Annotated in this window: 110 protein-coding genes, 3 tRNA genes and 2 pseudogenes (2 of these 115 cut by a window edge); 40 read left to right on the forward strand and 75 right to left on the reverse strand. The window is 71.9% G+C overall.

Translation table 11 applies throughout. From position 1 onward, the window contains the following. Positions 1–2453, reverse strand: the 5' portion of a protein-coding gene (locus ACQPXD_RS55515; RefSeq protein ID WP_432833190.1) for a response regulator. 166 nt of this gene lie to the left of the window's left edge; 2453 of the gene's 2619 nt are visible here — the first part of the coding sequence; the start codon lies at positions 2451–2453; the stop codon falls past the left edge of the window. Positions 2454–2521: 68 nt separating this feature from the next. Between ACQPXD_RS55515 and ACQPXD_RS55520 the strand changes: the two genes are divergently transcribed. Beyond that, positions 2522–2740 (forward strand): hypothetical protein, encoded by a 219-nt coding sequence (locus ACQPXD_RS55520; protein ID WP_432833192.1) that lies wholly within the window; start codon positions 2522–2524, stop codon positions 2738–2740. On the opposite strand, the gene ACQPXD_RS55525 is transcribed toward ACQPXD_RS55520, so the two are convergent. Further along, positions 2690–3052, reverse strand: a complete 363-nt coding sequence (locus tag ACQPXD_RS55525) for a TraR/DksA family transcriptional regulator (RefSeq protein WP_432833194.1) — start codon at positions 3050–3052, stop codon at positions 2690–2692. The two genes, ACQPXD_RS55520 and ACQPXD_RS55525, sit on opposite strands and share 51 nt — an antisense overlap. A 110-nt stretch (positions 3053–3162) precedes the next feature. Between ACQPXD_RS55525 and ACQPXD_RS55530 the strand changes: the two genes are divergently transcribed. Then, a complete protein-coding gene (locus tag ACQPXD_RS55530) occupies positions 3163–3558 on the forward strand; it encodes an ATP-binding protein (protein WP_432833196.1) in 396 nt (131 codons plus the stop codon). A 16-nt stretch (positions 3559–3574) separates the two neighbouring features. On the opposite strand, the gene ACQPXD_RS55535 is transcribed toward ACQPXD_RS55530, so the two are convergent. After that, on the reverse strand, positions 3575–4261 hold the full coding sequence (locus ACQPXD_RS55535) for an HAD family hydrolase (protein ID WP_432833198.1): 687 nt from the start codon (positions 4259–4261) through the stop codon (positions 3575–3577). 98 nt (positions 4262–4359) lie between these two features. On the opposite strand from ACQPXD_RS55535, the gene ACQPXD_RS55540 reads away from it, so the two are divergent. The 3 genes from ACQPXD_RS55540 to ACQPXD_RS55550 all read left to right on the forward strand — a co-directional run bounded on the left by ACQPXD_RS55540 (position 4360) and on the right by ACQPXD_RS55550 (position 9419). Beyond that, positions 4360–5343 carry a mechanosensitive ion channel family protein gene (locus ACQPXD_RS55540; RefSeq protein ID WP_432833200.1) on the forward strand — a complete coding sequence of 328 codons (984 nt, stop codon included), beginning with the start codon at positions 4360–4362 and terminating at the stop codon, positions 5341–5343. 370 nt (positions 5344–5713) lie between these two features. Beyond that, positions 5714–8890, forward strand: coding sequence for a S8 family serine peptidase (locus ACQPXD_RS55545; RefSeq protein WP_432833202.1), 3177 nt, complete (start codon positions 5714–5716; stop codon positions 8888–8890). A 73-nt stretch (positions 8891–8963) separates the two neighbouring features. Next, entirely contained in the window at positions 8964–9419 is a 456-nt protein-coding gene (locus tag ACQPXD_RS55550; protein ID WP_432833204.1) for a MaoC family dehydratase, read from the forward strand. A gap of 122 nt (positions 9420–9541) precedes the next feature. Here the strand turns inward: ACQPXD_RS55550 and ACQPXD_RS55555 are convergent, their stop codons facing one another. Genes ACQPXD_RS55555 through fabG form a run of 3 tightly spaced genes read right to left on the reverse strand, consistent with a single transcriptional unit; the run spans position 9542 to position 12775 of the window. Then, the gene (locus tag ACQPXD_RS55555) at positions 9542–10840 is read right to left on the reverse strand and encodes an acyl-CoA dehydrogenase family protein (RefSeq protein ID WP_432833206.1); all 1299 of its coding nucleotides are present in this window, start codon (positions 10838–10840) and stop codon (positions 9542–9544) included. Then, positions 10837–12006 carry an acyl-CoA dehydrogenase family protein gene (locus ACQPXD_RS55560; RefSeq protein WP_432833208.1) on the reverse strand — a complete coding sequence of 390 codons (1170 nt, stop codon included), beginning with the start codon at positions 12004–12006 and terminating at the stop codon, positions 10837–10839. Before ACQPXD_RS55560 ends, ACQPXD_RS55555 begins: the two co-directional genes overlap by 4 nt. Positions 12007–12025: 19 nt before the next feature. Continuing rightward, positions 12026–12775, reverse strand: coding sequence for a 3-oxoacyl-ACP reductase FabG (fabG, locus tag ACQPXD_RS55565; protein ID WP_432844330.1), 750 nt, complete (start codon positions 12773–12775; stop codon positions 12026–12028). A 373-nt stretch (positions 12776–13148) separates the two neighbouring features. Between fabG and ACQPXD_RS55570 the strand changes: the two genes are divergently transcribed. The 4 genes from ACQPXD_RS55570 (at position 13149) to ACQPXD_RS55585 (ending at position 17531) form a co-directional block, all read left to right on the forward strand. After that, positions 13149–14129 carry a TolB family protein gene (locus tag ACQPXD_RS55570; RefSeq protein ID WP_432833210.1) on the forward strand — a complete coding sequence of 327 codons (981 nt, stop codon included), beginning with the start codon at positions 13149–13151 and terminating at the stop codon, positions 14127–14129. 70 nt (positions 14130–14199) lie between these two features. Further along, positions 14200–14799 (forward strand): hypothetical protein, encoded by a 600-nt coding sequence (locus tag ACQPXD_RS55575; protein WP_432833212.1) that lies wholly within the window; start codon positions 14200–14202, stop codon positions 14797–14799. A gap of 3 nt (positions 14800–14802) precedes the next feature. Continuing rightward, a complete protein-coding gene (locus tag ACQPXD_RS55580) occupies positions 14803–15612 on the forward strand; it encodes an endonuclease/exonuclease/phosphatase family protein (protein WP_432833214.1) in 810 nt (269 codons plus the stop codon). 179 nt (positions 15613–15791) lie between these two features. Further along, a complete protein-coding gene (locus ACQPXD_RS55585; RefSeq protein ID WP_432833216.1) occupies positions 15792–17531 on the forward strand; it encodes a substrate-binding domain-containing protein in 1740 nt (579 codons plus the stop codon). Between the two features lie 3 nt (positions 17532–17534). Here ACQPXD_RS55585 and ACQPXD_RS55590 read toward each other — a convergent pair whose 3' ends face one another. The 11 genes and pseudogenes from ACQPXD_RS55590 to crtI form a co-directional block, all read right to left on the reverse strand. After that, entirely contained in the window at positions 17535–18341 is an 807-nt protein-coding gene (locus ACQPXD_RS55590; protein ID WP_432844332.1) for a TrmH family RNA methyltransferase, read from the reverse strand. Next, positions 18341–20809 carry a valine--tRNA ligase gene (gene valS / locus ACQPXD_RS55595; protein ID WP_432844334.1) on the reverse strand — a complete coding sequence of 823 codons (2469 nt, stop codon included), beginning with the start codon at positions 20807–20809 and terminating at the stop codon, positions 18341–18343. Before valS ends, ACQPXD_RS55590 begins: the two co-directional genes overlap by 1 nt. Before the next feature lie 159 nt (positions 20810–20968). Further along, a pseudogene (locus ACQPXD_RS55600) lies at positions 20969–21174 on the reverse strand (helix-turn-helix domain-containing protein); the annotation flags it as partial. Between the two features lie 354 nt (positions 21175–21528). Next, complete coding sequence (locus tag ACQPXD_RS55605; RefSeq protein WP_432833218.1) at positions 21529–21846, reverse strand: helix-turn-helix domain-containing protein; 318 nt, start codon at positions 21844–21846, stop codon at positions 21529–21531. A gap of 220 nt (positions 21847–22066) precedes the next feature. Beyond that, positions 22067–22140 (reverse strand) — tRNA-Phe (locus ACQPXD_RS55610). A 25-nt stretch (positions 22141–22165) separates the two neighbouring features. Next, positions 22166–22239 (reverse strand) — tRNA-Asp (locus ACQPXD_RS55615). Positions 22240–22253: 14 nt separating this feature from the next. After that, a tRNA-Glu gene (locus tag ACQPXD_RS55620) sits at positions 22254–22326 on the reverse strand. A 143-nt stretch (positions 22327–22469) separates the two neighbouring features. Then, positions 22470–23360 carry a polysaccharide deacetylase family protein gene (locus tag ACQPXD_RS55625; RefSeq protein WP_432833220.1) on the reverse strand — a complete coding sequence of 297 codons (891 nt, stop codon included), beginning with the start codon at positions 23358–23360 and terminating at the stop codon, positions 22470–22472. Between the two features lie 165 nt (positions 23361–23525). Then, entirely contained in the window at positions 23526–24401 is an 876-nt protein-coding gene (locus tag ACQPXD_RS55630) for a MerR family transcriptional regulator (protein ID WP_432833222.1), read from the reverse strand. Next, on the reverse strand, positions 24398–24925 hold the full coding sequence (gene idi, locus ACQPXD_RS55635) for an isopentenyl-diphosphate Delta-isomerase (protein ID WP_432833224.1): 528 nt from the start codon (positions 24923–24925) through the stop codon (positions 24398–24400). The genes ACQPXD_RS55630 and idi overlap by 4 nt, the downstream gene beginning before the upstream one ends. 2 nt (positions 24926–24927) lie before the next feature. Further along, positions 24928–26421, reverse strand: coding sequence for a phytoene desaturase family protein (crtI, locus tag ACQPXD_RS55640; RefSeq protein ID WP_432833226.1), 1494 nt, complete (start codon positions 26419–26421; stop codon positions 24928–24930). A gap of 128 nt (positions 26422–26549) precedes the next feature. On the opposite strand from crtI, the gene ACQPXD_RS55645 reads away from it, so the two are divergent. The 6 genes from ACQPXD_RS55645 to ACQPXD_RS55670 all read left to right on the forward strand — a co-directional run bounded on the left by ACQPXD_RS55645 (position 26550) and on the right by ACQPXD_RS55670 (position 32906). Further along, a complete protein-coding gene (locus ACQPXD_RS55645; RefSeq protein ID WP_432833228.1) occupies positions 26550–27512 on the forward strand; it encodes a phytoene/squalene synthase family protein in 963 nt (320 codons plus the stop codon). Beyond that, positions 27509–27748 (forward strand): hypothetical protein, encoded by a 240-nt coding sequence (locus tag ACQPXD_RS55650; RefSeq protein WP_432833230.1) that lies wholly within the window; start codon positions 27509–27511, stop codon positions 27746–27748. The genes ACQPXD_RS55645 and ACQPXD_RS55650 overlap by 4 nt, the downstream gene beginning before the upstream one ends. Next, positions 27745–29019: a cryptochrome/photolyase family protein gene (locus ACQPXD_RS55655; RefSeq protein ID WP_432833232.1), complete on the forward strand. Its 1275-nt coding sequence runs from the start codon at positions 27745–27747 to the stop codon at positions 29017–29019. The genes ACQPXD_RS55650 and ACQPXD_RS55655 overlap by 4 nt, the downstream gene beginning before the upstream one ends. A gap of 43 nt (positions 29020–29062) precedes the next feature. Next, entirely contained in the window at positions 29063–29827 is a 765-nt protein-coding gene (locus ACQPXD_RS55660) for a hypothetical protein (protein WP_432833234.1), read from the forward strand. A 212-nt stretch (positions 29828–30039) separates the two neighbouring features. After that, entirely contained in the window at positions 30040–30219 is a 180-nt protein-coding gene (locus ACQPXD_RS55665) for a hypothetical protein (protein WP_432833236.1), read from the forward strand. 1406 nt (positions 30220–31625) lie between these two features. After that, entirely contained in the window at positions 31626–32906 is a 1281-nt protein-coding gene (locus tag ACQPXD_RS55670; RefSeq protein ID WP_432833237.1) for a hypothetical protein, read from the forward strand. 129 nt (positions 32907–33035) lie between these two features. Here the strand turns inward: ACQPXD_RS55670 and ACQPXD_RS55675 are convergent, their stop codons facing one another. Both ACQPXD_RS55675 and ACQPXD_RS55680 read right to left on the reverse strand, forming a co-directional pair. Continuing rightward, positions 33036–33278, reverse strand: coding sequence for a hypothetical protein (locus ACQPXD_RS55675; RefSeq protein ID WP_432833239.1), 243 nt, complete (start codon positions 33276–33278; stop codon positions 33036–33038). Between the two features lie 276 nt (positions 33279–33554). Then, entirely contained in the window at positions 33555–34916 is a 1362-nt protein-coding gene (locus ACQPXD_RS55680; RefSeq protein ID WP_432833241.1) for an ABC transporter substrate-binding protein, read from the reverse strand. A gap of 86 nt (positions 34917–35002) precedes the next feature. On the opposite strand from ACQPXD_RS55680, the gene ACQPXD_RS55685 reads away from it, so the two are divergent. Together ACQPXD_RS55685 and ACQPXD_RS55690 are read left to right on the forward strand one after the other, a co-directional pair. Continuing rightward, positions 35003–35437, forward strand: coding sequence for a hotdog fold thioesterase (locus ACQPXD_RS55685; RefSeq protein ID WP_432833243.1), 435 nt, complete (start codon positions 35003–35005; stop codon positions 35435–35437). Between the two features lie 73 nt (positions 35438–35510). Beyond that, positions 35511–35903, forward strand: a complete 393-nt coding sequence (locus ACQPXD_RS55690) for a hypothetical protein (protein ID WP_432833245.1) — start codon at positions 35511–35513, stop codon at positions 35901–35903. Between the two features lie 87 nt (positions 35904–35990). Here the strand turns inward: ACQPXD_RS55690 and ACQPXD_RS55695 are convergent, their stop codons facing one another. Next, a complete protein-coding gene (locus ACQPXD_RS55695) occupies positions 35991–37193 on the reverse strand; it encodes an ABC transporter substrate-binding protein (RefSeq protein WP_432833247.1) in 1203 nt (400 codons plus the stop codon). A gap of 126 nt (positions 37194–37319) precedes the next feature. Beyond that, the gene (locus ACQPXD_RS55700) at positions 37320–38138 is read right to left on the reverse strand and encodes an alpha/beta hydrolase family protein (protein ID WP_432833249.1); all 819 of its coding nucleotides are present in this window, start codon (positions 38136–38138) and stop codon (positions 37320–37322) included. A 95-nt stretch (positions 38139–38233) separates the two neighbouring features. Between ACQPXD_RS55700 and ACQPXD_RS55705 the strand changes: the two genes are divergently transcribed. Next, on the forward strand, positions 38234–38770 hold the full coding sequence (locus ACQPXD_RS55705) for a bacterial proteasome activator family protein (protein WP_432833251.1): 537 nt from the start codon (positions 38234–38236) through the stop codon (positions 38768–38770). 540 nt (positions 38771–39310) lie between these two features. On the opposite strand, the gene ACQPXD_RS55710 is transcribed toward ACQPXD_RS55705, so the two are convergent. The 4 genes from ACQPXD_RS55710 to ACQPXD_RS55725 form a co-directional block, all read right to left on the reverse strand. After that, a complete protein-coding gene (locus ACQPXD_RS55710; RefSeq protein WP_432833253.1) occupies positions 39311–40111 on the reverse strand; it encodes an HAD family hydrolase in 801 nt (266 codons plus the stop codon). Then, positions 40108–40926 (reverse strand): HAD hydrolase family protein, encoded by an 819-nt coding sequence (locus ACQPXD_RS55715; protein WP_432833255.1) that lies wholly within the window; start codon positions 40924–40926, stop codon positions 40108–40110. Before ACQPXD_RS55715 ends, ACQPXD_RS55710 begins: the two co-directional genes overlap by 4 nt. A 133-nt stretch (positions 40927–41059) precedes the next feature. Next, positions 41060–41683 carry a hypothetical protein gene (locus tag ACQPXD_RS55720; RefSeq protein WP_432833257.1) on the reverse strand — a complete coding sequence of 208 codons (624 nt, stop codon included), beginning with the start codon at positions 41681–41683 and terminating at the stop codon, positions 41060–41062. A 25-nt stretch (positions 41684–41708) separates the two neighbouring features. Then, on the reverse strand, positions 41709–42170 hold the full coding sequence (locus tag ACQPXD_RS55725; RefSeq protein WP_432833259.1) for a hypothetical protein: 462 nt from the start codon (positions 42168–42170) through the stop codon (positions 41709–41711). A gap of 68 nt (positions 42171–42238) precedes the next feature. Here ACQPXD_RS55725 and ACQPXD_RS55730 point away from each other — a divergent pair, with 68 nt between their 5' ends. The 4 genes from ACQPXD_RS55730 to ACQPXD_RS55745 all read left to right on the forward strand — a co-directional run bounded on the left by ACQPXD_RS55730 (position 42239) and on the right by ACQPXD_RS55745 (position 44646). Further along, positions 42239–42664: an OsmC family protein gene (locus tag ACQPXD_RS55730; protein ID WP_432833261.1), complete on the forward strand. Its 426-nt coding sequence runs from the start codon at positions 42239–42241 to the stop codon at positions 42662–42664. A 53-nt stretch (positions 42665–42717) separates the two neighbouring features. Further along, positions 42718–43071: a metallopeptidase family protein gene (locus tag ACQPXD_RS55735; protein ID WP_432833263.1), complete on the forward strand. Its 354-nt coding sequence runs from the start codon at positions 42718–42720 to the stop codon at positions 43069–43071. A gap of 64 nt (positions 43072–43135) precedes the next feature. Continuing rightward, positions 43136–43867, forward strand: a complete 732-nt coding sequence (locus tag ACQPXD_RS55740; RefSeq protein WP_432833265.1) for an AIM24 family protein — start codon at positions 43136–43138, stop codon at positions 43865–43867. Between the two features lie 68 nt (positions 43868–43935). Next, on the forward strand, positions 43936–44646 hold the full coding sequence (locus ACQPXD_RS55745; protein WP_432833267.1) for an AIM24 family protein: 711 nt from the start codon (positions 43936–43938) through the stop codon (positions 44644–44646). A 32-nt stretch (positions 44647–44678) separates the two neighbouring features. Here ACQPXD_RS55745 and pheA read toward each other — a convergent pair whose 3' ends face one another. From pheA to ACQPXD_RS55770, 5 genes are all read right to left on the reverse strand, one after another. Then, positions 44679–45623 carry a prephenate dehydratase gene (pheA, locus tag ACQPXD_RS55750; protein WP_432833269.1) on the reverse strand — a complete coding sequence of 315 codons (945 nt, stop codon included), beginning with the start codon at positions 45621–45623 and terminating at the stop codon, positions 44679–44681. A 14-nt stretch (positions 45624–45637) separates the two neighbouring features. Then, on the reverse strand, positions 45638–46153 hold the full coding sequence (locus ACQPXD_RS55755) for a hypothetical protein (RefSeq protein ID WP_432833271.1): 516 nt from the start codon (positions 46151–46153) through the stop codon (positions 45638–45640). Between the two features lie 36 nt (positions 46154–46189). Further along, positions 46190–46591 carry an ACT domain-containing protein gene (locus ACQPXD_RS55760; RefSeq protein ID WP_432833273.1) on the reverse strand — a complete coding sequence of 134 codons (402 nt, stop codon included), beginning with the start codon at positions 46589–46591 and terminating at the stop codon, positions 46190–46192. 101 nt (positions 46592–46692) lie between these two features. After that, positions 46693–47139 carry a hypothetical protein gene (locus ACQPXD_RS55765; protein WP_432833275.1) on the reverse strand — a complete coding sequence of 149 codons (447 nt, stop codon included), beginning with the start codon at positions 47137–47139 and terminating at the stop codon, positions 46693–46695. Positions 47140–47253: 114 nt separating this feature from the next. Next, positions 47254–47955, reverse strand: a complete 702-nt coding sequence (locus ACQPXD_RS55770) for a hypothetical protein (RefSeq protein ID WP_432833277.1) — start codon at positions 47953–47955, stop codon at positions 47254–47256. Positions 47956–48146: 191 nt separating this feature from the next. Here ACQPXD_RS55770 and ACQPXD_RS55775 point away from each other — a divergent pair, with 191 nt between their 5' ends. Beyond that, positions 48147–49334, forward strand: coding sequence for an arginine deiminase (locus ACQPXD_RS55775; RefSeq protein ID WP_432833279.1), 1188 nt, complete (start codon positions 48147–48149; stop codon positions 49332–49334). A gap of 102 nt (positions 49335–49436) precedes the next feature. Here the strand turns inward: ACQPXD_RS55775 and ACQPXD_RS55780 are convergent, their stop codons facing one another. The 23 genes from ACQPXD_RS55780 to ACQPXD_RS55890 form a co-directional block, all read right to left on the reverse strand. After that, positions 49437–50324 (reverse strand): DUF5926 family protein, encoded by an 888-nt coding sequence (locus ACQPXD_RS55780; protein ID WP_432833281.1) that lies wholly within the window; start codon positions 50322–50324, stop codon positions 49437–49439. Positions 50325–50990: 666 nt separating this feature from the next. Continuing rightward, the gene (locus ACQPXD_RS55785; RefSeq protein WP_432844336.1) at positions 50991–51356 is read right to left on the reverse strand and encodes an ATP-binding protein; all 366 of its coding nucleotides are present in this window, start codon (positions 51354–51356) and stop codon (positions 50991–50993) included. 40 nt (positions 51357–51396) lie between these two features. Continuing rightward, positions 51397–52872 (reverse strand): ATP-binding protein, encoded by a 1476-nt coding sequence (locus ACQPXD_RS55790; RefSeq protein WP_432833283.1) that lies wholly within the window; start codon positions 52870–52872, stop codon positions 51397–51399. Positions 52873–52970: 98 nt separating this feature from the next. Next, the gene (locus tag ACQPXD_RS55795; protein WP_432833285.1) at positions 52971–53816 is read right to left on the reverse strand and encodes a glycerophosphodiester phosphodiesterase; all 846 of its coding nucleotides are present in this window, start codon (positions 53814–53816) and stop codon (positions 52971–52973) included. Then, positions 53797–54135, reverse strand: a complete 339-nt coding sequence (locus tag ACQPXD_RS55800; protein WP_432833287.1) for a rhodanese-like domain-containing protein — start codon at positions 54133–54135, stop codon at positions 53797–53799. Before ACQPXD_RS55800 ends, ACQPXD_RS55795 begins: the two co-directional genes overlap by 20 nt. Positions 54136–54144: 9 nt before the next feature. Continuing rightward, complete coding sequence (locus tag ACQPXD_RS55805) at positions 54145–55176, reverse strand: LCP family protein (protein WP_432833289.1); 1032 nt, start codon at positions 55174–55176, stop codon at positions 54145–54147. 414 nt (positions 55177–55590) lie between these two features. Beyond that, complete coding sequence (locus tag ACQPXD_RS55810; protein ID WP_432833291.1) at positions 55591–56811, reverse strand: LCP family protein; 1221 nt, start codon at positions 56809–56811, stop codon at positions 55591–55593. 70 nt (positions 56812–56881) lie between these two features. After that, entirely contained in the window at positions 56882–57850 is a 969-nt protein-coding gene (locus tag ACQPXD_RS55815; RefSeq protein WP_432833293.1) for an NAD-dependent epimerase/dehydratase family protein, read from the reverse strand. Positions 57851–57952: 102 nt separating this feature from the next. Next, positions 57953–59722, reverse strand: coding sequence for a solute symporter family protein (locus tag ACQPXD_RS55820; protein ID WP_432833295.1), 1770 nt, complete (start codon positions 59720–59722; stop codon positions 57953–57955). Next, positions 59715–60077, reverse strand: a complete 363-nt coding sequence (locus ACQPXD_RS55825) for a DUF485 domain-containing protein (RefSeq protein WP_432833297.1) — start codon at positions 60075–60077, stop codon at positions 59715–59717. Before ACQPXD_RS55825 ends, ACQPXD_RS55820 begins: the two co-directional genes overlap by 8 nt. A gap of 158 nt (positions 60078–60235) precedes the next feature. Beyond that, entirely contained in the window at positions 60236–60826 is a 591-nt protein-coding gene (locus tag ACQPXD_RS55830) for a flavin reductase family protein (protein WP_432833299.1), read from the reverse strand. Next, the gene (locus ACQPXD_RS55835; protein WP_432833301.1) at positions 60765–62507 is read right to left on the reverse strand and encodes an ABC transporter permease; all 1743 of its coding nucleotides are present in this window, start codon (positions 62505–62507) and stop codon (positions 60765–60767) included. The genes ACQPXD_RS55830 and ACQPXD_RS55835 overlap by 62 nt, the downstream gene beginning before the upstream one ends. After that, entirely contained in the window at positions 62498–63262 is a 765-nt protein-coding gene (locus tag ACQPXD_RS55840; RefSeq protein ID WP_432833303.1) for an ABC transporter ATP-binding protein, read from the reverse strand. The genes ACQPXD_RS55835 and ACQPXD_RS55840 overlap by 10 nt, the downstream gene beginning before the upstream one ends. A gap of 48 nt (positions 63263–63310) precedes the next feature. Continuing rightward, positions 63311–65008 (reverse strand): cation acetate symporter, encoded by a 1698-nt coding sequence (locus tag ACQPXD_RS55845; protein ID WP_432833305.1) that lies wholly within the window; start codon positions 65006–65008, stop codon positions 63311–63313. After that, positions 65005–65394, reverse strand: a complete 390-nt coding sequence (locus tag ACQPXD_RS55850) for a hypothetical protein (protein WP_432833307.1) — start codon at positions 65392–65394, stop codon at positions 65005–65007. Before ACQPXD_RS55850 ends, ACQPXD_RS55845 begins: the two co-directional genes overlap by 4 nt. 93 nt (positions 65395–65487) lie before the next feature. Then, positions 65488–67053: a DUF4153 domain-containing protein gene (locus tag ACQPXD_RS55855; RefSeq protein ID WP_432833309.1), complete on the reverse strand. Its 1566-nt coding sequence runs from the start codon at positions 67051–67053 to the stop codon at positions 65488–65490. Between the two features lie 76 nt (positions 67054–67129). Continuing rightward, positions 67130–68158, reverse strand: coding sequence for a sensor histidine kinase (locus ACQPXD_RS55860; RefSeq protein WP_432833311.1), 1029 nt, complete (start codon positions 68156–68158; stop codon positions 67130–67132). Next, the gene (locus ACQPXD_RS55865) at positions 68155–68853 is read right to left on the reverse strand and encodes a response regulator (protein WP_432833312.1); all 699 of its coding nucleotides are present in this window, start codon (positions 68851–68853) and stop codon (positions 68155–68157) included. The genes ACQPXD_RS55860 and ACQPXD_RS55865 overlap by 4 nt, the downstream gene beginning before the upstream one ends. A gap of 107 nt (positions 68854–68960) precedes the next feature. Next, on the reverse strand, positions 68961–69722 hold the full coding sequence (locus ACQPXD_RS55870) for a LytR/AlgR family response regulator transcription factor (protein ID WP_432833314.1): 762 nt from the start codon (positions 69720–69722) through the stop codon (positions 68961–68963). Continuing rightward, positions 69719–70906, reverse strand: a complete 1188-nt coding sequence (locus ACQPXD_RS55875) for a sensor histidine kinase (RefSeq protein WP_432833316.1) — start codon at positions 70904–70906, stop codon at positions 69719–69721. The genes ACQPXD_RS55870 and ACQPXD_RS55875 overlap by 4 nt, the downstream gene beginning before the upstream one ends. A 15-nt stretch (positions 70907–70921) precedes the next feature. Then, entirely contained in the window at positions 70922–72430 is a 1509-nt protein-coding gene (locus ACQPXD_RS55880) for a sugar transferase (RefSeq protein WP_432833318.1), read from the reverse strand. 209 nt (positions 72431–72639) lie between these two features. After that, the gene (locus ACQPXD_RS55885; protein ID WP_432833320.1) at positions 72640–74079 is read right to left on the reverse strand and encodes a DUF2142 domain-containing protein; all 1440 of its coding nucleotides are present in this window, start codon (positions 74077–74079) and stop codon (positions 72640–72642) included. 5 nt (positions 74080–74084) lie between these two features. Continuing rightward, positions 74085–74945, reverse strand: coding sequence for an Fpg/Nei family DNA glycosylase (locus ACQPXD_RS55890; RefSeq protein ID WP_432833322.1), 861 nt, complete (start codon positions 74943–74945; stop codon positions 74085–74087). A 30-nt stretch (positions 74946–74975) separates the two neighbouring features. On the opposite strand from ACQPXD_RS55890, the gene ACQPXD_RS55895 reads away from it, so the two are divergent. Beyond that, a complete protein-coding gene (locus ACQPXD_RS55895; RefSeq protein ID WP_432833324.1) occupies positions 74976–76136 on the forward strand; it encodes a glycosyltransferase family 4 protein in 1161 nt (386 codons plus the stop codon). Here ACQPXD_RS55895 and ACQPXD_RS55900 read toward each other — a convergent pair. Beyond that, positions 76119–77459: an oligosaccharide flippase family protein gene (locus ACQPXD_RS55900; RefSeq protein WP_432833326.1), complete on the reverse strand. Its 1341-nt coding sequence runs from the start codon at positions 77457–77459 to the stop codon at positions 76119–76121. The genes ACQPXD_RS55895 and ACQPXD_RS55900 overlap by 18 nt on opposite strands. Positions 77460–77554: 95 nt before the next feature. Next, positions 77555–78991 (reverse strand): GuaB1 family IMP dehydrogenase-related protein, encoded by a 1437-nt coding sequence (locus tag ACQPXD_RS55905; RefSeq protein ID WP_432833328.1) that lies wholly within the window; start codon positions 78989–78991, stop codon positions 77555–77557. Positions 78992–79099: 108 nt separating this feature from the next. Here ACQPXD_RS55905 and ACQPXD_RS55910 point away from each other — a divergent pair, with 108 nt between their 5' ends. From ACQPXD_RS55910 to ACQPXD_RS55920, 3 genes are all read left to right on the forward strand, one after another. Then, entirely contained in the window at positions 79100–79486 is a 387-nt protein-coding gene (locus tag ACQPXD_RS55910) for a CBS domain-containing protein (protein WP_432833330.1), read from the forward strand. A 106-nt stretch (positions 79487–79592) separates the two neighbouring features. Further along, entirely contained in the window at positions 79593–80687 is a 1095-nt protein-coding gene (locus ACQPXD_RS55915) for a PLP-dependent aminotransferase family protein (RefSeq protein WP_432833332.1), read from the forward strand. 264 nt (positions 80688–80951) lie between these two features. Next, a complete protein-coding gene (locus ACQPXD_RS55920) occupies positions 80952–82094 on the forward strand; it encodes a magnesium and cobalt transport protein CorA (RefSeq protein ID WP_432833334.1) in 1143 nt (380 codons plus the stop codon). A 58-nt stretch (positions 82095–82152) separates the two neighbouring features. On the opposite strand, the gene ACQPXD_RS55925 is transcribed toward ACQPXD_RS55920, so the two are convergent. Further along, complete coding sequence (locus tag ACQPXD_RS55925; protein ID WP_432833336.1) at positions 82153–82713, reverse strand: hypothetical protein; 561 nt, start codon at positions 82711–82713, stop codon at positions 82153–82155. A gap of 264 nt (positions 82714–82977) precedes the next feature. On the opposite strand from ACQPXD_RS55925, the gene ACQPXD_RS55930 reads away from it, so the two are divergent. Both ACQPXD_RS55930 and ACQPXD_RS55935 read left to right on the forward strand, forming a co-directional pair. Beyond that, positions 82978–83517: a peptidylprolyl isomerase gene (locus ACQPXD_RS55930; protein ID WP_432833338.1), complete on the forward strand. Its 540-nt coding sequence runs from the start codon at positions 82978–82980 to the stop codon at positions 83515–83517. Between the two features lie 53 nt (positions 83518–83570). Beyond that, complete coding sequence (locus ACQPXD_RS55935) at positions 83571–84485, forward strand: rhomboid family intramembrane serine protease (protein WP_432833340.1); 915 nt, start codon at positions 83571–83573, stop codon at positions 84483–84485. Here the strand turns inward: ACQPXD_RS55935 and ACQPXD_RS55940 are convergent. After that, positions 84482–85123 (reverse strand): TetR/AcrR family transcriptional regulator, encoded by a 642-nt coding sequence (locus ACQPXD_RS55940; RefSeq protein WP_432833342.1) that lies wholly within the window; start codon positions 85121–85123, stop codon positions 84482–84484. The genes ACQPXD_RS55935 and ACQPXD_RS55940 overlap by 4 nt on opposite strands. A 67-nt stretch (positions 85124–85190) precedes the next feature. On the opposite strand from ACQPXD_RS55940, the gene ACQPXD_RS55945 reads away from it, so the two are divergent. The 3 genes from ACQPXD_RS55945 to ACQPXD_RS55955 all read left to right on the forward strand — a co-directional run bounded on the left by ACQPXD_RS55945 (position 85191) and on the right by ACQPXD_RS55955 (position 88493). Next, positions 85191–85646, forward strand: coding sequence for an SCP2 sterol-binding domain-containing protein (locus tag ACQPXD_RS55945; protein ID WP_432833344.1), 456 nt, complete (start codon positions 85191–85193; stop codon positions 85644–85646). 2 nt (positions 85647–85648) lie between these two features. Continuing rightward, positions 85649–86863, forward strand: a complete 1215-nt coding sequence (locus ACQPXD_RS55950) for an acyl-CoA dehydrogenase family protein (protein WP_432833346.1) — start codon at positions 85649–85651, stop codon at positions 86861–86863. A 79-nt stretch (positions 86864–86942) separates the two neighbouring features. Then, positions 86943–88493, forward strand: a complete 1551-nt coding sequence (locus ACQPXD_RS55955) for an AMP-binding protein (RefSeq protein WP_432833348.1) — start codon at positions 86943–86945, stop codon at positions 88491–88493. 11 nt (positions 88494–88504) lie between these two features. Here ACQPXD_RS55955 and ACQPXD_RS55960 read toward each other — a convergent pair whose 3' ends face one another. From ACQPXD_RS55960 to ACQPXD_RS55970, 3 genes are read right to left on the reverse strand one after another with little or no spacing between them, the layout of a single operon-like run. Continuing rightward, entirely contained in the window at positions 88505–89125 is a 621-nt protein-coding gene (locus ACQPXD_RS55960; protein ID WP_432833350.1) for a hypothetical protein, read from the reverse strand. Between the two features lie 35 nt (positions 89126–89160). Beyond that, positions 89161–90408, reverse strand: a complete 1248-nt coding sequence (gene purD / locus ACQPXD_RS55965) for a phosphoribosylamine--glycine ligase (protein WP_432833352.1) — start codon at positions 90406–90408, stop codon at positions 89161–89163. 9 nt (positions 90409–90417) lie between these two features. Beyond that, complete coding sequence (locus ACQPXD_RS55970) at positions 90418–91704, reverse strand: adenylosuccinate synthase (protein ID WP_432833354.1); 1287 nt, start codon at positions 91702–91704, stop codon at positions 90418–90420. Between the two features lie 84 nt (positions 91705–91788). Between ACQPXD_RS55970 and ACQPXD_RS55975 the strand changes: the two genes are divergently transcribed. Next, positions 91789–92643, forward strand: a complete 855-nt coding sequence (locus ACQPXD_RS55975) for a diacylglycerol kinase family protein (RefSeq protein WP_432833356.1) — start codon at positions 91789–91791, stop codon at positions 92641–92643. Between the two features lie 590 nt (positions 92644–93233). Further along, a pseudogene (locus ACQPXD_RS55980) lies at positions 93234–94628 on the forward strand (MinD/ParA family ATP-binding protein); the annotation flags it as partial. Positions 94629–94715: 87 nt separating this feature from the next. Here the strand turns inward: ACQPXD_RS55980 and ACQPXD_RS55985 are convergent. Continuing rightward, positions 94716–95132: a DUF3151 domain-containing protein gene (locus ACQPXD_RS55985; protein ID WP_432833358.1), complete on the reverse strand. Its 417-nt coding sequence runs from the start codon at positions 95130–95132 to the stop codon at positions 94716–94718. A gap of 168 nt (positions 95133–95300) precedes the next feature. Between ACQPXD_RS55985 and ACQPXD_RS55990 the strand changes: the two genes are divergently transcribed. Both ACQPXD_RS55990 and ACQPXD_RS55995 read left to right on the forward strand, forming a co-directional pair. After that, entirely contained in the window at positions 95301–96518 is a 1218-nt protein-coding gene (locus ACQPXD_RS55990; RefSeq protein ID WP_432833360.1) for an LOG family protein, read from the forward strand. A gap of 458 nt (positions 96519–96976) precedes the next feature. Continuing rightward, on the forward strand, positions 96977–98119 hold the full coding sequence (locus ACQPXD_RS55995) for a hypothetical protein (RefSeq protein ID WP_432833362.1): 1143 nt from the start codon (positions 96977–96979) through the stop codon (positions 98117–98119). A 62-nt stretch (positions 98120–98181) separates the two neighbouring features. On the opposite strand, the gene fbaA is transcribed toward ACQPXD_RS55995, so the two are convergent. Beyond that, entirely contained in the window at positions 98182–99207 is a 1026-nt protein-coding gene (fbaA, locus tag ACQPXD_RS56000) for a class II fructose-bisphosphate aldolase (RefSeq protein ID WP_432833364.1), read from the reverse strand. A 254-nt stretch (positions 99208–99461) separates the two neighbouring features. Here fbaA and ACQPXD_RS56005 point away from each other — a divergent pair, with 254 nt between their 5' ends. Then, complete coding sequence (locus tag ACQPXD_RS56005) at positions 99462–99674, forward strand: hypothetical protein (RefSeq protein ID WP_432833366.1); 213 nt, start codon at positions 99462–99464, stop codon at positions 99672–99674. Positions 99675–99680: 6 nt separating this feature from the next. On the opposite strand, the gene ACQPXD_RS56010 is transcribed toward ACQPXD_RS56005, so the two are convergent. The 5 genes from ACQPXD_RS56010 to amrS form a co-directional block, all read right to left on the reverse strand. Beyond that, positions 99681–100685, reverse strand: a complete 1005-nt coding sequence (locus ACQPXD_RS56010; protein ID WP_432833368.1) for an LCP family protein — start codon at positions 100683–100685, stop codon at positions 99681–99683. After that, complete coding sequence (locus ACQPXD_RS56015) at positions 100682–101194, reverse strand: SigE family RNA polymerase sigma factor (RefSeq protein WP_432833370.1); 513 nt, start codon at positions 101192–101194, stop codon at positions 100682–100684. Before ACQPXD_RS56015 ends, ACQPXD_RS56010 begins: the two co-directional genes overlap by 4 nt. Positions 101195–101252: 58 nt before the next feature. After that, entirely contained in the window at positions 101253–102140 is an 888-nt protein-coding gene (locus ACQPXD_RS56020; protein WP_432833372.1) for a phytanoyl-CoA dioxygenase family protein, read from the reverse strand. 165 nt (positions 102141–102305) lie between these two features. After that, positions 102306–103073 (reverse strand): AmmeMemoRadiSam system protein B, encoded by a 768-nt coding sequence (amrB, locus tag ACQPXD_RS56025; RefSeq protein WP_432833374.1) that lies wholly within the window; start codon positions 103071–103073, stop codon positions 102306–102308. Next, positions 103070–104134, reverse strand: a complete 1065-nt coding sequence (amrS, locus tag ACQPXD_RS56030) for an AmmeMemoRadiSam system radical SAM enzyme (RefSeq protein WP_432833376.1) — start codon at positions 104132–104134, stop codon at positions 103070–103072. Before amrS ends, amrB begins: the two co-directional genes overlap by 4 nt. 63 nt (positions 104135–104197) lie before the next feature. On the opposite strand from amrS, the gene ACQPXD_RS56035 reads away from it, so the two are divergent. The 3 genes from ACQPXD_RS56035 to ACQPXD_RS56045 are packed head-to-tail and all read left to right on the forward strand — an operon-like array spanning position 104198 to position 108838. Then, the gene (locus tag ACQPXD_RS56035; RefSeq protein ID WP_432833378.1) at positions 104198–105556 is read left to right on the forward strand and encodes a 3' terminal RNA ribose 2'-O-methyltransferase Hen1; all 1359 of its coding nucleotides are present in this window, start codon (positions 104198–104200) and stop codon (positions 105554–105556) included. After that, the gene (locus tag ACQPXD_RS56040; RefSeq protein ID WP_432833380.1) at positions 105553–108015 is read left to right on the forward strand and encodes a polynucleotide kinase-phosphatase; all 2463 of its coding nucleotides are present in this window, start codon (positions 105553–105555) and stop codon (positions 108013–108015) included. The genes ACQPXD_RS56035 and ACQPXD_RS56040 overlap by 4 nt, the downstream gene beginning before the upstream one ends. Positions 108016–108040: 25 nt before the next feature. Then, entirely contained in the window at positions 108041–108838 is a 798-nt protein-coding gene (locus ACQPXD_RS56045; protein WP_432833382.1) for a DedA family protein, read from the forward strand. Positions 108839–108856: 18 nt separating this feature from the next. On the opposite strand, the gene ACQPXD_RS56050 is transcribed toward ACQPXD_RS56045, so the two are convergent. The 8 genes from ACQPXD_RS56050 to clpB all read right to left on the reverse strand — a co-directional run. Next, a complete protein-coding gene (locus tag ACQPXD_RS56050) occupies positions 108857–109213 on the reverse strand; it encodes a VOC family protein (protein WP_432833384.1) in 357 nt (118 codons plus the stop codon). Positions 109214–109315: 102 nt separating this feature from the next. Beyond that, the gene (locus tag ACQPXD_RS56055) at positions 109316–109903 is read right to left on the reverse strand and encodes a class II aldolase/adducin family protein (RefSeq protein WP_432833386.1); all 588 of its coding nucleotides are present in this window, start codon (positions 109901–109903) and stop codon (positions 109316–109318) included. Positions 109904–109976: 73 nt separating this feature from the next. Next, entirely contained in the window at positions 109977–110357 is a 381-nt protein-coding gene (locus ACQPXD_RS56060) for an ArsR/SmtB family transcription factor (protein WP_190248465.1), read from the reverse strand. 57 nt (positions 110358–110414) lie between these two features. Then, positions 110415–110957: an orotate phosphoribosyltransferase gene (gene pyrE / locus ACQPXD_RS56065; RefSeq protein ID WP_432833388.1), complete on the reverse strand. Its 543-nt coding sequence runs from the start codon at positions 110955–110957 to the stop codon at positions 110415–110417. Positions 110958–111351: 394 nt separating this feature from the next. Next, entirely contained in the window at positions 111352–112146 is a 795-nt protein-coding gene (locus ACQPXD_RS56070) for an SDR family NAD(P)-dependent oxidoreductase (protein WP_432833390.1), read from the reverse strand. Between the two features lie 70 nt (positions 112147–112216). Continuing rightward, positions 112217–112933 carry a hypothetical protein gene (locus ACQPXD_RS56075; protein WP_432833392.1) on the reverse strand — a complete coding sequence of 239 codons (717 nt, stop codon included), beginning with the start codon at positions 112931–112933 and terminating at the stop codon, positions 112217–112219. Positions 112934–112984: 51 nt separating this feature from the next. Continuing rightward, positions 112985–113350, reverse strand: coding sequence for a hypothetical protein (locus tag ACQPXD_RS56080; RefSeq protein WP_432833394.1), 366 nt, complete (start codon positions 113348–113350; stop codon positions 112985–112987). Between the two features lie 21 nt (positions 113351–113371). Then, on the reverse strand, positions 113372–113402 hold the end of the coding sequence (gene clpB, locus ACQPXD_RS56085) for an ATP-dependent chaperone ClpB (protein WP_432833396.1). It continues 2564 nt past the right edge of the window; the window shows 31 of its 2595 coding nt (coding positions 2565–2595); its start codon lies beyond the right edge, outside the window — the gene reads right to left on this strand; the stop codon is at positions 113372–113374.

Consider the following 113402-nt stretch of genomic DNA (forward strand, 5'->3'; position numbering starts at 1 on the left):
GCCAGGACCGGGATGCCGCGGGTGGACGGCTCCCCGTCCAGGCCCGACAGCAGCGCGAACCCGTCCAGGCCGGGCATCTGCAGGTCGCAGATGATCAGGTCGAAGCGGCGGTCCCGGGACAGCCGCAGCCCCTCCGCCCCGTCCTTGCAGCTCACGACGTCGATGCCGGCCTCGGCCAGCTGCCGCTCCACCACGGCGCGGGTGTGGTCGTCGCCGTCGACCACGAGTACCGACGCGGGATCCGGCGCCGCGGCGGGCGCCACGTGCCGGGCCAGCTGCGCCAGCAGGGCGTCGTGGTCGACTGGCTTGACGAAGAAGTCGGCGGCGCCCAGGGCCAGCCCGGCCCGCCGGTCGTCGACGATCGTGGCGAAGAAGACGGGGATGTCGCTGAGCGCCGTGTCGCCCTTGAGCCGGCGGATCACGTCCCAGCCGTCCAGGCCGGGCATGATCACGTCGAGCAGGATCGCGTCCGGGCGCCAGGCGCCGGCCTCGGCCAGCCCGGCCTCGCCGCTGGCGGCGGCGCGGACCTCGTAGCCCGCCCCGGACAGGTACGTCTCCAGCAGCTCGGCGGCCCGCGCGTCGTCGTCGATGACCAGCACCCGGCCCCGCCCCGGGCGGGGCGGCTGGGCGCCGTCCGGCGCGGCCCGCGGCGCGTCGGCGAGGGGCAGGCGGATCGTGAACCGGCTGCCCTCGCCGGGCGCGGAGTCCAGCCCGATCGAGCCGCCGTGCGCCTCGACCAGCCGCCGGGTCAGGGCCAGCCCCAGCCCGGTGCCGGCCTTGCGCTGCGCGGCCGGCCCGACCTGCTGGAACTCCTCGAAGACCCGGTCGTGGTCCTCGGCGGCGATGCCGATGCCGCTGTCCGCGACGGTGACCGCCACCTCGCCGGCCGTCCGCTCGGCGGTGACCGCGATCAGCCCGCCCTCGGGCGTGAACTTGATCGCGTTGGAGAGCAGGTTGTCCAGGATCTGCCGCAGGCGCAGCGGGTCGGCGCACACCGCGGCGGCGCGAGGCATGTCGACGTACACCTGCAGCGCCTTGCGATCGGTGAGCGGCCGCAGCGTGGTGATGATGTCGCCCACCGCGCCCTCCAGCGAGATCGACTCGAGGTTGAGCTCCAGCCGACCGGCCTCCACCTTGGCCAGATCCAGGATGTCGTTGATCAGCCCGAGCAGGTGGCGGCCGCTGTTGTGAATGTGGTCGACCCACTCGGCCGGCACGCTGCGCCGGTCGCCCTCGGGCACCTCGGCCCGCATCAGGTCGCTGAAGCCGATGATCGCGTTGAGCGGCGTGCGCAGCTCGTGGCTCATGCCGGCCAGGAAGTCGCTCTTGGCCTGGCTCGCGTGGGTGAGCGCGGCGACCGACTCGGCCAGCCGGTCGGCGAGATCGCGCTGCTCGGCCAGCACCGCGCTGCGCTCGGCGAGAATCCGGGCCTGCGCGCCGAGCACGGCGGTCAGCCGCCGGTCGTCGACGCTGAACAGCGCGTGGTAGCGATCCAGCAGCAGCACCGTGCCGACGCCCTCGATCGGCAGCGCGGTGACCAGCCGGGCGCCGGTGGCCTGGGCCAGCGGGTGGTCGGCGGGCAGCCGCACCGGCGGGCGGGCCGCGGCGAGCTCGGCGAGGTCGAACTCGAGCGGCTCGTGGGGCAGCCGCGTGCCGGACCGGCAGACGCCGGCGACGCGCCCGAGCCGGTCGTCGAGGAGCAGGACCGCGTCGGTACCCGTGGTGTCGTGCACGACCTGCACGAACCGCCGCCACACCTCGTCGGTGCCCACCTCGGCCGGCAGCCGCTGCAGGTCCTCGGTGGCCTGGTACCACACCGTCGCCGACATCGTCCGGCGCAGCCAGGCCGGCGGCAGCAGCGCCACCAGGTACAGCGCCGCGCAGATCAGGCCCGCGATGCGCCCGGCCGGCTGCAGCCAGACCTGCTGCCCCGGGTAGCCGACCGTGGCGGTGAGCAGCATCAGCAGCATCAGCGGGAACAGGTACGTGGCGGCCGCGGCCAGCCGCATGCGCGCCCGGCCGGCACCGCAGCGCCGCGCGGCGGCCCGCAGCAGCAGCGTCGCGGCGATGATCTCGGTGACCGTGAAGGCCGCGTTGAGCAGCACCAGGTACGGCAGGGCCAGCGGCCGGGGCGCGGCGGTGAGCACCGACAGGCTGCCCAGCAGCAGCACCAGCAGCCCGATGTCCAGCCAGCGCGGGACGTGGCCCAGCCGCGCGGTGAACCGGACGGTCAGATACGGCTGGGCGAGCAGCAGGGCGGTCGTGGTGATGCTCGCCGCGATCGGCACCGGCCGGCCGGTGAGCTCGCGGATCGCGCCGTTGACGCAGACCGCGACGGTCGGCAGGAAGATCAGGGCCAGGTCCCGCTGGACCGGATCACGGCTGCGGACAAACCCGGCGAAGGTTCCCAGGCACATCAGCGCGATCAGGATCGCTATGACTAGAGTTACCATTTGACTACGCCCCGTTACGTTCGCGAACGGGACTCACTTTAGCCAGCGTTTGGCACGCGGGGGGCCGGATGACCGAGGACGCACTGCGCGCCACCGTGGCCACCGCCGCGCACGACCTGTCCAACGCGCTCGGCGCGGTGCTGAACTACACCACCTTCCTGGCCGAGGACATCGACGGGACCCCCGCCGCCGAGTACCTGCCACACCTGCAGAGCGCGGCCCAGCGCGCCCTGGATCTAGTGGCGGGACTCGCTGCGGCTCTTGCAGCCGACACAGAGCGTGACTGACGGGAAGGCGGCCAGCCGGGCCACCGGGATCTCGTCGGCGCAGCTCTCGCAGGTGCCGTAGTGGCCCGCGTCGAGCCGCTCGAGCGCGCGCTCGACCTGGTCCAGGCGGGTGCGGATGGAGACCGCGAGGGCGAACTCCTGCTCCCGGTTGAAGGCCTTGGTGCCCAGGTCTGCGACGTCGTCGCCGACGTCGGCCACGCCCGCGACGGTCATGTCCGCGACCGCGGTGGCGTACTCGGCCTCGAGCTCGCGGAGGCGGTCGCACAGCGCGGTCCGAATGTCCTGGGTGCGGGTGTCTTGGTGGACGAGCATCGTGTGGCCCCCGGTCGGTCGGCAATGTCAGGTCGGCAAAGTAGCTTCCGCTGTGCCCAGCCCGGCGGTGGCGCAAACCTGACTGTTTTCCTCGGTCCGCGCAGGGCACCATGAATACCGTGCTGCGGGACGCGATCGAGGTCGGCGTGCCGCAGGGCCACGCCCGGCAGGCGCGCCGCGTGATCACCCAGACGCTGGAGGCGTGGGGCCTGCCGCACCTCACCCGCGGGGCGGTCATGGTCGGCCACGAGCTGGTGGCCAACGCGCTGCGCCACGGCGTGCCGCCGGCGGTGCTGCGGCTGCTGCTGCGCGGCGACGCGGTCGTGATCGAGGTCGGCGACGGCAGCGAGCAGCTGCCGCACATCGCCGAGATCGACAACCAGACCAGCACGTCCGGCCGGGGCATGTGGATCGTGAGCAAGCTCGCCCGGTCCTGGGGCGTGCGCGCCCACCCGGGCGGCAAGACCGTCTGGGCCGAGATCGCCCTGGAGCGCTACTCCCTCTAGCCGACCGGCCGGCGGGTCAGGACAGGGCCATCCGCAACGCGGTGGTCAGCGCCTCGTCGAGGTGGTCGAGCAGATCCCGCGGGTCCGCGTAGACGCCCGCGGCGCCGTGGTCGAGCAGCTCGGCGGCACACAGCCCGCCGCTGGTCAGGCCGATGCACGGGATCGACAGGCGGCCGGCCGAGCGGATGTCCCAGACCGAGTCGCCGACGAACACCACCTCCTCCGCCGACAGGCCCGCGCGGCGCAGCGCCACCTCGACGATGTCCGGCGCCGGCTTGCTGCGCTCGGCGTCGTCCGCGCTGGTCACCGCGGCCAGCGAGGCGTCGGCGTCCAGGCAGCGCAGCAGCGCCTCGAGCTCCGGCCGGGACGCCGAGGTGGCCAGCACGACCCGCAGGCCCCGGTCGGCGCAGGCGTCGAGCAGCCGGCGGGCGCCGGGCAGCCGGCGCAGCGCGGGCCAGTGGACGGCGTAGAGGCTCGCGTGGGCGGCGCGGATGGCGTCGTCGGCGGAGTCGTCGTGGCCGGCGCCGAGCAGCTCGTCGAGGATCATGTCCGAGCCCATGCCGATCGCGCGGTGGATGCGGGCCGCCGGCACGTCGTGGCCGTGCTGGCGCAGCGCCTGCCACCAGGCCACCGCGTGCAGGTAGACGGTGTCGACGAGGGTGCCGTCCACATCGAACAGCACACCGGCCACGGGTTTGGTCATGCCCGGGTGATACCCAGCGGCGCCTGGGTATCACCGGGACGAGTAACGCATCGACGATCGGGGCATCCCGGGGGTACCAACCTTGGGAGGAGGCCCCGATGGGTGCTGTCCGCGACGCGCTCGGCGACATCGTCCGGTTCGTGCCGTCGTTCCTGCTGTTCCTGGTGATCCTGGCGGTCGGCTGGCTGTGCGCGGTGCTGCTGCGCACCGCGGTCCACAAGCTGCTCGGCCGGATCGGGTTCCACCGCCTCGCCGAGCGCGGCGGGGTCGGGCGAGCCCTGGCCCGGGCCCGGTTCGACGCGAGCGACCTGCTGGCCAAGCTCGTCTACTACGCGATCCTGCTGTTCACGCTCCAGGTCGCCTTCGGCGTGTGGGGCCCGAACCCGGTCTCCGACCTGATCGACGCCGTGGTCGGCTGGCTGCCGCGGGCCGTGGTCGCCCTCATCATCGTGGTGGTCGCCGCGGCCATCGCGGCCGGCGTGCGCGACCTGGCCGAGGGCGCCCTCGGCGGGCTGTCCTACGGCCGGCCGATCGCCGCGCTCGGCTACTGGCTGATCGTCGGCCTCGGCGTGGTCGCCGCGCTCAACCAGATCGGCATCGCCACGGCGGTGACCACACCGGTGCTCATCGCCGTGCTGGCCACCATCGGCGGCATCCTCGTCGTGGGCGTCGGCGGCGGCCTGGTCCGCCCGATGCAGCAGCGCTGGGAGGGCTGGCTGAGCCGGGTCGAGCAGGAGGCCCCGGAGGTCTCCGCCCGGGTCCGGGCGGCGGCCGAGACCCGGCGGGCGGAGGCCGAGCGGCTGCGGGCCGAGGCAGAGGCCCGGGCGGCCGAGGAGGCCCGGCTGGCCGCGCAGGAGCAGGCGCGCCGGGCGGCCGCCGAGGAGGAGGCGCGCCGCGCCGCCGAGCAGGTGGTACCGCCGACGCCGGGCCCGATCCCGGGCGTGGTGGACGCGCCGACCGTCATCGTGCCGCAGGTGCAACCGCCGTCGCCCGGCCCGGCCGCGCCCGCTCCGCCCGCGCCCCGGCCGGCCGCCGACGACACAGTCGTCATCAATCCGCCAGATGGGGAACAGCACCAATAAACAACCACAAAACGCCCCTCGCCGCTCGGTGGGGGGCGTTTTGCGCGGAACAAATCGGACTGACCCTCGTCGTTGCCCTATGCACCGTCTAAGGCCCTCTTTCCAGGCCGTGCAAAAGCTGGCATGTTGGGGCGGCGCGCATAGAGGTGCGTCAGAAATGCGCGCAACCGCAAAGTTCGCGAGAGGGGGCACGATGAGCCGACGGAGATGGGTGCACGCCGCTGTGGCGACCGCACTCGTTCCGCCATTGCTCGTAATCGGTTCGGCTAGTCCGAGCCAGGCCGCGCCGGTCCCGGCAGCCAGTCTGTCTCTGGTTCAGGGGCTCACGCCGGCCAAGCAGACCTCGGCGGCGAAGTCAGAGACGAGCCGCATGGCCAAGACCGACCCGTCCCTGCTCAACCGCACCGACACCACCAAGGTGGCGATCGCGGTCAAGCTCGACTACGACTCAACGGCCACCTATTCCGGCGATATCGCCGGGTATGCGGCCACCAGCCCGTCCGTAACGGGGAAGGCGCTTTCGGGAAGCGCCGACGAGAAACGCTATGAAAACCGGATCACCGGTATCGAGGACAAGTTCCTGGCAGACCTCAAGAAGCAGGTGCCCGACGCCCTGGTCGGCCAGAAGCTGCGCACGGTCTACGGCGGCATCTCGCTCGAGGTGCCGGCCAACAAGGTCGGCGCGATCCTGGCCATCAACAACGTCGTGGCGGTCCAGGCCGACACGCTCCGGGCACCCCAGACCGACTCGACGCCGGCCTTCATCGGCGCCGACCAGGTCTACCCGGGTCTCGGCGGCACGGCCAACGCCGGCAAGGGCGTGATCTTCGGGTCGCTGGACAGCGGCATCTGGCCCGAGCACCCGTCCTTCGCCGACAACGGCAACCTGAGCGCACCGCCCGCCAAGGCCGACGGCACCCCGCGTGCCTGCGACTTCGGCGACAACCCGCTGACCCCGGCGAACGACCCGTTCGTGTGCAACAACAAGGTCATCGGCGGTAAGGGCTTCCTCGACACCTACAACGCGTTCCAGCCGATGGAGACCTACGGCTACACCGCCCGGGACTCCGACGGCCACGGCACCCACACCGCTTCGACGGCGGCCGGCGACCCGGTCGCCTCGGCCAAGATCTTCAACATCGAGCGCGGGCCGATCAACGGCATCGCGCCCGGCGCGTGGGTCTCGGTGTACAAGGTGTGCGGCGCCACCGGCTGCTACGGCTCGGACTCGGCCGCCGCGGTCGCCCAGGCGATCAAGGACGGCGTCAAGGTCATCAACTTCTCGATCTCGGGTGGCGCGAGCCCGTACACCGACATCGTGGAGCTGGCGTTCTTCGACGCCTACAAGGCCGGCGTCTTCGTGGCCGCCTCGGCGGGCAACTCGGGCCCCGGCGCCGGCACGTCCGACCACCTGTCGCCGTGGGTCACCACGGTGGCGGCCTCCACCCAGAACCGCTCGTTCAACTCGACGCTGACCCTCGGCTCGTCCGACGGTGCGGCGGCGACCCTGTCGGGCGTCTCGATCACCCAGGGCATCAGCAGCCCGCTGCCCATCGTGATGGCCTCGGCGGCGCCCTACAGCGACGCCACCTGTGACCACCCGGCACCCCCCGGGCTGTTCACCGGCAAGATCGTCGTGTGCAAGCGCGGCGGTGCCACGGGCCGCATCGTGCACGGCTTCGACGTCGCCCAGGGCGGCGCGGCCGGCATGATCCTGTACAACGACCCGAAGGCCGACGCGCTGAGCGACAACCACTGGTTGCCGGCGGTGCACCTGGCCGACGGGGCGGCGTTCCTGGCGTTCGTCGCGGCTCACCCCAGCGTGACCGCGAAGTTCACCGAGGGCGTGAAGGGCACCGGCGTCGGTGACGTGATGACGAACTTCTCGTCGCGCGGCCCCGGCGGCAACTTCATCAAGCCCGACATCACCGCGCCGGGTGCGCAGATCCTGGCCGGCAACACGCCGACCCCGGACGAACCGGTGATCGGCCCGCCCGGCGAGTACTTCCAGGCCATCGCCGGCACGTCGATGTCCTCGCCGCACATCGCCGGCTCCGCGCTGCTGGAGAAGGCGGTGCACCCGGACTTCACGCCGGGTCAGATCAAGTCGGCGCTCTTGACGACCGCGACCACCAAGGTCGTCAAGGATGACGGGCACACCCCGGCCGACCCGTTCGACTTCGGCTCCGGCCGCGTCCAGGTCAACCTGGCCGCGAACCCGGGCCTGACGTTCGACGAGACGGCCGACCGCCTGTTCGCCCTCGGCGGCGACCCGGTCAACGCGGTGCAGCTCAACCTGCCGTCGGTGAACGCGCCGGTCATGCCCGGCAAGCTCACCACGGTCCGCACCGCGAAGAACGTGACGAACAAGACGCTCACCTACAAGGTGGAGACCACGGCCCCGACCGGCGCCTCCATCACGGTGTGGCCGAGCCAGTTCACCGTCGCACCGGGCCAGACCCAGGCGATCAACATCACCATCAAGTCCAGCCAGCCCCAGGCGCAGTACTTCGGCGAGGTGCGGCTGAAGCCGACCGACACCAGCGTGCCGGCCCTGCACCTGCCGGTGGCCTACATCACGAAGCAGGGTGACGTCAAGGTCACGCAGTCCTGCACGCCGACCGCCCTGACCCTGGGGCAGACCAGCGTGTGCACGGTCAACGCGACCAACAACACCTTCAACGACACGGTCGCCGACTTCTCCACGGAGTCGGACGGCAACCTGCCGATCGTCTCGGCCAGCGGCGCCACGGTGGTGACGCCGTTCAAGGCCCAGAAGCCCGGCGTGACGCTGTCCGGGGCGGTCCCCGGCACGCCGTCACTGGTCAACGAGGGTCTCTTCGGGTACATCCCGCTGAGCGCGTTCGGGATCACCCCGGTCGCGATCGGCGACGAGGACCTGACGAGCTTCAACGTGCCGACGTTCCTGTACAACGGGATCTCGTACAACTCGCTGACCGTCGACTCGAACGGGTACCTGTATCCGGGCAGCGACGACACCAATGAGAACAACAACTGCTGCAACATCACCCCGATCCCGGACCCGGCCAAGCCGAACAACGTCCTGGCCCCGTTCTGGACCGACCTCAACGGCGCCGGCGCGCCCGGCCTCCAGGTGGCCACCCTGACCGACGGGGTGGACACGTGGATCGTCGTCGAGTGGCGGGTGAACGACTTCGGCACGACGACGCGCCGGACCTTCCAGGTCTGGATCGGCATCAACGGCACGCAGGACATCACGTTCGCCTACAACCCGCCGACCCTCGCGGCCCTGCCCATCGGGCAGGACCTGGTGGTCGGCGCGGAGAACGTGAACGGCACCGGTGGCCAGGGCCTGCCCCTGAACACCCTGCCGAGCGGTGACCTGCGCGTCGTCAGCACCGACCCGGTGCCCGGAGCGTCGATCAGCTACACCGTGACGGTCAAGGGTGACTCCTCGGGCCACGGCAACGTGACCACGACGGTCGTCAGCCCAGCCGTCCCGGGTAACACGATCGTCAAGACGAAGATCACGGTGAGCGGCCCGGTCAACCGGATCGGCACCTGACGCTGAGTCCCAACTGATCACAAAGCGGCCGGTCCCCTTGCACGAGGGGGCCGGCCGCTCCAGGATCGGGGGTATGCGGACGTTTGCGAGCGCCGGCGAGTTGCTCGCCGCGGTGGGCGAGCACCTCGGATACAGCGACTGGTTCGAGGTCGGCCAGGAGCGAGTGAACCTCTTCGCCGACGCGACCGCCGACCACCAGTGGATCCACGTCGATCCCGAGCGCGCCAAGGCCGGACCGTTCGGCACCACGATCGCGCACGGCTACCTCACGCTGTCGCTGCTGCCGGCGCTGGTTTCCGAGGTGTACCGCGTGGAAGGCGTCCGGATGGGCATCAACTACGGCCTGGACAAGGTCCGCTTCCCGGCGCCGCTGCCGACCGGCTCGAAGGTCCGGGTCGGCATCGAGCTGCTCGTCGCCGACGACCTCGGCGAGGGCTGGGTGCAGCTGAAGAACCGCGCGACCATCGAGCGCGAGGGCCAGGAGAAGCCGGTCTGCGTCGCCGAGACCGTGACCCGCCTGCTGATCTGATCGCTCGCCTCAGCCGGGCAGGTGCACCAGCTCCGCGAGGAGCGCCCGGTGGCGCGCCGCGGAGCCCGGCGACGAGGCCCGGCCGCGGGCCGAGCGCTCGTTCCGCATCTCGCCGCGTCGCCTCAGCCGGGCAGGTGCACCAGCTCCGCGAGGAGCGCCCGGTGGCGGGCCGCGGAGCCCAGCGCGGTCGCGTCGGCGCGGGCCCGCTTGAGGTACCAGTGCGCCGGGTGTTCCCAGGTGAAGCCGATGCCGCCGTGCAGCTGGACGCACTCCTCCGCGGCCTTGACCGCCACCGGCGAGCAGAACGCCTGGGCGAGCGACGCCGCGACCGGCAGGTCGGGATCGCCGGTGGCCAGGCAGTCGGCGGCGTAGCGGGCCACCGCCCGGGCCTCGGTCACGGCCACCCAGAGGTCGGCGAGCCGGTGTTTGATCGCCTGGTACGACCCGATCTGCCGGGCGAACTGCCGCCGCGTCTTGGCATATTCAACCGTGGTGGCCAGGCACCACTCGGCGATCCCCAGCTGCTCGGAGGCGAGCATGGCCGCCCCGGCCGTGAGCGCGCGGGCCACCGCCGCCCCGGCGTCCCCGGCCACGAGGCGCCCCGCCGCCCCGCGCAGCGCGATGTCCGCCAGCGGCCGGCTGAGGTCGAACGACGTCACCGCCGCGATCTCGACGGCGCCGCCCCCGGCCTCCGCCGCGATCTCGACCGTGCTGCCCCCGGCCTCCGCCGCGATCTCCGCGGGATCTTCCTGGCTCCGTGCGGGGCCTTCCTGGCTCCGTGCGGGATCTTCCTCGGTTGGTGCGGGGCTTCCCTGGATTGGCGCGGGGCCCTCCTGGATTGGCGCGGCGCTTTGTCCGGAAATATCCGCCGCTCCGTGGCCGATATTTCCGACATTTCGGTTATGCCAGTTTGTGTCGATCGCGAACAGGCCCTCGGCGGTCGGCACCAGCAGCACGTCGGCGGCGAGCGCGTCGGCCACGGACGTCACCTCGCCGTGCAGCCCGCCGTCGCGCACCGCGACCGTCCAGCGCTGACCGCCCGCGGCCGACAGCGGCACCGCCAGCGCCGCCGTGCGGGTGCCCGCGGCCAGCTCGGCCAGCAGCGGATCGCCGGCCGGCAGCGCGGCCGTGGCCAGCACCGCGCTGCCCAGGAACGGCACCGGCGCCACGGACCGGCCCAGCTCCTCCATGACCACCGCGGTCTCCCGCCAGCTGGCCCCGGCACCGCCCGACGCCTCGGGCACCGGCAGGCCCGCGCAGCCCAGCTCGGCGGCGAGCGTGCGCCACAGCTTGAGGTCGACGGGCTCGGGCCCCTCGAGGCGGCGCAGGTCGGCGCGGTCGCGCAGCAGGGCGCGGACGGAGGCGCGGAGCTCGTCCTCGACCTCGGAGTAGAGCAGATCGGGATGCAGTGGCTCGGTCACTTGGGCAGGTCCTTCCACGCCACGTCCTTGTCGGCCCGCTGCTCCGGCGGCAGGCCCAGCACGCGCTCGGCCACGATGTTGCGGAGGATCTCGGAGGTACCCCCCTCGATCGAATTGCCCTTGGCGCGCAGATATCGGTAGCCCGCCGTGCGCCCGGCGAAGTCCACCGAGGACGGGCGGGCCATCGTCCACGCGTCGTGCCGCAGCCCCTCCTCGCCCAGCAGGTCGAGCTCGAGCGCCGAGATCTCCTGGTTGAGCCGGGCGAACAGCAGCTTCGCGGCCGAACCCTCGGGCCCGGGCCGGCCCGCCGCGAGCTGCTGGCGCAGGCGGGTCCCGGTGAGCCGGGCCGCCTCCGCCTCGACCCACAGCCGCAGCAGCTCGTCGTGCGACCCGGGCGAGCGCAGCTCGGGCCGCTCGCGCCAGAGGCCGGCGACGATGCCGATCAGGCCGCCCTCGCGCGGGATCGCCGCCCCGCCGATGGAGACCCGCTCGTTCATGAGCGTGGTCTGCGCCACGGCCCAGCCCGCGCCCACGGCGCCCAGCCGGTCGGCGTCGGGGATCCGCACGCCGGTGAGGAAGACCTCGTTGAACTCCGCTTCCCCGGTGATCTGCCGCAGCGGTCGTACCTCCACGCCGGGGCCGGTCATGTCGACCACGAAGAACGTCAGGCCCTGGTGCTTGGGCACGGCGGGGTCGGTGCGGGCGAGGAGGATCGCCCAGCGGGCCTCGTGCGCCATCGACGTCCAGACCTTCTGCCCGTCGACGACCCACCCGTCGCCCTCGCGCACCGCGCGGGTGGCGAGCCCGGCGAGGTCGGAGCCGGCGCCGGGCTCGCTGAAGAGCTGGCACCACACCTCCTCGCCGGTCCACAACGGCCGCAGCCAGCGCCGTTGCTGCTCGTCGGTGCCGTGCCCGAGGATCGTCGGCGCCGCCATGCCGAGCCCGATGCCGATCCGGCGCGGGTTGTTGTCGGGCGCGCCGGCCTCGGCGAAGACCCGGTCGACGGCCGCCTGCTCGGCACGGGGCAGGCCGAGGCCGCCGAGCCCGGGTGGGTACTGCACCCAGGCGAGCCCGGCGTCGAACCGCGCCCGCAGGAACTCCAGCGGCGCCGTCGCCGCGGGGTCGTGCTCGGCCAGGAACTCACGGGCGAGGTCCGCTGTACCCACCGTCTGCACTCCTCGGTTCTTAGTTGAGTGGCCCGCCGGCCACGTAGATGACCTGGCCCGACACGAACCCGGCGCCCTCGCTGACCAGGAACGAGATGGTGTGCGCCACGTCCTCCGGCTGCCCCACCCGGCGCACCGGGATCTGCTCGGCCGCGCCCTTCTGGTACGTCTCGAAGTCGACCTTCACCCGCGCCGCCGTCGCCGCGGTCATGTCCGTGGCGATGAACCCGGGCGCGACCGCGTTGGCCGTCACGCCGAACGGCCCGAGCTCGATCGCGAGCGTCTTGGTGAACCCCTGCAGGCCGGCCTTGGCGGCCGAGTAGTTGGCCTGACCGCGGTTGCCCAGCGCGGAGGACGAGGACAGGTTCACGATCCGCCCGAACTTCGCGGCGGTCATGTGCGCCTGCGCCGCCCGGCTCATCAGGAAGGCCCCGCGCAGGTGCACCCCGATGACCGTGTCCCAGTCCCCGTCGGTCATCTTGAACAGCAGGTTGTCCCGGATCACGCCGGCGTTGTTGACCAGCACGACGGGCGGCCCGAGCTCGGCCGCCACCCGCTCGACGGCCGCGGCGACCTGGTCGGCGTCGGAGACGTCGGCCCCGACGGCGAGCGCCCGCCCACCGGCGGAGGTGATCCGCTCGACGGTGTCCTTGCAGGCGCTCTCGTCGAGGTCGAGCACGGCCACGGCGTGCCCGTCGGCGGCGAGCCGGACGGCGGTGGCGGCCCCGATGCCCCGGGCCGAGCCGGTCACGATGGCCACACGATTCAAGTCAGTGTTCGTCACGCCCCCGATCTTCGCGCGGGAGACCCGTTCCGGAAAAGAGTGCACGCCGAGTGCATATTCTCTCACCTGTCCGGGCACCCCGCACTCGTCGCGCCGGTGCCGACCGGAAATGTCCGCCACTCCGTGACGGACATTTCCGACATTTCGTATATGCGAGTTGGCGCGCACCGCGGTGACCCGGTTCGCAACCGGCCGGGACCCGGCGCATCGCCCAGCCTGGCACTATGCGGTGGTTTGGGGGCCACCGTCCGATCGGCGGAAAAAGCCGAAGTTCTCCGTCGGGAACCGTTCAGGTGCGGCAGGGTTGCGCCGATGGTCTCGGCGTCGCACGACGAGACGGTAAATGCGGGGGGCAAGGATGAACGGCACGACGATCACGAAGGCACTCACGGCCGCCGGCTTCACCGCCCTGGCCGGCCTGACCACGATGCTCGGCGCCACCGCCGCGCACGCCGACGTCTCCGGTTCCGCCGCCACCGAGGGCAAGACCGTCGTGTACGTCCGCAACGGCGTGATCTACAAGAGCAACGGCACCGACGAGGTGCGCCTCACCGAGGACGAGGTCAACGCCCGCCCGCGGTTCTCCCCCGACGGCACGAAGCTGGCCTACCTGCACAACGGCACCGTCTGGGTCATGGGCGCGAACGGTGAGGACAAGCACCAGGTCAGCGACCGCGCCGCCGGCGGGCCATCCTGGTCGCCGGACGGAAAGTGGATCGCCTACTCCGCCCTGTCGTGCACCGGCGGCCCCGGCGTCTTCCGCGTCGGTACGCAGGGCGGCACCGCCTCCGAGCCGCTCTTCCCCGCCTCGTGCCGCGACCAGGCCGTCCCCGAGGTCGGCTACGCGATGGAGGTCCCGGCCGACGCGCCGGCCGCCACCCTGGTCGAGCGGCTGCGCACCGACGACGCCGTCGCCTGGTCGCCCGACGGCACGCAGATCGCCTTCCGGGGCGGCGAGTGCGAGAGCATCGCCGACAACTGCCTCAGCGTCGGCACCGTGGCGACCGGTCGCGAGCGGGCGATCGACGTGTACGGCGGCGGCGGCACCGGCACCAGCGGCTTCGGCGTGGTCCCGGCGTGGAGCGCGGACGGCAAGAGGGTCGCCTGGACCAGCTACTCCGCCGACGGTACGGCGGTGGCGGTCACCGAGGCCGACACGACCGGCGGCAACCGTCACCGCATCGGCAAGGCCGACGACCGCGAGATGGTCTACGCCGGCGCCCGTACCGGCGTGCTGACGTCGGCCTACCAGGGCCACTCCTGGATCACCGCGATCGACCTCGCCACCGGCAAGCGCACCCCGCTGCACCAGGGCTCGCAGCCCACGGTCGCCCCGTGACCGCCGGCGCAGAATGCTGATAAATCCGGATAAGTTCAGGCTTATCCGGATTCAGCGCATATCGGGGATAGTGTGCGCGGCGCTCCTGGTGAGCGGTTGCGCCAATGGCGGCACGCCGGCCGCGAAGGCCACGCCATCGGCCGGGAGCGCGCTGCTCACGCCGGCCGACCTGCCCGATGGGTACACCGTCAGCCCGCCCGATCCGGCCCCGGAGGTCAGCGCCGCCAGCAGCGCCAGCGTGGCGGGCTGCGACGCCCTGCTCGACTATTTCCGCGGCGGGTCGGGTGACGGTGGCGGACAAACCGCCAGATTCGAGGCCGGAGCCGCCGGGCCCTTTCTGTCGGAAAATATCGCTCCGAAATCGGAAATTTCCGATTTGGCGGCCAATTGTTGGGAATTCACCGATGTCGCCGCCGATGGTACGACGACCACCGTGCACGTTACACAGCTGACGGATTTCCCGGAGGTCGCCAATGGCGAGCGGGCGTTCCGGATGGAGGCGGCCGGGGGTACCGGCGATGATGCCTTCGCACTGAGCGGCTATCTCGTCGTCGCGAGCGTCGGTGGCGCCACCTGCACGATCGTGCATTTCGGGCAGCCCGGCGTCGACCGGGCCGAAACGGAGCGCATCGCTCGGGCGGCGGTAACCAAGATCAAGCAACGACAATGAGGTATGCGGCTCGGCACGCTCAACCTCATGCACGGACGCTCGCTCGCCGACGGCCTGGTGGACGCCGGCCGGATCCGCACCGCGATCGCCGGCCTCGACGCCGACGTGCTCGGCCTGCAGGAGGTCGACCGGGCTCAGCCGCGCAGCGGCCACGCCGACCTGGCCCGGATCGCGGCCGACGCCCTCGGCGCCGCTGACGTGCTGTTCGTGCCGGCGGTCGTGGGTACCCCCGGGGAAAGCTTCCGCGTCGCGACGGACGCCGACGCCGCCGGGGCCGATCCGCACTACGGCGTCGCGCTGGTCAGCCGATATCCGGTGATCGAGTGGCGGGTCACCCGGCTGCCCGCCGCGCCGCTGCGCGCGCCGATCTTGATCCCGCAGCCGAAGCGGGCCCGGCTGATGCTGTTCGACGACGAGCCGCGGGTGTTGCTCGCCGCGGTCGTCGCGACGCCTATCGGGCGCGTGACAATGGCCACTACCCACCTGTCGTTCGTGCCTGGCTGGAACGTGCGGCAACTGCGAATGGTCCGCCGCGCGCTGCGCGCCATGCCCGCCCCGCGCGTCCTGCTCGCCGACCTCAACCTGCCGGGCGCACTGCCGCGGATCTTCTCCGGCTGGCATCGGCTGGCGGGGGTACCGACCTACCCCTCCCCCGCCCCGCGCGTGCAGTTCGACCACGTCCTGGCCGATCGGCGGGGCTTCGAGCGGCTGCCCCGGGTCGTCGACGTGGCCCGCCCCAGCCTGCCGTTCTCCGACCACCGGCCGCTCATCGTCACACTCCGTGATCGACCCGGCACGCTCAATATTGATTAGGGCAGATTTAAGTCAATAAAGAACGCCTGGCCGGACGGCCTGGCTCGGCGCGATTGCGAACCGTGTTCGCTTAACTACGATTCTTCGACGCCTTGTAGATTAGGCGTTCGTTTGTTGGGATGCGTACCGTCAGTGATTTCCCAACCGAAGGTAAATCGCCGGTCCGGAGGATATGAGCCGTGAAGGGTCGCCACCGCACAGCGGGCTCGTCGGGCGGAGCGCTCAAGATGGGCGCCGCCGCCGTCGCCGTGCTCGTCGTCCTCGCCGGCAGTTGGTATGCGTTCCGCAAGTACTCCCAGCCGTCCTGCGGCGGCAGCGCCGCCACGCTCAGCATCGGCGCGCCGGCCGACATCGTGCCCGCGCTCAAGGCCCAGGGCGACGAGTGGTCCGCGCAGGCCACCAAGAACGGCAACTGCGTCAGCATCGAGGTCTTCGAGGAGGACCCGGCCGACGTCGCGGCCGCGCTCGCCGGGAAGTACGAGAAGACCCTCGCGGGCGTCGGCCAGGCCAACGGCAAGACCCGTATTCCGGACCTCTGGGTCGCCGACTCGTCGCTGTGGCTGCAGCGCCTCCGCGCGGCCAGCTCGCAGACCGTGCCGTCCACCAGCAAGTCGATCGCCAAGAGCCCGGTCGTGCTGGCCATGCCCGAGCCGATCGCGACCACCTTCGGCTGGCCGGAGAAGAAGATCACGTATACCGACCTGATCGGCAAGGTGGCCACCGACCAGAAGGTCAAGGTCGGCATCGTCGAGCCCAGCCGCGACGCCACCGGCCTCGGCGGCCTGCTCACGCTCGCCGCGGCCGCGCAGGCCGCCGGCGGCGGTAACGCCACCCAGGCCACACAGGTCGCGACGGCCGCCCTGCGCGCGCTGGCCGCCGGCCGCTCCGCGCTGCGGGCCGACCTGCTGCAGAAGTTCCCGCGCGGCAGCGACCCGAGCGCGCTGGGCAGCGGCCTGAGCGTCGCGCCGCTGTCGGAGCAGGCGATCATCCAGTACAACGGGCAGCAGCCGCCGGTCCGGCTCGCCGCGCTCTACGCCGAGCCGGCCGCGCCGCCGCTGGACTACCCGGCCGTGGTGCTCACCAGCGGCAAGGCCAGCATCGCCGACCAGCTGCTCAAGTCGCTCGACTCCGCGGACTTCCACGACAGGCTGGGCGCGATCGGGCTGCGCGGCGCCGACGGCACGCCCGGCAAGGGCTTCCAGACCCCGAGCGGCGCGCCGGGCGCGCTCACCGCGACGCAGTTGCCCGACGCCACCGCGATCGAGGGCCTGATCACCAAGTGGCAGGCGATCACGCTGCCGGCGCGCATGCTCGCCGTGCTCGACGTGTCCGGCTCGATGCTCGAGCCGGTGCCGACCGCCGGCGGCGCGACCCGCATGCAGGTGACGCTGGAGGCCGCGCGCAAGGGCATGAGCCTCTTCGACGACTCGTGGGCGCTGGGCGTGTGGGAGTTCTCCACGCTGATGGACGGCACCAAGGACTACAAGCAGCTGGTGCCGATCGGCCCGCTGGTCAGCCAGCGCGCGCAGTGCCTGCAGGCGCTGTCCCAGATCCAGCCGAAGAAGAACGGCGACACGGCGCTCTACGACACCATCCTGGCCGCCTACAAGGCGGTGCAGCAGGGCTACGAGAGCGGCCGGGTGAACTCGATCATCGTCATGACCGACGGCGAGAACGACGACCCGGCCGGCGGCCTCACGCTGGACCAGCTGATCGCCGAGCTCAAGAAGGCGGCCGACCCGGCCAAGCCGATCCAGGTGATCCTGATCGGCATCGGCGACAAGGTCGGCGAGGCGCAGATGCGCCAGATCACCGACGCGGTCGGCGGCGGCACGTTCGTCGCGCCCGACCCGGCCAAGATCGGCGACATCTTCCTGCAGGCGATCGCGCTGCGCGGCCAGGTGGCCCAGCCGAAGTAGGAGCTACCAGCCCGACTTCCGCGCGCGGGCCTCGTAAAGCAGGATCGACGCGGAGACCGACACGTTGAGCGAGTCGCCGGACCCGAGCATGGGGACGGCGACTCGCCGGTATCCGCGGCCGTACCAGTCCTTCGCGATGCCGTAGCGCTCGCTGCCGACCACGAGCGCGGTGCGCCCGCCGTAGTCGGCCTGCCGGTAGTTGATCGCCTCGTCGGTGTCGGCGAGCAGCACGGTGAAGCGCCGATCCGACAGCCACGCCGCGGCTTCGTCGACGGTTTCAAATTCCAGCGTTGGTACCGTCAGGATGGCGCCCTGGCTCGCCCGGATCACCTTCGGATGGGTGAGCCGGGTGCGGCGGTTGGTCAGCACCAGGCAGTCCGCCCCGCAGGCGTCCAGCGAGCGGATCAGCGTGCCGAGGTTGCCGGGGATCTCTACGCCGTCGGCGACGAGCACCAGCGCCGTGCGCTCGAAGCGCAGGTCCGCGGGCGCCCACCGGGGCAACGCGGCCAGCGACAGCAGCCCGTCGGGCTTGTCCCGCTCGGAGATCTTCTCCAGCGTGCGCAGCGAGATGCGGAACGAGCGCTCGGCCCGCTCCGCGACCTGCTCGGCCCGCAGCCGCGCCTCGTCGGCGTAGATCGCCTCCGGGCACCAGAAGAACGTGTCGATCGGCGCGCCGGACTCCAGGAGCATGTTGTGCGCCCACAGCCCCTCGGCCACGAAGAGCTTGTAGCGGTTCGGTGCGGTGTTGTTCTGGATGTGCTGCACCTGCCGCACGGCGGGGTGCTGGACCCCGATGGCCTGGAGTTCCATCACAACGTGACGGTAGCCGACAACTCCTCCGCGTCCACGATGGCCCAGTCGCGCACGTTGCCGGCGGCGGTGAGGTCGGCGCGCACCCGCTCCAGGGCCGCGACCGGCCCGGCCACCTCCAGCCGGGCCACCTCGGCCCGCATCGACTGCTGCGCCGCCGACTTGGCCCGCCGGATCGCCCCGAGCACCTCGGTGGCGAGCAGGAGCGGCGCGGTGTCAGCCGCGACCGGCAGCGCCTCCGGCCAGGGCGCGCGGTGCACCGAGCCCGCCTGCCACCAGGACCAGACCTCCTCGGTCACGTAGGGCAGGAACGGCGCCAGCAACCGCTGCACCGCCGACAGCGCCACCGCCAGCGCGGCCTGGGCCGACTCCACCGCGCCCGGCGCCGCGTCGCCGTAGGCGCGCGCCTTGACCAGCTCCACGTAGTCGTCGCAGAAGGTCCAGAAGAACTGCTCGGTGACCTCCAGCGCCCGCGCGTAGTCGAACTCCTCGAACGCGGCGGTGGCCTCGGCGACCACGGCCGACAGCGCGGCCAGCAGCGCCCGGTCCACCGGCTCGCTCACCCGGCCCGGATCGGGCGACCCGCCGAACCCGAGCACGAACCGGCTCGCGTTGAGCAGCTTCACCGCGAGCCGCCGGCCGACCCGCATCTGGTTGGTGTCCAGCGCCGTGTCGACCCCGCGCCGCGCGCTGGCCGCCCAGTAGCGGATGGCGTCGGCGCCGAACTGCGCGAGCAGGTCCTCCGGCTCGTTCGCCGAGTTGCCCTTGGACTTCGACAGCTTCTTGCGGTCCGGGTCGAGGATCCAGCCGGCGATGGCCGCGTGCCGCCAGGGCAGCACCCCGTGCTCCAGGTGCGAGCGCAGCACCGTGGTGAACAGCCAGGTGCGGATGATCTCGTGCGCCTGCGGCCGCATGTCCATCGGGAACACCCGCTCGAACAGCTCCGGCTCGTCCAGCCAGCGGCCGGCGATCTGCGGCGTCAACGAGGACGTCGCCCAGGTGTCCATCACGTCGGGGTCGCCGATGAAGCCGCCCGGCCGCCCGCGGTCGATCTCCTCGAACCCCGGCGGGGTGTCGCTGCTCGGATCCATGGGGAGGGATTCCGGCACGATCGGATCGTCGTAGATCGGGTTGGCGTCGGCATCCAGCCGGTACCACAGCGGAATCGGCACACCGAAGAACCGCTGGCGGCTGATCACCCAGTCGCCGGTGAGCCCCTCGACCCAGTGCTCGTAGCGGGCCCGCATGTGCGCGGGCGTCCACTGCAGCTCGCGCCCGCGCGCCAGCAGCACCTCGCGCAGCTCCGGCGAGCGGGCACCGTTGCGGATGTACCACTGCCGGGTCGCCACGATCTCGACCGGCCGGTCGCCCTTCTCGTAGAACTTCACCGTGTGCGTGATCGGCCGCGGCTCCCCGTCGAGCTCGCCCGACGCGCGCAGCAGCGCCACGATCTTCTCCCGCGCCTGGCTCACGGTCAGCCCCGCGACCGGCGCGTAGTCGTCCTCGGCCACGCCGTCCGGCGCCTGCAGCCCGAGCCGCCCGTTGCGCTGCATCACCGTGCGCGTCGGCAGGTCGAGCTCCCGCCACCACACCACGTCGGTCAGGTCGCCGAACGTGCACACCATGACCAGCCCGCTGCCCTTCTCCGGGTCGGCGAGATGGTGCGCGAGCAGCGGCACCTCCACGTGGAACAGCGGCGTGCGGACGGTCGAGCCGAAGTGCGGCCGATACCGCTCGTCGTCGGGGTGCGCCACCAGCGCCACGCACGCCGGCAGCAACTCGGGCCGCGTGGTCTCGACGAAGAAGTCGCCGAACTTGATCCGGTGGAACGCCCCCGGCCGCTCGCGGTCCTCGAGCTCGGCCTGCGCCACCGCCGTCCCGAACGACACGTCCCACAGCGTCGGCCCGTCCACCGCATAGGCCTCGCCCCGCCCGAGACTGTTGAGAAACCCGCGCTGCGCGGTCGCCCGGGCCCGGTCGCCGATGGTGGTGTACAGCAGGGACCAGTCGACGCTGAGCCCGACGTGGCGCCAGAGCCGCTCGTAGGCCCGCTCGTCCAGGTCGGTCTGGCGCTGACAGAGCTCCACGAAGTTCCGCCGGCTGACGAGCACCCGCTCCTTGCCCGGCTTCTCCGGCGGCTGGAAGTGGGGGTCATATGGCAACGTGGGGTCGCACTGCACCCCGAACGTCAGCTGCACCCGCCGCTCGGTCGGCAGCCCGTTGTCGTCCCACCCCATCGGGTAGAACACGGATTTGCCGCGCATCCGCTGGTACCGAGCGATGATGTCGGTCTGGGTGTAGGAGAACACGTGCCCGATGTGCAGCGCCCCGCTCACCGTCGGCGGCGGCGCGTCGATCGAGAACACGTCCGCACGCACCGCACTCCGGTCAAACGCGTAGGTACCCTGCTCCTCCCATACCCGCGCCCACTTCTCCTCGAGCCCGTCGAGTGAGGGACGCTGCGGAATCCGTTCGGCTTCAGGCATGCACCCGATGCTATGTCCACCCCGCCGCCCCCACCGCCCATTTCCGCTGTCGGTGACAGAGCGTGCGAGCACCGATCACGGATAGGCTTACGCCACCGTTCCCGCGGACACCGGTCGCTCCGCCCTCTGCCAGACCGCCCATCAAGCGATGGCGGCGATATCACCATCGTCGAAGTAGATCGCCTGGTGGAGGCGTCCGCCGAGCGCCACCGCGTAGCGGGCAAGCACGTCTTAATCCGACACGTGGCCCTGCTCGATCCGGGACACGCGCCCCCCATGCGGTCGGCGACCTCCTGCTGGACCAGGCCGCGTTGTTTGCGCACCTCGGCCGGCCGATGGCCCAGGACGGCCTGCGACCTCCGATCTGCGCGGCCGGCCCGGGCGGCTGAAAGTCTCCGTGATCATGATGCCCGCGGTGGCCGCACCACGGGTTTGCCATGATCCCGGAACCTTTCGGTACACGGGGGTACATCACCACTCCGTGATCATGAAAAACCGTTGGTGTCGGTGCCGCGTTGTGCATGATCGCGGAGACTTCCGGTCGCTGCGCGGCTTGCAGCGCCCGACCTGATCGCCGACCGTGCCCACCCCGGGGTATCGAGGCACGCAGGCCGGGGGCTGCGATCTGGTCCGGCGTGGATCGGCGGTGAGTGCGGCTGTGCGCGGCCGTTGCTACATGCGTTGCTACACGGCACCAGAGGTCAGGCGATGGCGGTGATGTCGCCGTCGTCGAAGTAGATGGCTTGGTGAAGGCGGCCGCCCAGGGCAATGGCGTAGCGGGCGAGGACCTCCTGGCCCGAGACCTTGCCCTGCTCGATCTGCGAGACCCGGCCCTTGGTAACGCCCATACGGTCGGCAACCTGCTGCTGGGTCAGCCCGCGACTCTGGCGCGCTTCAGCGAGGCGATGCCCGGTGACCTCGGCCAACAGTTCCTGTTTGCCGGCCGCAACGGCTTCCTCACCGCCGGCCTGCTCGACGAGCTCGCCTCGAATGTCGCTCCAGCGCACGTAGCTGCTCATCGCTGGCCCCTCTTCCTGTGCCCGTTCTTTCAGGTAGACCTCGTAACGCTGTTCCGCAAGCGGAATCGCCTCCCGGTACCAGGTGTCCTACCGACACGATCGTCCGCTGCTCGGAAGTTCGTCGCTGCTCCACAGATGATCTTTCGGGCGGGCTGCGAACGCACAAACCCCGACCGCGTTTCCGCTGGTCGGGGTCTGTAAAGCCCGGCGAAGAGCTTTGTGGGCAGGGGCGGGGTCGAACCGCCGACCTTCCGCTTTTCAGGCGGACGCTCGTACCGACTGAGCTACCTGCCCATAGCGACCCAACTGGTGGGCCTTGCGGTCCTGACGGGACTTGAACCCGCGACCTCCGCCTTGACAGGGCGGCGAGCACTCCAACTGCTCCACAGGACCTTGCTTACTCTCCGTGCCCCCAACGGGATTCGAACCCGTGCTACCGCCTTGAAAGGGCGGCGTCCTGGGCCGCTAGACGATGAGGGCGGCCCCGCTATCATCGCATATCCTGCGACTCTCGCGGTGTTGCTCCCATCCGGCCCCGCCGGAGGCTTTCAGAGCATACGTGACCCCACCAGCGTTCACCAAATGAGTATCCGTCAGTGGCGCGGCGGCGGGGTCCGTGCTGGTCAGACCGGCATTGCTATGAGCGTGAACTTGCTCTTGAGCTCCGGCAGCAGGGTCTTGTAGGCGGCCACCGTGCAACTGCGGTCGCCGCCGCCGTCGTGGGACAGCACGATCGCGCCCGGCTTCGTGTTGTTCCTCACGTTGGACACGATGTGGTTGGTCATCTGCTGGCCGGACCACTTCTTGACGTTCCAGTCGGATGGGTCGACGTTCCAGCCCAGCGACTTCATGCCCAGCTCGGCGGCGATCTGCACGGCCAGCGGGGTGAAGTTTCCGCCCGGGTGGCGGAAGTACTTGATCTGCGCGTCCGGCACGGCCTTGTGAATCTCGTCGTTGGTCTTCTGCAGGTCGGCGCGGATCGTGTCGGCGGATTTCTTGCCCAGGCTCTCGTCGTGCTTCCAGGTGTGGTTGCACAGCGTGTGACCGTCCTTGACGATCGCCTGCACATATTGCGGGTACTCCTGAACATTGACCCCGATCAGGCAGAACGTGGCCTTGATGCCCTGGGCCCGCAGCATCTCCAGGATCTTGGGCGTGTCCGGGCCGGGGCCGTCGTCGAAGGTCAGCGCGACCGCGGCCGAGCCGGTGGTGTGCAGGATGCCGTCCGACGGCGGCTGGGTAGAGGCCGACGCGGACGCCGAGGCCGACGCGGAGGCCGGCGCGGACGCCGGCGCCGAGGTCGACGCCGAAGCCGAAGCGGACGCCGAGGTGCCGGCCGCCGGCTTGGCCCCGCCGGTCGAACCGGCGCCGCCCACGATCGGGTGCGTGATCGGATCGCCGCCGGCCTGCTCGGCGGCGGGGGCGGACCCGGAGCCGGACGCGTGCCACGAGGCAGCGGACGGAGCGGTCTTGGTGCCGCAGCCGGCGAGGGCCAGGACGGCGGCGGTGATCACTGCTCCTACCGCGAGTCGAGTCCGTGACATGGGGGGCTCCGAGGGGGCTTTGAGGTTTCGTTGACGAAGCCACACGCTAGTGACTCTCGGATGCACCCAACCTCCCGCGTTCAGTCCATGGCACGAACCCGGGAGTACCACGACAAGGGACTATTACGCAGATAACTAGGTGAGTACCGATGTGAGAATCACCAGCGCCTCTGCCAGACTGTCCGGAAAGACGACCCCGGATGGTACGAACGGTCGATCCCAGCCGGGCCCCGCCGCCGCGACCACGAGGGGCCGTCCGCGTTCGACCAGGATGCCCTCCAGCTGATCGGGCGCGGCGGTCGACACGTGGTGCGACCACACCAGGACCCCGGCCGGGCCGGTGCGCCGAACGGCCGCGAGCAGCGCCGCGGGCGGGACCCGCGCGCCGAGCGAGCGGACCGGCACGCCGCTGGCGGCGAGCGCGGCCGCCAAAGCCTCGATGGGCAGGCTGTGCTGCTCCTCGTTCGCGCACGCGAGCAGCAGCCGGACCGGCACGCCTTCCGGCGGGCGCGGCACGGCGCCGAGCACCGCGGAGACGCAGCCCGACACGAGGTGCTCGACCTCGATGAGCCCGCCGGTGGCCGCGTGCCGGTCGCCGATCACCGACAGCACCGGCCGCAGGACGTTGTCCCAGGCCGCGACGACCCCGAGCGCGCGGACCGCCTCGGCGACGCGGTGGCGCACCGAGGGCGCGTCGAGGCGCAGCGCCGCGCGCAGCAGCCCACGCACGGCCGCGGCACTGTCACCGGCGTCGGCCACGCCGATGAGGACGGTGTGGTGCGAACGGTTGCTCGCCCACCGGGCCGCCTCGCCGGGCGCCACCCCCTCGCCGATCAGCCGTTGCATGAGCTCGAGCCGCTCGATGTCCTGCTCGGTGTACCGCCGGTGATGCCCCGGCTCGTGCAGCGACGGACCCATCCCGTAGCGCTGGTGCCACGTCCGCAATGTCGTGACGGCGACGCCGAGCCGCCGGGCCACGGCCCCGGCCGAATACGCGGCGCCGGGACTCATCGCTCCGACGACCGCCAGGCGTCCAGAACCCCGGAGAGCCACGGAGCATAGCGGTCCGGGAACCGCTGGAGCCGCTCGGCCAGCTCGTCGGGCGCGACCCAGTCGGTCTCGGCCACCTCGCTCGGGTCGGCGCGCACCGGCCCGTCGAACTCGCCGACGAGCACGTGGTCATACTCGAACTCGGCCCGGCCGGAATCGGGATCGTCGGCCTGGTAGACATACACCCCGATCTCGTTGAGCAGGGCAAAGACGCCCAGCTCCTCGCCGAGCCGCCGCGCGGCCGCCGTGACGACGGGCTCCCCGGGCGCCGGATGACCGCAGCAGGAGTTGGCCCAGCGCAGGGCGAAGCGCGTCTTCACCGCGGCGCGCTGCTGCAACAGCAGCTGCCCGCCGGGCGAGATCAGCAGCACCGAGAACGCGCGGTGCAGCCGGCCCGGCGCCTGGTGCGCGGCCTCAACGGTGGCGGTGCCGACCGGGTGGCCGTCTTCGGCGACCAGCTCGACCAGGTGTTGTTCCCGAGACACAGCTACGACTCCCCCGTGACACGGGACGCGGCGAGGCGACCGGAGATGAGCACCATGGGCACGCCGACGCCGGGCTGTGTGCCCGAGCCGACGAAGACCACATTGGACAGTGTGGGATGGAGGTTGCCGGGCCGGAAGGGTCCGGTCTGGCGCAGCGTGTGTGCGGCGGCGAACGGCGTGCCGGCCGCCATGCCCTGGTCGGCCCAGTCGGCCGGGGTGACGAACCGCGAGACCTCGATGCCGTCTCCGAAACCGATGTAGCCGCGCTGCTCCAGCGTCGCGATGAGCTCGCTGCGGTAGATCCCCGCCAGCGGGCCCCGCCAGTCGGGCAGCCCTGCGGTGAGGTTGGGCGTCGGCGCGAGCACGTAATACGTGTGGCGACCCGCCGGGGCGAGGGACGCGTCGGTGCGGGTCGGGTTGGTGACCAGCAACGACGGGTCGCTCATCAGCCGGCCCCGATCGATGACCTCGTCGAACGTCTCTCGCCAGGAGCGGCCGAAGTGGATGTTGTGGTGCGCGATCGCCCCGTACCCCTGCCGCGACCCCACGTGCAGCACCACGCAGGACGGCGAATACCGCAGCCGCCCCAGCAACGGGCTGCGCCATCGCGACGGCGGCAGCAGGTCGCGATAGGCCACCGGCAGGTCGGGGTTGAGCACCACCACGTCGGCCGGTAATCGGCGCCCGTCCTCGGTGAGCACGCCGGTCGCGCGGCCGGCGGCCACCTCGACCCGGGACACGGTGCTGCCGTAGACGATCTCGACGCCGTGCTTCTCCGCGACGCCGGCCAGAGCGCGGGCGACCGCGTGGATGCCGCCGCGAGGGAAATACACCCCGGCGACGCTGTCGAGATAGGCGATGACCGCATAGAGCGCCAGCGCCTGGTGCGGGGCGACCCCGGCATACATCGCCTGGAAGGAGAAGATCCGGCGGGTGCGCGGATCCTTGAAGAACGCATTCACCTTGGACTGCAGCCGCCCGAAGCCGCCCCGCCGGATCAGGCGCCACAGATTGGCCGTGACCAGGTCACGTGGGGTGTCGAGGTTGCGGTCGATGAAGTCGGCGCGCTCGATCCGCCACAGCTCGCGGGCGTGGTCGACGAAGCGCAGGTAGCCGTCCGCCTCACGGCTGCCACAGACCCGCGCGACCTCGCCGGCCATGCGGGCGGTGTCGGCGATGACATCCAGCGTCGAGCCATCGGGGAAATGCGCCCGGTAGGCCGGGTCGAGCCGGGTCATCGGCAGCCACGCGTCGAGATCCTCGCCGACGGTGCCCAGCAGCTCGGCGAGCAGCTCCGGCACGGTCAGCACGGTCGGCCCGGTGTCGAACTCGTATCCCTCCAGGCTCAGCCGGCCGGCGCGCCCGCCGGGCTGGTCGGCCCGCTCCAGCACGGTGACCGCCCGCCCGGCCGCGGCCAGGCGGATCGCCGCGGCCAGGCCACCGAGGCCGGCCCCGACGACGACCACCCGGTCAGTCCGACCCGTGACGGCTCGCATGCCGGCCCTCCCCGTTTCTTGGTGACTCCGTGTTTCTTGTGGCTCCGGGGGCAAGCTTAGCGTAAGCTCTGGCTTGCGTCGATTGATGCGTCGATTTTTCACCGAGTAGCCGGAGAGGATGAGGTCAGATGGGTGCGCCACTCGAGGCCGCCTACGAGCGGTGCCGCGCGCTGCACCGCGAGCACGGCCGCACCTACTACCTCGCGACCCGGCTACTGCCGGCCTGGAAACGCCGCCACGTGCACGCGCTCTACGGCTTCACCCGCCATGCCGACGAGATCGTCGACCGCATGAGCGGAGCGTCACCACAGGCGCGCGCCGCCGAGCTCGCCGCCTGGTCGGCCGAGTTCCTGCGCGGGCTGCGCGACGGGCGCTCCGACGACCCGCTGCTACCCGCGGTCCTGCACACCATTCAGGTCTTCGACATCGACCTCGACGACTTCCGCAAGTTCCTGGCCAGCATGGCGATGGACCTGACCGTCACGGAGTACGAAACCTACGACGACCTGCTCGGATACATGGAGGGGTCGGCGGCCGTCATCGGCACGATGATGCTGCCGATCCTCGAGCCGTCCGACCGCGCCACCGCCCGCGAGCCCGCGCGCCAGCTGGGCCTGGCCTTCCAGCTCACCAACTTCATCCGCGACGTCGCCGAGGACCTCGAGCGCGGACGCGTCTACCTGCCCCGGCGGGATCTCGCCGAGTTCGGCGTCACCCGCGCCGACCTGGAGCGGGCCCTCGCCACCAGGAGCAGTCCACCGAAGATCAAGCATTTGATTCGGTACGAGGTGAGCCGCGCCCGGCGGCACTACGCCCTCGCCGCGCCGGGAATCCCCATGCTCGCGCCCGCCTCGCAGGCGTGCATGCGGGCCGCCTACCGGCTCTACGGCGGCATCCTCGACGAGGTCGAGGCACAGGACCACGACGTGTTCGCCCGCCGCGCGACGGTGCCGAAGTGGCGCCGGCTCACGGTCGCCCTCGCGTGCATCCTGTCGCGGCCGGGCACCGCCGTGCCCGCGCCCGCCGCGGCGGACGTTCCGCAGCAGCGGGACCCCTCGGCGCTGCTGGACCTGCGGGGGACGGCAGCATGAAGACGGCCGTCGCGCTGCTCACCCGCCATCCGCACACCACCGAGCCCGTGGCACCGCTGGAGCGGCGCGGGACGGCGGTGCTACTCACCCGCGATCCGCGCGCCACTGCCGAAACGGCCCGCGCCCCCAAGCGTGTGACGCCGCTGGAGCTGCGAGGGGCGGCGGTGCTCTTCACCCGCAACCCACGCGCCACCGCCGAGTGCGTGGCGCCGCTGGACGGGCGAGGGATGGCATGAAGACGGCGGTCGTGCTGTTCACCCGCGACCTGCGGGTGCACGACAACCCCGCCCTCGCCGAGACGGTTCGCGCCGCCGAGCGTGTGGTGCCACTGTTCGTCCACGACCCGGCCCTGCCGGCCGGGGACAATCGGCGGCGCTTCCTCGCCGGGTGCCTCGCCGACCTCCGCGACGCGCTGCGGCAGCGCGGGGGTGATTTGGTCGAGCTGCGCGGCGATCCCGTCCGCGAGACCGTCCGCCTGGCGAAGGCCGTGGATGCGGCGGGGATCGCCGTCGCCGCCGACGTGAGCGCGTATGCACAGGCCCGGGAGCGACGGCTGGCCGCCGCGTGCGCCGAGGAGCGCATCGCGCTGAAGACCTTCCCGGGCGTGACGATCGTTCCGCCCGGCGCGCTGCGCCCGGGTGGCGGCGGGTCGCATTACAGGGTGTTCACGCCCTACTACCGCGCCTGGCAGGCCACCTCCTGGCGTCCCGTGCTCGCAGCGCCACGCCGCATGGCATTGCCCGACAATATGCCGAAATATCATCATGAATCGGTCAGCTCTGGCGGTGAGAGCGATGGGCGCAAGCGGCTCTCGTCGTGGCTGTCGAAGCTTGAGGGGTACCTCCAGATGCACGACGATCTGGCCGCCGACGGCACCTCGCGACTGAGCCCCTATCTGCACTTCGGCTGCCTGTCGGCGCGCGAGCTGGCGGCGCGGACACGCGACCGGCCCGGCGCCGAGCCCTTCGTGCGGCAGCTGTGCTGGCGCGACTTCTACCACCAGGTGTTGTTCGCGTTCCCGCAACTGCGCCGCCGCGCATACCGCCCGGGCGCCGAAGACTCGTGGCGCGCCGAGCCGGACGCCCTGGAAGCGTGGAAGGCCGGCCAGACGGGCGTGCCGATCGTCGACGCGGGCATGCGGCAGCTGCTGGCCGAGGGCTGGATGCACAATCGCGCCCGGCTCATCACGGCGTCGTACCTCACCAAGCACCTCGGCCTCGACTGGCGCGCCGGCGCCGACCACTTCTTCGACCTGCTCGTCGACGGCGACGTGGCCAACAATTACGGCAACTGGCAGTGGGTCGCCGGCACGGGCAACGACACGAAGCCGTACCGCCGCTTCAACCCGCTGCGGCAGGCGGAGCGCTTCGACCCGGACGGCGTCTATGTCCGCCGCTACGTGCCTGAGCTGGCCGACATCCCGGGCAAGGCGGTCCACGAGCCGTGGAAGCTCCCATCCGCCGCGAGACTCCATTACCCGGCGCCACTTCACATTGACGTCCGGTGACAGCCGCCAAAAACTGTCGGTGGTCATCCGTAAGGTCTCAGCCATGGACGAAACCTTCTGGATGCCCCTGACGGCGGATTCGCACCGCACCCTCATCATCGACGGCCGCAGCTACGAGGCCCTGGCGTCGTGCGGCGCCGATGGCATGGTCGGCCTACGACTGACCGGCTGGAACGCCGGCTATGTGGTGATCGAGCTGGTCGGCGAGCTACCCGCCGCCGATGCCTCCGACGTGGGAAACCTGATCGCGTCGGCCCTGGCCGGTTTCCGCGACCTGGGCCCGCCGTCCGCCGCCTTCGACCAGTCCTTGCCACTCGACCCCGCCTTCGACGGCTCGCCGTTTACCGATCGAGGCTTCGACCACCCCGCACCATTCGACGCACCCGCCAGCTCCTCAGGTGTCGGCCCGGCCTTCGACCGCTCGGCGCCCTCCGGGGCCGCGGCCGGCCGTTCCGCGCCCGCTGGGCCCGGCTTCGACCGCTCGCCGCCCTCAACTGGCCGTTCCTCGCCCGCTGGGTCCAGCTTCGACCGCTCGTCTCCCGCGGGGGCCGCGCTGGGTCGCCCATCGGGCGGTGGCGGCCTCGGGCGCGTTCCCGTCCGGTGGCTGCCGCCCGAGCGCCGCCATCCCAACGCCGGCCGCCCGTGGGCCTCGCGGGACATGGAGCTGCTGCTGAGCCGCCTGGAGGAGGGCGCCGACATCAAGACCCTGACCGCCGAGCTGGGAAGAAGCGAGGCCGCGGTCCGCTCTCGCCTGCAGATCCTGCGGGCAACCCGCCCGGGGCCGGAGCCACCCCCGCGACCGGACTGACGGTCGGTCACGTCCGCAGGCGTGGTGTATGAGCTTGGCGTGTCCGCCCCGGACCGGCGCCGGCACGGCCGTGATGCGCCGCGTGCGGTCCATCACGTCCGCAGGCGTGGTGTATGAGCTCGGCGTGTCCGCCCCGGACCGGCGCCGCACGGCCGTGATGCGCCGCGTGCGGTCCGGGGGCGGCTGGCCCGCAGTCCGCCGCGCTGCCCGACGTGCGCCGCGCGGTGGGCAACGACGTGGAGGTCCATCTCCGCGCGCTCCCCGGCACCGGCCGCGCCGCCCGGGAATCGGCACCGCTGGCCGCCATGACTGTCGGCGACCACGTGGTGCCCGGCCTGCACGGCGCAGCACGCTGGGGCGGGGCACGATCGGCGATCACGTCCCGCCCGTAGGGCGCCGCACGCCGCGGGGCACGGCGCAGCGACCGGAAGTCTCCGTGATCATGCGCACCGGGCGTCGACACCATCGGTTTTTCATGATTGTGGAGTGGTGATGTACCCCTGTGTACCGAAAGTCTCCGGGATCATGGCAAACCCGTGGTGCGGACACCGCAGGCCGCATGATCACGGAGACATACGTCCGGCCCGGCCGCGCAGATCGGCGGTTGCGCCCCGGGCATCCGCACCGTCGCCGGGTCGGCGTCGATGACCGCTCGTGCCCCACCGGCGGCCACCGACATCCAGCCCGCGGCGGCCGCCGGCGGTCGCCTGACATCAACCAGCACGATCAGGACGCCGGCCTCATACACCACGCCGGCGGACGTGACCCTGACGGTCGCCGCGAATCATCGCGATGACCTGTAGCCCTAATACCCCTGAAACCGGTCCGAATTACTCAATCACGTGATGTGGAGGCACCACTCTGGACAAACCTGACAACTGAACATCGGCCGAACGCGGCGCCTTGCGGTGATGGACGGCGCGCCGAGGGTCGACACGGGCCTGCGAGCTGGCGGAGGATGTGGTTCCGCTACTCGACGTCGGCAGGCAACGTGACGATCCCCGAACCGACCGCTGCTCCGATCAGCGACCCGCCCGCAGTCGGGCGGATCCCGCAGCAGCGAACGCCGGACGAGCGGCTCGCAACCCCGTCGACTCCGGAGCCGACCCCGGCGCGCGTCGAACCAACCACGCAGCGCACCGACGCAAGCCCGCCTGGACCCGAACCGAGCCCGCCGAGTGTCGAACCGGCCGTCGAACCACGGCCTGGCGAGACCACTCCGTACCCGGCACCGACCTCACCGGTCCCATCACCGAGAGCGGTCGGGACAGCAGCCGTCGTGGCGGTGCCGACCGCGTCCAGCACGGCGCCGGCGCCGGGTGTGGCGATCGCACCGAGCGAGGCGATCGCGTCAAGCATGGTGGTGGGACCGGGCGGCGAGAGCGGGCCTGCCGCTGCCGGTGGGCAAGGCGCGGGCGTCATAGGGGCGCCCTGGCCGGGCGGGGTGTATGCGGGCGGGGTGTATGCGGGCGGGCCGCCTTACGGGGACTCGCGCTACCCCGGCGGGGGCCCGGGCGGCTGGCGGCCCGGGGCGTCTCCCGCCGCGCACGGAGGTTGGGGGCCGGGGGCATACCCAGGCGCGCAAAGGGGCTCGGCGCCGGGGGCATACCCAGGCACGCAAAGGGGCTCGGGGCCGGGGGCATACCCAGGCACGCAAAGGGGCTCGGGGCCGGGGGCGTATTTAGGCGTGCAAGGGGGCCTGGGGACGGGCGCATATCCGGGCGCGCAGGGGGGGTGGGGGGCGCCGGGGTGGGTGGGGCAGCTGCCGCCGCAGCCGCGGAGGAGTTACTTGTGGCCGGTGCTCACCGCGCTGCTTGTGGTCAGCATGGTGCTGGCGGTGGGTGGGGCGGGGGCGGCCGCGTGGGTGTTGCGAGGGAGTGGGGACGCCGCGCCTAGCGCCACGACCTGGGTCGATGTGCGGCCCGAGGTCGGGGGCAAAGCCATCGACGCGATTCTGGCTCGGCGGGCGGAGGCGGTCAAGCGCAAGGATCTCGGTGAGTGGATGGGCGACGTCGATCAGAGTGATCCGGCGTTCGCGCAGGGGCAGCGGCAGGAGTTCGAGAATCTTACGAAGTTGCCGTTCGCGGAGTTGAGTTTCGAACGTACCGCTGTCTCCGCGGTCAAGATGGCGGCGTTCATGCCGTCGCAGATCTTTGCTCGGTACCACGCGGCGGCGCGGGTCATCGCGGTCACCGTGCGGCATCGGATTGAAGGGGTGGACAGTCTGCCGGTGGCCACGCCGTGGCTGGCCGTGTTCGGGTATGCGCAGGGGAAATGGTTGATCGCCGGGGACGGAAGCGGCAAGGACATGCCGACGGGGGCGGCGGGGCAGCCGTGGGACTCGGGCGGGGCGATCACCGTGGTACGGGACGATCGGGTGGTCGCGGTGCTGTCCGCCGACCACGCGGAGAGCGGGAAGTCGCTGCTGCAGCTGGCCGAGACCGGGCTGCAGCAGGTGGCGGAGGTGCGGCCGTCTGGATGGGACGGGAAGGTGCTGCTCACGGCCGTTACCGACAAGCAGATCTTCGACACGTACTTCGCCGAGTCCCAGGATCGGGTGGCGCAGGTGGCGGCCATCGCGGTTCCCTACTACAGCGCGGTGGCGGAGTGGTCGAATCGGCCCGCGTACGCGACCACGCGCGTGGTGTTCAACCCGACCGAACTGTCCGCGCCGAAGGCCGAACTGCAGCATGACCTGACGCACGAGTTCACGCATGCGGCGATGGGGCCGGTCACCGGGCCGTACACGCCGCGCTGGCTGGTGGAAGGGTTCGCGGAGTACGTCGCCTACAAGGACGGGAAGTACAACGCGGCGGGGATTCGGCAGGCGCTCGGGGATCTCGTTGTCGGGTCGTTGCCTACGGACCAGCAGTTCTACGACGAGCCGCGAAACTACATCACCGGATGGCTGGCGTGCCGGATGATCGCCGAGGCCTACGGGCAGGCGAAGCTCATCGCGTTCTACGAAGGGTTCATGCGAATGTCCGAAGTGGACTCCGTGGCGCACGAGGTGCTCGGGATCAGCAAGGACCAGCTCGAGCAGCAGTGGCGCGACTTCGTGGCAAAACAGCGCAAATAACCGAAACAGCGCAATAAGCGAAACAGCGCAGACAACGAGACAGCGCAGACAAGCGAAGAGCGCGAACAAAGCAACAAGCGAGTGGAAGGCGGCGCGGCCGGTGACCGGCCGCGCCCTCAGCGGTGCGGGTCAGGCCGGGGGCTGGCCGCCGTCGCCGTCGACGACCTCTTCCGGCGTGCCGTCCTGGTCGAGGTCGCTCATCGTGATGTCGACCTGACCGTCGCCGTTGGTGTCGAACTGGAACAGGTCCGCCTTGCCGTCCCCGTCGGTGTCGACCGCCCAGAGGTCGGCCTTGCCGTCGTTGTTGGTGTCGCCGACGAGAAGCTCTACGCGCTCGTCGCCGCGCGTCTCCACGGTCTCGTTGTCGCTCATCTGGTGGTCCTCTCACCTCACTCGGGGGCAATCGCGTTCACGGTAGGCCCTCGATCTCCGCCGCGCGAGTCAGGCCCACCGAAACCGGCGACCCCGGCCGGTCGGAAACCGGTCAAGGCCGCGCGGAAACCAGCCAAGCGAATCGCAAACCGGTCAAGGCGGCGCGGAAACCAGCCAAGCGAGTCGCGAACCGGTCAAGGCCGCGCGGAAACCGGCCGAGCCAGTCGCAAAACCGGTCAAGGCCGGAGTGCGGGAGGTACCAAAGCCGGAAACGAATCAGGCCTTGACGCCCTCCGCGACCAAGGCCTTGATGGCCAAGGCGGACTCGTCGAAGCCCACGATCAGGATGCCGGTCGCGCCGAAGCCCTTGATGTCGGACGCGATCGGGTTGAACAGGCGCGGGCCGTCGTTCTTGTCGTAGTTGTCCTTGGCCTCGTACTTCTTGACCAGGATGTTGTTCGGTTTGACGCCCGCGGACAGCAGGTCGGCGCGCACGCCGTCGGCCAGGCCGCTGCCGTAGGTGTCGTCGCGGGCGACGATGGCGACCTTCGTGTGCCCGTCGCGCATGATGATGTCGGCGACGGCCTTGGCCTGCAGGACGTCGGGCGGCGAGGTGCGGAAGAAGAAGCCCTTGTCGTCGATCTTCGTGAGCTCGTCGGAGGTGGCCGAGGGCGAGATCATGACCCGGCCGGCCTGCACGATCTGCGGGATGACGGCCTTGCTCACGCCCGAGGCACCGGCGCCGATGATCACGCCGACGCCGTGCGCGATGAACTGGGCGGCGGTCGCCTTGGCCACGTCGGGGTTGGTGCCGTCGTCGCCCTCCTCGACCTGGACCGGCGCGCCGAGCACGCCGCCGGCCTCGTTGATCTCCTTGATCGCGAGCTTCGCGGCGGCGAACATCGGGGCGCCCTGGAAGGCCAGCGCGCCGGTCTTCGGCAGCAGCAGGCCATATTTCAGCGACGGTTTCGGGCCGCCGCCGGTCGGCTTGCCCGGCGACGAGCTCGGGGCCGGCGGGGCGGTCTTGTCCTCGCTCTTCTCGTCGCCGGCGCCGACGAACTCGGTCTTGGCGTCGTCGATGGTGTTGCTCGTGCCGAAGTTGAGCACGCCGTACATCGCGGCGGAGGGCTCGCCGACGCCGGTGAAGCCGCTGCTGCGCAAGGAGATGCCACGGTACTTGAAGTCCTTGCCCGACTTCGCGGCCGTGAGACAGGCGGTGAGGGTGTCGCAGACGTTGTCGCCGGTGGTCACGCCGATGATCTGCTTGGCGATCGACGTCGGCTCGATCGACCGGCCGGCCTCGGCGGCCAGGGCGGCGATCACGACGGCGTCGTAGGTCTCACCGGCGTAGTTGAAGTCGGTCAGCGACGGGTCGATGGCCTTGACCCGCTTCTTGAAGTCGTCGCTGAGGGGTGTCAGCGGGGTCGTGCCCTTCATGCCGGCGAGCACCGCCGGGGAATCCTTGAGTGCGTCACCGAACGAGTTGGACATGTTGCCGTCCGTGCCATATAGGCGGATATCACTGGCAGACGGGGTCGATCCGTCGCTCTGCGTGCCGGACCCGCAACCGGAGGCGGCGAACAGCACACCAATCGCGGTGAGCGCTCCCATCAAGGCGGTAGCCGAGCGTGCGCGCATGGGCGTTTCTCCTCCCCAAAGGTCCGTGCGCACCTTAGCGCGGACGGCTCCCGGACTTAAGCCGGGGCGCGGGTACGCTTCCCCGCATGGTGAACACAGAGGCGGAGCCGGAGCCCGCGGCCGGGGTGCTGCCCGGGGGTCTGTCCTTGGCGGGCACCCTCCCGGAGCGGATGGGCATCGCCGTCGTCGAGGCGGCGCCCGAGCGGGTCGTCGCGACGATGCCGGTGGCCGGCAACACCCAGCCGTATGGACTGCTGCACGGCGGCGCCTCGGTGGTGCTGGCCGAGACGCTCGGATCGATCGGCGCCGCGATGCACGCGCACCGGCTGTTCAACGGGATCGCGGTCGGCATCGAGGTGAACGCGACGCACCACAAGTCGGCGCGCGAGGGCACAATCACCGGCGTGGCCACGCCGCTGCGGCTGGGCGGGATGATCGCGTCGTACGAGATCGTGGTCACCGACGACTCGGGCGATCGGGTCTGCACGGCGCGCCTCACGTGCGCCCTGCGCAGGGCTTAACCGGTCCTGACCGGCGCCTGCCGGTTCCGCGAAGCGCTGGGCGGGGCTTGACGGCGCGACATACGGTTGCGGCGTGGATGACCCGGGAGACGAGACATATCAGGACGCCGCCCAGGTCCTGGAGTTGGCGCTCGCGGGCGACGAGGACGCCGTGGCACATACCTTCGACTCGGTGGTGGACCGGCGCGGCATGGGCGCCGCGTATGACGTCGCGTGGCGTCTCGCCGGCGAGATGGTGGGCGACAACCTGGCCCGCGGGCCGTGGCGGCTGGACTTCCCGGACATCGACGATGCTAACTACGATAAGCGCTGGGTGGCGCGGTTCGTGAGCGCGTATGCCAACGACGACGCGCCGAGCGCCACCGCGCTGTTCACCGTGGCGCTGGTCGACGGCAAGCTCCCGGAGTGCCTGCTGACGCTGGCCGGCTCGGCCGTGGCCACCCTCAAGCGCCGCGGCGCGGCATAAACGAAAGCCGTGGCCACCCTCAAGCGCCGCCGCCCAGCGTGAACGAAAGCCGTGACCGCCTTCAAGCGCCGCGGCGCGGCATAAGCTTCAGCCCTGAGTCGTCAGCTCCGCGGTCAGCACGTTGGAGAGCACCGCGCCGTCGTTGCGGACCTGCCGGAGGTACCACCGCTGCAACGGCGTGCGGGTCTGGGTGAACTGCCAGCCGCCGCGCGGGCTGTCGATCTGGCCGAGGCGGCCGATCGCCGCGTTGAGCGAGAACGAGTCGAGGTTTCGCGTGGCGTCGCTGATCGCCTTGTCGAGCACGGCGGCGGCGTCGTAGGAGGCCATCGCGTATGCCGAGGGGACCGACCCGAACGCCTTCTGGTAGTCGGCGACGAAGCGCCGGTTGGCCGCGTTGTCGAGGTCGGGCGAGTAGTTCAGCGCCGTGTAGATGTCGCGGGCGGCGTCGCCCTGCTGCTTGAGGACGTACCCCTCGGTGAGGCTGCCCGGCGCGAACACCTTGAAGTTGCCGGGGAACCTCGCGGCGCGGTACTGCTTCACGAACTCGATCGCCGTGGCCCCGCTGTACATCGCGAACATCGCCGTCGCACCGGACTGCTTGACAGTGGCGAGCGCCGAGCCGAAGTCCTTGCTGCCGAACGGCGTCGTGCGTGCCTGCCCCGCGATCGTGCCGCCGGCGCCGCGGAACGTCTCGACGAAGGTGCGGATCTCCTCGTCGTCGCCGGTCGGGCTGGCCTGCCCGACGACCGCGACCGACCCGCCGGCATTCTCCGCGGCCCAGCGGGCGATGGCGGCGCTGGGCTCGCTCGCCACATAGGAGGTGCGCCAGATGTACTTCGGGCCCTGCAGCGCCGACGGCGAGGCATTCGACCCGACGAGCGGGATCTGCGCCGACTCGACCGTGTCCTTGAGCGCGAGCATCGACTGCGGGTTGACCACGCCGGTCAGCGCGAGGACCTTCTCCTCTTTGATGAGCTTCTCCGCGGCCGCCTTGCCGCTGTCGGCGGTCTCGCCCTCGTCGACCTTGACCAGCGTGACGTCGCGGCCGCCCAGCTTGTTGCCGCGCAGTTGCAGGTAGAGGCCGAAGCCGTTGTCCAGCTCGTTGCCGAAGTCCTTGTACATCCCGGTCTGCGGCACGATCATGCCGAGCTTGATCGGGGGGCCGTCGGGCACCGAGCCCGCGCCGGACTCGTCGGAGTTGCTGCAGGCGGACAGGATCGGCGCGGTCAGGCCCGCCGCACCCGCGGCCGCGAACAGCCGGAGCGCCTGGCGGCGGTTCAGCTGGGACACGTGCTTTTCCTCCCCGGGACCCCGAACTGCGCGGGAGTCGACACACAGCGTGGTTGTCGGTGCTCAGCTCTCGCGAGAGCCGAGCCTACAACCCACGCTGCGTTCTACCGTCATCGCGGCGGACAGTCAATCGGCGAAGGCCGACTCACCCCTGGTCACCGTCCCGAACGCGGCGAGCACGGCGGCCCAGGCGACCGAGCGCGGATCGATCACCGCGAAGTGCTCCACGCCGGCCAGCTCCACCAGCGCGGTGTCGTCACCGGCCCGGCGCGCGGACCGGCAGTAGTCGCGGGACAGCTCCACGGGAACGATGTCGTCGTCGGCGCCGTGCACGACCACGGTCCGCACACCCGTCGGCAGGTTCTGCATGGGATCGGCCGAGGCGTAGGCCTGCGGCACGGCGCCGGGCGCCCCGCCCAGCAGGTCGGCGACGGCGCCCTCGTCGAGATGCAGCTCGTAGGCCCGGACGAGGTCGGCCACCGGCGCGAGCGCCACCACCCCGCCGATCGCGTCCGGCGCGACCGCGGCATACCACAGCGCGAGGTGTCCCCCGGCCGAGTGACCGGCCAGGATGGGCCGGTCGACCGACACCGGCAGCAGTCCCCGGTGCGCGATTTCCTTTGCCAGCAGATCTGGTACGGCCACCGCCGCGGCGGCCACATCGGAGAACGTGCCGGGCCATCCACCCCCGGACTGCCCGGTGCGGCGGAACTCGATCGTGGCCACGGCGTAGCCGCGCGCGGCCAGGTCGGCGGCGAGCGGCCCGACGTGGGAACGGTCCCACTCGGCGCGCCAGAATCCGCCGTGCACGAACAGGACGAGTGGAGCGTTCGGTACCACGGGAAGCCAGACATCCGCGACATGGTCTGGATGCTCGCCGTAGCGCAGCGTGAAGTCCGCCGGCTCCGCCGGTCGCCTCAGCACTTCCCGGGGATCGCTCGTCACCGCCAGACGTTATCGCGTCACGAAGGGTGGCAACAGGGGCCCCTCCCGACCCCCTTGGTGGGCAGCCGGGACCGCCGTACGCAAGACTAGGAGCCATGGCAGATGAGGCGCAGGACGAGTCGCGCACCGTGCTGGTCGTCGGCCCGGACGGGCGGCCGCTGGGCACGATGTCCACGGGCGAGGACGACAACGCGGAAGATCCGAGCAAGCTGATCGAGCAGCCGGCCAAGGTCATGCGCATCGGCAGCATGATCAAGCAGCTCCTCGAGGAGGTCCGCGCCGCCCCGCTGGACGAGGCCGGCCGGCAGCGGCTCAAGGAGATCCACCGCCGCTCCATCACCGAGCTGGAGGACGGCCTCGCCCCCGAGCTGCGCGAGGAGCTCGAGCGGCTGTCCCTGCCGTTCGACGACGACTCGACGCCGAGCGAGGCGGAGCTGCGGATCGCGCAGGCCCAGCTGGTCGGCTGGCTGGAGGGCCTGTTCCACGGCATCCAGGCGGCCCTGGTGGCGCAGCAGATGGCGGCGCGGGTACAGCTCGAGCAGATGCGCGGCCGGCCGGCGCTGACCGGCGGCCCGGGCAACCTGCCGGGTCAGCCGGTCCACGCGCCCACCGGCACCGGCCAGTACCTGTAAGGCGGCGGGCCCGGCCGGGCCCGCCTTCCCACTGACCGATGATCGCCCGAAAAGTCCAGCCGCTCGCAATCGGATTTTTCGCCTGACAGGGCATAAGTTCGAAAAGTCCGGACACGAAGTGTCTGGACTTTTCGCTGCACGCCGCGGGGGCAGGAAGTCTCCGCGATCATGCGCAACAGCGCATCGACACCAACGGTTTTTCATGATCGCGGAGTGCTGATGTACCCCCGTGTACCACAAGTCTCCGGGATCATGGCAAACCCGATGTCCAGTCAGCGCGGGCATCATGATCACGGAGACATACGTCCGGCCCGGCCGCGCGGATCGGCGGTCGCGCCCGGCGGGTGCGACATCCGCACCGTCCGCCCCGCCGCGCCACCCCGCGGGTCGGCGGCAATGACCGCTTGCGCCGCGCCGGTGGCCACCGACGCCCGGCCTGCGACACCCGTCGGCGGCCGTCTGACCGCTCAGCGCCCCGGCACGGCTCGGACGGCGGCGAGCATCGGACGGCGCCGCGCTTCGCGCGAGCCCGGCGGAGGCTCAGTAGTCGTAGAGGCGCGACAGGTAAGCGGCCACGCCGTCGTCCTCGTTGGTCAGGTCGGTCACCGCGCGGGCGGCCGCGCGGACCGCCGGGTGGCCGTTGGCCATCGCCACGCCGTGCCCCGCCCAGGTCAGCATCGCCAGGTCGTTGGGCATGTCGCCGAAGGCGATCACGTCGGCCGGGGACAGCGCGTGCGTGCGCGCCACCCGGGCCAGCGCCGACGCCTTCGTCACGCCCGCCGCCGAGACCTCCACCATGCCGCTGGAGGACGAGTTCGTCGCCTCGGCCAGGCCGGACAGGCAGGCGCCGACGCGGGCGGTGAACTCGTCGGGAGGCTGGGCGCCCGCGCGCACCAGGAGCTTCGCGGCGGGGCGGGTCAGCAGCTCGGCGTAGGAGGCCGGGCCGACCGACCCGTGGTCGGCCTCCCACGGGCCGACCGGGAACTCCGGCTCGTAGCGCATCTGGCGGCCGCCGTCGCGCTCGACCGCGAAGACCACGCCCGGGACCGTGGCGCGCAGGCGCGTGCAGGCCTCGGTCAGGGCGTCGGGCTCCAGCGGGGCGCTGTGGATGATCGTGTCGGTGGCCGGGTCGTAGGTCGCCGCGCCGTTGACGCAGATGGCCAGGGCGGGGACGCCCAGCTGCTCGTACACCGGGGAGATCCACCGGATCGGGCGGCCGGTGACCAGCACGATCAGCACGCCGGTGGCGTCCAGGCGGCGGAAGACCTCGACGGTGCGGGGGCTCACCGTGCGATCGTGGCGGACCAGTGTGCCATCGAGGTCGGTGGCCACCAGCTTCACAGGCTCAACATAGCTTCCAGGTACACCGCGACGCCGTCCTCGTCGTTGGTGAGCGTGGTCTCATCGGCGAGGGCGCGCAGCTGGGGGTGGGCGTTGGCCACGGCGATGCGGGCGAAGCCGGCCCAGCGGAACATCGGGATGTCGTTGGGCATGTCGCCGAAGACCAGCACGTCGCCGGGATCGATGCCGAGGGCGGTGGCCACGACCATCAGGCCGGTCGCCTTGTCGACGCCGGGCGGGCAGATCTCGATGTAGCCGAGGCCGGCCTGGGTGACGGTGGCGAGGTCCGGGGGGATCAGCCGCTGGGCGGTGGCCAGCAGGTCGTCGACGTCACACTCCGGGTGGCGGGCGAAGCCCTTGATCACCGGGCCGGTCAGGCACTCGGCGCGCACCCGGGCCTCGACGGCGTCGTAGCGCCAGTTGGGGTCGGCGTCGCCCAGCAGCGGGGCGCCGTGGTCGTCGCCGGCCTCGATGAGGACCGAGAGGGTACCGAGCTCGCGCTCCAGCCGGGTCAGGACGTCGGCCAGCACGGCGCCGTCGAGCCGCTCGTCGCGCAGCACGACCGGATGGTCGGGGTCGCGCACGTCCAGCACCCGGCTGCCGCCGCCCATGACCAGGAACTCCGCGGCCGGGATGTCCATCCGCACCAGCTCGGTCAGGCGCGGGCCGCGGCCGGTCGCGCCGACGACGTGGATGCCGGCCGCGCGGGCCCGCTCGAACACGTCGTGGGTGAAGTCGCTGACAGTCTCGTCGCTGCGCACGAGGGTGCCGTCGAGGTCCGTCGCGATGAGTTTGGGAAGTCCTGAACCGCGCATCTGCTGCTCCTTTCTCACCCGGGTCCGGTCCGGCGACGAACGCCGGCCGGGCCGCCCGGGCGCCGAGCGGGCAGCAACCGTACCTCCCGGAGCCCCACCGGTGACAGGCTGCGAGTAAAACTCGACCGAACGTTTACTGGAACGTCGGCGGTACGGGGGTCACGGTGAGCTCGAGCGGCTCGCCGCTGCCGGGCTCCTGATCGCGGCGGCGCGGCCGCGGCAGCGAGAGGCCGCCGAGCGGGCCGCGGACCGCCAGCACGAGGGCGACGGCGAGCATCAGGTCGGCCGCGAACGCCAGCAGGTACCCCGAGCCGAGCTTCGAAGCCGGCAGCAGCTCGGCTATGCGAAACGTCACGTCCGCGGTGCCCAGGCTTGCAGCACCGGCGTGCACCCCGGCCAGCACGATGAGATTGGCCGCGAGCAGGCCGGCGGTCAGGCCGCCGGCGACCCGGCGCACGGTGCCGGTCGCGGACAGCACCACGCCCAGCGCCGCCAGCCCGAACGCGAGGGTGACCAGGTAGATGGCGACGTGGGCGGCACTGAGGTAGGTCAGCGGCACCTCGAAGGTCTGCTCGCCGGACGGGCGGTCGAGTTCGGAGCCGGTGACGTCGAACGTGGCCCAGGGCAGGTACTGTCCGGCCACGGCCAGGCCGAAGGCGATCGCGGCGCACCCGAGCGCGAAGACGTTCGGGCGCGGCCGGGGCGGCGTCTCCGGCGCTACCGGGGCCTCTTGGAACGGCACGAGCTCCTCGGGCATACGCGAATGGTAAAGCGCGCAGGTGTCAGCCGGACGACACGCGACGGGCCCGGCCGATGGCCAGCAGGCCGCAGGCGAAGCCGAGCAGCGGCAGCGACGCGAGCCCGAGCCATCCGCCGGCCGCGACGGCGGTCTCGGCGACCCGCCCGGGGCCGCTCGGGCTGCCCTCGAAGGTAGTGATGAGTTCCACACCGACGATCGCGGTCGCCAGGGACAGGATCGGCCCGGCCACCCCGGCGAGCTTGCGTCCTTGGCCGGTACCCATGGCCGCGGCGCCGAGCACGGCGAAGAGGGTGAGCAGCAGCGTGACGTACCACAGACCAAGCCCGAGATCGAGCACGGTGACGGTCTCGACGTGCCGCTCCGCCCGGCGGCCGGTGCCGACGACGACCAGCTGCGACAGCCACGGCACGAACATGGAGGCGAGACCGCTGAGCAGGCCGAACCCGGCCAGCCAGGCACCGACCCGCACCAATGTGCGCTGCATGAACATGCTCCCCTCGAGTCTGCCGTGCGCGTCCCACGGGGGACACGCGATGGGCTAGCGTCTGGTTCATGCCAACTCGCACTTCATCCGCCCGCTGGGAGGGAGACCTCCGGTCCGGCTCCGGCACGGTCGCCACCGGTTCGGGCACGTTCCAGGGCAACTACTCGTTCCCGTCGCGCTTCGAGGAGGGCAAGGGCACCAACCCCGAGGAGCTGGTCGCCGCGGCCCACGCCGCCTGCTACTCGATGGCGCTCTCCAACGGCCTGGCCAAGGCCGGCTTCACTCCGACCTCCGTCGAGACCTCCGCGGCCGTGCACTTCGGCGCGGTGGACGGCGGCTTCGCGATCACCCGCATCGACCTGACCACCCGCGGCGACGTGCCCGGCATCGACGCCGCCGAGTTCGAGAAGCAGGCGCAGGACGCCAAGGCCGGCTGCCCGATCTCCAAGGCGCTCGCGGCCGTCGAGATCACGCTCGACGCCCAGCTCGTCTGACGTTCCACCAATCGTTGTTGAGAGGGTTCCCGTTTTCGGGGACCCTCTTTCGCATGCCGGTAAGGATGAGCAAGGAGCGGTTCGAGGAACTCGTCGGTGAGGCGCTCGACGAGGTACCGCCAGAGCTGCTCGACCTCATGGACAACGTGGTGATCCTGGTCGTCGACGACGCGCCGCCGGACGATCCGGACCTGCTCGGGCTCTATGAGGGCCACGCGCTGACCGAGCGCGGCTGGGACTATGCGGGCGTGCTGCCCGACCGGATCTCGATCTACCGCAACCCCACCCTCGCGATCTGCGACGATGAGGACGACGTGGTCGAGGAGGTGGCGATCACGGTCGTCCACGAGATCGCCCACCATTTCGGCATCTCCGATGCGCGCCTGCACGCGCTGGGCTGGGACTGAGGTTGCGCGAACCATCTACCGTCACTGTGCGGTTTCAGCAATGTCTTTTGAAGGGACGACCACGATGCGCAGTGCGCTGTTCGCCGCCGAAAACATGGAGAAGGAGTCGCAACAGCCCGGACTGCGGTTGCAGAACTCGAAGCTGCTCAAGGCCGAGCTGAACGGGGAGGTCATGGCCCGCACCGGGACCATGGTGGCCTACCAGGGCCAGGTTCAGTTCCAGGCGCTCGGCTCGGGCGGCATGGGCAAGTGGCTCAAGCAGAAGTTCACCGGCGAGGGCGTCCCGCTGATGAAGGTGTCCGGCCGCGGCGACGTGTTCTTCGCCGACCGCGCCTCCGACGTGCACCTCATCGACCTCGAGCCGGGCGACGCGATCTCGATCAACGGGTCGAACGTGCTCGCCTTCGACTCGACGCTGCAGTACGACATCAAAATGGTGCAGGGGATGGGCATGCTGTCCTCGGCGGGCCTGTTCAACTGCGTGTTCACCGGCCACGGGCGGCTCGCGATCACCACGAAGGGCACGCCGGTCGTGCTCACCGTCGACCAGCCGACCTACGTCGACCCGCAGGCCGCGATCTGCTGGTCGGCGAGCCTGCAGACCGGCTACCACCGCGCGGAGCAGCTCGGCCTCGGCACGCTGATCGGCCGCCGCACCGGCGAGGCGTTCACGATGAGCTTCGCCGGTCAGGGATTCGTCGTCGTCCAGCCCTCCGAGGAGCCGGCGCACGGCCTGGCCGGCGGCCAGGCCCAGCAGCAGCAGAGCGGCGGCCTGCTCGGCGGCCTGCTCGACTGATCAAGCCTTGGTAACGGGCCTGCCACGCGCCGGTGGCGGGCCCGTTATCGTTCGCTACGCTGCGGGTCGTGCGCGGTGACATTTTCAAACCCGAGAATATGGCCCAGCCGCCGACCCAGGCGGGGATGAGCCTGCAACACTCCAAGTGCGTCAAGTACGCCGTCAACGGCGAGGTGCTCGCCCGCCAGGGCGCCATGGTCGCCTTCCGCGGCAACCTGGCCTTCGAGGTGAAGAGCCAGGGCGTCGGCAACTTCCTCAAGCGCGCGGTGACGGGCGAGGGCGTGTCGCTGATGAGCGTCCGCGGCCAGGGCGAGGTCTGGTTCGCCTCGGGCGCCGCCGACTGCTTCATCCTCGACCTGGAGCCCAACGACGCGCTGTCCATCAACGGGCGCAACGTCATCTGCTTCGACCCGACGCTGCGCTACGACATCCAGATGGTCCGCGGCGCCGGCATGTTCGGCGGCGGCCTGTTCAACTGCGTCTTCACCGGCCAGGGGCGGCTCGCCATCGTCTCCGAGGGCGCGCCGATCGTGATCCCGGTGACCCCGCAGGCGCCGGTGTGCGTGGACACGGACGCGGTCGTCGGCTGGTCGAGCAGCCTGCAGACGACGATCCAGAAGAACCAGAGCCTCAAGTCGATGCTGCGCGGCGGCTCGGGCGAGCTGTTCCAGCTGGCGCTGCAGGGCCAGGGCTTCGTGATCGTGCAGCCCAGCGAGGGCAAGCCGGCGCCGGCCCAGCAGAGCAGCGGCGGCGGCCTGCTCGGCGCCCTCAGCGGCTGACCCTCACCCCGTCACAGCTTCAGAAAAACCCGTCAGGCCGTCTCGCCGGCGCGGATCCTGGCCAGCCAGGCGGCCGCGCCGGCGAAGTCCTCGTCGGCCAGGCCCGGCGCCCGGCGCGGCGGCGGGTCGCCGTGCGTGGCCCGCGGATACGAGCCGAGGAAGCGAACGTCGGCGCAGATGCGGTGCAGGCCCTGCAGCGCCTCGCCCATCTGCGCGTCGGCGACGTGGCCGCCGCAGTCGAGGAAGAAGACGTAGCGCCCCAGCCGCTCGCCGGTCGGCCGCGACTCGATGCGCGTGAGGTTGACGCCGCGCACCGACAGCTCGGTGAGCACGGACAGCAGCGCTCCGACGCGGTCGTGTGCGATGTACACGGCGAGGGTGGTCAGGTCGTCGCCGGTCGGCGGGGGCGGCGGCCCGGGCCGGGACACCAGCGCGAAGCGGGTCATCGCGTCGGGGTTGTCGGCGATGTCCTTGGCCAGCACGTGCAGGCGGTAGCGGCTCGCGCCGATCTCGGCGCAGACCGCCGCGTCGAACTCGCCCTCGGCCGCCGCGATCGCGGCCGCCGCGTTGGACAGCACGTCGACGACGGCGGCGCCCGGGACGTGCGCGCGCAGCCACCGGCGGCATTGAGCACCGGCCTGCGGGTGAGCGGCGACGGATCGTACCGAATCCAGGGGTTTGTTGTCCTTGGCGGCGAGGACGAACTGGACGGGCAGTACCACCTCGCGGGTGATCATCAGCGGATCGCCGCCGGCCAGCTCGTCGAGCGTCACGCCGACCTGGCCGCCGATCGAGTTCTCCAGCGGCACGAGCGCCGCGTCGGCCTCGCCGTTGCGGAGCGCGTCGAGGGCCTCGGGCACGCTGCGGGCCGGGGTCAGCACGCCGCGGTCGGCGGCGGGGACGGTCTTGAGCGCCTGCTCCGAGAAGGTGCCCTCCGGCCCCAGGTATACGAAACGCGTCGGTGGCACACCAGGCATGCCACCCAGCGTAGTCAGCACTCGACGGCGGCCAGCAGGGCGGTGGGTGCGGTCGCGCGCACCTCGACGGTGCACGGGTCGGTACCGGCGGTGACGACGCTCAGCGCCGCCGGATCACCCTTGGTGATCACCCGCAGCGGCTCCCGGCCGGTGACGGTGAGCACGGTGTACTGCCAGATGCCGGCGCAGACCGGCTGCTTCTGCACGCTCACGCCGTTGCCGGCGGGCAGGTGGGCGTTCCAGTGCCGGACCGCGGCGATCACCTGCTCCCCGCTCGGGCGGCCGTTGCAGTAGGTGACATACGCCTCGGAAAACCCGCTCGGGCTCGGCGACGCACTGCGGCTCGGCGAGGCGCTCGGGCTCGGCCCGGTGACCGGCGCGCTCGGCGTCGTCTCCGGCACCGGAACCAGCGGCTCCTGGCTGAGGCGGGTGATCTCCGGCGGGGGCGGCGCCGCATCGGTGGAATGCCGGCAGGCGCTCAGCAGACATCCAAGGCTGACGATCGCAAGCACGGTGGCCGCGGTTCGCATTGGCCCATCGTAGGAGCGCTCCGGGGCGGCCGGAAGTCAGGTGGTGACCCGATGACCCGCCGCACTCAACGCGGCCATCGCTTCATTGAGGCGTACTGCGGGAACGAGCAGATAATCCGTGTCGTAGGTGGAGAACGCGAAGATGTTGACCCGCGCGTCGGCAAGCGGCGACACGATCGAGGCAAGGACGCCCGTCAATGCCAGCTGGACCGGGCCGGCGACCCGCAGGCAGCGCCAGGGCGTCTCGACGGTGGCCCCCTCGGGCACGCGCTCGGCCGGGCAGAGGATCGAGACCTCCTCCGGCGTCCAGGTCACCGAGATGACCTCGCTGCCGCCCCGGCCGCTCACGCCGGCCTCGGCGAGCCCGGCGGGCAGCGTCGAACCGGCCGGGAGCCGGCAGATCGCGTAGTCGCCCGGCAGCAGCGCAAGGTCCAACATGACAAGGAGCGTAAGGCCCGAACGCGCACAGTGGTTGCGTGCGTGACGACGGTAACTCCGTATTGACGGACTTTCGCCCCTGCGAGGGGCGTCGCGGCGCCTCAGACCAGCGAGAAGAACGTCAGCGAGCCCACCACCGTGTCCTTGTCGGTCAGCGGCGTCGCGATGGCGTCGAAGGTGCACGGGCCGCTGGCGCACCGGATCCGCACCAGGCCCCGGGCGAGCCGGTTGGACGACAGGGCCAGCAGCGGGGGCATCCGGGCGACCTCGACCTGATCGAGGGCGTCGCCGTCGCCGAAGTCGAGCAGGTGCACCACGTCGTCGTCGAGCAGGCGCCGGTTGACCGGCGACTCGGTGACGCCGAGCATCAGCTCGAACGACTCCGACATCGCCACCACCACCCGCTGCGCGTCGATCACGAGGCAGGGCTCGGCGGCGCCGTCGACGGTCGCGCCCCAGCGCTCGAGGGCCGACTCCGCCGGATCGGCGGAGCGGGCCTGGACGCGGGGCCCGTTGGGGTCGATGGAGAACTCGACGTGCTGCGCCACAGCGCCTCCTCAGGCACCGGTCGTGCGGTTGCCGGACGTGCGGCTGATAGCACGCCGAGGTGCATCGGCCCGATCGTGAGTCATCGTCGCGTCGCTTCCGGCCACGCCGAAAGGCTACTCCGCGTGACCCCGCTTGTCAGTGCCGACCTGCTCGCCGTCCGGGTACCAGCGGTAGTCCTCGGCGAGGTGGTCGTAGTCCGGCGTGTACCAGGTCGTCGGGTGCACGGCCAGGGCATACACCTTGTCGACGGTCTCCGCGGCGAGCCGCTGGCCGCGGGCGTTGAGCACCCGGGGCAGCTCGTGGTAGGCGGTGACCAGACAGCCCTTGGGCACACCGTAGAAGCTGATCCGCCCGGTGCCGGCGAAGGCGAGCACCGGCATGACCGGGATCGAGACGCCGGCGCTACGGGAGAGCGCCTCGGCGGCGGCCCGGGCCTCGCGGCGGGCCTCCTCGACATACCGCGGCCGCTTGCCGTTGATCTGGACCACGTCGCCGGCGAAGGAGACCCGGTTGCGGCCGTGGTCCTTCACCGTCACGGCGAACACGCCGCCCGGGCCGACCGCGAGGAAGCTCGAGCGCTCCAGGCCGCCGAGCTCGCGCAGGTCCAGCACGTGCCAGGCATCGCCGAGGTGGCCGATGAGCGTGCCGACGCGACGGTAGAGGCGGCTGTGGGCCGCTTCCTCCCGGCGCGTCTCGCGCTCCGCCCGTCGGGATCGAACCCAGTCGATGGGTGTGAGCCGGCCGGCGTCAACGATGACGCGCTGCTCGTAGCCTTCGGGCTGCGATTCCTGACCGTTGTACAGCACGTCGGTCATGTCGCACACCTCCGATGTCGCCGCTTCGGTTGCGTGTGTGTTCCAACACCGTACGTGAACGAACGACCACGGTGTATGACCCGAAGCCGGAATGACATGGAATGACTGGGATGAATGCCACATTCACGGCGCCGCATGAATTTCACATGGCGACAACCGGGGGACGGCGGCTCCCCCGATAGGCTGACCCAATGAGTGTCGACGACGAGGTCGGACGCCTGGTCACGGTGCTGTTACACCGGCCCGGAGCGGAGCTGGCGCGCCTCACCCCGCGCAACAACGACTCCCTGCTGTTCGACGGCATCCCGTGGGTCGGCCGGGCACAGGAGGAGCACGACATCTTCGCCGGGGCGCTGCGCTCCCACGGCGTCGAGGTGCTCTACGTCGCCGACCTCCTCGCCGAGACGCTCGCCGTGGCGGCGGCCCGGGCCGAGGTCACCGCCGCGGTCCTGGCGGACGTCCGGCTCGGCGACACCCTGCGCGGCCACCTCGGCGCGCACCTGGCCGGGCTGTCGCCGGCGGAGCTCGCCACGACCCTGATCGCCGGGCTGTCGCGGGCCGAGCTGCGGGGCGGCTCCGGACTGGTGCACGCGCTCATGGAGCCGGGCGACTTCGTGATCGACCCGCTGCCCAACCTGCTGTTCACGCGGGACTCATCGGTGTGGATCGGCGACCGTGTGGCGGTCACGAGCCTGGCGATGCCGGCCCGCCGGCGCGAGACCACGCTGACGGATGCGATCTACCGCCACCATCCTCGCTTCGGGGGTACGAAGCTGTTGTACGACCCCGCGCTGGAGCACCTGGAGGGCGGCGACGTGCTGCTGCTCGCCCCGGGCGTGCTCGCGGTCGGCGTCGGCGAGCGCACCCGCCCGTCCGGCGCGGAGCGGCTCGCCCAGCGCTGCTTCGACGCCGGGCTCGCGCACACGGTCCTGGTCGTGCCGATCGCGCAGCAGCGGGCGACGATGCACCTCGACACCGTGTGCACGATGGTCGACGTCGATGCGGTGGTGATGTACCCCAACGTCGCCAGCAGCCTGCGCGCCTGGACCCTGACGGCGTCGTCGTGCAGCGGCCCGGCGCCGTTCCTGGGCGCGGCCGCGTCCGCGATGGGCATCGACACCCTGCGGGTCATCGACACCGGCCTGGACCCGGTCACGGCCGAGCGGGAGCAGTGGGACGACGGCAACAACACGCTGGCGATCGCGCCACGGTTGTGTGTGGCGTACGAGCGCAACATCGAGACCAACGCCCAGCTGGAGGCCAACGGGATCGAGGTCATCCGGATCCCGGGCTCCGAGCTGGGCTCGGGCAGGGGCGGACCGCGCTGCATGTCCGCCCCGATCGCCCGGGCTCTTCCGGATATGTCCGCCACTCCGTGACGGACATATCCGACATTTCGGTTATGCGCGGTTGTGCATGCCGCGCGGTCGCGCTCGCCGCGCGGTTAAGCGTTCTGCGCGGTTAAGCGTTCTGGCGGCTTGTCAGCGCAGGGGCTGGAGGCGGCCGATCAGGCCCTGCTTGCTGCGGCGCTCGGCCGGGGTGAGGGGCTCGGCGACGGCCAGCGCCTCGGAGTACCGCTTGGCGAACTCCGACACCGGCACCTCCCACGCCTCCGCCTCGACCTCCAGCGGCAGGTCCCAGACCGGCGCGAGCAGCCCGTGCGCCCGGAACATCCCGGCGAACTTGGTGTGCTCGCCGAGCAGCAGCCCGCCGCCGGCCGACAGCCGCGACAGCGCGTCGAGCGCGCGGTCCTCGTCGTCGCCGAGCACCAGGCGGACGTGGGAGCGGTCGGTCACCCGGCACCAGTAGGTGGCCGGGGCGGCGGCCAGCTTGACGGTCGGGAAGATGCTCGCGTTGGCCCGCTCGAGCGAGGCGCGCACGTTCGGGTCGTCGGTGGCTCCCGCGTCGAGCCAGAAGTCGAACCCGGCGTGCACCGTGATGTCGAGCGGCGCGTTCTCGATCACGTCCTGGAGGCGGTCGCCGACGCCGGGCAGCGCGGGGATGTCGACGCTCTGGCCGGGCGGGGTCTCCAGCGCGCACTGCAGCGCGACGGCCAGGTCCCGGGACACGTCCCCGGACTGCACGTGCCGCTGCAGGCCGATCAGCACGCGCCCGTCGGGCTTCGTCATGGCCGGCCAGGCCATCGGCAGCACGGTCGCGAGGGTCACGGCCCGGTCGCCGTACTTCTCGGCGAACGCGGGCGCCAGCTTCAGGGGCGCCGAGGCGGCCGGCACCAGCTCGCGCAGGGCGATCCACTCCGGCTCGTCGGCGAGGCCTTCGAACGGCCGGCCGACGTACACGTCACGGATCTTCTCGCGCTTCTCGCCGCCGGCGGCGCGGCCACGGGGGGTTTTCGCACGCTTGCTCACGGCGATCCAGCCTAGGCGCTCACGCACCGCAAGGACCGCACACCACGACCAACCGGCGCGTCACTCACCCGCCCCGGCTGTGCATTACGGACATTTCCGAAATATCCCCCGGCCCGGCCAGGCGCCGCGACCAAAACACTCCGCGATCATGCACACGACCACCCGAACACCACCGCTTCGCCATGATCACGGAGACATACGGTACACGGGTGTACATTTTGACTCCACGATCATGAAAAACCGTTGGTGCACACAGCGGGTCAAGCATGATCACGGAGACTTCTCGTCGCTTCCGGTGGCAGGGGCGAGGGCGACCAGTGGCGGCGGAGCGGGCGGCCGGCGGCGGGGGCGTGGGGCGGCCAATGGCGGCGCGGGCGGCGCGGGCGCGCGGGCGGCGACGGGGTAAGTGGCACAGCGGGGCGACCCGGGCAGGGCCAGTGAGGCCGAGCGCGACGCGAGGTGAGTCGACGGCCGGGCCAGGCGCTGCTGGCCAGCAGCGATCGCGGCGGGCCACCAACAGCGACGGCGCGAACCGGCCCAAGGCGTGCGGGTGGCCCAAGGCGCGTGGATGGCCCAGGGCGCGTGGGTGGCGATCGGCTGGCGGCGGGAGGGCCGGGCCGGCGGGGCGGGGCGGGGCGGGGCGGGGCGAGGTCGGCTAAAAGCGGGTCAGAGGGTGGCCCAGACGCACTGGCCCAGGCCGTCGCGCTCCACGCCCCAGCCCGTCGACAACGCCGCCACGATGGTCAGGCCACGGCCGTCCACGGCGTCGGGGGCGGCGACCCGCAGCTGTGGCCCCGCCGGTGAGCCGCCGTCCGTCACGCGGATCTCCAGGGTGTTGTCCGGCAGCAGGCGCCACGCCACGCGGATCACGTCGCCCGGCAAGGGGGCGGCGTGGCGGACCGCGTTGCCGACCAGCTCGGCGGCGATGGCGATCGCGTCGTCCAGGCGGTCGGGCGAGATCAAGGCGTCGAGCTCGTCGGCGAGCCGGTGCCGGGCCACGTGTGCGCCGCGGGCGTGGTGCGGCACCACCACGCACCAGGCGCGCGGCTCCGCGACTGTTGTTGACACGCTCTCAAGCCTCCCCGGGGCCATCGGCGTCAGCTCGGGGCAGTCGCACCTCGGCGACGGTCCCTCCCCCTCGACGTGGTCGCAATGATACCCATCCATGTTGGCGCTCGACGATTCTGCGTACCAGGTACAGGCCCAGGCCCACGCCGCCCCCGGTGCGCTGGTCGCCGGCCTCCTGCTGCCAGAAGCGGTCGAAGGCGCGCTCGACGTGCTCGGGCTGGATGCCGATCCCGCGGTCGGAGACGCGGAACCAGACGGTCTGCGGGTCGGCGCCGGCCGTCAGCTCGATCTGTACCCAATTCGGGCTGTATTTACCCGCATTGGTCACCAATTCCGCCAGTACCGTCACCAGGCTGGCCCGATCGCCCCTGGTCTTGGGCAGTGTGGCGGGCAGCGACACGGTCAGCGACCGGCGCTGCTCGGCGTTGAGCTCGTCCACCGCGGCGCTGAGCGACTCGACCAGGTCGAACGGCAGCAGAGTGGCCGACTCGACCGACGAGCCGTCGTCGCCGACCGCGTTGAGCAGCCGGTCGACGAGGCGGCTGAGCTCGCGGGCGCGCTGCCCGACGACGGTGATCGCCTCGCGCCGGTCCTCCTGGGACAGTGACTCCCAGTGGTCGACGAGCGTGTCGGAGTACCCCCGGATCACCGTGATCGGCGTGCGCAGCGCGTGGCCGGTCAGCGCGATGAACAGGTCGCGGCCGTCGGTCGGCTGCTCCGGCCGGGCGCGGAAGGACACCGCCAGGTCGTCGCGGCCGGGCACCCGGGCGGCGCGGATCTCGATCACGGTGCCGCTGGCCAGCCGGTGCTCGACCGTCTCGTCGCCGGTGGGCAGCGGGAACGGCCACCGCTGGCCGATCGCGGCCTCGGCCGGGCGGGCGGTGAGCAGCGCGGCGGGCGGGTTCCAGGTGCGCACCCGCAGGTCGGGGCCGAGCAGCGCGAAGGGCTCGGCGGCGGGCGGGGCGGCCGGGTCCTCGCTGTAGACGGGCAGGCCGCGGCCGAGACCGTACTGCAGCGCCACGAACGAGGCCAGGAAGCCCAGGGCCGCGCGCTGCTGCTCGTCGGCGGCGCCCTCGGCGTCGGGGTAGCTGACCGCGAGCACGCCGACCCCGGCCCCGGCGGCGGTCGCCTCGGCGGCCATGATGCGGTGCAGGTCACCGCCGTCCGGCTGCGGGCCGCTCGACATGCCGATGAGGCTGCTCGGCAGCTCGCGGACCCGGGAGCCGTACTGCAGCAGCCCCCGCACGGTCGGGTGGATCAGGTCGATCGGCCGGCCCAGCGACCAGCCGAGGTCGCCCGCGACCGCGACGACCCGGCCGCTGTCGTGCGCATACTCGATGAAGGCCGCACCCGTCGCACCGGTGGCCGCGGCGGCCACCTCGACGGTGCGCTGCAGGCCGGTGAGTCCGCCGCCGCCCGAGTTGAGCTCCTCGGCAACCTCGGCGAGACCGCCGAAGATCAGCGGACCAGCATCGACCATGGTGCGAGTCTGCCTCGCCGGGGTGGTGCTTGGAAAGGTTGTCGACAAAAGTTGCCAGGCTCTTGATTCAGTCGCACATGGGGTCCGTCGCAACGGGTTCAGTCGCGAAGTCCTAATTCGCGCAGGCGCTCGATCACGTAGGCGGGCCGGTCGGAGATGATGCCGTCGACGCGGAGCTTGACCACGAGGTCGACCTCGTCCGGCTCGTTCACCGTCCAGACGTACACCGAATGCCCCCGCCGATGCAGCCGCTCCACCAGCTCCGGGGCGGCCCGCAGCAGCTGCACCCCGGGCCCGCCGACGGTACTGCCCGGCGGCAGCCACCCGATGCGGCTCGGCACCGACCAGACGTCGATGAGCATGACGGTCGGCAGCACCGGCGCCTGCTGGCGCACCCGGCGGATGGCACCGGAGGAGAACGACATCACGCTCACCTGCAGGGGGCGGTCCGGATCGGGCGCGTCCAGGCCGTACCGCCGCAGCAACTTGAGCAGCGCGAGCTCGACCGCCCCGCCGTAGCGCACGGGATGCTTGGTCTCGATGAGCAGCCGGATCGGCCGGCCGGCGTCGGTCGCGACACCCAGCAGCCGGTCCAGCGTCAGCACCTTGGCCCGCCAGCGGTCGTCGACCCGGTAGCGGTCGATGATGAGCTCGTCGGGCGAGTCGGGCAGGTCGGCCCGCCAGGAGGCGAAGTCGAACCGGTCGAGCTCGGCGAGCGTCTGGGTGCTGACCCGGCCGCGGCCGTCGCTGGTGCGGTCGATCCGGGAGTCGTGCAGGCACACCAGGTGCCCGTCGCGGGTCAGCCGGACGTCACACTCGAGACCGTCGGCGCCTTCCTCGATGGCCAGCAGATATGCGTCGAGGGTGTGCTCGGCGTGCCGGCGCGACGAGCCGCGGTGCGCGAACACCAGCGGCCGGCCGGGCTCAGACGACCCGGGGAGCACCGCCGTCCTCGCTCACCATGGGGCGGCCGGCCGCCTCCCAGCTCTGCATGCCCCCGTCGACGTTGACCACGCGGTCCCGCCCGTTGCTCATCAGAAAGCCGACGACCCGGGCCGAGCGGCCGCCGACCCGGCACACCACGTAGACGTCCCGGTCCTCGGGGATCTCCTCGATCCGGGCCGGGATCTGCATCATCGGCACGTGCACCGCGCCCGGCGCGTGCCCGGCCGCCCACTCGTCGTCCTCGCGCACGTCGAGCAGGTAGGCGTCGTCGGTGATGTCGCCGACCGTGGCGGTCGGGATGGAGGGTTGCCTGAACACCGGACCAGGCTACATGTGGTTGACCCAGGTCGGGTTCTCGACCGCCCAGGAGTCCAGCAGGTCGTCGCGGATCGCCGTGTAGAGCGCGTCGGCCTCGGGCAGGGCGATCACGTAGGAGATCCCGCCGAGGTCCTGCGGCTCCGAGGGGACCTGCAGGCCGATCAGGTTGTCGGGGCTCACGTTGCGCAGCGCGAACATCAGGTCGGCCAGCGACACGCCGTTGGTGTCGACGGTGAGCGCCTGGCCGATCGCGCGGATGAACTTGTCGGCCGCGATCGGGTTGGTGGTGAGCCCCTGCTCCTTGGCCTCGGTGAGCATCGCCCGGATGAACTTCTGCTGGTTCTTCTGCCGGTCGTAGTCGCCGTTGGGCAGGCTCTTGCGCTGCCGAACGAGGTCGAGCGCCTGATACGACTCGAGGTGGTGGCAGCCGGGCTCGTAGACGGCCGGGTGGCCGCCGTCCTCGGGCGAGAGGTAGTTGCCCTGGTCGTCCCAGCCGAGGTGGATCGAGGTCACCTTCTGGTCGATGCACATGTCGACGCCGCCGAGCAGGTCGACGGCGGTCTTGAAGCCGTCGAAGTTGACGATCGCGGCGCCGTCGAACTGGATGCCGATCAGGTCGTGCAGCGTCTCGGAGAGCAGCTGCACGCCGCCCTCGGCGCCGCCGCCGTACTGGAACGCGCCGTTGATCTTCTCGTGCGACGAGTACCTGCGGCCGGCCGGCTCGAACGCCGGGATCTTCACCCGCAGGTCGCGCGGGATGGACAGCAGATAGGCCCGGTCCATCGTCGCGGGGATGTGCAGGATGATGATCGAGTCGGAGCGCTGGCCGTCGTCGGGGGCGAAGTCCTTGAAATCGGATCCGAGCAGCAGGAAGTTGAGCGGGCCCTCGATGTCGCGGTGCCGGGTCTCGTCGGGGTTGCCGGCCCGGGCGTTGTCGCCGAGCAGGTTGCGCTGGCTGATGCTGGCGGTGTAGCGCTGGTTGAGGACGTTGACGCCGGCGACCGCGGTGCCGGAGAGCACCACGATCAGCGCACCGAACACGATCAGCAGCCGCGCCCAGATGGGATCGCGCCCCGGCAGCTTGGCCTTTTTGCCCCGGGCCTTGCCGGAAGGCGTTTTACCGGAAGAATCCGGAAACTTGGGGACATCGCGACTTTCCGGGCTATTCTGGACCGGGCCAGAAGCGACGGAATCATCGGCAGAGCCGTCAATGCCATCGAGCTCGTCCTGCATCTGCTGCCCCCGAGCCGCCCGCCGCACGTCGGCGGTAATCCATCCGAGTCTACGTTCATGGCGACCAAGCTGTGCGCCGACGGGCCCGGCACCGGCCCGGCGCAACCGCCGCCAATCAGGCGATTTCTACTCGGTACTAGCCCTATGGGCAATGAGACCTATGCAACAGCCCGGCCATGCAACCTCCGCGAGGAGGCGACATGCCCGGGCTCGTCCCATTTGTCACTTGGATTTGGTACTAGCCTTCGCCGACGGCGCCGTCGACGGCTTCGGCCCGCTGGTCGCCATCCAGTCCGCCATCTTGTCGTTGCGGACGGCGTCGTAGAGCGCGGTCGCCTTCTCCTTGTCCGGCACCACCACGTCCTCGCCGCCGATCTTCTTGCTGCCGTCGTTCGGGCTGACCATGAACGTCAGGTCGTCGCTGCGCAGGTTGCGGAACTGCAGCGCCATGTCGGCCAGGGAGAAGTCCTTGTCGACGGTCATCGCCTTGGTGATCGCCTTGAGGAAGGAGTTGAGCTTCGCCGGGTTGGACACCGTGCCGGAGCTGACCGCCTTGTCCAGGATGGCCTTCATCATCTCCTGCTGGTGCCGCATGCGGGCGAAGTCGCCGTCGGGGAACTGGTAGCGCTGCCGCGCGTAGTCCAGCGCCTCGTCGCCGTTGAGGTGGTTCATGCCCTTGTTGAAGTGCCGCTTCGGCGGGTGGATCGAGGTGATGTCCTTCTCGACGTTCATGTCGATGCCGCCGAGGGCGTCGATCACCTGCTTGAAGCCGCCGAAGTCGATGAGCAGCACGTGGTCCATCCGGACGTTGGTGTACTCCTCGATCGTCTGCACCGTCAGCGGCGTGCCGCCCCACGAGAACGACGCGTTGAGCTTGGCGTTGGTGTTGCCGTACGGCGTCGTCTTGCTCTTGGGGATGTGCACGTAGAGGTCGCGGGGCATGGAGATCAGGTAGGCGTGCTGGTGGTCGGCCGGGATGTGCAGCAGGATCATCGTGTCCGTGCGCCACTCGCCGGGCTTGCCCTTGTTGTCCGGGTCGCGGGAGTCGCTGCCGAGCAGCAGGATGTTCAGCGCGCCGTCCACCACCTTCGGCGGGCGGCCGTCGGTGATCTGCGAGAACGGGTCGTCGCGGTTGAGGCCGGAGTCGACGTACTTGTAGTAGATGAAGCCGCCGAGGCCGGCGAGCAGGGCGAGGACGAGGACCAGGCAGCCGAGGACCAGGGCGATGCGGCCCCAGCGCGGGCGAATCTTCTTGCGCCCGGAGTACTCCCCGCCGTTGCCCGGGGTGCGGGCCGACGACCGCCCGTACACGCCAGGCGCGGCGGGGCTGGTCGGGGCGTTGGCCGCGGAGACGCGGGCCCGGGCGCCCGACGTCGGTGCGAGCGCGCCGGGCACCGAGGCCCGACCCGAGGACGGGCCGCGTGATGCAGGCGTGGTGGGCATAACACCACGATACGAAGCCCATGCCGTCGCGCCACGTAACCGCGACGGGCGCGGCACGAACCCGGGAGAGTCAGCGGTTGCGGAAATAGGCCACCGTGCGGGCCAGGCCCTCCTGCGGACCCACGACCGGCTCGTATCCGAGCAGCTCACGCGCCTTGCTCAGGTCGGGGCGGCGGCGCTCCGGGTCGTCGGCGGTGCGGGCCACCAGCGCCACGCGGGAGGAACTGTCGCATAGCCGCACGATCGACTCGGCCAGCTCAAGCATGGTCATCTCGTGCTCGGTGCCGCAGTTGATCGGCCCGGTCTCGGTGGAGTCGAGCAGCAGCAGGATGCCCCGGACGAGGTCGGAGACGAAGGTGATCGAGCGGGTCTGGGTGCCGGTGCCGTGGACCGTGATCGGCTCGCCGCGCAACGCCTGCATGATGAACGTCGGGATGGCGCGCCCGTCGTCGGGGCGCATGCGCTCGCCGTAGGTGTTGAAGATCCGCACGATGCCGACGTCGGCGCCGCGGCCGCGGTGGTAGCCCATGACGGCCGCCTCAGAGAACCGCTTGGACTCGTCGTAGACACTGCGGATGCCGATCGGGTTGACGTTGCCCCAGTAGGTCTCCGGCTGCGGGTGGACCAGCGGGTCGCCGTAGGCCTCCGAGGTGGAGGCCATGATGAACCGCGCGCCGTCGGCGACGGCCCGGTCCAGCAGCTGCAGCGTGGCCACCGAGCCGACGCGCAGGATCTCCACGGGCATGTCGGCGAAGTCGGTCGGGCTGGCCGGCGAGGCGAAGTGCAGGATCGCGTCGAACCGCCCGGCGAGCGCCTCGACCGCCGGCAGCGGCTCGGTGACGTCGGCCTCGACCAGCGTGAACCGCGGGTGATCCTGCAGGTGCGCGACGTTGTCCTTGCTGCCGGTGAGGAAGTTGTCGACGGCGACGACCCGGGCGCCCCGGGCGATGAGGGCATCGGCGAGGTGTGAGCCGACGAAGCCGGCCCCACCGGTCAGAAGGATGCGATGTCCTTCACCGTAACGCTGCGCAACGACCATGCGGGACAGCCTAGCGTGTTCGTGCGCCGGGCCCGGGGGCAGATACGCCCCCGGAACCCGGCGCGGCCGGGATGATGACGGGTGGTGCTTGAGTGATACTCGTCAGTGCGCGCCGGCGCCGGTCAGCGACCTGGCTTCCAGCTCGCTGTACTTGTCCGGGTCCCGTTCCTTGCTGGTCAGAGCCCCGAGCGCGGCGAAGATGAACCCGATCGGGATCGAGATCAAGCCCGGGTTCTCCAGCGGGATCGGCGCCGCCGTCGTGCAGCTGAACAGCGCCGTGGCGTTGGAGACCTGCTTGGAGTCCGCGGGCACGCCGCACTCCTTGGCCTGCGCCGCGGTCAGCGTCGCCGGGGTGCGCGCGTCACTGACCCCGCCCCAGGCGATCGGGCTGAGCAGCACCACGCCGACGGCGGCGATGAGCCCGGCATAGATGCCCCAGGTCGCGCCGCGGGTGTTGAACCGCTTCCAGAACAGCGAGAAGAGGATCGCCGGCAGGTTCGCCGACGCGGCGATCGCGAACGCCAGCGCCACCAGGAAGGCGACGTTGAGGTTGCGGGCGAAGATGCCGAGCACGATGGCGACCGCGCCGATGACGAAGGCCGCGTACCGCGCGACGATCACCTCCTGCCGCTCGCTGGTCTCGCCCCGGCGGATCACGTTGGCGTAGAGGTCGTGCGCCAGCGAGGACGACGAGGCCAGGGTGAGCCCGGCGACCACGGCCAGGATGGTGGCGAAGGCGACCGCGGCGATGATCGCGAGCAGCAGCGAGCCGCCGAAGTCGCCGCCGAGGTACCTTCGGCCGAGTTCCTGGGCCAGTTGCGGGGCCGCGGTGTTGCCGGCCGGGTCCTGCGCGACGATCGCCGAGCGGCCGACCAGCGCCGCCGCGCCGAAGCCCAGGGCCAGCGTCATCAGGTAGAACGCGCCGATGAGGCCGATCGCCCAGACGACGCTGCGGCGGGCCGCCCTGGCGTTGGGCACGGTGTAGAAGCGGATCAGGATGTGCGGCAGGCCCGCGGTGCCGAGCACCAGGGCCAGGCCCAGCGAGATCAGGTCGAGCTTGCTGGTCAGCGTCGCCGTGGCGTTGTTCGCGAACTCCCGGCCGTACCGCAGGCCCGGCTGCAGGAACGCCTCCGGCGGCGTGCGGCCGGACTTCGCCGCGGCCTCCCCGAGCAGGCTGGAGAGGTTGAACTTGAACGCGGCGAGCACCATCAGGGTGAGCACCAGCGCGCCGATCATCAGCATGAACGCCTTGACGATCTGCACGTAGGTGGTGCCCTTCATGCCGCCGACCGTCACGTAGACGATCATCAGCACGCCGATGAGCGCGATCGTCACGATCTTCGCCGTCTCGGCGCTCATGCCGGCGAACGTGTCGCCCGCCTTGATGCCCAGCAGCAGCGCGACCAGCGCGCCGGCGCCGACCATCTGGGCCAGCAGGTAGAAGATCGAGACGATGATCGTGGAGATGCTGCCGGCGGTGCGCACCGGCGCCTGGCGCATGCGGAAGGCCAGCACGTCGGCCATGGTGTACCGGCCGGAGTTGCGCATCAGCTCGGCGACCAGCAGCAGCGCGACCAGCCAGGCGACCAGGAAGCCGATGCTGTAGAGGAAGCCGTCGTAGCCGTTGAGCGCGATGATGCCGGCGATACCGAGGAAGCTCGCCGCCGACATGTAGTCGCCGCCGATCGCCAGGCCGTTCTGGAAGCCGCTGAACGAGCGCCCACCGGCGTAGAAGTCGGCGGCGCTGCGGGTCTGCCGGCTGGCCCAGACCGTGATGGCGAGGGTGACGCCGACCAGGATCACGAACAGGGTGAGCGTCAGGGTGCGCTGGGTGCCGACCGATACGGCGGCGAGGTACACGGGCTCAGGCATCGCCGTCCCCTTCCGTGGCGGTGTCCTCGATCTTGGCGCGCAGGTCGTCGGCGAGCGGGTCGAGGTTGCGGTCCGCGTAGCGCACGTAGAGCCATGCGATGAGGAACGTGGAGACGAACTGCAGCAGCCCGAAGATGAGCGCGATATTGATGTGGCCCACGACCTTGGTGCTCATGAAGTCGCGGGCGTATGCGGAGAGCAGGACGTAGAGCGCGTACCAGAGAAGGAATGCGACGGAAACCGGGAACACGAAGCGGCGCAGGGCGCGGCGCAGCGTGTCGAACTCCGGCGTGCGGGCGACGGCGACGTAGCGGTTCTCGCCGGTCTCCGCAGGGGCCGGGGTCTCGGTGCTCATAGGATCACCACCTGCCGATGGGGTGCGGGTAAACCGGCACGCTAAGAACCCGGCAGGCATCAATACAGATCGCTTCGCGGCAGCGGTACCGCATCTGCGCCGAACGGCGGGGACGGTGCGCCGAGTGACACCCGTCACACCGTTTACCGGCGAGGCGGTTACCGGCGATACCGCCCGCGCTCGTGGACCAGCGGCTCGGATCCGTCGACCAGCTCGACCCGCTCGATCGTCGCCTCGACGAGCAGCGACCACCCCTTCGGCTCGGCGCCCACCAGCCGGCAGCCGGCCCAGGAGCGGCCGCGCGGCACCGGCCCCCACTCGGTGCGCTCCCACTCGCCCGTCGCGAACAGACCGCCCGGCGCCGGCATCAGCCCGGCGAACCGGTCGGCGAGCTGCCGGTCGTCCGCGGCGAGCAGGCTGACCGCGAACCGCCCGCTCGCCTCGGCGGCCGCCCACAGGTCGCTCTCCTCGTCGACCAGGCCGAGGACCCGGCCGGGCTCGCCGTCGGCGACGAGCATCGACGACACGGTGAGGCCCTGCTCGCCGCGCGGGCCGCTGCCGGCGGTCCACAGCGTGACGGCGGCCGGCAGCCGCCCGCGCAGCCGCCGCACGGGCGACTTCAGCTCGTCCGGCGTGGCGAACGGGTCGGAGGCGTGGATGCTCACGCGCTCCATATTGTCAGGATTGTCAGGCGCGCCTCGGCGTGATGGCCGTGAGCACCTCGGGCGCGCGGCGCTCCAGCAGGCCACCGGCCACCCGGGTGCCCACCCACGCCAGGGTGAGGCCCCAGGCGACGCCGATCGGCAGCAGCACCCAGGTCAGGGCGCCGGGCAGCAGGCTGAAGAGGATCGGCAGCGGCGCCGCCAGCGCCCAGGTGACGATCATGCTGACGAACGACAGGAAGCCCTTCGCGCTGCCCCGCCCGCTGTTCATCGCGAACGGGTTGCTCGTGTCCGGCATCGGGTAGGGCGCGAGCACCGAGGTGACGCCGGCCGCGCCGACCGAGATGCCGAACGCGGCCAGGCCCACGCCGAGCGCGGCCGGCAGCTGGTCGACGTGGCCGCTGAAGATCGACACGGCCACGGTGCCGGCGGTGAGCAGCGGGAAGGTGAGCAGCCCGACGGCCAGCGCACGGGCGGCCAGCTCGAGCTGGCCGGGCACGGCGGTGAGCATGTGCAGCGCGTAGGCGGTGCCGTCGTTGCCGAACTGGTTGACCAGCACCAGGCCGATGAAGGCGCCGGCGAAGGTCAGCGAGTAGACCAGCGCGCCCTTGCTCAACCCGGTGTTCTGGCTGCTGCTCGCGCTGAAGGTGAACGCGAACGGCACCACCACCGAGGTGGCCAGCAGCGAGATCAGGCTCGCCCGCCGGCGGGGGTCGCGCAGCCAGTACCGCATCTCGCGGGACAGCAGGCCGGTGAACCGGCTCGGCCGCAGGAACCGCACCGGCCGCGGGATGAACGCGCGGACCGGGCTCTGCCCGGTGTCGCCGCGGCGGGCGGCGCCGGGGCCGGCCGCGGCGCCGACCATCGCCGACTCGATCGTGCGCAGCCACCACCACAGCAGCAGCGCGACGCCGGCCACGCCGATGAGCAGCCGGACGAAGACCAGCGCCCAGTTGCCGTCGAGGGCGTCGACGTAGGCGACGTACGGCGCGGCGAGCGGCGTCCAGGACAGCACCTCGCCGACCAGCGTGGCCTGCCGCGACTCCCCCCGCTGCAGCAGCGCCACGATGAGCTGGACGAGCGGGTTGCAGGAGACGCCCAGCAGCGCGATGAGCAGCGCGGCCAGGTCGCGCACCCGCCGGGAGCGCAGCATCCGGGAGAACGCGCTGGTCACCGCCCGGCTGGCGGCGATGCAGACGCACATGCCCACGAGCGCGCCGAGCACCGCCACGAGCGCCGGCCCGGGCCCTCCCGTCACCGCGGCGCCCAGGACCGAGCCGAGCGTGGCGAGCAGCGTGACGATCGGCGGGATGCCGAAGCAGGCGGCGGCGAGCATGCCGAGCACCAGCGTGCGGCGGGGTATGGGCAGCAGCGCGAAGCGGGCCGGGTCGAGGGTCTCGTCGACACCGAAGAACAGCAGCGGGATGAAGATCCAGGCGAGCACGACCGCGGCGCCGGCGAACGCGGCGACGGTCGGGCGGAGGTGGTCGCCGGCCAGGCTGCTGCCGGCGAACGCGCCGAAGCCGAGCAGCGCGGCGCACAGGCCGAACACCGCACCGACAATGAACATGATCAGCCGGGAGTACCGGCCGAGCCGCCGAGCCGAGCCCTCGGTCGGGCCGGGCCGCCCCGGCCGCAGCGTGTTGCGCAGGATCCGCAGCTTGAGCCGCACGAAGTAGGAGACCCGGGGCCGCCCGGCCGGCACCGGCGCCGCGACCGCGGCGGGGGCCGGGCGCTGCTGGGGGATGTGCGGGGGCGTCACAGCCACGACAGCTCCGCGCCGGTCGCCACCCGGCCGCCGACCACGTCGACGAACACGTCCTCCAGCTCGCGGCCGCCGCGCACCTCGTCGGTCGTGCCGACCACCTTGATCCGGCCCTCGGCGAGGATCGCGATGTGCGTGCACAGGCGCTCGACGACGGCCATCACGTGGCTGGAGAAGATCACGGTGCCGCCGTTGTGCACGTAGCGGTTGAGGATGTCGCGGATGAGCGCGCCGGAGACCGGGTCGACGGCCTCGAACGGCTCGTCGAGGACCAGCAGGCGCGGGGCGTGCAGCATCGCGCAGGCCAGGCCGATCTTCTTCTTCATGCCGGCGGAGTAGTCGACCACCAGCGTGCGGCCGGCGTCGGCCAGGCCGAGCACGTCGAGCAGCTCGGCGGCGCGCGCGTCGACCACGTCCTGCGGCAGGCCGCGCAGCAGGCCGGTGTAGGCCAGCAGCTCGCTGCCGGAGAGCCGGTCGAACATGCGGGCCGAGTCGGGCAGCGCGCCGAGGCGCCGCTTGGCCTCGACCGGGTCCGACCAGACGTCGTGGCCGAGGACGTAGGCGTGGCCGGCGTCGGGGCGCAGCAGCCCCACGGCCATCGACAAGGAGGTGGTCTTGCCGGCGCCGTTCGGCCCGAGCAGGCCGAAGAAGGAGCCGGTCGGCACGTCGAGGTCGACCCCGGCGACCGCGACCTTGTCGTCGAAGTGCTTGGTGAGCCCCCGCAGCGCGAGAGCCGGACCCGGCTCGCGATCTGTCACATTCTGAACGTAGGTCACGCTGTCCACTCCCGCCTACCCCGGCCCGCGTCACATGCGCAGCGCGTCCGGCGCGTGCAGGCGAAGCATGATCGCTCCGACCCCGGATGGCAACCGGTGCCTGGTCAGCAGCGAGACCAGGATCATCACCAGGAATGCCAGGGGTACCGACCAGGCCGCGGGCTGGGTGGTGAGCACGCCGGCCCAGCCGTCCAGCGGGCCGCCGAGCACGGTCAGCAGCACGGCGGAGGCGGCCGCCCCGCCGCCGGCCACGATCCCGGCGGCCGCGCCGATCGCGGTCAGGCCGCGCCACCAGATGCCGAGCACGAGCAGCGGGCAGAAGCTCGACGCCGCCACCGCGAAGGCGAGCCCGACCACCTGCGACACGTCCAGGCTCGCCACGAACAGCGCGAGCAGCAGCGGCACCACCCCGGCCACCAGCGCCGAGCGGCGGAAGTCGCGGACCGAGCCGTGGCCGAGCACGTCGGTGGACAGCACGCCGGCGACGCTGGTCAGCAGGCCCGACGACGCGGACAGGAACGCGGCGAACGCGCCGGCCGCGACCAGCGCGCTGAGCAGCCGGCCGGTTGTCCCGCCGCCCAGCGCGGCGGACGGCAGCAGCAGCACCACGGCGTCGGTGTTGCCGGTCATGAGCAGCTGCGGGGTGTAGATCCGGCCGAGCACGCCGTAGAGGGTCGGGGTCAGGTAGAACACGCCGACCAGGCCCAGCACGACGAGCGTGGTGCGCCGGGCGGCCGCCCCGTCGGCGTTGGTGTAGAAGCGCACGAGCACGTGCGGCAGGCCCATGGTGCCCAGGAAGGTGGCCAGGATCAGCGAGTACGTCGCGAACAGGCCCTGCGAGTGCTCGCCCGGCAGCAGCCAGTCCGCCGGCGAGTCGGCGGACACCGCCGACACCCGCGGGACGGCGGCCGCCTCGGCGAAGACCAGCAGCGCGCCCCCGGCGACGGTGTGGTCGCCGGGGGTGAGCAGCAGCAACCCGTCGCGCTGCGCGCCGTCGACGACACCGTGCGTGGTCACGGTGGTCGGCTCGGCCACGGTCATCCGGGTCGGGTGGTCGATCTCGACGGTCGTGGCGGCGGCGAAGCGCGGGCCGTCGGGCGCGGTCAGCGCCGGCCGCCCGTCGTGCTGCCACTGCATGAGCAGGAACACGAACGGCACGGCCAGCGCGGTGAGCTTCAGCCAGTACTGGAACGCCTGCACGAACGTGATCGAGCGCATCCCGCCCAGCGCCACGTTGAGCGTGACGACGACGCCGACGATCAGCGCGCCGAGCGCGTAAGGGGCGCCGGTGACGGTCTGCAGCGTCAGCCCCGCGCCCTGCAGCTGCGGCACGAGGTAGAGCCAGCCGATGAACATCACGAACGCGGTGGCGAGCTTGCGCAGCCGCTTGGAGCGCAGCCGCACCTCGCAGAAGTCCGGCAGCGTGAACGCGCCCGAGCGGCGCAGCGGCCCGGCCACGAACAGCAGCAGCGCCAGGTATCCGGCGGCGAACCCGACCGGATACCACAGCACGTCGACGCCGTGCTTGAGCACCAGGCCGGCGACGCCGAGGAAGCTCGCCGCCGACAGGTACTCCCCACCGATCGCCGCCGCATTCCAGGTCGGGCTCACCATCCGCGATGCGACCAGGAAGTCCGAGGTGGTGCGGGCGAACCGCAGCCCGTAGACGCCGATCGCCACGGTGACCAGGGTGACCGCCACGACGGCCGCGATCGCGTAGGAGCTCATGACGGCGGGTGGTGGCCGCGGTCCTCGACCAGAGCCACGAACTCCTGCTCGTTGCGCTCGGCCAGATGGACGTAGACGGCGCCGACGACGTAGAGGAAGGGGTACGCCAGGACGCCGAGCAGCAGCCAGGGCAGGGAGACGCCGAACAGGTGCGCGCGGGCCACGGCCGGCACGGCGGCGAAGAGCAGCGGCAGCCCGCCGAGCCCGACCGCGACCACGGCGGCGAGCCGGACGGCCACCGACAGCTGGGCTCGGACCAGGCCGCGGGCCAGCGCCGCGCCGACCGGGCTCTGCTCCTCCAGCTCCGCGCGGGCGCGCGGCGGGCGGATCCGGGCGCGGGAGACGTCACCGAGCACCACCCGTACGCGCGGCGTCGACGGCTCCATGAACCGCAGTCTCGCAACGTCCGCGAAACAAAAGCAAGGGGCCGACATCCCCCGTCCGAATGTCGGCCCCCGCCAATGTGCCGCCGATGCCGCTCAGTACCGCCGGTAGCAGGGATATCCCTGCGCCCGCACCGGCTCGGGGACGATCTGGCGCGCCCGGGAGCGGCCCAGATTCCACCCGCGCCAGTCGTCGGCGTCCTCGGACAGATCGGCGGCGATCTCTCCCAGGGCGCACTCGCGCGCGCCCGGCGGCAGCCGGTCGAGCTCCGGTGCCGCGTCGGCGGAGAGCGAGCGCAGGTACCACACGTCGGCGTTGCTCGCCCCGCCCCGGTCGACGTTGTGCGCCGCGATGAACCGGTCCGGGTTGAGCACGGCCAGCCCGAGCAGGGTGGCCACCCACAGCCCGGCCGCGGCGCGCGCGAGCCAGGCGGCCCGGTGCCGGGGCCCGGCCAGCCCGGCGAGCATGATCAGGACGAACAGGCCGCCGAGCCAGAGCTCGACCGCGCTGACGAAGACGCGCAGACGGGTGAAGCCGTATGCCTGCTCGTACACATTCATCCGCCACAGCGCCGAGCCGACCACCACCAGCGCGCAGGCGGCCAGCGGCCCGAGCACCAGCCGCAGCAGCGTCCGGTCGGCACGGGTGCGCCGCTCCGCCTTGCGCACCGTCACGCCGATCACGGCCAGGGTCAGCACGGTGATCGCGAGCAGCTGCCAGAAGCCCTTGCGGGCATACTCGGCGAAGGTCAGCCCGACCGTGCGCATGACGTAGTCCCGGTCCCCGAACAGCACCGTGACCTGCACGGCCACGAAGAGCCCGAACAGCGCGAGCACGGCCCCGACCGGGACCAGCCACTCGACCCGGCGCACCGGCCGGCCCGCCCGCGCCGGCCCCTCGCCGATCGTCGACGGGTTCGCCACCAGGAACGCCGCGCCCAGGCTGAGCAGGCCCGTCGCCGTACCGACGAAGATCCATCGGGCCAGCGTGCCGGCGTCGAACGCGGGCACGACCGCGGTCACCACCCGGTCGAAGGCCGGGTCCGCACCGGCGAACAGCGCGCCGAAGAGGATGAGCAGCGCCACGCCGAGGCCGATCGAGGCGAGCAGGCGCAGCGCGTCGGTCCCACCCCGGGCGCCGCGCAGCCGCACGGCACCGGCCCGCGCCCAGGGCAGCGCTCGGAACGCGGCGAAGCACAGGGTGAAGGGGCCCATGAGCACGGCCGGCGCCCGGCGGTGCCGGCCGGCGGCGAGCGCGACGCAGCCCCAGGCCGACAGCACGCAGAGCGCGAACAGCCAGCCGGCCGCCCGGAAGAAGCCCACCGACAGCAGGGCCAGCGCGCCGGCGCACCACACCAGCGCCTCGGCCCGGGCGGCGGTCCGGCCGGCCCGGGCCAGGGCCCAGCCGAGCGGGGCGAGCAGGCCGAGGCCGGCGATCGGCCAGCCGAGGCCGGGCCGGTCCGGCGGCAGGGCCGCGGCCGCGACGAGGGCGGCGACCAGCGCGGCGACGAGCGCGCTCCGGCCGGCCGCGGCGTTGAGCCGGGGCCAGGCCCGCTGCCACAGCGTCGGCGCGGGCGGCCCGAGCCGGACCGGGCTGAGCAGCGCCGGGTTCGGCAGCAGCGGGACCGGCGGGGGCAGCGGTCGAACAGGGCTTGGGGGCATGGTGCGCTCCTCGCGAAGGGCGTGCGGATCCGCGCGGCCGGCGAGAACGCCGAGTCGCGGAAAGAGAGGGGAAAGCTCAGGCCGGGAGGGTCACCCGGATCCGGCAGCCGGGCAGATCGCCGGGCTGCTCGACCACGGCGATGCTGCCGTCGTGCAGCTGGGTGAGCCACTGCGCGATGGCCAGGCCCAGGCCGGTGCCGCCGCCGGAGGCGCGGGCGCCGCGGGTGAAGCGCTCGAAGACCCGCTCGCGATCGGTGTGCGGGATGCCAGGGCCTTCGTCGGCGACCTCGATCATGACCCGGTCCGCCTCGCTGCGGCCGACGATCGTCACGGTGCCGCCGTCGGGGCTGTGCCGGGTGGCGTTGTCGACGAGGTTGGTCAGGACGTGGTGCAGGCGCGCCCGGTCGGCTCTGACCAGGGCGTTCTCCGGAAAGGAGCAGGAGAGGTAGTCGACCTTGTGGCCGGCCGCCTGGGCCTTCACCTCGGCCTCGGCGACGACCTCGTGCAGCAGGTCCTCGATGTGGAACAGCTCGCGGTCCAGCGGTACCACTCCCGCGTCGAGCCGGGAGATGTCCAGCAGCTCGGTCACCAGCCGGCCCAGGCGCTCGGTCTGCGCCAGCGCGGTGCGCAGCGTCGCCGGGTCGGGCTCGGCCACCCCGTCGACGATGTTCTCCAGCACCGCCTGCAGCGCCGAGATGGGCGTGCGCAGCTCGTGCGAGACGTTGGCGATGAGCTCGCGGCGCTGCTGGTCGGCGGCGGCGAGCTCGCCGACCATCTGGTTGAAGGCCACGGCCAGCTCGCCGACCTCGTCCTTGGACGTGGCCCGGACCCGGGTCGAGTAGTCGCCGCGGGCCATCGCCCGGGCGGCGGCGGTCATCTCGCGCAGCGGCCGGGTCACGCCGTGGGCGAGCACCTGGGAGGTGACGAGGCCGGCGGTGAGGGCGATGTACGTCGTGTTCGGCGGGATCCAGCCGATGCCGATCCAGAAGACGCCCAGCGCGGCGCAGGCCGAGGCGAGCAGGAGCACGGCCAGCTTCAGCTTGATCGAGCGCAGCGGGTCGAGCGGGCGCGGAAGCAGGTCGACGAGCCGCGTCATGCGTGTCATGCGGACTCCAGGGCGTAGCCGACGCCGTGCACCGTGCGGATGAGGTCGGACCCGAGCTTGCGGCGCAGCGCCTTGATGTGGCTGTCCACGGTGCGGGTGCCGGACGCGTCGGCCCAGCCCCACACCTCGGCCAGCAGGCGCTCCCGGGGCAGCACCGTGCGCGGCCGGCTGGCGAGGTTGACCAGCAGGTCGAACTCGGTCGGGGTCAGGTGCGCCTCCACGCCGGCCCGGGTGACGCGCCGCTGCGCCCGGTTGATCTCCAGGTCGCCCAGCACGATCGGGGTCTGGTTGGGGTCGGGCTGGACCTGGGCCATCCGCTCGATCCGCCGCAGCAGCACGTGCACGCGGGCGGCGAGCTCGCGCATGGAGAACGGCTTGGTGAGGTAGTCGTCGGCGCCGACGGCCAGGCCGACGAGCATGTCGGTCTCGTCGTCGCGGGCGGTCAGCATGAGCACGGCGATCGGCCGCTCGGCCTGGATGCGCCGGCACACCTCGAGCCCGTCGAAGCCGGGCAGCATCACGTCGAGCACCACGAGGTCGGGCCGCATCAGCCGGGCGGCCGCGACCGCGGACGGCCCGTCGTGGGCCGTGTCGACGGAGAAGCCCTCGGCGCGCAGCCGCACCGCGATCGACTCGGCGATCATGCGCTCGTCGTCGACCACGAGCACCCGGCGGCGCTCCCCGGAACCGTTCATGAGGGCAGCGTATTCGCGGGTCGTGCAGGCGCTCAGTCGGCAATGTGCAGAGATTGTGGAGACCTTGGCCGCGGTTGTCCGCGCACTGCCCGGACATTCCCGAAATATCAGGACCAGGACTTCGCGGCGCGCACCAGCCGGTCCTTGAGCTCCCGGGTGTGCCGGCGCGACACCGGCAGCTCGTGGTCGTCGACGATCACCACGTAGCCGGTGTTGGTCATGCGCAGCTCGGTGATGAGCTTGAGCTGGACCAGGTACGACCGGTGGATGCGGGCGAACCCGGCGTCGGCCCACCGCTCGGCGAGCGTGGCCAGCGAGACCCGCACCAGGTGCGAGGCGTCCCCGGTGTGCAGCCGGGCGTAGTCGCCCTGCGCCTCCACCCAGCGCACCGACGAGCGGGGCAGCATCCGGGTGGTGCCGGCCAGCTCCACCGGGATCGTCGGGTCGTCCTGCCGGTCCCGCCGCGCGGCGACGGACGGGTGGGCGGGCACCAGCCGGGCGGCGAGCACCCGGCGCAGGGACTCGGCGATGCGGTCGGCGCGGACCGGCTTGCGCACGTAGTCGGCGACGCCGAGGTCGAACGCCTCGGCGGCACGGTCGTCGTAGGCGGTGACGAAGACCACCGCCGGCGGCTTGGCGAACCGGCCCAGCACCCGGGCCAGCTCCATGCCGTCGAGCCCCGGCATGCGGATGTCGAGGAAGACCGCGTCGACGTCGGCGTCGCGCAGCACGCGCAGCGCCTCGGTGGCGTCACCGGCCAGGTGCAGGCGACCCACCCGCGGGTCGGCGCGCAGCAGGTAGGCGAGCTCGTCCAGGGCCGGCACCTCGTCGTCGACGGCGAGCACACGCAGGTATCCGTGGTCGGTCATGCTCCGCTCCTCACTCCCGGGTGGAACTTGGGCACGCGCATGCTCACCTTGGTCCCCGCGTCGAGCGCCGTCTCGACCACCAGCCCGAAGCTGTCGCCGAAGACCGACCGTAGCCGATCGTCGACGTTGCGCAAGCCAACGTGCTGGCCGGCGTCGATGGTGTCGTCGGGGGCCAGCAGCGCGGCCGGGTCCATGCCGACGCCGTCGTCCTCGACGGTGATCTGGCACTCGGCACCGGCGTCGCGGGCGACGATGCTGACCGTGCCCATGCCGGGCTTGCGCGACAGCCCGTGCCGGACGGCGTTCTCGACCAGCGGCTGCAGGCACAGGAACGGCAGCGTCACCGGCAGCACCTCGGGCGCGATCTGCAGCCGGATCTGCAGTCGCTCGCCGAAGCGGGCCCGCTCGATGGTGAGGTACCGGTCGATGGAGCGCAGCTCCTCGGCGAGCGTGGTGAACTCGCCGTGCGCCCGGAAGGAGTACCGGGTGAACTCGGCGAACTCGAGGATCAGCTCGCGGGCGAGCTCGGGGTCGGTGCGCACGAAACTCGCGATCGCGGTCAGCGCGTTGTAGATGAAGTGCGGGCTGATCTGGGCGCGCAGCGCCCGCACCTCGGCGCGGGCCAGCCGGGCCCGGGAGGTGTCGAGCTCGGCGAGGGCGAGCTGGGTGCCGACCCAGCGGGCGGTCTCGGCGGTGGCCTGGACCAGGCCGGGCGCGGGCGGGCCGTCGGACAGCGCGACCAGGGCGCCCTCGCGCTGGGCCAGCGGCACCACGACCGCGCCGCGGACCGGGCAGTCGACGACGTCGCAGGGCAGCTCGCGGGTGCCGAGCACGGTCGGGCGCCCGGCGGTCACGGCCTTGGCGGCGGCCGCGGCGACCTGGTCGCGGTGGTGCTCGCCGGCGCCGTCGAAGGCGAGGACCCGGATGGCGTCGGTGACGGCGATGCCGGCCGCCCCGGTCAGCGTGCGCAGGTGGCGGATGGCCTTGCCGGCCGCCACCTCGGTGAGCCCGCCGCGCAGCGGCTCGGCGGCGAGCTCGGCGATGTGCAGCACGTCGTAGGTGGCCCGCTGCGCGGCGGTCGCGATCGCCCGCCGGCCGCGCCACCGGATGACCGCGTAGACCGCCCCGCCGAGGGCGGCGACGAGCACGGCGACGACGAGCGCGGCGGCCAGGTTTGCTCCCACGCCGCCATCGTGCGGTTAGTAGGCGCCCTTGCGGAAGACGACGACGCCGATCGTGCGCCACAGCGTGTGCAGGTCGAGCACCAGCGACCAGTTGTCGACGTAGTACAGATCGAGGCGGACAGCGTCGTCCCAGCTCAGGTCGCTGCGGCCGGAGACCTGCCACAGGCCGGTGATGCCCGGGCGGACCAGCAGGCGGCGGCGCACGTCGCCGAGGAAGTCGCCGTCCTCGGCCGGCAGCGGCCGCGGGCCGACCAGCGACATCTCGCCCAGGAGCACGTTGATCAGCTGGGGCAGCTCGTCGATCGAGGTGGCGCGCAGGAACTTGCCGACCTTGAAGATGCGCGGGTCGTTGCGCATCTTGAACAGCAGCCCGTCGCTCTCGTTCTGATCGTGCAGGGTGGCGAGGCGCTCCTCGGCGTCGACATACATCGTCCGCAGCTTCCAGACCCTGAACGTCTTGCCCTCGCGGCCGATGCGCGGCTGGCGGAAGAAGATCGGGCCCGGGTCGGAGAGCCTGATGGCCAGCGCGACGAGCGGGAAGAACGGCAGGCAGATGAGCAGGCCGAGCAGGGCCATGACCCGGTCGATGACGTTCTTGAACAGCCAGCCGAGGCCGGAGAGCTTGGGCTCCTCGACGTAGAGCAGCGGGATGCCCTCGATCGGCCGGATGTGCACGCGCGGGCCGGCGATGTCGGTCAGCTGCGGCGCCACGGCCAGGTCGATGCCGGTGCCCTCGAGCTGCCAGGCGAGCCGGCGCAGCTCCACCGGCTCGGCGCTGGCCGAGCCGCACACGGCGATGGTGTCGGCGTTGAGCTCGCGCACCAGGGACAGGATGTCGCGGCCGGCGTGGACGGGCACCGGAGTGACGGTGCTCGGGTGCGGCGCGTAGCCCTCGGTCAGGTGGATGCCGACCGGCACCAGGCCGGCGCCGGGGTCGCGGGCGATCGCCGCGTGGACCTCGAGCGCCTCCTGCAAGGTGCCGATGAGCAGCATGCGGTGGGTGGCCAGATGGAACTTCGTGCGCGCGAACGCCAGCGAGCGTCTGGCGATATAGCGCAGAATCAGCACGAAGACCAACGCGCCGACAAGCGCCGCGCCGACCGAGAACCGGGAGACGTCGATCTTGAACGCGAACGCCGCGAACGCGACGATGGCCACGACCGTCCAGGAGGCGCGGACCACCCGCTTGAACTCGTCGGTGCCGGTGCCCAGGTAGCGGCGGTCGTAGGCGCCGTGGCCCCACAGCACCAGCAGCCACACCGCGGGCAGGCCGAGGTAGGCGACGAGGTTGAACAGCTCGGGATTGTTCTGGAAGCCGGAGTCGGCCTTCGGCAGCTGGGTCGCGGCGGTCAGCGAGGCCAGCGCCGCGGCGCCGGCGTCGAGGACGAGCAGGATGGCCGCGTAGGGCCGGTGCCAGCGGGCCGCGCGCTTGGTGCGCTGCCAGGCCGAGCGGGGCACGCCGTTGGCGCCCAGCGGGCTCATCGCATGGTCCGGCAGGATTTCGAAGCTGTCGAGTTCACCCAAGGTCGATCTCCGGCTCGGCGTCGTGGCCGGACGTTGGAGACTAGTGGTCACCTCAGTGCGTCCTCTCGCGCCGCGATGCGCGGATCGCGGCACAGCTCTGCTCGGCCGGTTTCGTTTTACGCCCGCGGGCTCAGCTGGCCCACGGACACCGGAAAGCACGTGCAAAGTGTCCCATGGCGGCCGGGGCTGCGGATGATGACCGGCCGACACTAGTTGCTCAACGTATTCGCTGTCGAGTGCACTGGCGTAGGGCGGACAGAACTCCGCGTGACCATCACCGCGAGTAGCGCGGCCCCCACCACAGCACAGAGCAACGGGGCGAGGCTGCCCGCGGGTGGCGTCCAGGTGCCGCCGAACGGATTGAGCCCGGCCGAGATGCCGCGCTGGAACCGGGTCATGACCCGGGCCAGGGCATAGAGCTGCATCGGTACGGTGAGGCCTGCGCAGATCAGCACGAACCAGCCGAGCCGGCCGCGCTCCCGCAGCCACTGTGCGTAACGATCGCCGGAGGCGGCGAGTAAGGCCACCCCTACGCCGAGCGGCATCACGTAGCGGCCGTGCGCGAAGTGGCCGACCTTGGGCGCGAAATAGAGCTCGAGGGCGACCAGCAGCGCCGCGCTGCCCAGGAACGCGGCCGCGACGCCCAGGCGCAGCCGGCGGTCGCCGAACCACAGCGCGGGCAGCACCAGGGCGGCGACCAGCAGGTACCACAGGCCGATGACGGCGATCGAGATCGTCGTCTCGCCGTAGCCGAACTGGCCGATGATCTGCCGGGCCCAGAACTCGGCCCGGTTGTCGACGATGTCGGACAGGATCGCGCCGGAGGTCGTCGGCGCGATCGGCCGGCCCGGATCCAGGTCGCTGCCGCGGGCGGCGACGGCGGCCCAGAAGACGGCGAACGCGGCGCCGAGCGCGGCCGGGACCGCGAAGACGGGGCGCAGCAGCGCCCGGGGGTGCGCCCGGGACACCAGCAGGGCCAGCGCGAGCACCGCGACGACGAAGAACGGCCCGAGGTCCCGGACGGTGAACAGCAGCGCCGCCGCCACCCCGGCCGCGGCCCAGCGCCGGTGCAGCGCGGCCACGAAGAGCAGCACGGCCGCGCTGATCTCCAGCCCGTTGGGGTTGATCGAGCCGGCCAGGTCGGCCGCCATCGGGGTGGTGACCAGCAGGACCGCCAGGCGCTCGAGCCGGCCGGGGGCGATCGCCACGGCCGCGGCGAGCACCAGCGCGGACAGGGCCGCGGACAGCAGCCGGGCCCAGATCAGGCCGGTGCCGTCGGGGCTGATCCGCAGCGGCAGCCCGACCAGGGCGTAGTAGACCGGGCTGTAGCGGGCCGCGGCGCTGGGCACCAGCGTGTTGGTCCGATCACCGTTGGTTATCAGGCACGACGCCGGGCGGTACGCCGGCTTGTCGATCCAGGTGCAGTCGGCGTTCTCCGGCAGCAGGCTGCGCGGGCCGCGGAACGCGTTCGTGGTGATCCCGCTCGCGTCGGCGGCGTGCTCGTGCGGCAGCCACTGGCCGGTCCACACCGCGTAGGCGCGCACCAGGTGCTGCTTCTCGTCGTAGGTGCCGTTCACCGGCAGGGCGAGGGCCCAGGCGGTACCCAGGAGGAAAAATGCGGCGAAAGCCACGAGGAACGCACGGCGCACGCGGGTCAGCGTACGAGCTTCGACAGCCGCCGGTCCGCCAAGGGCTTGCCGTTGGTCTGGCAGGTGGGGCAGTACTGCAGCGACGTGTCCGCGAACGACACCTCCCGCACCGTGTCGCCGCAGACCGGGCAGGGCAGGCCGGTGCGCGCGTGCACGGCGAGCCCGGAGCGCTTCTCGGACTTGAGCGTGGCCGCCTTCTGCCCGACCGAGCGGGCGACGGCGTCGGTGAGCACCGTGCGCATGGCGGCGTGCAGCCGCTCCATCGCGTCGTCGGTGATCTTGTTGGTGAGCGCGAACGGCGACATCTTCGCCGCGTGCAGGATCTCGTCGGAGTAGGCGTTGCCCACCCCGGCGAGGATGGTCTGGTCGGTCAGGACGCCCTTGATCTGCCCGCGCCGGGAGCGCATGGCGGCGGCGAAGTCCTCGAGGCTCACCGTCAGCGCGTCGGGGCCGAGCCGCGACACGCCGGGGACCAGGCGCGGGTCGGTCACGAAGTAGGCCGCCAGGCTCTTCTTCGTGCCCGCCTCGGTGAGGTCGAAGCCGGACTCGTCGTCCAGGCGCACGCGCAGCGCGATCGGGCCGGAGCCGGGCTTGAGCGGCGTCTTGGCGTTGAAGCTGTCGCGGTAGTGCAGCCAGCCGGCGCGCGCCAGGTGGACGACCAGGTGCAGGTCGTCGCCGACGTGCACGTCGAGGAACTTGCCGTGCCGGGAGGCGCCGGTGATCGGCTGCCCGGCGGCGGCGGTGATCGGTGGGTCGAAGGTCTTCAGCGCGCTGATCGCGGAGACCTCGATGCGGTCGACGGTGTGGCCGGCGGCGCGCTCCCGCAGGAACGCGGCGAGCGCCTCGACCTCGGGAAGTTCGGGCACCCGTACAGTCTGCCCTGTGGAGCAGCTCGCATGAAGGTCGTCGTCGCGCACAACCGGTACGCCTCGGGACAGCCCTCCGGCGAGAACGTGATCGTCGACGCCGAGATCGCCCAGCTCGGCGCGGCCGGGGTCACCGTGCTGCCGTTCCTGCGCAGTTCGGACGAGATCGGCACGTTCTCCGCCGCGCAGAAGGCGCTCCTGCCGCTGTCGCCGATCCGCAACGCGGACTCGCAGCAGGCGCTCACCGCGGTGATAAATAGCGAAAAGCCGGATTTGGTCCACCTGCACAACCCGTACCCCCTGATCTCCCCGGCGATCATCAAGACGGCACACCGCCACGGCGTCCCGGTCGTGCACACGGTGCACAACTACCGCCAGGTCTGCGCCCCCGGGCTGTACTTCCGCGACGGCCACATCTGCACCGAGTGCCGGGGCAAGGCGTTCCCGCTGCCGGCCGTCACGCACGCCTGCTACCGCGGGTCCAAGGCGCAGTCCGCGGTCATGGCGGCGACGCTCGCCGTCCACCGCGGCACCTGGAAGCAGGTGGACCACTTCATCGCGCTGACCGACCGGATCGCCGCCCACCTCGCCGACTTCGGCATCCCCGCCGAGCGCATCACCGTCAAGCCCAACGGCATCCCCGACGCCGGGGCCGCCACCGGGCCGGGCGCCGGATTCCTCTACGCCGCCCGGCTGACCCCGGAGAAGGGCCTGGAGCTGGTCCTCGACGCCTGGTCCAAGCACCCGGACGGCTCCCTCGGGACGCTGCGGATCGCCGGCGACGGCCCGCTGCGCCCCCGCGCCGAGCGCGCCGCCGCCGAGCGCGCCGACGTGACCTACCTGGGCCCGGTCGACAACGCCGCGGTCCGCGCCGAGATCGCCCGCGCGGCCTGCGTCATCGCCGCCTCCACCTGGCACGACGTGCTGCCGACGATCGTGCTGGAGGCGCTGTGCGGCGGGCGCCCGGTGCTGGTCACCGACCGCGGCGGGCTGCCCTACCTGGCCGGCGACGCCGGCTGGGTGGTCGAGCCCGACCCGGACGCTCTGGCCGCCGGCCTGCGCGAAGCCCACGAGGGCGCGGCGGCGCTGGCCCCGGTGGCGCGGGCCCGCTTCGAGTCGCAGTTCGCCCCGGACGTGCTCACCGAGCGCCTGATCGACGTCTACCGGGCCGTCCTAGCCGGCCGCGGCTAGGCGCTCCTCCGTGGCCGGCGTGGACGGCGGCGGGCCGACCGACTTCAGCGCATAGGTGTAGAGGATCACCATGCAGATCAGGCCGGTGGTGGAGCCGGTGAGCAGGCCCCAGGCGGCGCCGTGGAGGCCGCCGTAGTCGGCGCCGAGGGTGAGGCCGCTGATGGAGACGACGGCGAAGACGACGTACTGCACGAAGAGCATGCGGGCGCGGTGCATGCCGCGCATGGCGGCGGTGAACGGGACCTGGAGCAGGTAGACGGCGCCCTGCAGGGCGATGGGCAGGGCGAGGGGGGCGGCTTCGGCGAATTTGTGGGTGTGGACCAGGGCGAAGGAGACGGCTGGCCAGACGATGAGGACCATGAGCGCGCCGAGGATGGTGAAGGCGGTGGCCAGTTGGCGGGTCTGGCGGCGCAGGGTCTGGGCGGCGGCGGCGCCGTCGGGGCCGGGTTTGGCGGCTTGGGCGGCGTTGCGGGAGGCGCGGGGCACGAGCAGGCTCTGGATGGCGGTGATCAGGTTCTGTACGGGTTGGAGCTGGACGGTCTGCACGAAGCGGAGGTTGCCGAGGTCGATCTTGGACAGTCGGCCGGCGACGACGAAGCTGATGGCGAGGACCTGGACCTGGGCGACGATGGCGGTGATGGTGAACCAGCTGGAGAGGTGGCGGGTTTCGGTGAGCCACGCTCGGGGGCTGCCGTGCCAGGGCAGGCGGTGTTCGCGCAGGAGGTAGACGGTGATGCCGGCGATGGCGCCGAAGCCCCAGACGGTGAGCAGGGCGCCGGCGCTGGAGTGGTGGGTGGTGATCATGATGGCGACGAGGACGGCTTGGGTGCCGGCCCAGACGAGGTCGATGCCGAGGGCTTTGTCGGGGCGGCGGTCGGCGAGGTAGTCGCAGCGGGCGGTGTCGTGCAGCATGATCGGGATCATGAACGGGGCGAGCCAGATGAGTTGGCGCAGGTCGATCTCGCCGCGGCTGGGGTAGAGGGCCCAGAGCGCGATGAACACGACGGTGGCGACCAGGCCGGAGCACAGTGCGGTGGTCAGGCCGTTGCGGGCGAGCCGGGCGCGGGGCTCGCCGTCGTAGCGGGAGGCGAGTGCGAGCAGCACGTCCCCGACGATGGCCCGGTTGAGGTACATGGCGAAGTAGCCGACGGCGAGGGCGAGGGCGAGCGCGCCGAAGTGTTCCTTGGACAGCAGGATGCCGCCCAGGAGGGTGTTCGCCGAGTTGGCGGCGGCGATGACCACCTGGTCGAGCAGGCCGGCCCCGACGAAACGGGAAGCGCCGCGCAAACCCTGCAGGCGGCGCAGCGACGACCGTGGGTTCACAGGCCGAGCGGGTCGCGAGCGAGGTTCACGGAAGGCACCTTACGTGGCGGCGCGTAACGAGACCATACGACCCTTTGACGGAATTCCCAGCTGACTCACCAGCTGACGTCGAGGGGCTTGCCTTCCGCGTAGCCGGCGGCGCTCTGCACGCCGACCGTGGCCCGCTCGGCGAACTCGGCCAGGTCGGCCGCGCCCGCGTACGTGCAGGCACTGCGCACGCCGGCCACGATCGCGTCGAGGATGTCCTCCACGCCGGGGCGGCGCGGGTCCAGGTACATCCGCGAGGTGGAGATGCCCTCCTCGAACAGCGCCTTGCGGGCCCGCTCGTAGACGCTGTCGTCGGCCGTGCGGCGGCTCACCGCGCGGGCCGAGGCCATCCCGAAGTTCTCCTTGTACAGCCGGCCGTCGGCGTCGCGGCGCGGGTCGCCCGGCGACTCGTGGGTGCCGGCCAGCCAGGAGCCGATCATCACGTTGGACGCGCCGGCGGCCAGTGCCAGGGCCACGTCGCGCGGGTGGCGCACGCCGCCGTCGGCCCACACGTGCCCGCCCTGGCGGCGTGCCTCGGCGGCGCACTCGAGCACCGCGGAGAACTGGGGCCGGCCCACGCCGGTCATCATCCGGGTGGTGCACATGGCGCCCGGGCCCACGCCGACCTTGACGATGTCGGCGCCGGCGGCGAGCAGGTCGGCGGTGCCCTCGCGGGTGACGACGTTGCCGGCCACCACCGGCACGGCCGGGTTGAGCGCCCGCACCGCGCGCAGCGTGGCGAGCATGCGCTCCTGGTGGCCGTGCGCCGTGTCGACCACGAGCACGTCGACGCCGGCGGCGATGAGCTTGTCGGCCCGGCCGGCCGCGTCGCCGGTGATGCCGATCGCGGCGCCGATGCGCAGCCGCCCGTCGGCGTCGACGGCCGGGGAGTACAGCGTGGCCCGCAGCGCGGCGTTGCGGGTCAGGATGCCCGCGAGCCGGCCGGCCGGGTCGACCACCGGGGCCAGCCGGTGGTGGCCCGCGGCGAGGCTGTTGAACGCCTCCTCGGGCGTCGCGTCGTCGGGCAGGGTCAGCAGGTTGCTCGACATGACGCTGCGTAACTGGCTGAACCGGTCGACGTCGGCGCAGTCGGCCTCGGTGACGACCCCGACCGGGCGGCCGTCCTCGACCACGATCACCGCGCCGTGCGCCCGCTTCGGCAGCAGGTCCAGGGCGAGGGAGACGGTCTCGGTCGGGCCGAGCGTGATCGGGGTGTCGAAGACCAGGTGCCGCTGCTTGACCCAGGCGACCGCCTCGGACACCACGTCGATCGGGATGTCCTGGGGGATGATCGCCAGGCCGCCGCGGCGGGCGACGGTCTCGGCCATGCGCCGCCCCGCGACGGCGGTCATGTTGGACACCACGATCGGGATCGTCGTGCCGCTGCCGTCGTGCGAGGTGAGGTCGACCTGCATTCTCGACTCCACGGCCGAGCGGCTCGGCACCATGAAGACATCGTCGTAGGTGAGGTCGTGCTCCGGCATCTGGTTGTTGAGAAACCGCACGTCGAGCAACTGTATCGCGCCGCCACGAGGGGGTGAGCCGGCTTGAGAGTTCTCCGGCTCGGCGGGACGATGGAAACCCTGACGTGCTTGCTAGGGGGTTGATGCACCATGCAAGTCCACGAAGCGATGTCCACGGCCGTCGTGCAGCTCGGTCCGGACCACACACTGCGCCAGGCGGCCGCGCTGATGTCCCGGCGCAACGTCGGTTCGGCGATCGTGGTCGATCCCGACGGGCCCGGCGTGGGCATCATCACCGAGCGGGACGTGCTCAAGGCGATCGGGACCGACCTCGACCCCGACGTCGAGCGGGCCGCCGACCACATCACCTGGGACGTCGTCTACGCCGCGCCGTCCTGGACCGTCGAGGAGGCCGCGGCCGCCATGGTCCGCGGCGGGTTCCGCCACCTTGTGGTGCTCGACGGTGACGACGTGCTCGGGGTTATCTCTGTGCGCGACATCATCCGGGTCTGGGTCCGCACGGCGATCCCGGCCTGATGCCCGTCGCGGCACGGATAAAACACCCGGAATGCCACCCAATCGGCCAGGTGGAGGGCTCGGAACTCGGCTGAACGGCGCCCGGGGGCGTGCGTAGGCTGCCACCATGCAGCTGATTTCATTCGCCCGCGGTGCGCCCAGCCTCGACATCATCGACGTCGAGGGGCTCAAGGCCGCCGCGGCCCGCGCCTTCGAGGCCGACCCGGCCGGCATCACCGCCTACGGCACGTCCGTGGGTTACCTCCCGCTGCGCTCCTGGATCGCCGCGAAGCACGAGGTGGAGCCCGACCAGGTCATCGTCACCAACGGCTCGCTGCAGGCCGACGCACTGCTCTTCGAGCACCTGGTCAAGCCCGGCGACGCCGTCGTGGTGGAGAAGCCGACCTACGACCGCACCCTGCTCAACCTGCGCAATCTGGGCGCGCAGGTCCACCAGGTGACGGTGCACGAGGACGGCCTGGACATCGAGGAGCTGCGCGCGCTGCTGGAGGGCGGCCTGCGCCCGAGGCTCGCGCACATCATCCCGAACTTCCAGAACCCGGCCGGCGTCACCCTGTCGGCGGACAAGCGGCGGGCCCTGGTCGGGCTGGCCGAGCAGTACGGGTTCACGATCTTCGAGGACGACCCCTACGCGGACATCCGCTGGCGGGGCGAGCAGCTGCCGACGATGCTGTCCCTGGACACCGCCGGCGTCGTGGTGCACGCGAGCTCGTTCACCAAGACGATCGCCCCCGGCCTGCGGGTCGGCTACCTCGCCGGGCCCAGGGAGACGATCGGCGCGATCGCCAAGCGCGCGACCAACCTCTACATCTCGCCGAGCATGGTGGCCGAGGCGATCACGCACCAGTTCTGCGTGAGCGGCGATATCGCGCGCTCGATCGCGACCGTCTCGGCGACGCTGGGCGAGCGGTCCCGGCTGCTGGCCGACGGACTGCGCAAGCACGTGCCGGACGCCCAGTTCGTCGAGCCCGACGGCGGCTACTTCCTGTGGGTGGAGCTGCCCGACGACGTCGACACCACCGAGCTGGAGGCGGTGGCCGCCCGGGACTTCGGCGTGGCCGTGGTCAAGGGCAGCGACTTCCTGCTCGAGGGCGGGCGGCACGCGGTGCGCCTGGCGTTCTCCGCCGTGCTGACCGAGCAGGTCGACGAGGGCGTCGAGCGCCTCGCCGCGGCGATCGAGGCGGTCCGCAAGGGCGCCTGACCGGCCCGTATTCCCGCTCAAGGCAATTCCAAGCAAGCTGACACCAAACCGTGATGGCAAGGGTGGTTCCCCAGCCGGTATTGGATGGATCAAAATCCAGCCCGGCGCGCTTTGCGAATCGCGCTGCAGGCATCACCCCCCCGCCCCCCAACGGCACCGGGTGGGCCGACCGCGCCCCCCACCCCCCACCTGCGGTCGGTCCGCCCGGTGCCAACCTTCGTGACGCGCCGCGCGGGCCGACCTCTGCCCTCCAAGGAGGTCGAGATGGCCGACGATCAGCAGCCAAATGCCCGTCCCCTGCAGCGTGCGCTGTCCCGACCCGTGCGGGCCTGGTCGCGGATACTCGCCAGCAACAGCGCCCACCTGGCCAAGCCGCCGGCCCGGCCGGAGCAGCACAGCGCGATCGTGGACTGTGCGCTCTACGTCGATGGGGTACGCCAGGAGGGCGACCGCGACTACGCGGAGGCGCTGCACGCCGCCCGGCGGTACCGGGGCTTCGTGTGGATCGGGCTGAAGGAGCCGCAGGCGGCGGAGATGGCCGCCATCGCCGAGACGTTCCAGCTGCACGAGCTGGCCGTCGAGGACGCGGTGCAGTCACGGCAGCGGCCCAAGGTCGAGCGCTACGGCGACATGACCTTCGTGACCATGCGCACCGCCCGGTACGTCGAACACGACGAGCTGACCGACACCAGCGAGGTGGTCGAGACCGGCGACCTGCTGATGTTCATCGGCGAGCACTTCATCATCACGGTCCGCCACGGCGACGCGAGCCGGCTCGCCCCGGTCCGCTCCGATCTGGAGCGCCGCCGCGAGGTGCTGGCCCGGGGGCCGTGGGCGGTCGCCTACGCGGTCGCCGACCGCGTGGTCGACACGCTGGTCGAGGTGTCCACGGAGATCGAGGAGGACGTCGCCGCCGTCGAGGACCAGGTGTTCAACCCGCAGTGGGGCGCCCGGCGGCGCAGCGCCGACCGGATCCAGCGCATCTACCAGCTCAAGCGCGAGCTGATGGAGTTCAAGCGGGTGGTACTGCCGCTGCAACGGCCGATGGGCGGGCTGATCAATGGGCAGCTGGCCGAGGTGCCGGAGGAGATCCGGCGGTACTTCCGCGACGTCGGCGACAATCTCGCCCGCGCGGTCGAGCAGGTGCTCTACCTCGACGACGTGATCAACTCGGTGCTCGCCGCGCGGCTGGCGCAGACGAGCGTCGACCAGAACAACGACATGCGCAAGATCGCCGCGTGGGCCGCCATCGCCGCGCTGGTCACGTCGATCGCCGGCATCTACGGCATGAACTTCGACTTCATGCCCGAGACGCACTGGGTCTTCGGCTATCCGGGCGTGATGGCGCTGATGGTGGCCGGCTCCGCCACGCTGTTCTGGGCGTTCCGCCGCTCCGGCTGGCTCTAGCCCGCACATAGGTGGGCCGTCCCCCGTGGCCGGGGACGGCCCGCCTACGTGATCGCCGCTAAGGGCGGCTGTTCTTGGAAACCGGGTTCGACATGGGGGACTTGTCGTACTCCCCGCTGCCGCTCGGTCCGGCATTGCCGCCCTTGTGGCCGATCAGGTCCGAGGCGCGGTCCTTGGCCGCCTCACCCATCGTCCGGGCCTTTTCCATGCCGGCGTCCATCGAGCTCTTCGCGGCGCCGAGCATCGAGCCGGTGTCCCCGCTCGTGCGGGTCGCGCCGTACTCGTCCCAGCTCTGCTCGTTGCGGCGGCGGCGCAGCATCGCACCCGCCGCGCCGACGGCGGCGCCCGCCATCAGCAGCCCGCCGATCGCCATCGGCCAGCGCCGCGACGACTTCGGCTGGTTCCTCATCATCATCTTCGCTTTCCCCTTGCGCCCCATCCGCGCGGCCTTCCGGCCGGTCTGCTTCGAGCGCTCCCGGGCGATGACCATGACCGTGTCCATGCCACCCATCGCTCTGCTCATGCCGTTCTCCAGGCGCGGCGCCACGGCCCTGCGGGCGGCGTCCACCCGCGGCACGAGGGCGCCCGAGGCGCCGTCGGCGGCGTGGGCCGCGGCCATCCGCAGGTGATCGAGGCTCTCACCGAGCTCATCCCGCATGAGCCGGCTGTGCGACAGCACCTGACGACGTCGAAACACTTTGCTCCACCTCCCGAGGCGCGAAAACCCATCCGGTCCCGGTTACCCCGATCCGACCAGGGAGAACCTCATGGGCAGGTCCGCTGGGGTCATCCTGCAACGATCCGGCCTCCCGTACACCCGGATCCGGCAGAATCCCCGTCGGATACGGTGATGACGGAATGTCACCAAGGAAAGGGAGAACTGGTGGCCGAGCAACTGTTCGCGACGCTGCACACCAATGTCGGTGCCATCCGGCTTGAGCTGTTCCCCAACCACGCGCCCAAGACGGTGCGCAACTTCGTGGAACTCGCCGAAGGCACCCGGGAATACACCGATCCGCGCACCGGCGAGGCGGGCAAGGGCCCGTACTACGACGGCGTCATCTTTCACCGGGTCATCGCCAACTTCATGATCCAGGGCGGCGACCCGACCGGCACCGGCACCGGCGGCCCGGGCTACAACTTCAACGACGAGATCCACCCGGAGCTGCACTTCAACCGGCCGTACCTGCTGGCCATGGCCAACGCCGGGGTCCGCTTCGGGCAGGGCACCAACGGCTCGCAGTTCTTCATCACCGTGGGCCCGACCCCGCACCTCAACGGCAAGCACACGATCTTCGGCGAGGTCGCCGACGACGACTCCCGCAAGGTCGTCGATCAGATCGCCACCACCCAGACCGGCCGCATGGACCGCCCGGTGAACGACATCGTCATCGAACGGGTCGACATCGAGCGCACCGCCTGAGCGCCGCGAAGGCGGGCCGCTGCGACGGGTGAGGGCTGGCTAACCTTGTCAGCATGACTCAGCCGCCGGCGAACGTGGTCCCCGTCTGCTACCGGCACCCCAACCGCGAGACGTATGTCCGGTGCACCCGGTGCAACCGGCCGATCTGCCCCGACTGCATGAACGAGGCCTCGGTCGGCTTCCAGTGCCCGGACTGCGTCCGCCAGGGTGCCCGCGCCCAGCGGCCGGCCCGGACCGCGTTCGGCGGCTCGGCCTCCGGCAACGCCAGCACGGTGACGATCGCCCTGATCGTCGTCAACATCCTGGCCTTCATCGCCACGATCGTCAGCTCCGGCAGCGCCAACGCGGTGGCCGGCGGCGGCTGGGGCGGGCTGCTGGGCAACATCACCCCGGCCCATGTGCACCTGGGCATGCTGGGCGCCGCCACCTACCCGGGCGAGAGCGGGCTGCACGGCGTCGCCGCCGGTGAGTACTACCGCCTGGTCACCGCGATGTTCCTGCACTTCGGTCTGCTGCACCTGGCGCTGAACATGTGGGTGCTGTGGTCGGTCGGCCGGCCGCTCGAGGCGAGCCTCGGCCGCGTCCGGTACCTCGCGCTCTACCTGCTGGCCGGGATCGGCGGCAACGTGGCGGCCTACGCCTTCACCAGCCCCAACGTGATCAACGCGGGCGCGTCGGGCGCGGTCTTCGGCCTCTTCGGCGCGCTGATCGTGGTGCTGCGCCGGATGCGGATGAGCGTGGCGGGCGTGGTACCGGTGCTGATCGTCAACCTGGTGCTGACCTTCTCGATCTCCAACATCTCCATCGGCGGGCACATCGGCGGCCTGGTCACCGGCACGCTCGCCGCGCTCGGCCTGGCCTACGCCCCGAAGAAACACCGCACGCTGGTCCAGGTGGCCGCGTTCGCGGTCCTGGCGGTGATCATGATCGCGCTGATCGCCTGGCGGACCACGGCGCTCACCGGCTAGCCGGCGGTGTCCGGGGCGGGGCGGTGCCAGACCCGGCCCTGCAGCATGGCGTCGGCGCCGACCCAGACGAAGTTCATCATCCGGGTCGCGGCGAGCTCCGGGTCCTGCTCCTCGTGGTCGGCGAGCCAGTCGGCCAGCGACTCGGCCGCCCCGACGTAGGCGTAGGCCATCGCGAGGAAGCCGTCCGGCCGGTTGGGCATCGGCGCCTCGGACTGCGCGGTGGCGCTCTCCAGCAGCCCGGCCACCACCTCCACGATCCGGGCCCGCATCCCGGCCAGCTCGCCGGCGAAATGCGGCTCGCTGCGGGCCTGCCGGTAGAGCACGCGCCAGCCCTCGCGATGCGCGCCGACGAAGGCGAAGAACGCCCGCAGCCCGTTCCACAGCTGCTCGTCGGGGCGGGCGGTGGGGCGCACCCCGGCCGCGACCGCCTCCATCAGCCGGGTGGCCTCGCGCTGCAGGCAGGCCATGAACAGCTCGTCCTTGGCGCCGAGGTAGGCATACACCATCGGCTTGGAGATGCCGGCCGCCTCGGCGATCTCGTCCATCGACGCCGCGTGGAAGCCCCGGGCGGCGAAGACCTTCACCGCGGCGTCGAGCATCTGCCGCTCACGCACGACACGCGGAAGCCGTTTCAGCATCTTGCCACCTTACCTACTCCTGCGTAAGGTTACGCACGAGTAGCTTATTGACAACGGAGGGCACATCATGTCCGAGCTCGACGCCCTGGGCGACCTCAGCACCGTCGACACGAAGCAGTTCGCGCAGCTGGTGAAGAACGCGCCGGACGCGCAGCTGGCCGACATCATGAGCGGCCCGCAGCGCAAGACCGTGCTGGACGCGATCTTCTCCCGGTTCCCGGAGCTGTTCCGGGCCGACCGCGCCGGCGCGACCAACGCCGTCATCCACTGGCACATCACCGGCGCCCCCGAGGGCGGCGAGGATACCTACCAGCTGGTCATCGCCGACGGCGCCTGCACGCTGTCGCCGAGCCCCGAGGCGGACCCGAAGCTCTCGATCACCGTCGGCCCGGTCGACTTCCTCAAGGTCATCTCCGGCCAGGGCAACCCGATGATGATGTTCATGACCGGCAAGCTCAAGGCAAAGGGCGACCTGGGCCTGGCGGCGAACATCGCGAACCTGTTCGACATCCCGAAGGGCTGATCATGCCCGAGTTCTCGCTCGACCTGAACGAGGATCAGCGGGACCTGCGCGACTGGGTGCACGGCTTCGCGGCCGACGTCGTGCGCCCGGCCGCCGCGGAGTGGGACGCCCGCGAGGAGACGCCCTGGCCGGTGATCCAGGAGGCGGCGAAGATCGGTCTCTACGGCTTCGAGTTCCTCGCCAACGCCTGGGCCGACCCGTCCGGGCTGTCGCTGTGCCTGGCCAACGAGGAGCTGTTCTGGGGCGACGCCGGGATCGGGATGGCCATCTTCGGCACCAGCCTGGCCGTGGCCGCGATTTATGGCAGCGGTACCCCGGACCAGCTGGTCGAGTGGGTCCCGCAGTGCTTCGGCGACGCCGGCGAGCCGAAGGTGGCCGCGTTCTGCACCACCGAGCCCGAGGCCGGCTCCGACGTCGCCTCGATGCGCACCCGCGCCCGCTATGACGAGGCCGCCGACGAGTGGGTGCTGAGCGGCCAGAAGGCCTACGCGACCAACGGCGGCATCGCCAACGTCCACGTGGTGACCGCGAGCGTCGATCCCGAGCTGGGCTCGCGCGGCCAGGCCGCGTTCGTCGTGCCGCCCGGCACCCCGGGCCTCGACGGCGCGAAGAAGCTCAAGAAGCTCGGCCTGCGCGCCTCGCACACCGCCGACGTGTTCCTCGACGACGTGCGGGTGCCCGGCCGCTGCCTGCTGGGCGGCAAGGAGGCGCTCGACGAGCGGATGGCCCGGGCCCGCGAGGGGCGCCGGGCGCAGGGGCAGGCCGCGATGCGCACCTTCGAGCTGTCCCGCCCGGCCGTCGGCGCCCAGGCGCTGGGCGTGGCGCGGGCCGCCTACGAGTACGCGCTGGACTACGCCAAGGGCCGGGTCCAGTTCGGCCGGACGATCATCGAGAACCAGGCCATCGCGTTCGCCCTGGCCGACATGCGCATGGAGATCGACGCCGCCCGCCTGCTGGTGTGGCGCGCCGCGTGGATGGGGCGCAACAACCGCCTGTTCGAGGCCGGCGAGGGCTCGATGAGCAAGCTCAAGGCCGGCGAGGTGGCCGTGGCGGTCACCGAGCGGGCGGTGCAGATCCTGGGCGGCGCGGGCTTCCTGCGCGAGCACCCGGTCGAGCGCTGGTTCCGCGACGCCAAGATCTACACGATCTTCGAAGGTACGAGCGAGATCCAGCGCCTGGTGGTCGCCCGCGCGATCTCGGGGATGTACATCCGCTGATCTGGGCGTTGCCGGATGGATCGGGTTATGGTGTTGCCCGATTTATCCGACATACGCGCGTACCTGAGGAGTCCCCGCCATGGACGCCGGATTCGTACTCCGCACGCTCGCCCGCCGCCGGGTCCTCACCCCGGCCCGCCCCACCCGCGTCGTCCGGCAGGTCAACGCGCTGCGCCGCTGGGGCTTCGGGGTCTTCGGCGAGATGCGCTCCGCCGCCGCCCGCGACCCGGACCGGCTCGCCGTCGTCGACGAGCGCGGCGCGCTCACCTACAGCGAGCTCGACCTGCGGGTCCGCCGGCTGGCCAACGCGCTGAAGGCCGGGCACGGCGTGCGCCCGGGCGACCGGATCGGGCTGCTCTGCGAGAACTCCGCGGCGATGATCGAGTCGCTGATGGCCGTCGTCGCGCTCGGCGCCCAGGCCGTGCTGATCAACACCGGCCTGGGCAACGCGCAGATCGAGACGGTCGCCCACGACCAGGGCCTGACGCTGCTGCTGCACGACGAGACGTTCCTGGGCATGCTCGCCGCAGTACCGCCAAATCTGCCACGGCTGTCGACCGAGCGGCTCGAGGCCCTGATCCGGCGCTCCCCCTCGGGCGAGCTGCGGCCGCCGGCCGAGCCCGGCTCGATCGTCGTGCTCACCAGCGGCACGACCGGCGCGCCGAAGGGCGCCCGGCGGCGCAACCCGGCCGGCCTGGCCCCGCTCGCCTCGGTCGTGTCGCGGATCCCGCTCAACGCCGGGGAGCGCATGTTCGTCGCCGCGCCGCTGTTCCACACCTGGGGCCTGGCCGCCCTGCAGCTGTGCCTGGCGCTGCGCGGCACGATCGTGCTGAACCGGCGGTTCGCCCCGGCGAGCGCCCTGGCCGCGGTGAACGCCCAGCAGTGCACGTCGCTGTTCGCCGTACCCGTGATGCTGCAGCGGATGCTCGAGGCACCCGATCCGGTCCGGGCGCCCACGCTGCGGGTCGTGGCGGTGTCCGGCTCGGCGCTGACCGGCCCGCTGGCCGCTCGCTTCATGGATGTGTACGGCGACGTGCTCTACAACCTCTACGGCTCGACGGAGGCATCCTGGGCCTCGATCGCCACCCCGCAGGAGCTGCGCGCCGCCCCGGGCACCGCGGGCCGGCCGCCCCACGGCACCCAGGTGGCCATCCTGTCGGAGACCGGCCGGCCGCTGCCGACCGGCTACATCGGCCGGATCTTCGTCGGCAACGACATGATCTTCGAGGGGTACACCAACGGCACCGGCCGCGAGTTCCACGACGACCTCATCGCCACCGGCGACCTCGGCCACGTCTCCCGGGACGGCCTGCTCTTCGTCGACGGCCGCGAGGACGACATGGTCATCTCCGGCGGCGAGAACGTCTACCCGGCCGCGGTCGAGGACGTGATCGCCGAGCTGCCGCAGGTCCGCGAGGTCGCCGTGGCCGGGGTGCCGGACGAGGAGTTCGGCCAGCGGCTGGCCGCCTGGATCGCCCTGCACCCCGGCGAGCGGGTCGACCCCGACGCCGTGCGCGAATACGTCCGGCACCGGCTGGCCCGCTTCTCGGTCCCGCGGGACGTCTACTTCGTGCCGGCCCTGCCCCGCAACGCCACCGGCAAGGTGGTCCGCCGCCACCTGTTGCCTTAGGCCCTTGTCGCCTACGGATACAGCGTCAGTTCCGGCGCGGTGACGATGCTCAGCAGCTGCTCCTCGGTGAACGGCAGCTTGTTGCCGGCCGCGGCGGCCCGGCCCACCAGGATCATCGAGGTGCCGTCCGGGCGGTAGGCGTTGAGCTGGACGGCCATCGGCCGGTCCCCGCGATGGATCAGCACGATCGTGGCGCCGACCGTCAGCCGGCCACAGTTCGGATTGCCGGCGGCGCACGGCAGGTAGTCGGCCTGCCGCTCGGGCGACTCGGCGGCGGCGTACACCGTCAGGCCGAGCACCGACCGGAATTCGCCCTCGCCGAGCCCGAAGCCGGCCGCGTAGGCGGTGGCCCAGTGCGGATCCCGCTCCACCAGCGGCGGCAGCGCGCTGCCGTCGCGGGCATTGCGCAGCTCGACGCCGGGCAGGTCGCGGCCCAGGATGCCGTTCAGGACGTCGGTGAGCCGGGCGATCGCGTCGCCGCACGACTCGGTCACCGGGTGCAGCGGCGTGCCGCCGCCGACGATCACCGTGCCGGTGGGCGACGGCGTGACGCACGGCGAGGGCACCCGCCCGGGGCGCCGTAAGCGCTCCAGGTTGCCCGCGACGTACTCGCGATAAGACTCCTCCGCCACGTGCAGGAAACGGAGCGCGGGCGGCGGCGGGTTGCCTACGGGATCGAGATTCTTCCCTCGGCCGCGGCGAGCGCGATGTCGGTGCGGAACTGGGCGCCGTCGAAGGTCACGCCGTCCACGAGCGCGTAGGCGGCCGCCCGGGCCTCGGCCAGGCCGGCGCCGAGCGCGGTGCAGGTCAGCACCCGGCCACCGGCGGTGACCAGGGCGCCGTCGGCGGCGCGGGCGGTGCCGGCGTGCAGGATGCCGGGCACGCCGTCGGCGCCGGTGATCACGTCGCCCTTGCGGGCCGACTCCGGGTAGCCGGCGCTGGCCATGACCACGCAGACGGCGGTGCCGGGGTACCAGGCCAGCGGCGGGTCCTCGGCGAGCCGGCCCACCGCGGCCGCATGCAGCAGCCCCGCCAGCGGCGTGTCGAGCCGGGCCAGCACGGCCTGGGTCTCCGGGTCGCCGAAGCGGCAGTTGAACTCGATGACCTTGGGCCCGTCCGCGGTGAGCGCCAGGCCGACGTAGAGCGTGCCGGCGAACGGCGTCTGCCGGGCCCGCATCTCGGCCAGCGTGGGCTGGACCACCGTTGCCATGACCCGCTCGACCAGGTCCGGCGGGGCCCACGGCAGCGGCGAATACGCGCCCATGCCGCCGGTGTTGGGGCCGCGGTCCCGGTCGAAGATGCGCTTGAAGTCCTGCGCGGGCTGCAGCGGTACCGCCGCCACGCCGTCGGTCACCACGAAGAGCGACACCTCCGGGCCGGCCAGGTACTCCTCCACCACGACCCGCCCGCAGGCGATGCCGTGGGCGAGTGCGGCCTCGCGGTCGTCGGTCACCACGACGCCCTTGCCGGCCGCGAGCCCGTCGTCCTTGACCACGTACGGCGCACCGAACTCGTCCAGCGCCGCGGCCAGCTCCTCCGGCGTGGTGCACAGCCGGGCCCGGGCGGTCGGCACCCCGGCCGCCGCCATCACGTCCTTGGCGAACGCCTTGGAGCCCTCCAGCCGGGCCGCCTCCTGCGACGGGCCGAAGCACGGGATGCCCTTCGCGCGCACGGCGTCGGCGACCCCGGCCACCAGCGGCGCCTCCGGCCCGACCACGACCAGGTCGGCGGAGAGCTCCACGGCGAGCGCCGCGACGGCCCCCGGGTCGACCGGGTCGACGTCGACCAGCTCGCCCAGCGCGGCCATGCCCGGGTTGCCGGGAGCGCAGACGAGGGCGGTCACGGCCGGGTCGACGGCCAGGGCGGCGGCGATCGCGTGCTCGCGGCCGCCGGAACCGATGAGAAGTACGCGCACCGGAGCAGACTAGAGCAAGCTGTGCCGGACCACGTTTTCATCCCGGCCCGGTCCGACCCCGACGATGGACACGCGGGTGCCGGCGAGCTCCTCGATCCGCTCGATGTAGCGCTGCGCGTTGGCCGGCAGGTCCTCGAACGTGCGGGCCTGCGAGATGTCCTCCCACCAGCCCGGCAGCTCTTCGTACACCGGCGTGGCGTGGTGGAACTCGGTCTGCGTCATCGGCATGTCGTCGGTGCGCTTGCCCTCGATGTCGTAGGCGACGCAGAGCGGCACCGTCTCCAGGCCGGACAGCACGTCGAGCTTCGTCACGACCAGGTCGGTGATGCCGTTGAGCCGGGTGGCGTACTTCGCGACGACGGCGTCATACCAGCCGGTGCGCCGCTCGCGACCGGTCGTCGTGCCGTACTCCCGGCCGACCTTGCGCAGGTGCACACCGTTCTCGTCGAACAGCTCGGTCGGGAACGGCCCGGAGCCGACGCGGGTGGTGTAGGCCTTCGTCACCCCGATGACCCGGGTGATCGCGGTCGGCGGGATGCCCGCGCCGACGCAGGCGCCGCCGGCCGTCGGGTTGGACGACGTCACGAACGGATAGGTGCCGTGGTCCATGTCGAGCATGGTGGCCTGGGCGCCTTCCAGCAGCACCGTGCGGCCCTCCTCCAGGCCGCGCCAGAGCACCTGGCGGGTGTCGGTGATATACGGCCGCATCCGCTCCGCGTAGGTGAGATACTCCTCCACCACCGCGTCGACGTCGATCTCCTTGCGGTTGTAGACCTTGACCAGCACCTGGTTGCGCTCGCGCAGCACGATCTCGAGCTTCTTGCGCAGGATGCCCGGGTCGAGCAGGTCCTGCACCCGGATGCCCATGCGGGCGACCTTGTCGCCGTAGGCCGGCCCGATGCCGCGCCCGGTCGTGCCGATGCGCGACGAGCCCAGGTAGCGCTCGACCACCCGGTCCAACGCCCGGTGGTGCGGCATGATCAGATGCGCGTCGCCGGAGATCATCAGCCGGGACACGTCCACCCCGCGCTCCGCCAGCCCGTCGATCTCGGTGAGCAGCACCTTCGGATCGACCACGACACCGTTGCCGATCACGATGGCCGCGTTGGGCCACAGCGCGCCCGAGGGCATGAGGTGCAGGGCGAACTTCTGCCCGTCGGGGGTGACCACGGTGTGACCCGCGTTATTGCCACCCGAGTAGCGCACGACGTAGTCGACGCCGCCGCCAATCATGTCGGTAACCTTGCCCTTGCCCTCGTCGCCCCACTGTGCGCCGATGAGCACGATCGCTGGCATGTCTGCTCGCCCCTCCAAGGTCGGGCGACCCGCGTTCGCCCGCGGTGCCAGGCTAACAACCTTCGGAAAGGCAGGCTGACAACGGTGGTCAACATCGTGCTGCTCACGCTCGGCGAAGAGGCGCAGTGCGGCACGCGTGCTCCTATTCTCGCCTGCCGCGACGCGCTGCGCACGGCAAGTGTCGAGGTCCACACGGTCGTCGCGCACGACGACAAGGAGATCGACGCGGCCCTGGAGGCGCTGCCGGAGGCGCGGCTGATCGTGGCCACCGCCGCCGACGGCCAGCTGCGCGCGGTCATGCGCCGCCTGGTCCGCCGCTACGCCCCGGCCCCCAGCAAGCGCCCCGACGCCCTCGCCGAGGACCGCACCATCCCCGACCTGCCACCCATCGGTGTGCTGCCGCTCGGCCCGGACGCCACCGACCTCGCCACCCGGCTCGGCCTGCCGCGCGCCCCGGCCGACGTCGCCGCCGCCGTGCTGGGCGGCAAGGCGCGCCGCCTCGACCTGCTGCGCAACGACGGCGGCTCGATCACCCTCGACGGCGCCCTGCTCGGCGGGGTCGACGCGGCCGGCGCCACGGCCACCTACCTGGCCCGGGTCGAGGTCGACGACGCCGTGCTCGCCGACGGCACCGAGCCGGTGCTTATGTCGGTCGTGGCCAACGCCGCCCGGTATGCGACGGTCCACGGCCTGCCGCTGGTCACCGCGCCGGCCATGGACGACGGGGTGCTCGACGTGGCGGTGGCCGTGCCGGTCGCGACCCGCGGCCTCTTCCGCCGCTCCCGGGTGGAGATCCAGGTCCGCCGCGCCCACGGCCGGGCGGTGGCCATCTCCCCCCGGGTCGAGGTGCCGTTCGTCGACGACGGCGTGGAGGGCACGCTGAGCCGTAAACGGTCGTGGTGGATGGAGCGGGGCGCGTGGGCGGTCTATGTCTCGTAGTGCTTGGGACCCCCCTTCGCATACGGTGGTAGGGCACCCGGGAAGGGGAAACAAGCGTGAGCGACACGGTCTGGCCGGCGGAGGAAAGCGCCGAAGAACGGCGGATTGAGCGGCCATCGCTTGACGTTGAACGGCAGGCGATGGAGCGGCAAACGCTTGAGGCCGAGCGGCCTGACAGCGGCGCCGAGCATGTCGGTTCGCCCTGGTCCCGGCCGCCGGGCAGCGTGGACCCGCTGGCCTGGCCCGCCGACGAGGGCGAGGAGGACGGCGACGCCCCGTCGGCCATCCAGCACGGCAATCCGATTCCACATGTCCCCGGCGGGGGCGGTCCGGTCCCGCACGTGCCTGCCGGGCATGCGCACGCCGGGCACGTGCCCGGCGAGGGCGGGCCGGCGCCCAGGCCCGGCAACGGCGCCATCCCGGTGTCGGGCGGCCGGGGCATTCCGGTGACCGGCGGCATTCCGGTGACCGGTCCGTTCTCCGAGCCGCCGCCTGCGGCTGGGCCGCCCAATGCCGCGCCGGCCAATCCTGCCGCTTTGGCCAATCCTGCCGCTTTGGCCAATCCTGCCGCTTCGGCCAACTCCGCGGCTTCGGCCAACCCTGCGGCTTCGGCCAACCCTGCGGCTTTGGCCAACCCTGCGGCGCCTCCGGGCCCGGTCGTCTCCGGGCCGCCTGCTCCGCCGCTGCCCCAGGCGCCTCCGATGCAGCCTTATCCGAGGGTGCCCGCACCGCCTCAGCCTGCTCAGCCCCCGGTTCCACCCGGGGCGCCGGGTCCGCATGGGCCCTCGGCTCAGCTGCCGGCTCCCCCCGGGGCGCAAGCCCCCTTGCCCCAGCCCCCGGCTCCGCCCGGGGCGCAAGGCCCGTTGCCTCAGCCGCCGGCTCCGCCCGGGGTGCCGGGCGCGCATGGGCCCTATGGCCCGCCGCCCGTGCCGCCGCAGTACGCGCCGCCGCCGCCCGGGGCATCGCCGCAGTATCCGCCGGCGGCCGGCGCACCGCCGTGGCCGTCGATGTCGCCGGAGCAACCGATGCCGCCGGAGCAGTGGCACGACGGGACCACGCCGACCGCCGAGGAGTTCGCCCGCCGCCGGCAGGTCAAGCCGACCGACCCGATCGCCACCCGCGGCATGCGCGGCGTGGTCTCCAAGGGCTCGATGGGCCTGGTCGCGCTGCCCCCGAGCCGGCGCGAGGTCGAGTTCCGCCAGGAAGTCGAGATGGTCCGCCGCAACTTCGGCGGCCTGCGCCAGGTCACCGTGGTCAACCCCAAGGGCGGCGCCGGCAAGACGGTGGCGGTGCTGCTGCTCGCGATGACCTTCGGCCAGAAGCGCGGCGGCTACGTGCTGGCCTGGGACAACAACGAGACCCAGGGCACCCTGGGCATGCGCGCCCAGCAGGACTTCCACACCCGCACCGTGCGCGACCTGCTCAACAACCTCGACGACTTCCAGGGCGCCCAGGGCCGCATCGGCGACCTGTCCAAGTACGTCCGCGCCCAAGGCGAGGGCATGTTCGACGTGCTCGCCTCCGACGAGTCGGCCACGGCCGGCGAGATGCTCACCGCGGACGCGTTCGGCGAGATCCGCGACGTGGTGAGCCGGTTCTACAAGCTGATCGTGGTCGACACCGGCAACAACGTGCGGGCCGAGAACTGGCAGGCCGCGATCGACGCGACCGACCAGCTCGTGGTCACGATGTCGGCCCGCAACGACTCGGCCGAGACCGCCTCACGGATGCTCGACCACCTGGAGCAGCACGGGCGTCAGCGCCTCGTGCGCCAGGCCGTGACCGTCGTGTCGATGCCGCCGAGCCGGCGCCACGTCGACGTGCCGGCGATCACGCGCCACTTCGCGGCCCGGACCCGCATCGTGCTGATCGTGCCCTACGAGCGGTTCATCGACTCGGGCGAGCCGATCCAATATCAGGGCTTGTCGGCTGCCACCCGAGAGGCCTGGCTCAAGGTCGCCGCGGCCGTCTCGGAGGGGCTGTAGTGCCGGCCGGTCCGTGCTGTTCCGCTTGTCAAACACGGTAGCACAGCCCAAAAAACCGAAAGCGGAGCGTAATCGAGCGCTAACGGGTCAGCCGGCGAGGGCCTTTGTGGCGGCCGGGTCGCTGTCGGACAGGAACTTGGCGCAGCGCTCGGCCTCCTCGGTCTCGCCGATCGCGCCGGCGGCCTGGCCGAGGGCGTTCAGGGCGCGCAGGAAGCCCTGGTTCGGCTCGTGCGCCCACGGGATCGGGCCGGTGCCCCGCCAGCCGTTGCGGCGCAGCTGGTCGAGGCCGCGGTGGTAGCCGGTCCGCGCGTAGGCGTAGGCGGTCACCGGCTCGCCCTCGGCCAGGGCAAGCTCGGCCAGCCGGGCCCAGGCGGCGCTGTAGGCGGGGAACGCGGCGGCGACCGCCTTCACGGACTCGTCGGAGTCGGCCTTGGCCAGCAGCTCGGCGGCGTGCGGGTCGGCGGGCAGCAGGGTGGGCTCGGGCTCGGGCAGCAGGTTCTGCATCCCGCAATTACATCAGAGGTTGCTTGACCGAACGGTTGAGGCCGCGCCCCGCACTCGGAGGGGTGTGCGCGTCCACGAGGTGTATTACAAATGAAAGTCCGGAGCCTCCCCAGGACCCGGTCAGCGATGGTCCGATCCTCCGTGGTCGGGCCATCGCCCTTTGGCAGGATGTACCCCGTGCCAACCCCGCCACCCCCAGACGTCGTCGCGCTGCACGATCACTCGCCGGACGAGATCGAGTCGCCCGAGGAGCTCCGCTTCCACCTGCGCAAGGGCACCCTGGCCGGCAAGACCGTGCAGGGCCTCGACCTGGCGGCCGTCGACCTGTCCACTGTGGAAGTCGCCGACTCGCTGTTCATCGGCTGCCACTTCGCCGGGCTGGAGGAGGTCGTCAACCTGCTGCTGCGCCGCGCGGTGGTGGTGCCCGAGTTCACCGGGATTCCGTATCCGACGCACCCGTCGCAGCTGTACACCCCGGACGACCTCGCCGCCGGCTTCGCCTCCGACGGCTTCGAGGGCATGTTCGACACCGTGGTCTACCAGCACTTCCGGGCCACCGGCGGGGCCACCCCGGAGATCCGCGAGGCGGTCGCCCAGCGGATGCACGACTCGGGCATCGACAACGCGCTGGCCAACGTGACCACCGGCTGGATCGGCGCGCGGGGGCCGTCCGCCGCGATCGGCATCATGGGCGGCCACGCGATCCAGCGCGGCGCGGCCGAGTACCGCGACGCCGCCGAGCTCGCCTGGCGACTGGCCCGCGCCGACCGGCTGGTGGTGACCGGCGGCGGCCCCGGCGTGATGGAGGCCGCCAACCTGGGCGCCTTCCTGGCCGAGCACTCGCTCGACACGCTGCACGGCGCCATCGACAAGCTGGCGAGCGCGCCCGACTTCCACGATCACGATCCCTACACCGCGGCCGCGCTGACGGTACGAGCCGACTTCGCCCGTCCCGTCCCCCCGGCCCCCGACAGCCCCGAGCCGGTGACCGTCGACCCGGTGACCTGGGCCAGACGCGGCGGCCTGGCCATCCCGACCTGGCTCTACGGCCACGAGCCGGCCAACCTGTTCGCGGCGAAGATCGCGAAGTACTTCTCCAACGCGATCCGCGAGGACACGATCCTGCGCTTGTCTCGCGGCGGCATCGTCTTCGCCCCCGGCATGGCCGGCACGGTCCAGGAGGTCTTCCAGGCCGCGACCAAGACCTTCTACGCCACCGACGGCGCGAGCGGCCCGTTCGTCTTCCTCGGCGTGTCGCACTGGACCGAGCGCCTCCCGGTCCGCGGCCTGCTGGATCCCCTGCTGGCCACCTCCCCGCTCGGCGATCTCCGCCGGCTGGTCCACATCACCGACGACGTCGCCGAGGCCGCCGACATCCTCACCTGACAACACGCGGCCGTATGTCTCCGTGATCATGCTGCGTGCCGTGGCCGCACCACGGGTTTGCCATGATCCCGGAACCTTTTGGTACACGGGGGTACATCACCACTCCGTGATCATGAAAAACCGTTGGTGCCGGCGGCGGGTACAGCATGATCGCGGAGACTTCCGGTCGCTACGCCGCGCTGCGCGGTGGCCGGCGCCCGCCCAACTGCACGGCGCCGGGGGCCGAGCGGAGTGCGGCGACAGCGGGCCGGCCACGCCAGCCGCACGCGGAGCATCACGACCAAGCACCGCGCCCACGGCTCGGCAAGGCACGCCGATACCGACCGAGGCACCGCAGTCCGACGCCGGCCCGTACCGACAAAATGAGTAACTCTCAGTAATCGTGATGTTACTTTGGGTCCGCATGTGGACGGCCGCGGCGGTCGCCGTCGCGGCGTGGCAGAGAGGACCTCAGGCTGATGCCGATTCATCGATTCTGGCGGGCGCGAGCCGTCGCGCTGAGCGTGAGCGCGAGCGCCGTGACCGCGGTGGTCGTCGCGGGCGTGCCGCACGTGGCCTACGGCGCCCCGCTGTCCGGCACCATCGTGATCACCACGCCGTCGACCGGCAAGATCGCCGCCGACACCGCCAAGCAGGTGCTGGTGCTCACCGTAACCGGGCAGACGCTGTCCGAGGCGCTGGTGACCGGGGTGAACCTGGGCACCGACCTGGGCTGCCAGAACATCCCGACATACGTCGTCACGAGCCCGACGACGATCGCGGTCAAGACGCCCACCGGCGGCTGCCCGGCGACCTCCGTGCAGGCCGGCGACAACATCGACATCGTCTTCGCCGGCGGCAATACCCTGTCGAAGACCGGCGGCCTGTTCCTGATCGCGCCGCCGGCGATCGCCGACACCGCCGAGAAGCCGATCATCAACGAGAACAGCGCGCTGCTGGGGCCGGCGGATCAGATCACGCGGTTCGTCGCCAACGGCGCGCAGACGGTGCGGGTGAAGGCCGCGAGCGGCTACGCGTTCGACCCGCGCGCCGCGGCCGGGCTGTCGGTGACGTTCGGCGGCAAGGCGGTCACCGAGCTCAAGGTGTACGACGGCACGTCCGGCGCCCAGATCCTGCCGACGACGAGCACGGCGCCCGCGGCCGGCAACTACCTCACGTTCAAGACGGCGGCCGGGCTGTCGACCGCCGACGCGATCCTGACGATCACGCAGAACGGCGTGAGCAAGACGTTCTCCGCCACCGACACCGGCAGCTCGGTCGTCGCCGCGCCGACCGTGGCCTCGCTGAGCGTGACGTCCGGCAAGATCGGGGCTTCGACGAGCACGATCGTGACCGGCACCGGGTTCGACAAGACGCTGGGCGACTGGACCGGTCAGACGCCCACCTGGAAGGTCAACTTCTGCGGCCTGTCCGGCACGGTCACCGCGGTCAACGCGACCGGTACCACCGTCACCGTGACGACGCCCGACGTCAGCGACGACCCCGACGGCCTGGGCACCGGCGTCTTCGCCGGGGCGTGCCCGGTGACCGTGGTGGACGGGACCAACAACGTCACCAGCCCGATCAGCGCCGGCAGCTACTTCAACTTCCTGAAAGAGTGAGCGTTGAGCCCCGAATGCCAAACGGCCCGGCTGCATCCAGCCGGGCCGTCGTGTGTTCGGCGTTACTTGCTCAGCGTGGTGCCGGTCGAGCGCAGGTGCTCGCAGGCCTCGACCACGCGGGCGGACAGGCCGGCCTCGCCCGCCTTGCCCCAGGCGCGCGGGTCGTAGGCCTTCTTGTTGCCGACCTCGCCGTCGACCTTGAGCACGCCGTCGTAGTTGCTGAACATGTGGGCGGCGACGGGCCGGGTGAAGGCGTACTGCGTGTCGGTGTCGATGTTCATCTTCACCACGCCGTAGTCGAGCGCCTCGCGGATCTCCGACAGCAGCGAGCCCGAGCCGCCGTGGAAGACCAGCGACAGCGGCTTCTCCTTGCCGTACTTCGCGCCGACCGCGTCCTGGATCTGCTTGAGGATCTCGGGGCGCAGCTTGACGTTGCCGGGCTTGTAGACGCCGTGGACGTTGCCGAAGGTCAGGGCGGCCATGTAGCGGCCCTTCTCGCCCAGGCCCAGGGACTCGACCATGGCCAGGCCGTCCTCGACGGTGGTGTAGAGCTTCTCGTCGATCGCGCCGTGGACGCCGTCCTCCTCGCCACCGACGACGCCGACCTCGATTTCCAGGACCACCTTGGCCGCGGCCGTGCGGGCCAGGAGGTCCTCGGCGATCTGCAGGTTTTCGTTCAGCGGTACCGCGGAGCCGTCCCACATGTGCGACTGGAACAGCGGCTCCTCGCCCTTGGCGACGCGCTCGGCCGAGATGTCGAGCAGCGGGCGGACGAACTTGTCGAGCTTGTCCTTGGGGCAGTGGTCGGTGTGCAGCGCGATGTTGATCGAGTACTTCTTGGCGACCTCGTGGGCGAACGCGGCGAGCGCGACCGAGCCGGTGATCATGTCCTTGACGGTCGGGCCGGAGATGTACTCGGCGCCGCCGGTCGAGACCTGGATGATGCCGTCGCTCTCAGCCTCGGCGAAACCGCGGATCGCCGCGTTGAGCGTCTGAGACGACGAGACGTTGATCGCCGGGTAGGCGAACGCGCCGGCCTTGGCGCGGTCGAGCATCTCGGCGTAGACATCGGACGAGGCGATGGGCATGACGGCGCTCCTTGAATGTTGGATCGTGCGGCTTGGAGCCGACAGGCGCGGCCGACTCCACGCGGACCGCGCTGTCCTGCTCGGATTATCCCGCAGCGCCGCGGCCGCCCCGACGGCGGGTGACCTGGTGAGCAGCGCCGGGCCCGGCGCATGGTCGCGGTGGTGAATTGTCCGCCCCGGGGGCGCGCCGGCCGGATGCGTCGTACGGTTGAGAGCGGCTCGAACCGACCACGAGCGACAAGGGAGTCACGGCGATGACCCAGCCCGACGAGGAACTGCTCACCCTCGACAACCGCCTCGACCCCGAGGTGCGCGACCCGGAGGCCCCGCCGGAGGACGCCGCCGAGCAGGCCCAGCCGGCCAACCCGCTGGACCGGCCGCAGACCCCGCACGCCCGTCCGTGGGACGCGAACGAGTACGACGCGATCGAGCAGAGCCGTGAGGTCGACCTCGACGATGAGTACTGATCGTAGTCAGCGCGCATACTGTGGGTGCGCGGCGAGCCAGGGGCCGACCGCGGTGGTGCGCAGCGCCGCGTAGAGCCCGTCGCCGTCAGGCATCGGGGTCCGGCCGCCGTCCGACGGGGCCGACGGCAGCTCGATGATCGAGGACCGGGCCGGGTCCACGCCGCGCAGGGCGGCGGTGAGCCCCGACAGTGAGCCGGTGCCCAGATGCAGCTCCAGCGCGCTGCTCGCGGCGGATATCAGCACCGGCAGCTGGCCCGGCTCGGCCGCGGCCCGGGCGAGCCCGGCGAGGTACTCGTGCAGCGCCCGGTCGTCGCCGCCACCGAGGGCCTCGCGCAGGTAGTCGACGGCCTCGGGGGCGGCGAAGTGCCGGCACCCCGGCTGGTAGACGACCGGCGGCCGGTCGGCCGCGGCCGCCGTGACCCCGCCGTCGTCGTCGCGGGCGAGGTGGTGGGACACCGTGCGCCGCTCGACGCACAGGTCGACGCCGCCGGCCGCCCGGGTGACGGACTCCAGGGCGGCGATGTCGATCACCGCGCCGCCGTCGAGCGGCACGCCGGTCAGCCGGGTGACCGCCGCGGCGACGACCTGGTAGCCGCCGACGAGGTAGGCCCCGTCGGCGCGCTGCGGGCCCAGGCCGGGCAGGTCGAGCGCGAGATCGCGGGGGATCGTCACCTCGTAGGCGATGCCCGCCTGCGGCTCGACGCGCAGCAGGACCAGCGCGTTGGTCCGCACCTGGGCGGCCCGGTCGATGCCGACCAGCAGCAGGTGCAGCGGGGCCTGCAGGACGGGGGCGGCCGGCGGGTCGCCGTCCGGGCGGGGCAGCGCCGCCAGCGGCGAGGCGAGCAGGACCGCGGCGACGAGCAGGCCGCTCATCAGGCCGGTCCAGGCCCAACGGCGGCGGGCGCGCCGGCGGCGGGCGCCGGTCATGATCGCCGAGTGCAGGCCCGGCGGGGTGATCGGGACGAGCTCCTCGTGCCGGGCGAAGGTGTCCCGCAGCAGCTCGTCGATCACGGCAGCTCACCGCCGGCCAGGGCGGGTGCGACGTGGGCGCGCAGGGTGACCAGCGCGCGGGAGATCCAGGAGCGCACGGTGCCGACCGGCCGGCCCAGCACCTCGGCGATCTCGCCGTCGGTGAGGCCCTCGTAGTAGCGCAGCACGAGGGCGGCGCGCTGCTGGCGGGGCAGCCGGCCCAGCCACAGCCACATCTGGTCGCGCTCGGCCAGGTCGGCGGCGTGATCGGGCTGCACGCGCACGGGGCCGAGCCCGGCCTCGAGGTCGACGCCGCGCAGCGCGACCCGGCGCAGCCAGGAGCCGCGGCGCAGGTCGACGTAGGCGTTGGTGAGCATCCGCTTGACGTACCGCTCGGGCAGGTCGGCGGCGGCGATCCGGCGCCATTTGAGCTGTGCGCGGATCATCGTCTCCTGCACGAGGTCCTGCGCGGTGTGCGGATCGCCGGTGAGCATCACCGCATAGCGCAGCAGCGCCTGCAGCCGCGCCTCGACGAACTCCTCGAACGTCAACAACCCTCCTGTGCCGGGCCCCTCCCCTATGACGGATCGAGGCCCGGCGAACATTGCATCAGGGGATCAGCGGCGGGTACGCCGGGTCGAGCAGCCCGCGGTCGCGCAGCGCCACGTAGAGCGGGGTCGACTCCGGGTAGTGGCCCCACTGGTGGTCGCCGTCGCCGACCCCGACGCCGCCGAGGAGCTGCTGCTGCACCTGGTTGAGCCGGCCCCACCACGGCTTCGCGGGCAGTCCGGCGATGTCGTCGCGGATGGTGATCCAGCGGTACGTGTAACCGAGGAAGACGCAGCGGCGGGTGAGCTCGGAGCGATTGTCCGAGCGGGCGTGCCAGATGCGGCGGTCGAAGAAGACCACGTCGCCGGCGTCGACGGTGACCTGGCGGGCGCCCTCCGGCGCGGGCCACGGCACGTCCCGCTTCGGCGGGCCGGGCAGCCAGTTGGTCCGGTGGCTGCCGGGGATCAGGGTCAGGTTGCCGCGGCCGGGCTGCGATACGTCGGAGAGCCAGTAGGCGAGCTTCACCGACAGCCGCGGCCGGGGGTCGGTCTCCAGCTCCCGGTTCTGCCGGCCGCCGTCCTGGTGCCAGTGCCACCAGGCGGGCTTCGGCCCGTCGATCGTCGGGTGCACGTCGAGGTGCGAGTGGTAGATGTGCACGTTCCAGCCGAGGATCGACCAGACCAGCGGCAGCGTGCCCGGGTGGTCGATGAGGTCGACCAGCTCCGGGCAGCTGGTGACGGCGTTGAGCAGGTGCAGGGAGCCGTCGGCCGCCCGCGGGTGCGTGGCGTGGGCGACGTCGAGCACCGACGCGTAGTGGCGTACCTCGTCGGGGCTCAGCACGCCCTTCAGCACCAGGTAACCGTCCGTGTCGAACTGCTCCCGCTGTTCGCTCGTCATGGGCACCCAGCCGGTGCCCGTAGCCGCCCCGGCAGTCGTCGTCGCAGACATGCCCCGTCTCCAGTTTCCGGCGCCGTCCGCAGGCGCCTCCATCCCGCTAGACGGTCCGAGGGCACCACCGCAGAGGTCGGCCGTTCGGTCACGGTCTTTTGGACGAACCGGGCGCAACGCAATCGACGGTTATGACGTCGGTGTGCCGCCCGTGACTACGCAGCGTCACGCGGCGAGGGAGACGGCGGCGTAGCCGACGACCCGTTCCGCCGGCCCGCCCTCGTCGCCCGAGGTGGCCAGGTGCAGCAGCCGGACGGTCGGGCGGAGGCTGCGCGCCCAGGCCAGCAGCCCGCGCAGGGCGTAGCGCCCGCAGGCGTCCCGCTCGCCGATCCGCTCCGGGGCGAGCCCGACGATGGCGTCGGCGGTGGCCGCGTCGGCCTGCCGGGCCTCGGCCTGCGGCAGGTAGTGGGACAGGTCGGTGCTGCACAGCACGACCGAGCCGGGCACCGCGACGACCGAGAGCAGGGCGGTCACCGCGTCGACCTCGGCGACCCCGACGCACACCGGCAGCACCCGGGAAAACCCCAGAACCTGAAGAAACGGAAGTTGTACTTCCAGTGAGTGCTCGGGTGTGTGCGGCCGGTCGTCGGCCACGGCCAGCCCGCCGGCGACCAGGTCCCGGGCGCCGTCGGCGTCGATCTCGACCGTGCCGAGCGGCGTCGACCAGCGCGTCTGCTCCGGCACGGCGGCGCCCCGCAGCGACACCCGGTGCGCGGGCCCGAGGATCACCACGCGCTCGACGTCCCGGCCGGCCAGCCTCCGGTAGACGTGCGCCGCGGTCGGGCCCGACCACCGGTACCCCGCGTGGGGCACGACGTAGGCGAACGCGCTGTCGGGCTCGCGCGGCTCGGCGCCGAGGAGGTTCTCCACGGTGGTGCGCAGCTCGGCGGGGTCGGCCGGGTAGAAGGACCCGGCCACCGCGGGCGGCCTCACGCGATCCCTACCGGCAGCCGCCGCCGTCCCCAGGTGCCGGCGGCGCCGTCGTAGACGCCGGGGAGGGCCTGCCCGCAGGCGGTGCAGTGGCCGTCGCCGGTGAGCTGGTAGGAGACGAGGTCATACCAGTCGCGGACCACGACCGCGCCGCCGCAGCCGGGGCAGCGGGTGGTCTGGCCGTCCGGGTCGTGGACGTTGCCGGTGTACACATACCGCAGGCCGGCCTCGAGCGCGATCTGCCGGGCCCGGCGCAGGGTCTGCGGCGGGGTGGCCGGCACGTCGCGCATCTTGAAGTCGGGGTGGAAGGCCGAGAAGTGCAGCGGCACGTCGGGGCCGAGGTGCTCGGCGAACCAGTCGCACTGCCGGCGCAGCTCGTCGTCGCCGTCGTTGTGCCCGGGGATGAGCAGCGTGGTGACCTCGAACCAGACGTCGGTGCCGCGGAGATACTCCAGGGTGTCCAGCACCGCGTCCAGCTTGGCGAACGTGATCTTGGAGTAGAACAGCTCGCTGAACGCCTTGAGGTCGATGTTCGCCGCGTCCATGTGCCGGTAGAACTCCTCGCGGGGCGCCGGGTTCATGTATCCGGCGGAGACCGCGACCGCCTTGATGCCGCGTTCCCGGCAGGCGTCGGCGACGTCCATGGCGTACTCCATGAAGATCACCGGGTCGTTGTAGGTGAACGCGATCGAGCGGCAGCCCAGGCGCTGCGCCGCGGCGGCGAGCTGCTCCGGGCCGGCGGCGGAGCCCAGGGTGTCGATCTCCCGGCTCTTGGAGATGTCCCAGTTCTGGCAGAACCGGCAGCCGAGGTTGCAGCCCGCGGTGCCGAAGGACAGCACCGGCGTGCCGGGCAGGAAGTGGTTGAGCGGCTTCTTCTCGATCGGGTCGACGCAGAAGCCGGAGGAGCGGCCGTAGGTGGTGAGCACGATCGCGTCGCCCTCGCGCTGGCGCACGAAGCAGAACCCGCGCTGGCCCTCGTGCAGGCGACAGGCCCGCGGGCACACGTCGCACTGGACCCGCCCGTCGTCGAGCCGGTGCCAGTGTGCGGTCGCCACTACCGCCATGGGGCAAGCCTAGTCCGGGGAAAATTGGTCGGCCGGTACTTTTTCCCGCTCCATGATGATGGGGTGCTGCTGACCATCACGACCACCCACCGCCCGGCGACCGACCTCGGCTACCTGCTGGTGAAGCACCCCGCGAAGCTGCAGACCTTCGACGTCTCGGCCGGCCGGGCGCACGTGTTCTACCCCGAGGCGAGCGAGGAGCGCTGCACCGCGGCGCTGCTGCTGGAGGTCGACCCGGCCCGGCTGCGCACCCGCGGGCCGGACGAGACGTTCACGCTGCACCAGCACGTCAACGACCGGCCGTACGCGGCGTCGAGCCTGCTCTCCGCGGCGCTGGGCAAGGTCTGGCGCTCGGCGCTGCGCGGCGACTCCCGGGACCGGCCGGAGCTGGCCGCCGCACCCATCCCGCTGGAGCTGCGCATCCCGGCGCTGCGCTGCAAGGGCAGCGCGGAGGAGCTGTTCGCGCCGCTGGGCTGGGCGGTGGAGGCGACGCCGATCGCGCTGGACGCCGAGCATCCCGAGTGGGGCCTGAGCCGGTACGTCGACCTGCGCCTCACCGGGACGCTGCGGCTCGCCGACGCGCTGAACCAGGTGTACGTGCTGCTGCCGGTCCTCGACGACGCCAAGCACTACTGGGTCTCCCCGGACGAGGTGGAGAAGCTGCTGCGGGCCGGCACCGGCTGGCTGGCCGGCCATCCGCACCGGGCGCTCATCGCCAAGCGCTACCTGGCACACCGCGCCGCGCTCACCTCCGAGGCGCTGTCCCGGCTGGCCGACGGGGCCGAGACGTCGGCGCTGCCGGAGGAGCCCGTGCCCCGGCCCGAGTCGCTGCACCAGCTGCGGCGCGCCGCGGTGCTGCGGGCGCTGGCCGGGTCCGGCGCGGCCCGGGTGCTCGACCTCGGCTGCGGCCCGGGTGCGCTGCTCGGCGAGCTGGTCCGGGACCGGCGGTACTCCGAGATCGTCGGCGCCGACGTGAGCGCCGGCGCCCTGGCGGTGGCCGCCCGCCGCCTGCACCTCGACCGGCTGCCCGAGCGGCAGCGGGCGCGCATCCGGCTGCTGCAGACGGCGCTGACCTACCGCGACGACCGGCTCAAGGGCTTCGACGCGGCGGTGCTCATGGAGGTGATCGAGCACGTCGACCCGCCCCGGCTGCCGGCCCTGGCCGCGGCCGTGTTCGGCCACGCCGCCCCGGCGACGGTGCTGGTGACCACGCCGAACGTCGAGTACAACGCGCTCTACCCGGGCCTCGCCCACGGCGGCCGGCGCCACGCCGACCACCGCTTCGAGTGGGACCGCGCGCAGTTCGCCGCCTGGTGCGACGAGGTCGCGGCCCGCTACGGCTACACGGTCACCCGCTCCGGCATCGGCCCCGAGGACCCGGCGGCCGGCTCTCCCACCCAGATGGCGGTGTTCCGCAAGTGAAGATCCCCGAGCTGTGCCTGGTGGCGCTCGTCGGCGTGTCCGGATCGGGCAAGTCGACGTTCGCCCGGCGGCACTTCGCGCCCACGCAGGTGCTGTCCTCCGACGCGTTCCGGGCGCTGGTCGCCGACGACGAGAACGACCAGTCCGCCTCCGGCGACGCCTTCGACGCGCTGCACTACGTCGCCGGCAAGCGGCTGCGGGCCGGCCGGCTCACCGTCGTCGACGCCACCAACGTGCAGCAGCACGCCCGCCAGGCGCTGGTCGCGCTGGCCCGCGAGCACGACGTGCCGCGCGTGGCGATCGTGCTCGACGTGCCCGAGGACGAGTGCTGGGCGCGCACCCAGGCCCGGCCGGACCGCGACTTCGGCCGGCCGGTGGTGGCCCGGCAGCACCGCGACCTGCGCCGCTCGCTGCGCGGCCTGGCCCGCGAGGGGTTCCGCCAGGTGCACGTGCTGCGCGGGGTGGCCGAGGTCGACGCGGCCACGGTCGAATACGAGCCGCTGTACAACAACCGCAAGGAGCTCACCGGGCCGTTCGACATCGTCGGCGACGTGCACGGCTGCCGGGCCGAGCTGGAGCTGCTGCTCGACCGGCTCGGCTACGTCCTGTCGCGCGACGAGCTCGGCCGGCCGGTCGGTGCCGCGCACCCGGAGGGCCGCACGGCGGTGTTCGTCGGCGACCTGGTCGACCGCGGCCCGGACTCGCCGGGCGTGCTGCGGCTGGTGATGGGCATGGTCGCGGCCGGCCACGCGCTGTGCGTGTCGGGCAACCACGAGGCCAAGCTGCTGCGCAAGCTGCGCGGTGCGAACGTTTCGCTGTCGCACGGGCTGGCCGAGACGATGGAGCAGCTGGCCGCGGATGCCGAGGTTTCGCCCCTGGTCCCGACGTTTCTGGAGGAGCTGATCAGCCACTACGTCCTGGACGGCGGGCGGCTGGTGGTCGCCCACGCGGGGCTGAAGGAGGCCTACCACGGGCGCGCCTCGGGCAGGGTGCGCTCGTTCGCGCTCTACGGCGACACCACCGGCGAGACCGACGAGTACGGCCTGCCGGTGCGCTACCCGTGGGCGACCGAGTACCGCGGCCGGGCCATGGTCGTCTACGGCCACACCCCCACACCCGCGCCGGAGTGGGTCAACAACACCATCTGCGTCGACACCGGCTGCGTGTTCGGCGGGTCGCTGACCGCGCTGCGGTACCCCTCGCGCGAGCTGGTCTCGGTGCCGGCCGCCCGCGAGTACTACGCCCCCGCGCGGCCGCTCGCGCCCGGCGCCCCCGTCGACGAGGGCTTCGACCTGGCCGACGTCACCGGGCGCCGCAGCCTGGAGACGGCGGCCGGGCGGGTCACGGTCGCCGCCGAGAACGCCGCGGCCGCGCTGGAGGTCATGAGCCGGTTCGCGGTCGACCCGGCGTGGCTGGTGTGGCTTCCGCCGACGATGGCGCCCGCGTCGACGTCGATCCAGGAGGGGTACCTCGAGCACCCGGTCGAGGCGCTGGCCGACTACGCCCGGGCCGGCGTGCCGCGGGTGGTCTGCCAGGAGAAGCACATGGGCTCCCGGGCGGTGCTCAACGTGCGCCGGGACGGCTCCGGCGCCGTCTACACCCGCACCGGCCGGGCCTTCTTCCCCGACGCCGGGCCGCTGGTCGAGCGGGTGGTCGCGGCGATCGGCGGGGCCAAGCTGTGGGACAAGCTCGGCACCGACTGGCTGCTGCTGGACGCCGAGGTGCTGCCGTGGTCGGCGAAGGCGGAGCCGCTCATCCGCGACCAGTACGCGAGCGTGGCGGCGGCGGCCGGCGCCGCCCTGCCCGCGGCCCGGGCCGCGCTCGCGGCGGCCGCGGCGCGCGGCGTCGAGGTCGGCGACCTGCCCGGCCGGTTCGCGGCGAAGGAGTCGGCGATCGCGGCGTTCACCGCCGTGTACCGCGGCTACTGCTGGCCGACCGACGGACTGGCCGGGGTCCGGGTGGCCCCGTTCCACGTGCTGGCCGGCGCGGGCGCGAGCTACGCGCGCCGGGGACACGAGTGGCACCTGGCGCTGGTCGACCGGCTGGTGGCGGCCGACCCGGAGCTGTTCGCCACCACCCGCCGGCTGGTCGTCGACCCGGGCGACCCGGACGGGGTGGCGGCGGCGACCCGCTGGTGGCTGGAGCTCACCGCGGCCGGCGGGGAGGGCATGGTGCTCAAGCCGGCCGAGGACGCCGGGCCGCGGGTCCAGCCGGCGATCAAGTGCCGCGGCCGGGAGTACCTGCGGATCATCTACGGCCCGGACTACACCGAGCCGGAGCGGCTCGCCGCGCTGCGCGGGCGCCGCCTCGGCCGCAAGCGCGGGCTGGCCCTGCGCGAGCAGGCCCTCGGCCTGGCCGCGCTGGACCTGCTCGCGGCCGGCGGGCCGGCCTGGCGGGTGCACCAGCTCGTGTTCGCGGTGCTCGCGTGTGAGAGCGAGCCGGTGGATCCACGGCTGTAGGAGGTCTCACGTACCCTGGTGACCCGTGGAAGAAAAGACGCGCGCCGTAGGCGACCTGCTCTCCCTCAACCCTCTCGACGCGAAGGGGCTGCTGAGCACGTTCGGCGTGATCGGCGTGTGGCTGGTCATGTTCGCCGAGACCGGGCTGCTCGTCGGTTTCTTCTTCCCGGGTGACTCGCTGCTGTTCCTGGCCGGTGTCGCCTCCTCGCCGGCCGCCACCGACCTGCTCGGCACCAAGCTGAGCCTGCCCCAGTTGCTCGTGGGCGCCCCGATCTGCGCGATCGCGGGCGCCCAGCTGGGGCACTACCTGGGCGCCCGCTACGGCCGGCGGATGTTCGACAAGCCCAACTCGCGGATCTTCAAGCAGGAGTACGTCGAGAAGGCCGAGCACTACTTCCACAAGTTCGGCCCGGCCCGGGCGGTGGTGCTCGCCCGGTTCATCCCGATCGTGCGGACGTTCCTCAACCCGGTCGCCGGCGTCGTCGGCATGCCCGCCCGCACGTTCTTCCTGTGGAACGTGGTCGGCGGCGTGCTGTGGACCGACGGCATCATCTTCGCCGGCTGGGCGCTGGCCAAGCAGATCCGCGACCTGATCCCGCCGGAGAAGATCGACACGTACCTGCTGCCCGCGGTGCTCGTGATCGTGCTGATCTCTGCGCTGCCGATCTTCATCGAGATCTACCGCGGCTGGCGGGAGCGCCGCCGCGGCGGGGGTGCGGCCGCCGGCTCGGCGCCGGACGACGACCCGGCGAACGCCCCGACCGCCGTGTTCCCGGCCATCCCGCCGGCCGACCACCGCGGCAGCCACCGGGTGCGCGACTAGCCGGGCCAGTCCGTCCGCTCAGCGGTCCTGGATCAGTCCGAGGACGTTGCCGTCGGGGTCGGTGAAGGCGGCGACCAGGCGGCCGCCGCCCACGTCGTGCGGGGTCTCCTGCACGGTGGCCCCGGCTGCGGTCACCTCGGCGAGCTTCGCCTCGATGTCCGCCACGTGCCAGTAGGCCACCGGTGCGGCCATCGCCTGCGGCCCGCCGCCCGGCACCAGCCCGATCTGCTGACCCTCGGCCTCGAATCCGACGTAGTAGGCCGAGTCGGTCGTCGGCGGCATGCCGAGCAGGGCGGAGTACACCGCCTTGGCCGCCGCCAGGTCGGAGACGGGGTGCAGCACGGTCTTGATGCCCTGGGTTGCCGAGCCGGTCATGGTTGCGCTCCTGAAGTCGTGGTCGCGGGCGACCCGTTGGTGTCTCGCCGGAAACGCTAGCCGTGGCGGCCTGACCTGCGCTTCTTCATTCCTGCTCGGCGATCACACGGTGGCGCCCGGCACCCGCAGCCAGTCGGTGGACAACGGCTCGAGGGTGCGGCCCAGCGCGAGGGCGCGGTAGGTCATCAGCGCGGCCTCTTCGAGGTAGCACGCGCGCTTGTGGGCGAGCTCGACGGTGTCGGCCACGACGGAGCAGCCGTGCCGGGACAGCACGACGCAGTCGGTGCCGTCGGCGCACGCCGCGGCGGCCAGGGCGCCCACCTCGGGGCGGCCCGGCGGGACGAACGGCGTGGTCACGATCCGCCGCAGGTAGGCGGCGTGGTCGGTGGTGACCAGCCGGATGGGCTCGCCGATCGCGTCGAGCAGCAGGACGTGCTGCGGGTGCAGGTGCACCACCGCGTTGACGTCCGGCCGGGCGCGATAGGTGGCCAGGTGGAGCCCGAGCTCCGATGACGGCGCGGCCTCGGCTTCGCGGTCGAGGACCGCGCCGTCGCTGATTCGGATCCGAACGAATGAACCGCGGTCGAGGTGGTCGAGCCATGTCCCGGCCGCGGTTACCCAGCATTCGTCCGTGCCTGGCACCCGGGCGGAAAGATTGCCGCCCGAGCCCACTGCGAGTCCGGCCCCCACGACCGCACGCCCGGCATGGGCGAGTTGGTCGCGAAGGTCTCCAGTCGGGTAGTGCAACGCCCTACCCGAGGTGCTACCGGGGCGCCTTCTTGGTCGCGCGCTTGCGCGGCGGCGTCAGAAGGTCGGCGATGGTGCCGATCGCGGAGGGCACGAGGCGGTAGAACGCCCACACACCCCGCTTCTCGCGCTCCAGCAGCCCGGCCTCGGTCAGGATCCGCAGGTGGTGGCTCACCGTCGGCTGCGAGAGCCCGAGCGGGGCCGTCAGGTCACAAACACATGCCTCGCCGTCCGGCGCCGACTGGATCAGGCTTAGCAGCCGGAGTCGGGCCGGGTCGGCAAGTGCCTTCAGGACGCCGGCAAGACGCTCGGCATCGGCGCGGTCAATCGGCTCGCCGGCAAGCGGCGAGATCTGGGGCAGGGTCATCTCAGCCAGCGCAGTTCCCACGTTTTCCATCCTTCCACCAACACCATCGACCCGCCTGCATATGCGCAGGTCCGAATCGACAATTTTTCAGCCCTGTTGGCCAAGGTCGGCCAACGAAAATGCTGAGCGATAGCTCAGCCCCGCGGCGCGAACCGCCTTTTCCGCGCCTCTATCGACGATAACGGCCACACCGACCACGTCGGCGCCCGCCGCACGCAACGCCTCCACAGCGGTCAGCACACTTCCACCTGTAGTGGAGGTGTCCTCTACCGCCAGAACGCGCCGGCCGGCAACTTCGGGTCCTTCGATCCGACGTTGCAGACCATGAGCTTTGTCACTCTTGCGGACGACGAACGCGTCGAGCGCCCGCCCCCCGCGTGCGGCCGCCGCGTGCAGCATCGCGGTGGCCACCGGATCGGCGCCGAGGGTCAGCCCTCCCACGGCGTCGAACTCCAAGTCGTCGACGAGATCGAGCATGACCCGGCCGACGAGCGGCGCACCTGCATGGTGCAGCGTCAAGCGACGAAGGTCCACGTACCAGTCGGCAACTTGTCCGGACGACAGCGTGACCCGTCCGCGGACCACGGCGAGGTCCCGTACGAGTTTCAGCAGGTCGTCACGGTCGGTCATGTCCGAAGCGTACGCGCTAAAGCTCCGCGGTGAATCGATGACCCGCACTCTCGCGCAAATTTAAGGCCGTCAAGGGGACAAGGGCGAATACGAAGGTGATCGTAACGATCACCGCGAGTGACGTGAGGGGTGACGGTGACAGGGGATAACGATCGGCCGATGGCCGGGTGGCCAAGACGAATCCTGTTCTGGTTACATCCTTGCAATGCTCGATGCAAGTCTCTGACCTGCACAAACGCCCAAACGGCCGGGCGCGGGCCGACCGGATGCCCAGACCGGCGCTACCGACCGGCCATCGTCCGAACGTACGTGATCACTATCATGTTCGATACACAGCAAATTCAATGCTTGTCGTAGGGAACGCATCTGCCGCGGCCTGCGGGGTTTGCGGCCGTTAACGTTCCTCGTGCCCGATGCGTCCCCTGGCGTCCCGGGCGACGCGGTGCACCAGGCCGCGCGGCGCGTGCCGGATGCCGAAGGCGGCCAGCTTGTAGCGCCAGTCCGGCACGCTGATCAGCCGGCCCTTGCGCAGGTCCCGCAGGCCGGCGCGGACCACGGACCGGGCGTCCAGCCACATCCAGGACGGCATGTCGCTGATGTCGATGCCGGCCCGGTGGTGGAACTCGGTGCGGGTGTACCCGGGGCACAGCGCCATGACCCGCACCCCCGTGCCCCGCACGAGCAGGCCCTGCGATTCGCTGAAGTTCGTCACCCACGCCTTGCTGGCGGGATAGGTGGAGCCGGGCATCAGCGCCCCGAACCCGGACATCGACGAGACGTTGACGATGTCGCCGCGGCCCCGCTCGACCATGCCGGGCAGCGCGGCCAGCGTCAGCCGCATGACCGCGTTGACGTTGAGCCGCAGCAGCTCCTCCTCCAGCTGCACCGTGGAGCGCAGGAAGGACCGGTTGAGCGTCCGCCCGGCGTTGTTGACCAGCAGCTCGACCGGGCGGGCCGGATCGGTGAGCCGGGCCGCGACGGCGTCGCAGCCCTCGGCGGTGGCCAGATCCGCCGGCAGGACCTCGGCGGGCACGGGCAGCTCGGCGGCGATGGCGGCAAGCCGCTGCGCGTCGCGGGCGGCGAGGACGAGCGCGTAGCCCTCGGCGGCGAGCTCGCGCGCGAAGGCGGCGCCGATGCCCGCGGTGGCTCCGGTCACGAGTGCGGTACGGCCTTCGCTCACGCCCGTCATCCCATCACGGGCGCGTGACAGGCCGGACGGGCCGGGGGTCGCCCGGCGCCGCCGGCCCGTCACGGGCGGCTCAGGCCGGCGGCGGGCCGTAGCCGGGCGGGCCGGGCTGACCGGGCTGCTCCGGCGGACCGGCCTGGCCGGGCTGTCCGGGCTGTCCGGGGAATCCGCCGCCCGGGTAGCCGGGACCGCCGGCGCCGGGGACGGGCGGCTCCCACTCCTGCTGCGGCTTGCGGAAGTACGGGTGCGACGACGGCAGCGCCAGCAGGATGATCGGCACCAGGATGGCGAGGATGGTCAGGATGCTCAGCACGGTCGTCAGCGGCTGGTACCAGCCCGGGACCTCGGAGTAGACCAGCTCCTGGTAGCGGTCCCAGGTCGGCAGGCTCGGGTCGTTCTTCCGCGCGGAGTCCCACACCGCCGACGCGAAGAGTGTCGAGCCGAGGCCGACCGCGCTGCAGCACAGCGCGATGCCGCCGAAGACCCAGGTGAGGATCCGGCCCACCTGGTTGCCCCGGCTGACCAGGTAGCCGAGCAGCAGCAGGATCGCGATGATCACGAAGCCGAAGATCACCGCGACGGTCGATCCGACCGCCGTGCCCGCGTTCGTGCTGCTGGTGCTCGTGCCCTCGAGTGCCTTCTTGGTGCCTTCGGAGATCTTGCCGGCATACACCAGCGTGAGAACGACCTGGATCACCTCGAGCGCCGCGGCGGCGAACAACAGGCCGACGGCGAGGCTGACGGTGGTTGGCCGGGCGCGTGGCGCCTGGCCCGGTACAGCGAATGACATCGGGTTGGCTCTCCTCCCAGGAATCCTGGGCATCACCGTATCGACATCGTGCTAATCCCGCAGGCGCTCCTCGGCGTAACGGCCGACCGTCGTGCTGCTCATGATGCAGCCGCTGAAGGTCTTGACCTCGGCCGGCTGCCCCGACAGCCGGTGCCAGGCGGCCCGCCCGGCCGCCGCGTCGGCGTGGGTGAGCAGCTCGGCGGCGTAGACCCGGCCGGCCGGGGTGGCCCGGTCGAGCAGGGCCTCCAGCCGGGGGCGCAGCTCCGCCCCGTGCTGCCGGAGGCCCTCCTCCACGGCGAAATACGCCTTGGTGGCCGGCAGGAGGGCGCCGGCGATGCCTACGCCGCCGAATGCCAGCGTGTCGGCATCGGCGAGGAGCCGCAGTTCGTCGTCGAACGCGTGTCTCTTCCACAGCATCTGCCCGTACCCCTCCCACTCTCAACCGGCGGTCACCGTGAGCGCCTTCTTG

It is taken from the genome of Dactylosporangium sp. CA-092794 (assembly GCF_050948465.1).
In the GTDB taxonomy this organism is placed as follows: Bacteria; Actinomycetota; Actinomycetes; order Mycobacteriales; family Micromonosporaceae; genus Dactylosporangium.

Bases quoted from the DNA above. Each gene is read 5' to 3' on its own strand.
- ACQPXD_RS55860 (WP_432833311.1), bottom strand. From the start codon at position 68,158: ATGACACGCATGACGCGGCTCGTCGACCTGCTTCCGCGCCCGCTCGAC.
- ACQPXD_RS55540 (WP_432833200.1), top strand. From the start codon at position 4,360: ATGGGTGCTGTCCGCGACGCGCTCGGCGACATCGTCCGGTTCGTGCCG.
- ACQPXD_RS55845 (WP_432833305.1), bottom strand. From the start codon at position 65,008: ATGAGCTCCTACGCGATCGCGGCCGTCGTGGCGGTCACCCTGGTCACC.
- ACQPXD_RS55855 (WP_432833309.1), bottom strand. From the start codon at position 67,053: ATGCCCCCAAGCCCTGTTCGACCGCTGCCCCCGCCGGTCCCGCTGCTG.
- ACQPXD_RS55525 (WP_432833194.1), bottom strand. From the start codon at position 3,052: ATGCTCGTCCACCAAGACACCCGCACCCAGGACATTCGGACCGCGCTG.
- ACQPXD_RS55865 (WP_432833312.1), bottom strand. From the start codon at position 68,853: ATGAACGGTTCCGGGGAGCGCCGCCGGGTGCTCGTGGTCGACGACGAG.
- ACQPXD_RS55945 (WP_432833344.1), top strand. From the start codon at position 85,191: ATGTCCGAGCTCGACGCCCTGGGCGACCTCAGCACCGTCGACACGAAG.
- ACQPXD_RS55520 (WP_432833192.1), top strand. From the start codon at position 2,522: ATGACCGAGGACGCACTGCGCGCCACCGTGGCCACCGCCGCGCACGAC.
- ACQPXD_RS55995 (WP_432833362.1), top strand. From the start codon at position 96,977: ATGCCGATTCATCGATTCTGGCGGGCGCGAGCCGTCGCGCTGAGCGTG.
- ACQPXD_RS55955 (WP_432833348.1), top strand. From the start codon at position 86,943: ATGGACGCCGGATTCGTACTCCGCACGCTCGCCCGCCGCCGGGTCCTC.
- ACQPXD_RS55790 (WP_432833283.1), bottom strand. From the start codon at position 52,872: ATGGTCGATGCTGGTCCGCTGATCTTCGGCGGTCTCGCCGAGGTTGCC.
- ACQPXD_RS55740 (WP_432833265.1), top strand. From the start codon at position 43,136: ATGCGCAGTGCGCTGTTCGCCGCCGAAAACATGGAGAAGGAGTCGCAA.
- ACQPXD_RS55590 (WP_432844332.1), bottom strand. From the start codon at position 18,341: ATGGAACTCCAGGCCATCGGGGTCCAGCACCCCGCCGTGCGGCAGGTG.
- ACQPXD_RS55685 (WP_432833243.1), top strand. From the start codon at position 35,003: ATGGTGAACACAGAGGCGGAGCCGGAGCCCGCGGCCGGGGTGCTGCCC.
- ACQPXD_RS56075 (WP_432833392.1), bottom strand. From the start codon at position 112,933: ATGTCATTCGCTGTACCGGGCCAGGCGCCACGCGCCCGGCCAACCACC.
- ACQPXD_RS55915 (WP_432833332.1), top strand. From the start codon at position 79,593: ATGCAGCTGATTTCATTCGCCCGCGGTGCGCCCAGCCTCGACATCATC.
- ACQPXD_RS56005 (WP_432833366.1), top strand. From the start codon at position 99,462: ATGACCCAGCCCGACGAGGAACTGCTCACCCTCGACAACCGCCTCGAC.
- ACQPXD_RS55950 (WP_432833346.1), top strand. From the start codon at position 85,649: ATGCCCGAGTTCTCGCTCGACCTGAACGAGGATCAGCGGGACCTGCGC.
- ACQPXD_RS55725 (WP_432833259.1), bottom strand. From the start codon at position 42,170: ATGCAGCGCACATTGGTGCGGGTCGGTGCCTGGCTGGCCGGGTTCGGC.
- ACQPXD_RS55535 (WP_432833198.1), bottom strand. From the start codon at position 4,261: ATGACCAAACCCGTGGCCGGTGTGCTGTTCGATGTGGACGGCACCCTC.
- fbaA (WP_432833364.1), bottom strand. From the start codon at position 99,207: ATGCCCATCGCCTCGTCCGATGTCTACGCCGAGATGCTCGACCGCGCC.
- ACQPXD_RS55730 (WP_432833261.1), top strand. From the start codon at position 42,239: ATGCCAACTCGCACTTCATCCGCCCGCTGGGAGGGAGACCTCCGGTCC.
- ACQPXD_RS55760 (WP_432833273.1), bottom strand. From the start codon at position 46,591: ATGTTGGACCTTGCGCTGCTGCCGGGCGACTACGCGATCTGCCGGCTC.
- ACQPXD_RS55580 (WP_432833214.1), top strand. From the start codon at position 14,803: ATGCGGCTCGGCACGCTCAACCTCATGCACGGACGCTCGCTCGCCGAC.
- ACQPXD_RS55545 (WP_432833202.1), top strand. From the start codon at position 5,714: ATGGCCAAGACCGACCCGTCCCTGCTCAACCGCACCGACACCACCAAG.
- ACQPXD_RS55650 (WP_432833230.1), top strand. From the start codon at position 27,509: ATGAAGACGGCCGTCGCGCTGCTCACCCGCCATCCGCACACCACCGAG.
- ACQPXD_RS56020 (WP_432833372.1), bottom strand. From the start codon at position 102,140: ATGTCTGCGACGACGACTGCCGGGGCGGCTACGGGCACCGGCTGGGTG.
- ACQPXD_RS55705 (WP_432833251.1), top strand. From the start codon at position 38,234: ATGGCAGATGAGGCGCAGGACGAGTCGCGCACCGTGCTGGTCGTCGGC.
- amrS (WP_432833376.1), bottom strand. From the start codon at position 104,134: ATGGCGGTAGTGGCGACCGCACACTGGCACCGGCTCGACGACGGGCGG.
- ACQPXD_RS56050 (WP_432833384.1), bottom strand. From the start codon at position 109,213: ATGACCGGCTCGGCAACCCAGGGCATCAAGACCGTGCTGCACCCCGTC.
- ACQPXD_RS55630 (WP_432833222.1), bottom strand. From the start codon at position 24,401: ATGAGTCCCGGCGCCGCGTATTCGGCCGGGGCCGTGGCCCGGCGGCTC.
- ACQPXD_RS55570 (WP_432833210.1), top strand. From the start codon at position 13,149: ATGAACGGCACGACGATCACGAAGGCACTCACGGCCGCCGGCTTCACC.
- pheA (WP_432833269.1), bottom strand. From the start codon at position 45,623: ATGCCTGGTGTGCCACCGACGCGTTTCGTATACCTGGGGCCGGAGGGC.
- ACQPXD_RS55820 (WP_432833295.1), bottom strand. From the start codon at position 59,722: ATGCCTGAGCCCGTGTACCTCGCCGCCGTATCGGTCGGCACCCAGCGC.
- pyrE (WP_432833388.1), bottom strand. From the start codon at position 110,957: ATGACCGACCGTGACGACCTGCTGAAACTCGTACGGGACCTCGCCGTG.
- ACQPXD_RS55970 (WP_432833354.1), bottom strand. From the start codon at position 91,704: ATGCCAGCGATCGTGCTCATCGGCGCACAGTGGGGCGACGAGGGCAAG.
- ACQPXD_RS55660 (WP_432833234.1), top strand. From the start codon at position 29,063: ATGGACGAAACCTTCTGGATGCCCCTGACGGCGGATTCGCACCGCACC.
- ACQPXD_RS55990 (WP_432833360.1), top strand. From the start codon at position 95,301: ATGTACCCCGTGCCAACCCCGCCACCCCCAGACGTCGTCGCGCTGCAC.
- ACQPXD_RS55775 (WP_432833279.1), top strand. From the start codon at position 48,147: ATGAGTGTCGACGACGAGGTCGGACGCCTGGTCACGGTGCTGTTACAC.
- ACQPXD_RS56060 (WP_190248465.1), bottom strand. From the start codon at position 110,357: ATGGAAAACGTGGGAACTGCGCTGGCTGAGATGACCCTGCCCCAGATC.
- ACQPXD_RS55680 (WP_432833241.1), bottom strand. From the start codon at position 34,916: ATGCGCGCACGCTCGGCTACCGCCTTGATGGGAGCGCTCACCGCGATT.
- ACQPXD_RS55870 (WP_432833314.1), bottom strand. From the start codon at position 69,722: ATGACCGACCACGGATACCTGCGTGTGCTCGCCGTCGACGACGAGGTG.
- ACQPXD_RS55715 (WP_432833255.1), bottom strand. From the start codon at position 40,926: ATGCGCGGTTCAGGACTTCCCAAACTCATCGCGACGGACCTCGACGGC.
- ACQPXD_RS55720 (WP_432833257.1), bottom strand. From the start codon at position 41,683: ATGCCCGAGGAGCTCGTGCCGTTCCAAGAGGCCCCGGTAGCGCCGGAG.
- ACQPXD_RS55645 (WP_432833228.1), top strand. From the start codon at position 26,550: ATGGGTGCGCCACTCGAGGCCGCCTACGAGCGGTGCCGCGCGCTGCAC.
- ACQPXD_RS55895 (WP_432833324.1), top strand. From the start codon at position 74,976: ATGAAGGTCGTCGTCGCGCACAACCGGTACGCCTCGGGACAGCCCTCC.
- ACQPXD_RS55655 (WP_432833232.1), top strand. From the start codon at position 27,745: ATGAAGACGGCGGTCGTGCTGTTCACCCGCGACCTGCGGGTGCACGAC.
- ACQPXD_RS55940 (WP_432833342.1), bottom strand. From the start codon at position 85,123: ATGCTGAAACGGCTTCCGCGTGTCGTGCGTGAGCGGCAGATGCTCGAC.
- crtI (WP_432833226.1), bottom strand. From the start codon at position 26,421: ATGCGAGCCGTCACGGGTCGGACTGACCGGGTGGTCGTCGTCGGGGCC.
- ACQPXD_RS55935 (WP_432833340.1), top strand. From the start codon at position 83,571: ATGACTCAGCCGCCGGCGAACGTGGTCCCCGTCTGCTACCGGCACCCC.
- ACQPXD_RS55920 (WP_432833334.1), top strand. From the start codon at position 80,952: ATGGCCGACGATCAGCAGCCAAATGCCCGTCCCCTGCAGCGTGCGCTG.
- ACQPXD_RS55815 (WP_432833293.1), bottom strand. From the start codon at position 57,850: ATGGTCGTTGCGCAGCGTTACGGTGAAGGACATCGCATCCTTCTGACC.
- ACQPXD_RS55910 (WP_432833330.1), top strand. From the start codon at position 79,100: ATGCAAGTCCACGAAGCGATGTCCACGGCCGTCGTGCAGCTCGGTCCG.
- ACQPXD_RS55755 (WP_432833271.1), bottom strand. From the start codon at position 46,153: ATGCGAACCGCGGCCACCGTGCTTGCGATCGTCAGCCTTGGATGTCTG.
- ACQPXD_RS55810 (WP_432833291.1), bottom strand. From the start codon at position 56,811: ATGCCCACCACGCCTGCATCACGCGGCCCGTCCTCGGGTCGGGCCTCG.
- ACQPXD_RS55985 (WP_432833358.1), bottom strand. From the start codon at position 95,132: ATGCAGAACCTGCTGCCCGAGCCCGAGCCCACCCTGCTGCCCGCCGAC.
- ACQPXD_RS55735 (WP_432833263.1), top strand. From the start codon at position 42,718: ATGCCGGTAAGGATGAGCAAGGAGCGGTTCGAGGAACTCGTCGGTGAG.
- ACQPXD_RS55605 (WP_432833218.1), bottom strand. From the start codon at position 21,846: ATGAGCAGCTACGTGCGCTGGAGCGACATTCGAGGCGAGCTCGTCGAG.
- ACQPXD_RS55925 (WP_432833336.1), bottom strand. From the start codon at position 82,713: ATGGCCGCGGCCCACGCCGCCGACGGCGCCTCGGGCGCCCTCGTGCCG.
- ACQPXD_RS56070 (WP_432833390.1), bottom strand. From the start codon at position 112,146: ATGACGGGCGTGAGCGAAGGCCGTACCGCACTCGTGACCGGAGCCACC.
- ACQPXD_RS55825 (WP_432833297.1), bottom strand. From the start codon at position 60,077: ATGAGCACCGAGACCCCGGCCCCTGCGGAGACCGGCGAGAACCGCTAC.
- ACQPXD_RS55770 (WP_432833277.1), bottom strand. From the start codon at position 47,955: ATGACCGACGTGCTGTACAACGGTCAGGAATCGCAGCCCGAAGGCTAC.
- ACQPXD_RS55550 (WP_432833204.1), top strand. From the start codon at position 8,964: ATGCGGACGTTTGCGAGCGCCGGCGAGTTGCTCGCCGCGGTGGGCGAG.
- ACQPXD_RS55530 (WP_432833196.1), top strand. From the start codon at position 3,163: ATGAATACCGTGCTGCGGGACGCGATCGAGGTCGGCGTGCCGCAGGGC.
- ACQPXD_RS56080 (WP_432833394.1), bottom strand. From the start codon at position 113,350: ATGCTGTGGAAGAGACACGCGTTCGACGACGAACTGCGGCTCCTCGCC.
- ACQPXD_RS55850 (WP_432833307.1), bottom strand. From the start codon at position 65,394: ATGGAGCCGTCGACGCCGCGCGTACGGGTGGTGCTCGGTGACGTCTCC.
- ACQPXD_RS55675 (WP_432833239.1), bottom strand. From the start codon at position 33,278: ATGAGCGACAACGAGACCGTGGAGACGCGCGGCGACGAGCGCGTAGAG.